Origin of the sequence: Pseudomonas sp. WS 5532 (assembly GCF_012985445.1) — a bacterium.
GTDB lineage: Bacteria > Pseudomonadota > Gammaproteobacteria > Pseudomonadales > Pseudomonadaceae > Aquipseudomonas > Aquipseudomonas edaphica.
Genome location: NZ_JAAQWK010000001.1, coordinates 228,226 through 340,455 on the forward strand (window position 1 = coordinate 228,226; position 112,230 = coordinate 340,455).

Annotated in this window: 109 protein-coding genes, 1 other RNA gene and 1 riboswitch (2 of these 111 cut by a window edge); of the genes, 66 read left to right on the forward strand and 44 right to left on the reverse strand. The window is 60.5% G+C overall.

From position 1 onward, the window contains the following. The 7 genes from mreC to tldD form a co-directional block, all read left to right on the forward strand. Nucleotides 1-130, forward strand: partial view of a rod shape-determining protein MreC gene (gene mreC / locus HBO23_RS01090; RefSeq protein WP_080593785.1) — the 3' end only. The gene continues 983 nt to the left of window position 1, outside the view; the window shows 130 of its 1,113 coding nt (coding positions 984-1,113); its start codon lies beyond the left edge, outside the window; its stop codon occupies nt 128-130. Then, nucleotides 130-618: a rod shape-determining protein MreD gene (mreD, locus tag HBO23_RS01095; RefSeq protein ID WP_017138250.1), complete on the forward strand. Its 489-nt coding sequence runs from the start codon at nt 130-132 to the stop codon at nt 616-618. Before mreC ends, mreD begins: the two co-directional genes overlap by 1 nt. A 51-nt stretch (nt 619-669) precedes the next feature. Continuing rightward, nucleotides 670-1,266, forward strand: a complete 597-nt coding sequence (locus tag HBO23_RS01100) for a Maf family protein (protein WP_017138249.1) — start codon at nt 670-672, stop codon at nt 1,264-1,266. 71 nt (nt 1,267-1,337) lie between these two features. Continuing rightward, complete coding sequence (gene rng, locus HBO23_RS01105) at nt 1,338-2,795, forward strand: ribonuclease G (protein WP_010213134.1); 1,458 nt, start codon at nt 1,338-1,340, stop codon at nt 2,793-2,795. 76 nt (nt 2,796-2,871) lie between these two features. Then, nucleotides 2,872-6,687 carry a YhdP family protein gene (locus tag HBO23_RS01110; protein WP_170036269.1) on the forward strand — a complete coding sequence of 1,272 codons (3,816 nt, stop codon included), beginning with the start codon at nt 2,872-2,874 and terminating at the stop codon, nt 6,685-6,687. Nucleotides 6,688-6,735: 48 nt separating this feature from the next. Continuing rightward, nucleotides 6,736-7,584: a carbon-nitrogen hydrolase family protein gene (locus tag HBO23_RS01115; protein WP_017138248.1), complete on the forward strand. Its 849-nt coding sequence runs from the start codon at nt 6,736-6,738 to the stop codon at nt 7,582-7,584. A gap of 16 nt (nt 7,585-7,600) precedes the next feature. Next, nucleotides 7,601-9,043 (forward strand): metalloprotease TldD, encoded by a 1,443-nt coding sequence (gene tldD, locus HBO23_RS01120; RefSeq protein WP_017138247.1) that lies wholly within the window; start codon nt 7,601-7,603, stop codon nt 9,041-9,043. A gap of 45 nt (nt 9,044-9,088) precedes the next feature. Here the strand turns inward: tldD and yjgA are convergent, their stop codons facing one another. Continuing rightward, the gene (gene yjgA, locus HBO23_RS01125; RefSeq protein WP_017138246.1) at nt 9,089-9,610 is read right to left on the reverse strand and encodes a ribosome biogenesis factor YjgA; all 522 of its coding nucleotides are present in this window, start codon (nt 9,608-9,610) and stop codon (nt 9,089-9,091) included. A 108-nt stretch (nt 9,611-9,718) separates the two neighbouring features. Between yjgA and pmbA the strand changes: the two genes are divergently transcribed. From pmbA to HBO23_RS01155, 6 genes are all read left to right on the forward strand, one after another. Further along, nucleotides 9,719-11,065, forward strand: coding sequence for a metalloprotease PmbA (gene pmbA, locus HBO23_RS01130; RefSeq protein ID WP_138449094.1), 1,347 nt, complete (start codon nt 9,719-9,721; stop codon nt 11,063-11,065). Between the two features lie 134 nt (nt 11,066-11,199). Further along, the gene (locus HBO23_RS01135; protein WP_138449097.1) at nt 11,200-11,595 is read left to right on the forward strand and encodes a FagA protein; all 396 of its coding nucleotides are present in this window, start codon (nt 11,200-11,202) and stop codon (nt 11,593-11,595) included. After that, nucleotides 11,588-12,964, forward strand: a complete 1,377-nt coding sequence (locus HBO23_RS01140; protein ID WP_170036271.1) for a class II fumarate hydratase — start codon at nt 11,588-11,590, stop codon at nt 12,962-12,964. Before HBO23_RS01135 ends, HBO23_RS01140 begins: the two co-directional genes overlap by 8 nt. Before the next feature lie 27 nt (nt 12,965-12,991). Then, nucleotides 12,992-13,420, forward strand: a complete 429-nt coding sequence (locus HBO23_RS01145) for a hypothetical protein (protein WP_017138243.1) — start codon at nt 12,992-12,994, stop codon at nt 13,418-13,420. Between the two features lies 1 nt (nt 13,421). Next, nucleotides 13,422-14,033, forward strand: coding sequence for a superoxide dismutase (locus tag HBO23_RS01150; RefSeq protein ID WP_017138242.1), 612 nt, complete (start codon nt 13,422-13,424; stop codon nt 14,031-14,033). 32 nt (nt 14,034-14,065) lie between these two features. Beyond that, nucleotides 14,066-14,959, forward strand: a complete 894-nt coding sequence (locus tag HBO23_RS01155) for a ZIP family metal transporter (protein WP_170036273.1) — start codon at nt 14,066-14,068, stop codon at nt 14,957-14,959. A 37-nt stretch (nt 14,960-14,996) separates the two neighbouring features. Here HBO23_RS01155 and HBO23_RS01160 read toward each other — a convergent pair whose 3' ends face one another. From HBO23_RS01160 to HBO23_RS01205, 10 genes are all read right to left on the reverse strand, one after another. Further along, nucleotides 14,997-15,269 carry an HPr family phosphocarrier protein gene (locus HBO23_RS01160; RefSeq protein WP_017138240.1) on the reverse strand — a complete coding sequence of 91 codons (273 nt, stop codon included), beginning with the start codon at nt 15,267-15,269 and terminating at the stop codon, nt 14,997-14,999. A 16-nt stretch (nt 15,270-15,285) separates the two neighbouring features. Then, nucleotides 15,286-16,143 carry an RNase adapter RapZ gene (gene rapZ, locus HBO23_RS01165; protein WP_017138239.1) on the reverse strand — a complete coding sequence of 286 codons (858 nt, stop codon included), beginning with the start codon at nt 16,141-16,143 and terminating at the stop codon, nt 15,286-15,288. Between the two features lie 2 nt (nt 16,144-16,145). Next, nucleotides 16,146-16,610 (reverse strand): PTS IIA-like nitrogen regulatory protein PtsN, encoded by a 465-nt coding sequence (gene ptsN / locus HBO23_RS01170; RefSeq protein ID WP_017138238.1) that lies wholly within the window; start codon nt 16,608-16,610, stop codon nt 16,146-16,148. A gap of 12 nt (nt 16,611-16,622) precedes the next feature. Further along, complete coding sequence (gene raiA / locus HBO23_RS01175) at nt 16,623-16,928, reverse strand: ribosome-associated translation inhibitor RaiA (protein WP_017138237.1); 306 nt, start codon at nt 16,926-16,928, stop codon at nt 16,623-16,625. Between the two features lie 75 nt (nt 16,929-17,003). Further along, nucleotides 17,004-18,497 carry an RNA polymerase factor sigma-54 gene (locus HBO23_RS01180; protein ID WP_017138236.1) on the reverse strand — a complete coding sequence of 498 codons (1,494 nt, stop codon included), beginning with the start codon at nt 18,495-18,497 and terminating at the stop codon, nt 17,004-17,006. 184 nt (nt 18,498-18,681) lie between these two features. Further along, nucleotides 18,682-19,407, reverse strand: a complete 726-nt coding sequence (gene lptB, locus HBO23_RS01185) for an LPS export ABC transporter ATP-binding protein (RefSeq protein WP_016974288.1) — start codon at nt 19,405-19,407, stop codon at nt 18,682-18,684. Next, nucleotides 19,407-19,979: a lipopolysaccharide transport periplasmic protein LptA gene (gene lptA / locus HBO23_RS01190; protein ID WP_017138235.1), complete on the reverse strand. Its 573-nt coding sequence runs from the start codon at nt 19,977-19,979 to the stop codon at nt 19,407-19,409. The genes lptB and lptA overlap by 1 nt, the downstream gene beginning before the upstream one ends. Next, entirely contained in the window at nt 19,966-20,538 is a 573-nt protein-coding gene (gene lptC, locus HBO23_RS01195) for an LPS export ABC transporter periplasmic protein LptC (protein ID WP_017138234.1), read from the reverse strand. Before lptC ends, lptA begins: the two co-directional genes overlap by 14 nt. Before the next feature lie 8 nt (nt 20,539-20,546). Further along, nucleotides 20,547-21,071, reverse strand: coding sequence for an HAD family hydrolase (locus tag HBO23_RS01200; RefSeq protein WP_017138233.1), 525 nt, complete (start codon nt 21,069-21,071; stop codon nt 20,547-20,549). After that, a complete protein-coding gene (locus HBO23_RS01205) occupies nt 21,072-22,046 on the reverse strand; it encodes a KpsF/GutQ family sugar-phosphate isomerase (protein WP_017138232.1) in 975 nt (324 codons plus the stop codon). A 287-nt stretch (nt 22,047-22,333) separates the two neighbouring features. Between HBO23_RS01205 and HBO23_RS01210 the strand changes: the two genes are divergently transcribed. The 10 genes from HBO23_RS01210 to hisC all read left to right on the forward strand — a co-directional run bounded on the left by HBO23_RS01210 (nt 22,334) and on the right by hisC (nt 30,393). Next, nucleotides 22,334-23,143 carry an ATP-binding cassette domain-containing protein gene (locus tag HBO23_RS01210; protein WP_005784851.1) on the forward strand — a complete coding sequence of 270 codons (810 nt, stop codon included), beginning with the start codon at nt 22,334-22,336 and terminating at the stop codon, nt 23,141-23,143. Beyond that, the gene (gene mlaE / locus HBO23_RS01215) at nt 23,143-23,940 is read left to right on the forward strand and encodes a lipid asymmetry maintenance ABC transporter permease subunit MlaE (RefSeq protein WP_017138231.1); all 798 of its coding nucleotides are present in this window, start codon (nt 23,143-23,145) and stop codon (nt 23,938-23,940) included. The genes HBO23_RS01210 and mlaE overlap by 1 nt, the downstream gene beginning before the upstream one ends. Then, the gene (mlaD, locus tag HBO23_RS01220) at nt 23,940-24,407 is read left to right on the forward strand and encodes an outer membrane lipid asymmetry maintenance protein MlaD (protein WP_010170575.1); all 468 of its coding nucleotides are present in this window, start codon (nt 23,940-23,942) and stop codon (nt 24,405-24,407) included. Before mlaE ends, mlaD begins: the two co-directional genes overlap by 1 nt. Nucleotides 24,408-24,418: 11 nt before the next feature. Then, complete coding sequence (locus tag HBO23_RS01225; protein WP_017138230.1) at nt 24,419-25,072, forward strand: ABC transporter substrate-binding protein; 654 nt, start codon at nt 24,419-24,421, stop codon at nt 25,070-25,072. Continuing rightward, nucleotides 25,069-25,374, forward strand: a complete 306-nt coding sequence (locus tag HBO23_RS01230) for an STAS domain-containing protein (protein WP_138453435.1) — start codon at nt 25,069-25,071, stop codon at nt 25,372-25,374. The genes HBO23_RS01225 and HBO23_RS01230 overlap by 4 nt, the downstream gene beginning before the upstream one ends. 115 nt (nt 25,375-25,489) lie before the next feature. Beyond that, a complete protein-coding gene (locus HBO23_RS01235; protein WP_017138228.1) occupies nt 25,490-25,729 on the forward strand; it encodes a BolA family protein in 240 nt (79 codons plus the stop codon). Nucleotides 25,730-25,752: 23 nt separating this feature from the next. Next, the gene (murA, locus tag HBO23_RS01240; protein WP_017138227.1) at nt 25,753-27,018 is read left to right on the forward strand and encodes a UDP-N-acetylglucosamine 1-carboxyvinyltransferase; all 1,266 of its coding nucleotides are present in this window, start codon (nt 25,753-25,755) and stop codon (nt 27,016-27,018) included. A gap of 236 nt (nt 27,019-27,254) precedes the next feature. Beyond that, entirely contained in the window at nt 27,255-27,890 is a 636-nt protein-coding gene (gene hisG, locus HBO23_RS01245) for an ATP phosphoribosyltransferase (protein ID WP_003188599.1), read from the forward strand. A gap of 127 nt (nt 27,891-28,017) precedes the next feature. Continuing rightward, nucleotides 28,018-29,337: a histidinol dehydrogenase gene (gene hisD / locus HBO23_RS01250; protein WP_017138226.1), complete on the forward strand. Its 1,320-nt coding sequence runs from the start codon at nt 28,018-28,020 to the stop codon at nt 29,335-29,337. A 3-nt stretch (nt 29,338-29,340) separates the two neighbouring features. Next, the gene (gene hisC, locus HBO23_RS01255; RefSeq protein WP_170036275.1) at nt 29,341-30,393 is read left to right on the forward strand and encodes a histidinol-phosphate transaminase; all 1,053 of its coding nucleotides are present in this window, start codon (nt 29,341-29,343) and stop codon (nt 30,391-30,393) included. A gap of 67 nt (nt 30,394-30,460) precedes the next feature. Here hisC and HBO23_RS01260 read toward each other — a convergent pair whose 3' ends face one another. Then, complete coding sequence (locus HBO23_RS01260; protein WP_017138224.1) at nt 30,461-31,735, reverse strand: uracil-xanthine permease family protein; 1,275 nt, start codon at nt 31,733-31,735, stop codon at nt 30,461-30,463. 2 nt (nt 31,736-31,737) lie between these two features. After that, a complete protein-coding gene (gene upp, locus HBO23_RS01265; protein ID WP_017138223.1) occupies nt 31,738-32,376 on the reverse strand; it encodes a uracil phosphoribosyltransferase in 639 nt (212 codons plus the stop codon). A gap of 164 nt (nt 32,377-32,540) precedes the next feature. Between upp and HBO23_RS01270 the strand changes: the two genes are divergently transcribed. From HBO23_RS01270 to HBO23_RS01285, 4 genes are all read left to right on the forward strand, one after another. Further along, on the forward strand, nt 32,541-33,098 hold the full coding sequence (locus HBO23_RS01270; protein ID WP_003216150.1) for a hypoxanthine-guanine phosphoribosyltransferase: 558 nt from the start codon (nt 32,541-32,543) through the stop codon (nt 33,096-33,098). A 3-nt stretch (nt 33,099-33,101) separates the two neighbouring features. Then, the gene (locus tag HBO23_RS01275; protein ID WP_170036277.1) at nt 33,102-33,569 is read left to right on the forward strand and encodes a WbuC family cupin fold metalloprotein; all 468 of its coding nucleotides are present in this window, start codon (nt 33,102-33,104) and stop codon (nt 33,567-33,569) included. A gap of 35 nt (nt 33,570-33,604) precedes the next feature. Continuing rightward, a complete protein-coding gene (locus tag HBO23_RS01280; RefSeq protein ID WP_017138221.1) occupies nt 33,605-34,090 on the forward strand; it encodes a hypothetical protein in 486 nt (161 codons plus the stop codon). A 190-nt stretch (nt 34,091-34,280) separates the two neighbouring features. Beyond that, a complete protein-coding gene (locus HBO23_RS01285; protein WP_017138220.1) occupies nt 34,281-34,568 on the forward strand; it encodes a PA4642 family protein in 288 nt (95 codons plus the stop codon). A gap of 92 nt (nt 34,569-34,660) precedes the next feature. On the opposite strand, the gene mqo is transcribed toward HBO23_RS01285, so the two are convergent. Continuing rightward, the gene (mqo, locus tag HBO23_RS01290; RefSeq protein WP_138451634.1) at nt 34,661-36,169 is read right to left on the reverse strand and encodes a malate dehydrogenase (quinone); all 1,509 of its coding nucleotides are present in this window, start codon (nt 36,167-36,169) and stop codon (nt 34,661-34,663) included. Nucleotides 36,170-36,892: 723 nt separating this feature from the next. Next, nucleotides 36,893-37,126 (reverse strand): hypothetical protein, encoded by a 234-nt coding sequence (locus HBO23_RS01295; protein ID WP_017138218.1) that lies wholly within the window; start codon nt 37,124-37,126, stop codon nt 36,893-36,895. A 182-nt stretch (nt 37,127-37,308) separates the two neighbouring features. Here HBO23_RS01295 and HBO23_RS01300 point away from each other — a divergent pair, with 182 nt between their 5' ends. After that, the gene (locus tag HBO23_RS01300) at nt 37,309-37,893 is read left to right on the forward strand and encodes a YajG family lipoprotein (protein ID WP_017138217.1); all 585 of its coding nucleotides are present in this window, start codon (nt 37,309-37,311) and stop codon (nt 37,891-37,893) included. A 72-nt stretch (nt 37,894-37,965) separates the two neighbouring features. Here HBO23_RS01300 and HBO23_RS01305 read toward each other — a convergent pair whose 3' ends face one another. After that, nucleotides 37,966-38,175: a hypothetical protein gene (locus HBO23_RS01305; protein WP_056859008.1), complete on the reverse strand. Its 210-nt coding sequence runs from the start codon at nt 38,173-38,175 to the stop codon at nt 37,966-37,968. Nucleotides 38,176-38,358: 183 nt separating this feature from the next. On the opposite strand from HBO23_RS01305, the gene HBO23_RS01310 reads away from it, so the two are divergent. Continuing rightward, nucleotides 38,359-38,616 (forward strand): hypothetical protein, encoded by a 258-nt coding sequence (locus tag HBO23_RS01310; protein ID WP_017138215.1) that lies wholly within the window; start codon nt 38,359-38,361, stop codon nt 38,614-38,616. A 120-nt stretch (nt 38,617-38,736) separates the two neighbouring features. On the opposite strand, the gene HBO23_RS01315 is transcribed toward HBO23_RS01310, so the two are convergent. Beyond that, on the reverse strand, nt 38,737-39,900 hold the full coding sequence (locus tag HBO23_RS01315; protein ID WP_026013785.1) for a 1-acyl-sn-glycerol-3-phosphate acyltransferase: 1,164 nt from the start codon (nt 39,898-39,900) through the stop codon (nt 38,737-38,739). A 131-nt stretch (nt 39,901-40,031) separates the two neighbouring features. Between HBO23_RS01315 and HBO23_RS01320 the strand changes: the two genes are divergently transcribed. Genes HBO23_RS01320 through HBO23_RS01330 form a run of 3 tightly spaced genes read left to right on the forward strand, consistent with a single transcriptional unit; the run spans nt 40,032 to nt 41,142 of the window. Next, entirely contained in the window at nt 40,032-40,211 is a 180-nt protein-coding gene (locus tag HBO23_RS01320; RefSeq protein WP_017138213.1) for a CPXCG motif-containing cysteine-rich protein, read from the forward strand. Nucleotides 40,212-40,223: 12 nt separating this feature from the next. Beyond that, the gene (locus tag HBO23_RS01325) at nt 40,224-40,484 is read left to right on the forward strand and encodes a DUF2007 domain-containing protein (RefSeq protein WP_017138212.1); all 261 of its coding nucleotides are present in this window, start codon (nt 40,224-40,226) and stop codon (nt 40,482-40,484) included. A gap of 37 nt (nt 40,485-40,521) precedes the next feature. Continuing rightward, nucleotides 40,522-41,142 carry an SOS response-associated peptidase gene (locus HBO23_RS01330; RefSeq protein WP_056859005.1) on the forward strand — a complete coding sequence of 207 codons (621 nt, stop codon included), beginning with the start codon at nt 40,522-40,524 and terminating at the stop codon, nt 41,140-41,142. Nucleotides 41,143-41,259: 117 nt separating this feature from the next. On the opposite strand, the gene HBO23_RS01335 is transcribed toward HBO23_RS01330, so the two are convergent. Continuing rightward, the gene (locus HBO23_RS01335) at nt 41,260-43,398 is read right to left on the reverse strand and encodes a methyl-accepting chemotaxis protein (RefSeq protein ID WP_170036279.1); all 2,139 of its coding nucleotides are present in this window, start codon (nt 43,396-43,398) and stop codon (nt 41,260-41,262) included. A 226-nt stretch (nt 43,399-43,624) separates the two neighbouring features. Between HBO23_RS01335 and HBO23_RS01340 the strand changes: the two genes are divergently transcribed. Continuing rightward, nucleotides 43,625-44,443, forward strand: a complete 819-nt coding sequence (locus HBO23_RS01340; protein WP_017138210.1) for a M48 family metallopeptidase — start codon at nt 43,625-43,627, stop codon at nt 44,441-44,443. Between the two features lie 117 nt (nt 44,444-44,560). Here the strand turns inward: HBO23_RS01340 and HBO23_RS01345 are convergent, their stop codons facing one another. The 3 genes from HBO23_RS01345 to HBO23_RS01355 all read right to left on the reverse strand — a co-directional run bounded on the left by HBO23_RS01345 (nt 44,561) and on the right by HBO23_RS01355 (nt 47,397). Beyond that, on the reverse strand, nt 44,561-45,145 hold the full coding sequence (locus HBO23_RS01345) for a TMEM165/GDT1 family protein (RefSeq protein WP_016974259.1): 585 nt from the start codon (nt 45,143-45,145) through the stop codon (nt 44,561-44,563). 89 nt (nt 45,146-45,234) lie between these two features. Continuing rightward, nucleotides 45,235-45,354, reverse strand: a riboswitch (yybP-ykoY riboswitch). Nucleotides 45,355-45,405: 51 nt separating this feature from the next. Continuing rightward, on the reverse strand, nt 45,406-46,404 hold the full coding sequence (locus HBO23_RS01350) for a class I SAM-dependent methyltransferase (protein WP_017138209.1): 999 nt from the start codon (nt 46,402-46,404) through the stop codon (nt 45,406-45,408). A 30-nt stretch (nt 46,405-46,434) separates the two neighbouring features. Further along, the gene (locus tag HBO23_RS01355; protein WP_138449571.1) at nt 46,435-47,397 is read right to left on the reverse strand and encodes a 2-hydroxyacid dehydrogenase; all 963 of its coding nucleotides are present in this window, start codon (nt 47,395-47,397) and stop codon (nt 46,435-46,437) included. Between the two features lie 87 nt (nt 47,398-47,484). On the opposite strand from HBO23_RS01355, the gene HBO23_RS01360 reads away from it, so the two are divergent. The 5 genes from HBO23_RS01360 to HBO23_RS01380 all read left to right on the forward strand — a co-directional run bounded on the left by HBO23_RS01360 (nt 47,485) and on the right by HBO23_RS01380 (nt 56,576). After that, the gene (locus HBO23_RS01360) at nt 47,485-48,117 is read left to right on the forward strand and encodes a LysE family transporter (protein WP_017138207.1); all 633 of its coding nucleotides are present in this window, start codon (nt 47,485-47,487) and stop codon (nt 48,115-48,117) included. A 258-nt stretch (nt 48,118-48,375) separates the two neighbouring features. Next, entirely contained in the window at nt 48,376-50,058 is a 1,683-nt protein-coding gene (locus HBO23_RS01365) for a fatty acid--CoA ligase (protein WP_017138206.1), read from the forward strand. A gap of 333 nt (nt 50,059-50,391) precedes the next feature. Beyond that, on the forward strand, nt 50,392-52,251 hold the full coding sequence (locus HBO23_RS01370) for a DUF1302 domain-containing protein (RefSeq protein WP_017138205.1): 1,860 nt from the start codon (nt 50,392-50,394) through the stop codon (nt 52,249-52,251). A 43-nt stretch (nt 52,252-52,294) separates the two neighbouring features. Beyond that, entirely contained in the window at nt 52,295-53,659 is a 1,365-nt protein-coding gene (locus tag HBO23_RS01375) for a DUF1329 domain-containing protein (protein ID WP_017138204.1), read from the forward strand. Between the two features lie 187 nt (nt 53,660-53,846). Continuing rightward, the gene (locus HBO23_RS01380) at nt 53,847-56,576 is read left to right on the forward strand and encodes a LuxR C-terminal-related transcriptional regulator (RefSeq protein ID WP_170036281.1); all 2,730 of its coding nucleotides are present in this window, start codon (nt 53,847-53,849) and stop codon (nt 56,574-56,576) included. Between the two features lie 153 nt (nt 56,577-56,729). On the opposite strand, the gene HBO23_RS01385 is transcribed toward HBO23_RS01380, so the two are convergent. From HBO23_RS01385 to HBO23_RS01400, 4 genes are read right to left on the reverse strand one after another with little or no spacing between them, the layout of a single operon-like run. Further along, a complete protein-coding gene (locus tag HBO23_RS01385) occupies nt 56,730-57,290 on the reverse strand; it encodes a PqiC family protein (protein ID WP_170036283.1) in 561 nt (186 codons plus the stop codon). 14 nt (nt 57,291-57,304) lie between these two features. Next, nucleotides 57,305-58,954: an MlaD family protein gene (locus HBO23_RS01390; RefSeq protein WP_017138201.1), complete on the reverse strand. Its 1,650-nt coding sequence runs from the start codon at nt 58,952-58,954 to the stop codon at nt 57,305-57,307. Beyond that, nucleotides 58,935-59,579, reverse strand: coding sequence for a paraquat-inducible protein A (locus HBO23_RS01395; RefSeq protein ID WP_170036285.1), 645 nt, complete (start codon nt 59,577-59,579; stop codon nt 58,935-58,937). The genes HBO23_RS01390 and HBO23_RS01395 overlap by 20 nt, the downstream gene beginning before the upstream one ends. Beyond that, nucleotides 59,576-60,166: a paraquat-inducible protein A gene (locus tag HBO23_RS01400; RefSeq protein WP_017138199.1), complete on the reverse strand. Its 591-nt coding sequence runs from the start codon at nt 60,164-60,166 to the stop codon at nt 59,576-59,578. The genes HBO23_RS01395 and HBO23_RS01400 overlap by 4 nt, the downstream gene beginning before the upstream one ends. A 136-nt stretch (nt 60,167-60,302) precedes the next feature. On the opposite strand from HBO23_RS01400, the gene HBO23_RS01405 reads away from it, so the two are divergent. Next, a complete protein-coding gene (locus tag HBO23_RS01405; RefSeq protein ID WP_017138198.1) occupies nt 60,303-60,947 on the forward strand; it encodes an MBL fold metallo-hydrolase in 645 nt (214 codons plus the stop codon). A 243-nt stretch (nt 60,948-61,190) separates the two neighbouring features. After that, the gene (locus HBO23_RS01410) at nt 61,191-61,970 is read left to right on the forward strand and encodes an OmpA family protein (protein ID WP_017138197.1); all 780 of its coding nucleotides are present in this window, start codon (nt 61,191-61,193) and stop codon (nt 61,968-61,970) included. A 68-nt stretch (nt 61,971-62,038) separates the two neighbouring features. Here the strand turns inward: HBO23_RS01410 and HBO23_RS01415 are convergent, their stop codons facing one another. From HBO23_RS01415 to HBO23_RS01430, 4 genes are all read right to left on the reverse strand, one after another. Continuing rightward, nucleotides 62,039-62,620 (reverse strand): BON domain-containing protein, encoded by a 582-nt coding sequence (locus HBO23_RS01415; RefSeq protein ID WP_017138196.1) that lies wholly within the window; start codon nt 62,618-62,620, stop codon nt 62,039-62,041. Further along, the gene (locus HBO23_RS01420; protein ID WP_007904374.1) at nt 62,617-63,210 is read right to left on the reverse strand and encodes a phosphoheptose isomerase; all 594 of its coding nucleotides are present in this window, start codon (nt 63,208-63,210) and stop codon (nt 62,617-62,619) included. The genes HBO23_RS01415 and HBO23_RS01420 overlap by 4 nt, the downstream gene beginning before the upstream one ends. Before the next feature lie 92 nt (nt 63,211-63,302). Then, nucleotides 63,303-63,674, reverse strand: a complete 372-nt coding sequence (locus tag HBO23_RS01425; RefSeq protein ID WP_017138195.1) for a YraN family protein — start codon at nt 63,672-63,674, stop codon at nt 63,303-63,305. Then, nucleotides 63,674-65,485, reverse strand: coding sequence for a penicillin-binding protein activator (locus HBO23_RS01430; RefSeq protein WP_169986920.1), 1,812 nt, complete (start codon nt 65,483-65,485; stop codon nt 63,674-63,676). Before HBO23_RS01430 ends, HBO23_RS01425 begins: the two co-directional genes overlap by 1 nt. Before the next feature lie 165 nt (nt 65,486-65,650). Between HBO23_RS01430 and rsmI the strand changes: the two genes are divergently transcribed. From rsmI to lpxC, 18 genes are all read left to right on the forward strand, one after another. Next, the gene (gene rsmI, locus HBO23_RS01435) at nt 65,651-66,556 is read left to right on the forward strand and encodes a 16S rRNA (cytidine(1402)-2'-O)-methyltransferase (RefSeq protein ID WP_017138193.1); all 906 of its coding nucleotides are present in this window, start codon (nt 65,651-65,653) and stop codon (nt 66,554-66,556) included. Between the two features lie 96 nt (nt 66,557-66,652). Further along, nucleotides 66,653-67,006: RNase P RNA component class A (gene rnpB, locus HBO23_RS01440), an RNA gene on the forward strand. Between the two features lie 355 nt (nt 67,007-67,361). Further along, complete coding sequence (gene mraZ / locus HBO23_RS01445) at nt 67,362-67,817, forward strand: division/cell wall cluster transcriptional repressor MraZ (protein WP_003171868.1); 456 nt, start codon at nt 67,362-67,364, stop codon at nt 67,815-67,817. A 2-nt stretch (nt 67,818-67,819) separates the two neighbouring features. Continuing rightward, the gene (rsmH, locus tag HBO23_RS01450; RefSeq protein WP_085985981.1) at nt 67,820-68,761 is read left to right on the forward strand and encodes a 16S rRNA (cytosine(1402)-N(4))-methyltransferase RsmH; all 942 of its coding nucleotides are present in this window, start codon (nt 67,820-67,822) and stop codon (nt 68,759-68,761) included. Then, nucleotides 68,758-69,051, forward strand: a complete 294-nt coding sequence (gene ftsL, locus HBO23_RS01455; protein ID WP_003216203.1) for a cell division protein FtsL — start codon at nt 68,758-68,760, stop codon at nt 69,049-69,051. Before rsmH ends, ftsL begins: the two co-directional genes overlap by 4 nt. After that, nucleotides 69,051-70,793 carry a penicillin-binding protein 2 gene (locus tag HBO23_RS01460; protein ID WP_169986985.1) on the forward strand — a complete coding sequence of 581 codons (1,743 nt, stop codon included), beginning with the start codon at nt 69,051-69,053 and terminating at the stop codon, nt 70,791-70,793. Before ftsL ends, HBO23_RS01460 begins: the two co-directional genes overlap by 1 nt. Then, nucleotides 70,793-72,256 (forward strand): UDP-N-acetylmuramoyl-L-alanyl-D-glutamate--2,6-diaminopimelate ligase, encoded by a 1,464-nt coding sequence (locus HBO23_RS01465; RefSeq protein ID WP_017138190.1) that lies wholly within the window; start codon nt 70,793-70,795, stop codon nt 72,254-72,256. The genes HBO23_RS01460 and HBO23_RS01465 overlap by 1 nt, the downstream gene beginning before the upstream one ends. Continuing rightward, complete coding sequence (gene murF / locus HBO23_RS01470; protein WP_170036287.1) at nt 72,249-73,619, forward strand: UDP-N-acetylmuramoyl-tripeptide--D-alanyl-D-alanine ligase; 1,371 nt, start codon at nt 72,249-72,251, stop codon at nt 73,617-73,619. Before HBO23_RS01465 ends, murF begins: the two co-directional genes overlap by 8 nt. Then, the gene (gene mraY, locus HBO23_RS01475) at nt 73,619-74,701 is read left to right on the forward strand and encodes a phospho-N-acetylmuramoyl-pentapeptide-transferase (RefSeq protein WP_017138188.1); all 1,083 of its coding nucleotides are present in this window, start codon (nt 73,619-73,621) and stop codon (nt 74,699-74,701) included. The genes murF and mraY overlap by 1 nt, the downstream gene beginning before the upstream one ends. A gap of 6 nt (nt 74,702-74,707) precedes the next feature. Beyond that, nucleotides 74,708-76,054: a UDP-N-acetylmuramoyl-L-alanine--D-glutamate ligase gene (murD, locus tag HBO23_RS01480; RefSeq protein WP_170036289.1), complete on the forward strand. Its 1,347-nt coding sequence runs from the start codon at nt 74,708-74,710 to the stop codon at nt 76,052-76,054. Beyond that, nucleotides 76,051-77,268, forward strand: coding sequence for a putative lipid II flippase FtsW (gene ftsW, locus HBO23_RS01485; RefSeq protein ID WP_020372698.1), 1,218 nt, complete (start codon nt 76,051-76,053; stop codon nt 77,266-77,268). The genes murD and ftsW overlap by 4 nt, the downstream gene beginning before the upstream one ends. Next, entirely contained in the window at nt 77,258-78,328 is a 1,071-nt protein-coding gene (murG, locus tag HBO23_RS01490; protein ID WP_017138185.1) for an undecaprenyldiphospho-muramoylpentapeptide beta-N-acetylglucosaminyltransferase, read from the forward strand. Before ftsW ends, murG begins: the two co-directional genes overlap by 11 nt. Next, on the forward strand, nt 78,321-79,766 hold the full coding sequence (murC, locus tag HBO23_RS01495; RefSeq protein WP_017138184.1) for a UDP-N-acetylmuramate--L-alanine ligase: 1,446 nt from the start codon (nt 78,321-78,323) through the stop codon (nt 79,764-79,766). The genes murG and murC overlap by 8 nt, the downstream gene beginning before the upstream one ends. After that, nucleotides 79,763-80,719, forward strand: coding sequence for a D-alanine--D-alanine ligase (locus HBO23_RS01500; protein WP_017138183.1), 957 nt, complete (start codon nt 79,763-79,765; stop codon nt 80,717-80,719). The genes murC and HBO23_RS01500 overlap by 4 nt, the downstream gene beginning before the upstream one ends. Nucleotides 80,720-80,723: 4 nt before the next feature. Beyond that, on the forward strand, nt 80,724-81,593 hold the full coding sequence (locus HBO23_RS01505) for a cell division protein FtsQ/DivIB (protein WP_017138182.1): 870 nt from the start codon (nt 80,724-80,726) through the stop codon (nt 81,591-81,593). A gap of 15 nt (nt 81,594-81,608) precedes the next feature. Next, nucleotides 81,609-82,874: a cell division protein FtsA gene (gene ftsA, locus HBO23_RS01510; protein ID WP_017138181.1), complete on the forward strand. Its 1,266-nt coding sequence runs from the start codon at nt 81,609-81,611 to the stop codon at nt 82,872-82,874. A gap of 66 nt (nt 82,875-82,940) precedes the next feature. Beyond that, on the forward strand, nt 82,941-84,146 hold the full coding sequence (ftsZ, locus tag HBO23_RS01515; RefSeq protein WP_017138180.1) for a cell division protein FtsZ: 1,206 nt from the start codon (nt 82,941-82,943) through the stop codon (nt 84,144-84,146). Between the two features lie 112 nt (nt 84,147-84,258). Further along, the gene (gene lpxC / locus HBO23_RS01520; RefSeq protein WP_003171886.1) at nt 84,259-85,170 is read left to right on the forward strand and encodes a UDP-3-O-acyl-N-acetylglucosamine deacetylase; all 912 of its coding nucleotides are present in this window, start codon (nt 84,259-84,261) and stop codon (nt 85,168-85,170) included. A 93-nt stretch (nt 85,171-85,263) separates the two neighbouring features. Here the strand turns inward: lpxC and HBO23_RS01525 are convergent, their stop codons facing one another. The 6 genes from HBO23_RS01525 to HBO23_RS01550 all read right to left on the reverse strand — a co-directional run bounded on the left by HBO23_RS01525 (nt 85,264) and on the right by HBO23_RS01550 (nt 94,913). After that, nucleotides 85,264-86,754 carry a diguanylate cyclase gene (locus HBO23_RS01525; protein ID WP_026013783.1) on the reverse strand — a complete coding sequence of 497 codons (1,491 nt, stop codon included), beginning with the start codon at nt 86,752-86,754 and terminating at the stop codon, nt 85,264-85,266. 186 nt (nt 86,755-86,940) lie between these two features. Then, nucleotides 86,941-88,263, reverse strand: coding sequence for an OprD family porin (locus HBO23_RS01530; protein ID WP_017138178.1), 1,323 nt, complete (start codon nt 88,261-88,263; stop codon nt 86,941-86,943). Nucleotides 88,264-88,612: 349 nt separating this feature from the next. Then, entirely contained in the window at nt 88,613-89,977 is a 1,365-nt protein-coding gene (locus tag HBO23_RS01535; RefSeq protein WP_099548413.1) for a heavy metal sensor histidine kinase, read from the reverse strand. Further along, nucleotides 89,967-90,644: a heavy metal response regulator transcription factor gene (locus HBO23_RS01540; protein ID WP_017138176.1), complete on the reverse strand. Its 678-nt coding sequence runs from the start codon at nt 90,642-90,644 to the stop codon at nt 89,967-89,969. Before HBO23_RS01540 ends, HBO23_RS01535 begins: the two co-directional genes overlap by 11 nt. A 10-nt stretch (nt 90,645-90,654) precedes the next feature. Beyond that, nucleotides 90,655-93,750: a multidrug efflux RND transporter permease subunit gene (locus tag HBO23_RS01545; RefSeq protein ID WP_017138175.1), complete on the reverse strand. Its 3,096-nt coding sequence runs from the start codon at nt 93,748-93,750 to the stop codon at nt 90,655-90,657. Next, a complete protein-coding gene (locus tag HBO23_RS01550; protein WP_170036291.1) occupies nt 93,747-94,913 on the reverse strand; it encodes an efflux RND transporter periplasmic adaptor subunit in 1,167 nt (388 codons plus the stop codon). Before HBO23_RS01550 ends, HBO23_RS01545 begins: the two co-directional genes overlap by 4 nt. Before the next feature lie 215 nt (nt 94,914-95,128). On the opposite strand from HBO23_RS01550, the gene HBO23_RS01555 reads away from it, so the two are divergent. Then, nucleotides 95,129-95,362 (forward strand): hypothetical protein, encoded by a 234-nt coding sequence (locus tag HBO23_RS01555; RefSeq protein ID WP_017138173.1) that lies wholly within the window; start codon nt 95,129-95,131, stop codon nt 95,360-95,362. A 167-nt stretch (nt 95,363-95,529) separates the two neighbouring features. Next, complete coding sequence (locus tag HBO23_RS01560; RefSeq protein ID WP_026013782.1) at nt 95,530-96,312, forward strand: transporter substrate-binding domain-containing protein; 783 nt, start codon at nt 95,530-95,532, stop codon at nt 96,310-96,312. A gap of 185 nt (nt 96,313-96,497) precedes the next feature. Here HBO23_RS01560 and HBO23_RS01565 read toward each other — a convergent pair whose 3' ends face one another. From HBO23_RS01565 to HBO23_RS01585, 5 genes are all read right to left on the reverse strand, one after another. Continuing rightward, nucleotides 96,498-97,241, reverse strand: a complete 744-nt coding sequence (locus HBO23_RS01565; RefSeq protein WP_017138171.1) for a YkgJ family cysteine cluster protein — start codon at nt 97,239-97,241, stop codon at nt 96,498-96,500. A 108-nt stretch (nt 97,242-97,349) separates the two neighbouring features. Further along, a complete protein-coding gene (locus tag HBO23_RS01570; protein ID WP_017138170.1) occupies nt 97,350-97,832 on the reverse strand; it encodes a GNAT family N-acetyltransferase in 483 nt (160 codons plus the stop codon). A gap of 3 nt (nt 97,833-97,835) precedes the next feature. Further along, nucleotides 97,836-98,738 carry a chemotaxis protein gene (locus HBO23_RS01575; protein ID WP_017138169.1) on the reverse strand — a complete coding sequence of 301 codons (903 nt, stop codon included), beginning with the start codon at nt 98,736-98,738 and terminating at the stop codon, nt 97,836-97,838. Nucleotides 98,739-98,946: 208 nt separating this feature from the next. Beyond that, nucleotides 98,947-99,921, reverse strand: coding sequence for a D-glycerate dehydrogenase (locus tag HBO23_RS01580; RefSeq protein ID WP_017138168.1), 975 nt, complete (start codon nt 99,919-99,921; stop codon nt 98,947-98,949). A 142-nt stretch (nt 99,922-100,063) separates the two neighbouring features. Next, on the reverse strand, nt 100,064-101,032 hold the full coding sequence (locus HBO23_RS01585) for a LysR family transcriptional regulator (RefSeq protein ID WP_017138167.1): 969 nt from the start codon (nt 101,030-101,032) through the stop codon (nt 100,064-100,066). Nucleotides 101,033-101,214: 182 nt separating this feature from the next. Between HBO23_RS01585 and HBO23_RS01590 the strand changes: the two genes are divergently transcribed. The 4 genes from HBO23_RS01590 to HBO23_RS01605 are packed head-to-tail and all read left to right on the forward strand — an operon-like array spanning nt 101,215 to nt 105,975. Next, nucleotides 101,215-102,726, forward strand: coding sequence for an efflux transporter outer membrane subunit (locus HBO23_RS01590; protein WP_169986928.1), 1,512 nt, complete (start codon nt 101,215-101,217; stop codon nt 102,724-102,726). A 10-nt stretch (nt 102,727-102,736) separates the two neighbouring features. Next, nucleotides 102,737-104,914 carry an FUSC family protein gene (locus tag HBO23_RS01595; protein ID WP_169986930.1) on the forward strand — a complete coding sequence of 726 codons (2,178 nt, stop codon included), beginning with the start codon at nt 102,737-102,739 and terminating at the stop codon, nt 104,912-104,914. Then, complete coding sequence (locus HBO23_RS01600; protein WP_017138164.1) at nt 104,904-105,104, forward strand: DUF1656 domain-containing protein; 201 nt, start codon at nt 104,904-104,906, stop codon at nt 105,102-105,104. The genes HBO23_RS01595 and HBO23_RS01600 overlap by 11 nt, the downstream gene beginning before the upstream one ends. 10 nt (nt 105,105-105,114) lie before the next feature. Further along, nucleotides 105,115-105,975 (forward strand): HlyD family secretion protein, encoded by an 861-nt coding sequence (locus HBO23_RS01605; protein ID WP_170036293.1) that lies wholly within the window; start codon nt 105,115-105,117, stop codon nt 105,973-105,975. 103 nt (nt 105,976-106,078) lie between these two features. Here HBO23_RS01605 and HBO23_RS01610 read toward each other — a convergent pair whose 3' ends face one another. Together HBO23_RS01610 and HBO23_RS01615 are read right to left on the reverse strand one after the other, a co-directional pair. Beyond that, the gene (locus tag HBO23_RS01610) at nt 106,079-106,480 is read right to left on the reverse strand and encodes a nuclear transport factor 2 family protein (protein ID WP_017138162.1); all 402 of its coding nucleotides are present in this window, start codon (nt 106,478-106,480) and stop codon (nt 106,079-106,081) included. Further along, entirely contained in the window at nt 106,473-107,666 is a 1,194-nt protein-coding gene (locus HBO23_RS01615; protein WP_017138161.1) for an MFS transporter, read from the reverse strand. The genes HBO23_RS01610 and HBO23_RS01615 overlap by 8 nt, the downstream gene beginning before the upstream one ends. Before the next feature lie 111 nt (nt 107,667-107,777). Here HBO23_RS01615 and HBO23_RS01620 point away from each other — a divergent pair, with 111 nt between their 5' ends. Then, on the forward strand, nt 107,778-108,635 hold the full coding sequence (locus tag HBO23_RS01620) for a LysR family transcriptional regulator (protein ID WP_099548417.1): 858 nt from the start codon (nt 107,778-107,780) through the stop codon (nt 108,633-108,635). Here HBO23_RS01620 and HBO23_RS01625 read toward each other — a convergent pair. Together HBO23_RS01625 and HBO23_RS01630 are read right to left on the reverse strand one after the other, a co-directional pair. Beyond that, nucleotides 108,632-109,444 (reverse strand): SDR family oxidoreductase, encoded by an 813-nt coding sequence (locus HBO23_RS01625; RefSeq protein WP_099548418.1) that lies wholly within the window; start codon nt 109,442-109,444, stop codon nt 108,632-108,634. The two genes, HBO23_RS01620 and HBO23_RS01625, sit on opposite strands and share 4 nt — an antisense overlap. A 14-nt stretch (nt 109,445-109,458) precedes the next feature. Beyond that, nucleotides 109,459-109,923: a multidrug transporter gene (locus HBO23_RS01630; RefSeq protein ID WP_069786112.1), complete on the reverse strand. Its 465-nt coding sequence runs from the start codon at nt 109,921-109,923 to the stop codon at nt 109,459-109,461. A gap of 219 nt (nt 109,924-110,142) precedes the next feature. Between HBO23_RS01630 and HBO23_RS01635 the strand changes: the two genes are divergently transcribed. Continuing rightward, nucleotides 110,143-112,230, forward strand: partial view of a hypothetical protein gene (locus HBO23_RS01635; protein WP_225933029.1) — the 5' portion only. 1,428 nt of this gene lie beyond the right edge of the window; only the first 2,088 of its 3,516 coding nucleotides appear in the window; its start codon is at nt 110,143-110,145; its stop codon lies off the right edge, out of view.

A 112,230-nucleotide genomic window follows, 5' to 3' on the forward strand; every position in this document is an offset into this window, starting at 1 on the left:
ACCTGCCACCCACAACGCCCGCCCGGCGAAACCCGCCGCAACCAAACCGCCTGCGTCGACGCCTGCCGCCACACCAGCCGCTCGACCAGCGGCCGCTGCCCCGGCAACCACGCGGCAGAGGGAGGAATAATGGCCGGTACTCATTCACGCAATGGTTGGATCGTCTGGCTGACCTTCGCCATCGGCTTATTGCTCAGCGTCTCGCCGCTGCCGCAATTCATGGAGATCCTGCGACCGCTCTGGCTCGCGTTGTTGCTCGCGTTCTGGTCGCTGACCCTGCCGCATAAAGTCGGGATGGTCACGGCGATGTGCCTGGGCTTGGCGGAAGACGTGCTCTATGGCACTTTGCTGGGTCAGAACGCATTGATCCTCACGCTGATTACTTTCCTGGTGCTGTCGTTGCAGCAGCGTTTGCGCATGTTCCCGATGTGGCAACAGTGCCTGGTGATCCTGGTGATCTTCGGCCTGGCGCAGTTGGTGCAACTGTGGCTCAGTGCCTTGACCGGCAACCGCCAACCGACCTTGGCGCTGGTGTTGCCAGCGTTGGTCAGTGCGCTGCTGTGGCCTTGGGTCAGTTTCGGCCTGCGTGGGTTACGTCGTCGCTATAAAATCAATTGAATGGATTGCGAGGCTCTGCCTGGTTATCAAACTCTACAGGGAGAGTCTGCAATGAATTCGCTTTACCTGGCCTCGGGCTCACCGAGGCGGCGTGAACTGTTGACCCAGATCGGTGTGCCTTTCACCGTGGTCAGCGCCGCCATTGATGAAACCCCTCTTACTAATGAACCCGCCGTTGCCTACGTCGAGCGCCTTGCGCGCGGCAAGGCCGAGGCGGGTTTTGCTGCGCTTGAACAAAGTGTGCAGGCCTGTGTGCTGGGTGCGGACACGGCGGTGATCGTGGATGGCCAGATCCTTGGCAAGCCCGTGGACCAAGCCGATGCCTTGGCGATGCTGATGGCGCTTTCAGGTCGTGAACATGAAGTGCTCACTGCCATTGCCCTCACCGACGGCCATCGTTGCGAAACGCGTTGTGTAAGCAGTCGTGTACGTTTTCGCGCTATTTCTGTCCAGGAAGCTACATCCTACTGGCACAGTGGCGAACCTGCGGACAAGGCCGGCGGCTATGCTATCCAGGGGCTGGGTTCGGTGTTTGTCGCCGGGCTCAATGGCAGCTATTCCGCTGTGGTCGGCCTGCCGGTGTGCGAAACCGCGCAACTGCTCGGCCAATTCGGCATACCCTGTTGGCAAAACCTTACCGCGCGCTGAACGCCTTTATTTGCGCGCCAAGCCTTAAGCGATCGGTCACTATTGTGAAAACGCCTGAACGAGACCCAGCCATGAGTGAAGAGATTCTGATCAATATCACGCCGATGGAATCGCGCGTGGCGGTGGTAGAAAACGGTGTTCTGCAGGAAGTGCACGTCGAGCGCACCCAGAAGCGCGGTATTGTCGGCAATATCTATAAAGGCAAGGTGGTGCGCGTATTACCGGGCATGCAGGCGGCTTTCGTCGACATCGGCCTGGACCGTGCCGCGTTTATCCACGCCTCGGAAATTTCCCTGCGTGAAGGCCCGGCGGTAGAAAGCATCAGCGCCCTGGTGCACGAAGGGCAGAGCCTGGTGGTGCAAGTCACCAAGGATCCGATCGGTTCAAAAGGCGCGCGGCTGACGACGCAACTGTCGATCCCCTCGCGCTATCTGGTGTACATGCCGCGTACCGCGCATGTGGGTATTTCCCTCAAGATTGAAGACGAAGCCGAGCGCGAGCGCCTGAAAAAGGTGGTCAGCGACTGCGTAGCGGCCGAAGGCATCAAGGAAGCCGGCGGGTTTATCCTGCGCACCGCCGCTGAAGGCGCCGGTGCTGACGAAATCCTCATGGACATCCGCTACCTGCGCAGGCTGTGGGATCAGATCGGCGCACAGATCAAAACCATTGGTGCGCCGAGCGTCATCTATGAAGACCTCGGTCTAGCGTTGCGTACCTTGCGTGACCTGGTCAGCCCAAAGATCGAGAAAATTCGCATCGACTCGCGGGAAACCTTCCAGCGCACTACGCAATTCGTGGCCGAGCTGATGCCGGAAATTGCCGACCGCCTGGAGCATTATCCTGGCGAGCGGCCGATCTTCGACCTGTATGGCGTCGAAGATGAAATCCAGAAAGCCCTGGAGCGCAAAGTGCCGCTCAAGTCCGGCGGCTATCTGGTGGTCGATCCGGCGGAAGCCATGACCACCATCGACGTCAACACCGGCGCGTTCGTGGGCCATCGCAACCTCGAAGAAACCATCTTCAAGACCAACCTCGAAGCGGCCACCGCGATTGCCCGTCAGCTGCGCCTGCGCAACCTGGGCGGCATCATCATTATCGACTTCATCGACATGGAAGACGAAGAGCACCAGCGCCAAGTGCTGCGCACCCTGGAGAAGCAGCTGGAGCGTGACCACGCCAAGACCAACATTATCGGGATCACCGAGCTTGGTCTTGTGCAGATGACCCGCAAGCGCACCCGCGAAAGCCTTGAGCAAGTGCTGTGCGAGCCGTGCAGCAGTTGCCAGGGGCGTGGAAAGTTGAAGACCCCGGAAACGGTTTGCTACGAGATTTTCCGCGAAATCTTACGGGAGGCACGTGCCTACCAGGCGGAAGGCTATAGAGTGCTTGCCAACCAGAAAGTGGTCGACCGATTGCTGGATGAAGAGTCCGGTAACGTTGCTGAGCTTGAGGGTTTTATCGGGCGCACCATTCGTTTCCAGGTCGAAACCATGTATTCCCAGGAACAATACGACGTGGTGCTGCTCTGATCCCCAATCGCTTTCTTTATTCGAGACCGGCAGGCGTTGATCTGCCGTCCGCTAACTGCCTTGAGGGTCGCCTGACATGGAGCGTCTGACACGCTTTTTTGCCGCCTTGACCCGTTGGGGCCTGGGCCTGTGCGCCTTGCTGCTGGTACTGGCGGCGGTGTACGTGAGCCTGGGTCGTGAGTTGGTCCCACTGGTGGCGGAGTACCGCGCCGAAGTTGAAGCCAAGGCGCAGGCTGCGGTGGAGATGCCCCTGCACATCGGCAGCCTCGAAGGGCGCTGGAGTGGTTTCGCGCCGATATTGCTGGCCCACGACGTGATGGTCGGCGAAGGCAACAGCGCCTTGCGCCTGGATCAGGTTGAAGTGGTGCCGGATATCTGGGCCAGCCTGATGGCGCGCGAAGTGCGTATCGCCCACCTGGAAGTCAGCGGCCTGCAGTTGAGTGTCAAGGAAGACCAGGACGGCCACTGGGCGCTGCAAGGTTTGCCGGTGCAGGATGACCAGCCGTTGGACCCGCAGCAGTTGCTCACGCGCATGCAGATGGTCAAGCGCGTGTCGTTGCTCGACAGCCAGGTGACATTGCAGCCGTTCGAGCAAGCGCCGTTGACCCTGACCTATGTGGGCCTGAGCCTGCATACCGGCAACACCCGCCAACGCCTGGATGCACGCGTCACCCTGCCGGACGGCCAGCCTTTGGCGCTGAGCCTTCGTAGCCGTATTCGCGCAAGCGCATGGAAAGAGGGCGAAGTCGAAGCCTACCTGAGCCTGCCTCAAAGTGACTGGGCCAAATGGATTCCCGCCAGGCTGACCCAGCAATGGAAGCTCACTCAGTTCAAAGCCGGTGGCGAGTTCTGGCTCAATTGGGGCAAAGGCACCGTCCAAAGTGCCGTGGTGCGCCTCAACTCACCGCAAGTAAAGGGCAGTTACGCCGACCGCAAACCTGTGCATATCGAAAACCTCGCCCTGACCGCCTACCTGCAACGCAGTGACAGTGGCCTTAAGGTGTTGTTCGATTCACTGGCGATGAACATCGGCGATACCCGCTGGGAATCACACCTGCAACTGCAACAAAGCGTGGCGACCGACAAAGACCAGGAAACCTGGAAGCTTCAGGCTGACCGCCTTGACCTGACCCCTGTTACCCCGCTGTTGAATGCCTTGGCGCCATTGCCGGAAGGTTTTGCCAAAACCATCGAGCACCTCAAGGCCACGGGCGTGTTGCGCAATGTGTTGGTGGATTTCCGTCCGCAGGACGCCACCGATAAAAAACTCAGCTTCGCCGCCAACCTTGAACGCATCGGTTTTGACGCGTACTTCGGTGCGCCAGCCGCACGGAACGTATCCGGGAGTATCAGTGGCGATTTGGGCCAAGGTGAGTTGCGTATGGACAGCAAGGATTTTTCCCTGCACCTGTACCCGATCTTCGCCAAGCCCTGGCAGTACATCCAGGCCAACGCGCGCCTGACATGGAAGCTGGATAAAGAAGGCTTCACCCTGATTGCCCCTTACATCAAGGTGCTGGGCGAGGAGGGCAAAGTGGCTGCCGACTTCCTGATTCGCCTGCACTTCGACCATGCCCAGGAAGACTACATGGACCTGCGGGTCGGTATGGTCGATGGCGATGGTCGTTTCACGCCCAAGTATTTGCCGGCCGTGTTGAGCCCGTCCCTGGATGAATGGCTGCGCACCGCAATTCTTAAAGGCGCCGTGGACCAAGGGTTCTTCCAGTACCAAGGTTCGCTCAACCATGACGCGCTGCCCGCTGCGCGCAACATCAGCTTGTTCTTCAAGGTGCATGACGCCGAACTGGCCTTCCAGCCGGGTTGGCCGCATGTGAGCAAGGTCAATGGCGAAGTGTTTGTCGAGGAGAGCGGCGTGCGCATCCTGGCCAGCAAGGGCCAATTGCTCGACACCAAGGTCAAGGACGTGTACGTCAATATTCCCCACGCACCGGCCGGTAAAGACAGCCACCTGCTGATCACCGGTGGGTTTGCGGGCGGCCTGGGTGATGGTTTGAAGATCCTTCAGGACGCGCCGATAGGCACGGGTTCAACCTTTGCCGGCTGGAAGGGCGACGGCGACCTGCAAGGCAATCTGGACCTGGACATTCCGCTGGTCAAAGGCACCGAGCCGAAGATCGTGGTGGACTTCAAGACCGACAAAGCCCGTCTTCAATTGGCGGAGCCGACCTTGGACCTGACACAGCTCAAGGGCGATTTCCGCTTCGACAGCAGCAAGGGCTTGAGTGGCCAGAACATCTCGGCCCAGGCATTCGATCGACCGATCACCGCGCAAATTGTTGCCGATGGCAAGCCAGGCAACATCAGTACCCGCGTCACCGCCAAGGGCCAGGTCACGGTCAAGCGCCTGACCGATTGGTTAAAAATCAGCCAGCCGTTGCCAGTGTCCGGTGATATTCCGTACCAGCTGCAACTCACACTGGACGGCGCCGACAGCCAACTGATGGTCAGTTCCAATATGAAGGGTGTGGCGGTAGACCTGCCGGCGCCCTTCGGCATGCCTGCCAGCCAAGGCCGTGACAGTGTGTTCCGCATGACGTTGCAAGGTGCCGAGCGTCGTTACTGGTTCGACTACGGCGAATTGGCGAGCTTTACCTTTGCCTCGCCGCCGGACAAATTCAATGATGGGCGCGGGGAGTTGTTCCTTGGCGCCGGCAATGCTGTGTTGCCCGCAGCCAAAGGCTTGCGTATTCGCGGTGTGCTGTCGGAACTGGATATTGACCCATGGAAAAAACTCGCCAACCGCTACGCCGGTAACGACCCAGGCGGCAGCGCCAAACAGTTGCTCAGTGGTGCCGACTTCAAAGTGGGCAAACTGATCGGTTTTGGCACCCAGCTTGATCAGGCCAACCTTCAGCTGGACCGCAAGCCTGCCGCCTGGGGTTTGCAGCTCGACAGCCAGCAGGCCAAGGGCACGGTCAACCTGCCGGACGCCAAGGGCGCGCCGATTGCGATCAACCTGCAATACGTGAAGCTGCCGGCGGTGGACCCGACCGCGCAGGCCGACGAAAACGCACCGGACCCGTTGGCGGATATCGACCCCAAGGACATCCCCGCGCTGGATATCGCCATCAACCAGCTGTTCCAGGGCCCCGACCTGGTGGGCGCCTGGTCGCTGAAGATCCGCCCGACTGCCAAAGGCCTGGCCTTCAACAACCTCAACCTCGGCCTCAAGGGCATGCAGCTTAATGGTGCCGGCGGTTGGGAAGGCGCGCCCGGCGCCAGCAGCAGCTGGTACAAGGGCCGCCTGGACGGCAAGAACATTGCCGACGTGCTCAAGGGCTGGGGTTTTGCGCCGACCGTGACCAGCGAAGACTTCCACCTGGATGTGGATGGCCGTTGGCCGGGTTCGCCGGCCTGGGTTGGCCCCAAGCGTTTCTCCGGTAGCCTGGATGCGTCATTCCGTAAAGGCCAGTTTGTCGAAGTGGAAGGTGGCGCCCAGGCCTTGCGGGTGTTTGGTTTGCTCAACTTCAATTCGATCGGTCGCCGTTTGCGCCTGGACTTCTCGGACCTGCTCGGCAAGGGCTTGAGTTATGACCGGGTCAAAGGCTTGCTGGCCGCCAGTGATGGAGTGTTCGTCACCCGTGAACCCATCACCATGACCGGCCCGTCCACCAACCTCGAGCTCAATGGCACCCTGGACCTGGTGGCTGACCGTGTCGACGCCAAGCTGCTGGTCACGTTGCCGGTGACCAACAACCTGCCGATTGCCGCGCTGATTGTCGGCGCGCCCGCCATTGGCGGCGCGTTGTTCCTGATCGACAAGCTGATCGGTGACCGTGTTTCGCGCTTCGCCAGCGTGCAATACAAGGTTCAAGGCCCGTGGAAGGATCCAAAAATCACCTTCGACAAGCCATTTGAAAAGCCAAACTGAGAGCCTGTGGAGTAGCATGGCCGCATGCCTATTATGGAGTGTCGGCCCATGCCCTTTGCGGTAATTCAAATGGTCAGCCAGAGCGATGTGCTGGCCAACCTGGCCCAGGCCCGGCGCTTGCTGGAGCAGGCGGCAGCAGGCGGTGCGAAGCTTGCGGTACTGCCGGAGAACTTCGCTGCCATGGGTCGCCGCGACGTGGCCGATATCGGTCGCGCCGAAGCCTTGGGCGAAGGCCCGATCCTGCCCTGGTTGAAACAGACCGCCCGCGACCTCACCTTATGGATAGTGGCCGGCACTTTGCCGTTGCCGCCCAAGGACCAACCGCACGCCAAGTCCAACGCTTGCTCGCTATTGATCGATGATCAGGGCGAAATCGTCGCCCGGTACGACAAATTGCACCTGTTTGATGTCGATGTTGCAGATGCCAGGGGGCGTTATCGCGAATCTGACGACTATGCTTTCGGGAGCAATGTGGTGGTGGCGGACACGCCGGTGGGGCGCTTGGGCCTGACGGTGTGCTACGACTTGCGGTTTCCCGAGCTGTACAGCGAGCTGCGTGCGGCGGGGGCGGAGTTGATTACTGCGCCTTCGGCCTTTACGGCGGTGACCGGCGCGGCACATTGGGATGTACTGATTCGGGCGCGAGCCATCGAAACCCAGTGCTATTTATTGGCCGCCGCTCAAGGCGGTGCGCACCCGGGGCCACGGGAAACCTTTGGCCACGCAGCCATTGTCGACCCTTGGGGGCGTGTGCTGACACAACAGGATCAAGGCGAAGCGGTGTTGTTGGCCGAACGCGATAGCAGTGAACAAGCGTCGATACGGGCGCGCATGCCGGTGGTCAATCATCGGCGCTTTTTCTCGCAGGGCGCGCAGCGGCCTGCTTCAGAACGATGAATTTAAGGCCAAACCTATGAGCGAGTTGTTGTCCTCAGTCAGTGAACACCTCCTGGCACCCGGTGGCGTGACCATCGACAGTTTGCAAACCGTGCTCGGTGATCTGGCCGGGCCGGGCATCGACGCGGCCGACCTGTATTTCCAGGGCCAGATTTCCGAGTCGTGGGCCCTCGAAGACGGCATCGTCAAGGAAGGCAGTTTCAACCTTGACCAAGGCGTAGGCGTGCGCGCGCAATCCGGTGAAAAGACTGGTTTTGCCTACAGCAACGCCATCACCCTTGAAGCCCTCGGCCTGGCGGCGCGCGCGGCACGCTCGATTTCCCGCGCCGGCCAGAACGGCACTGTGCAGGCTTTCAGCACTCAGGACGTGGCCCAGCTGTACGCGCCGGATAACCCGCTGGAGGTGATCAGCCGCGCGGAAAAGGTCGATTTGCTCAAGCGTATCGATGCGGCCACTCGTGCGCTCGACCCGCGTATTCAGCAAGTAACGGTGAGCATGGCTGGCGTGTGGGAGCGCATTCTGGTGGCGTCCACGGACGGCGGGCTGGCGGCGGACGTGCGGCCGCTGGTGCGTTTCAACGTGAGTGTCATTGTTGAGCAGAACGGCCGCCGCGAGCGCGGTGGTCACGGCGGTGGCGGGCGTACCGACTACCGTTATTTCCTCGCTGAAGACCGCGCCATGGGTTACGCCCGTGAAGCGCTGCGTCAGGCGCTGGTCAACCTGGAAGCCATTCCGGCGCCGGCCGGTACCTTGCCGGTGGTGTTGGGCTCGGGCTGGTCTGGCGTGCTGCTGCACGAAGCCGTGGGCCACGGCCTGGAAGGCGACTTCAACCGCAAAGGCAGTTCGGCCTACAGCGGGCGCATGGGCGAGATGGTTGCATCCAAACTCTGCACCATTGTCGATGACGGCACCCTGGCCGGCCGGCGTGGCTCGTTGAGTGTCGACGACGAAGGCACGCCGACCGAATGCACCACGCTGATTGAAAACGGCGTGCTCAAGGGCTATATGCAGGACAAGCTCAACGCCCGCCTCATGGGTGTGGCGCGTACCGGTAACGGCCGTCGCGAGTCTTACGCGCACCTGCCGATGCCGCGCATGACCAACACCTACATGCTCGGTGGCGAAAGCGACCCCGCGGAAATCATCGCCTCGGTAAAACGCGGGATCTACTGCGCCAACCTCGGCGGCGGCCAGGTCGATATCACCAGCGGCAAGTTTGTGTTCTCCACCAGCGAAGCGTACCTGATCGAAGACGGCAAGATTACCGCGCCGGTCAAAGGGGCGACGTTGATTGGCAATGGGCCGGAAGCCATGAGCAAGGTGTCGATGGTCGGTAATGACCTGTCGCTGGACAGCGGCGTGGGCACCTGCGGTAAGGATGGGCAGTCGGTGCCAGTCGGCGTCGGTCAGCCAACCTTGAAAATCGATGCGATCACCGTGGGTGGCACGGGGTCGTAATGGCCGGAGCTTCGGGTGGCGAAGACCGCCACCCGGGGAAGAGGGTCAACGCAGGCCGCGTTGAGTCTCGTCCAGCTCACGGATGTATTTGAAGATTTTACGGCTGGTGGCCGGCGCCTTGTTATGCGCCTGCTCGTGCTGGGCCTGACGGATCAGGGAGCGCAGTTGCTGGCGGTCCGCGTCCGGGTAGTCCAGCACGAATTTCTCCAGCACCGCGTCATCGCCCGAGATCAGGCGGTCACGCCAGCGCTCCAGGTTATGGAAGCGTTCGTTGTACTGGCGAGTGGAGGCATCGGTTTGATCGAGCAAGGCCAGAATGGCATCAGTGTCCTGATCGCGCATCAGCTTGCCGATAAACATGATGTGCCGTTTACGCGCGATATTCGCGGTGTGCTTGGGAGCATCCGCAAGCGCCCGGCGCATTTCGTCGGTCAGTGGCAATTTGGCAATCAAGTCTTTCTTGAGCGTTGTAAGGCGCTCGCCGAGGTCAACCAGCGCATGCAGCTCGCGTTTGACCTGGGTTTTGCTTTTCTCCCCGTCGAGGGAGTCGTCGTAAGAATCAACCATGGTGGCAGTCCGCAAAGAAACGCCGCCATGATAACCAGTCGGGGGCCGCTTGTCCGGCCCGGTCGCTCGATGGCCTTAACCGAAAGCAGAATTTGAGTGGAGAAAACCATGAGTGCAGCCCAAAGCGTCGGTCCGCAAGCGTTACCGGCACTGCAGGAACAAGTCGAGCAGATCCTTGCCGAGGCCAAGCGCCAGGGGGCCAGCGCCTGTGAAGTAGCCGTGTCGCTGGAGCAGGGGCTGTCGACGTCGGTGCGCCAGCGTGAAGTGGAAACTGTTGAATTCAATCGCGACCAGGGTTTTGGTATCACGTTGTATGCCGGGCAGCGCAAAGGCTCGGCCAGTACTTCCGCCAGTGGGCCGGAAGCAATTCGTGAAACCGTGGCGGCGGCGCTGGCGATTGCCAAGCACACCTCCGAGGATGAAAGCTCGGGCCTGGCCGACAAAGCGCTGATGGCCAAGGACTTGAAGGATTTCGATCTGTTTCACGCCTGGGACATCACGCCCGAGCAAGCGATCGAAAAGGCACTGATCTGCGAAGCAGCGGCGTTTGATGCCGATGCCCGCATCAAGAACGCTGATGGCACCACGTTGAGCACTCATCAAGGCTGCCGTGTCTACGGTAACAGCCATGGTTTTATCGGTGGTTATGCCTCCACTCGCCATAGCTTGAGCTGCGTGATGATCGCCGAAGCCAATGGCCAGATGCAGCGCGATTACTGGTACGACGTGAGCCGCCAGGGCGAATTGCTCGCCGATCCAGTCAGCATCGGTCAGCGCGCGGCGCAACGTGCAGCGAGCCGCCTGGGCGCACGCCCGGTACCAACGTGTGAGGTGCCGGTGCTGTTCTCGGCTGAGCTGGCCGGTGGTTTGTTCGGCAGTTTCCTTGGCGCGATTTCCGGTGGCAACCTGTACCGAAAATCTTCGTTCCTTGAAGGCGCGATTGGCCAGAAACTGTTTCCTGAATGGCTGACGATTGATGAGCGCCCGCACCTGATGCGTGCCATGGGCAGTTCCTCATTCGATGGTGATGGCCTGGCCACCTATGCCAAACCGTTTGTCGAAAAGGGCGAGTTGGTGTCCTACGTGCTGGGCACTTACGCCGGTCGCAAGCTGGGCCTGCCAAGCACGGCGAACGCCGGTGGCGTGCACAACCTGTTCGTCACCCATGGCGATGAAGACCAGGCAGCGCTGTTGCGTCGTATGGGCCGAGGCCTGCTGGTCACCGAGCTGATGGGCAGTGGCCTGAACATGGTGACCGGTGATTATTCACGCGGTGCGGCGGGTTTCTGGGTAGAAAATGGCGAGATTCAATTCGCCGTCCAGGAAGTGACTATTGCCGGCAACATGCGCGATATGTTCAAGCAGATCGTCGCAGTGGGTAATGACCTGGAGCTGCGCAGCAACATTCGCACCGGTTCGGTGCTGATTGAGCGGATGACCGTCGCCGGCAGTTAACGGCGCGACGCTTCATCAAAAAGGCACGCCATCCTCAAGATGGCGTGCCTTTTTTAATGGCTGCAATTTGCTGCTCTTGTTTTGATTCTCAATATCATTTAATAATAAATATCATTACCGAATGAGCATGGATCATGAGTTCTGTCCTGCATGAGGATCCGTACCTGGAAAGTTGGCGTTGGATGAGTCGTCAGATTCGCTGCGGCCTTGATCCTAATGAACCGCGACTGATCGAACATTACCTCAACGAAGGGCGATACCTGGCGTGCTGCACCGCGACCCATCCGTGGACGATCGCCGAAACGTCATTCCGCCTTTTGATCGACACCGCGGGCGACATCGCCTTGCCCTGGCACTGGCGATCCATGTGCCTGGACCAGGCCTGGCGCCCACTTCGCGACCTGGAAAAACTTTCCCACTGTGCCTGCCGCCTCAAGCGCTGGCAGACCTTTGCCTGGCAATTGGCGACCTGCGAATTGCTGCCGTCTATTTCTCACTCCGACCTGGTGCAAGGATCAAACGATGAGTAACACCCGTATCGAACGCGACAGCATGGGCGAGCTGCAAGTGCCTGCCGAGGCTTTGTATGGCGCGCAGACCCAGCGCGCGGTGAACAATTTTCCGATCAGTCATCAACGCATGCCGACGCAATTCATTCGCGCCCTGATCCTGGCCAAGGCCGCCGCCGCGAAGGTCAATGTCGACCTCAAGCAAATCAGCGAAGGGCAGGGCAAGGCCATCGTTGACGCGGCCCAGGGCTTGCTCGAAGGCAACTTCATGCCGCACTTCCCGGTGGATATTTTCCAGACAGGCTCCGGCACCAGCTCGAACATGAATGCCAACGAAGTGATTGCGACCTTGGCCAGCCGTTTGCTGGGTGAAGCGGTTAACCCCAATGATCATGTGAACTGTGGCCAAAGCAGCAACGACATTATCCCAACCACCATCCACGTCAGCGCAGCCTTGGTGCTGCATGAGCAAACGCTGCCGGCCTTGCTGCACTTGGTGCAAGTCATCGAGCAAAAGGGCGAAGAGGTCCACCCGTTCATCAAGACCGGCCGAACGCACCTGATGGACGCCATGCCGGTGCGCATGAGCCAGGTGCTTAATGGTTGGGCGCAACAGCTCAAGGCCAATATCGGCCATTTGCAGGATTTGCTGCCGAGCTTGCAGGCGCTGGCACAGGGTGGCACGGCGGTTGGTACCGGGATCAATGCGCACCCCGAATTTGCTGCGCGTTTCAGTCAGCAACTGAGCATCCTTAGCGGGGTGAAATTCACCCCCGGCAAGAACCTGTTCGCGCTGATCGGCTCCCAGGACACCGCCGTTGCCGTTTCCGGCCAGTTGAAAGCCACTGCGGTATCGCTGATGAAAATCGCCAACGACCTGCGCTGGATGAACTCCGGCCCGCTCGCAGGCTTGGGTGAAATCGAATTGGAAGGCTTGCAGCCAGGCTCCTCGATCATGCCGGGCAAGGTCAATCCAGTGATTCCGGAGGCCACCGCCATGGTTGCCGCCCAGGTCATCGGCAATGACACGGTGATCACTGTGGCGGGTCAGTCCGGCAACTTCGAGCTGAACGTGATGCTGCCGATCATCGCCCAGAACCTGCTTAGCAGCCTCGAATTGCTGGCCAATGCCAGCCTCCTGCTGGCCGACAAAGCCATCGCCAGCTTCAAGGTCAACGAAGCCAAGCTTAAGGAAGCGCTGTCGCGCAACCCGATCCTGGTCACCGCACTCAACCCGATCATTGGTTACCAAAAGGCCGCTGAAATCGCCAAGAAGGCCTATCAGCAAGGCCGCCCGGTGATCGATGTCGCTCTTGAGCACACCGACTTGTCACGTAGCCAACTGGAGATCCTGCTGGACCCGGAAAAGCTCACGGCCGGCGGCGTGTAATCACCGACCCTGCTTTGGAGGCGCACCATGGAGCACTGGAAACGCACGATCGAACGGGCCAATCGCTGTTTTATGGCGGGCGAGCTGGTCGACGCTCGTGAGGCCTATTTGCAAGCCCTGGCCCTGGCGCAAGTGTTGTTCGAGCGTTGGGCGGATGCCGACGAAGCAGTGGCGGCTTGCGTCATTTCCCACCACAACCTGGCGGACCTGCACCTGCGCCTGAACCAGCCGGAGGAAAGCGCGGAATACCTGTGCGCCATTCACCAACGGCTGTTGCAGACCATGCAGGACCCGCGTCTGAACCCGCAATTGCGCGAGGCGGCGCTGCGCCAGAGCAGCAAGACCTACGTCGAACTGTTGAATTTCATCAGCGATCACGGCGAGTACCCGCGTACCCATCGCCTGCTGGGCGGTACTGCGGCGCAACCGATCACTCCACACTACGGAGCACATTGATATGACCTACACCTTGCCTGCCCTGCCTTACGCCTACGACGCCCTGGAGCCGCATATTGATGCGCAAACCATGGAGATTCACTACACCAAGCATCACCAAACCTACATCAACAACCTCAATGCAGCGGTCGAAGGCACGGAGTTTGCGGGTTGGCCGGTAGAGAAGTTGGTGTCCAGCGTGCAGCAACTGCCGGAAAAACTGCGTGCTGCCGTGATCAACCAAGGGGGTGGTCACGCCAACCACTCGTTGTTCTGGGCGGTGATGTCGCCGAAGGGCGGCGGTAAACCCGACGGCGCGCTGGGCAAAGCCATCGACGAGCATTTGGGCGGCTTCGACAGTTTCAAAGAGGCCTTCACCAAGGCCGCCTTGACCCGCTTCGGCAGCGGCTGGGCATGGCTGAGTGTCACCCCGCAGAAGACACTGGTGGTGGAAAGCAGTGGCAATCAGGACAGCCCGTTGATGAGCGGCAACACGCCAATACTGGGCCTGGACGTGTGGGAGCACGCCTATTACCTGCTGTATCAGAACCGTCGCCCGGAATACATCAACGCCTTTTATAGCGTGATCAACTGGCCGGAAGTCGCCGCACGCTACCAGGCCGCCCTGGCCTGATATTCAACCTATAACAAGATCTAAGGCCGACTATGGGCACTGAAACACTGGCGATCAGCAGCGGGCGAATGTTTCGTTATGCGTTTGGCTCGCTGTTGCTGTTGGCAGGGACTGCATTGCTGGTGGCCCATGGGCTGGCCTGGCTAAACCTTGAACCGCGTATCCTGCGCGCCTTGCAGGGCGGCGCTATCTGCGCGCTCGGCACGGCACTGGGCGCGGTGCCCGTGCTGGTCATACGCCGCATGCCGGTAGCGCTGAGCGATACCTTGCTGGGCTTTGGTGCCGGGGTAATGTTGGCGGCGACGGCTTTCTCGCTGATCGTGCCCGGTATTGCGGCCGCTGAAGGCCTGGGGCTCTCGCCTTGGGGTGCCAGTGGTTTGATCAGCTTCGGCATCATGCTGGGGGCGTGCGGGCTGTATCTGGTAGACCGCAAGGTTTCCGGCGCGAGCCCGGAGATGCTGGTGGTTACGGCGGGTAAACCCGTGATTGCGCCGCGTATCTGGTTGTTTGTGTTCGCCATCATTGCTCACAACATTCCGGAAGGTATGGCAGTGGGCGTTTCTGCCGGTGGTGGCATGCCGGACGCCGACAGCCTGGCCATGGGCATTGCCTTGCAGGATGTGCCGGAAGGTTTGGTGATTGCACTGGTGTTGGCAGGCGCGGGCATGTCGCGGGTCAAGGCGTTCTTGATCGGCGCCGCGTCAGGCTTGGTCGAGCCGGTGTTTGCCGTGCTGTGTGCGTGGTTGGTGAGCCTGGCTGAGGTTCTGTTGCCATTGGGGCTTGCGCTGGCGGCGGGGGCTATGTTGCTGGTGGTGACTCACGAAGTGATCCCGGAATCGCGCCGCAACGGTCACGAAAAGCTTGCCAGCCTGGGGTTGTGCGTCGGGTTTTGTTTGATGATGGTGATGGATACCGCATTAGGGTGAGGCCATTGCAGCCTCACACCTGTCTCAAAGGGTGGGTTTACTCACCCTCGTCAAAGTAGTTATTGATCAACTTAACCAGGGCGTCCATCGCTTCCTGCTCTTGTTCGCCTTCCGTCTTCAAGTGAATCTTGGTGCCCTTGCCCGCAGCCAGCATCATCATGGCCATGATGCTTTTGCCGTCGACCATCGATTCCGGCGTGCGCCCGGCGCGGATCTGGCAAGGGAACTGCCCGGCAACGCCGACAAATTTGGCCGAGGCGCGGGCGTGCAGGCCCAACTTGTTGATGATTTCAATTTCCAGAGCGGGCATCGCGGGGGTGTTCCTTTCAGCTAAGGTCGCGGTGGCGAACCTGGACGTTCTTGAGGGTTTGTTGCAGCACCTGGCCCAGGCGTTCGGTCAGGTAGACGGAACGGTGGTGGCCGCCGGTGCAGCCGATGGCAATGGTGACATAAGCCCGATTACTTGCAGCAAAGCGCGGTAACCATTTGAGCAGGTAGCTGGAGATATCCTGGAACATCTCCTCGACATCCGGTTGCGCAGCCAGGTACTCGGCTACTGGCTGGTCCAAACCAGACTGGTCACGCAGCTCCGGCTTCCAGTAGGGGTTGGGCAGGCAGCGCACGTCGAACACCAGGTCGGCATCCACCGGCATCCCGCGCTTGAACCCGAACGACTCAACCAGAAAGGCCGTGCCTGGCTCCGGCTGGTTCAGCAGGCGCAGCTTGATGGCATCGCGCAACTGATACAGGTTGAGGTCCGTGGTGTTGATCTTGAGATCCGCGAGGTCAATGATCGGCCCCAGCAGCGTGGTCTCATCCTCTATGGCTTCGGCCAGGGAGCGATGCGGGCTGCTGAGAGGGTGACGTCGACGGGTTTCGGAGAAACGCTTGAGCAGCGTCTCCTCGTCGGCATCCAGGTACAGCACATCGCAATGAATATGCTTGGCGCGTACTTCCTCGAGCAGTTGCGGGAAGCGCTCGAGGTGGCTGGGCAGGTTGCGGGCGTCAATCGAGACGGCCACCAGTGGCTGCGGCAGTTCAGTGTGGATCAGGGCGCGTTCGGCCAATTCCGGCAGCAGGCCCGCCGGCAGGTTGTCGATGCAGTAGAAACCGTTGTCCTCAAGAACATTGAGGGCGGTGCTTTTACCCGAGCCGGAGCGGCCGCTGACGATGATCAAACGCATGGTTACTGCCCGCTTTGCTCATCGAGTACAACCTGATAAAGCGCCTCGTTGCTGCTGGCACTGCGCAGTCTGTCGCGTACTTCTTTGCGGTCGAGCATGCTGGCTATCTGCCGAAGCAGTTCCAGGTGCGCATCGGTGGCGGCTTGCGGGACCAGCAGAACGAACAGCAGGTCAACCGGGGCGCCGTCGATGGCGTCGAAATCGATGGGGGCTTCGAGGTGGAGCAAGGCGCTGACGGGTGTCTCGCAGCCTTTGAGGCGGCAATGAGGAATGGCGATGCCGTTGCCAAAACCGGTTGAACCGAGTTTTTCACGGGCGATCAGCGCGTCGAATACATCCTGCATCTCCAGATCCGGCACTTCGCGCGCGATCAGGTTGGCAATTTGTTCGAGGGCTTTCTTTTTGCTGCCGCCCGGCACGTTCACAAGGGAACGGCCGGGGGTCAGGATAGTTTCAAGTCGGATCATGGGTGGGGAGTGTTAGCGGCCTGTGCCTTGAAGAAGGCTCTGCTGCTTTTCCTTATGCTTTTTAAGTTGGCGGTCAAGCTTGTCAGTCAAGGCATCAATTGATGCATACATGTCTTCATGCTCGGCATTGGCGACTACTTCGCCACCGGGTATCTGGAGAGTCGCCTCAATTTTCTGCTGAAGCTTGTCGACCTTCATGATGACTTGCACATTGGTGATTTTGTCGAAATGACCCTCAAGCCGTTTCAGCTTCTGCTCGACGTATTCGCGCAATGGAGGGGTGACTTCTACATGGTGTCCACTGATGTTGACTTGCATACAGCTTCTCCTTCGTTGCCAGTGCATAAAGCGGTGGGTAGGAATACCCACCACTGGAACGCTATGGCCCGCCCGTCACATCAAACGCTTACGCTCGCTGGAAGGCGCGATCCCGAGGGACTCGCGGTACTTGGCGACGGTTCGACGGGCGACCTGAATGCCTTGTGCCTCCAGTAAACCAGCGATCTTACTGTCACTCAATGGCTTTTTCTGATTTTCCGCCGCAACCAGTTTTTTGATGATCGCGCGGATCGCCGTGGACGAGCATTCACCGCCTTCGGAGGTGCTGACGTGGCTGGAGAAAAAGTATTTCAGCTCATAAATACCCCGTGGGGTATGCATGAATTTCTGCGTGGTTACCCGTGAAATCGTCGATTCATGCATACCTACCGCTTCGGCAATGTCGTGCAGAACCAGTGGCTTCATCGCCTCGTCGCCATATTCCAGGAAGCCGCGCTGGTGCTCGACGATCTGGGTGGCCACTTTCATCAGGGTTTCGTTACGGCTTTGCAGGCTCTTGATGAACCAGCGCGCTTCCTGCAACTGGTTGCGCATGAAGGTGTTGTCGGCACTGGTGTCGGCGCGGCGCACAAAGCCTGCGTATTGTGGGTTGACCCGCAGGCGAGGCACCGATTCCTGGTTCAACTCCACCAGCCAGCGTTCGTTGTCTTTGCGCACGATCACGTCGGGCACGACATATTCGGCTTCGCTGGACTCGATCTGCGAGCCGGGGCGCGGGTTGAGGCTCTGTACCAGCTCGATGACTTGGCGCAGGTCGTCTTCCTTGAGCTTCATGCGGCGCATCAACTGGCTGTAGTCGCGGCTGCCCAGCAGGTCGATGTAGTCGGTGACCAGGCGCTGGGCTTCGGCGAGCCACGGGGTCTTGGCCGGCAGTTGGCGCAGTTGCAGCAACAGGCATTCGCTTAAGGTGCGAGCGCCAATGCCGGCAGGCTCGAACTGTTGGATGCGATGCAGGACGGCTTCGATTTCGTCCAGTTCGATGTCCAGTTCCGGGTCGAAGGCTTCAAGAATCTCGTCGAGCGTTTCGTCCAGGTAGCCCTGATTGTTGATGCAGTCGATCAGGGTTACGGCGATCAGGCGATCGGTATCGGACATCGGCGCCAGGTTCAGTTGCCACAGCAAGTGGCTCTGCAGGCTCTCACCGGCGGACGTGCGAGTGGTGAAGTCCCACTCGTCGTCGTCATTGCTGGGCAGGCTGCTGGCGCTGGTCTGGTAGACGTCTTCCCAGGCGGTGTCCACGGGAAGCTCGTTGGGAATGCGTTCGTTCCATTCACCTTCCTCAAGGTTGTCCACCGTAGGGGCGGTTTCCTGATAGGACGGTTCCTGCACGTCGGGGTTGGGTTTTTGCTCGATGTTGTCGGCCAGCGGGTCTGCATTGTCGAAGTCGTCGCCTTCTTCCTGGCGTTCGAGCATCGGATTGGACTCCAGGGCCTCCTGGATTTCCTGTTGCAGGTCCAGGGTCGACAATTGGAGCAGGCGGATGGCCTGTTGCAGCTGCGGTGTCATCGTCAGCTGCTGGCCCATTCTCAGGACTAGCGATGGTTTCATGGCAGGGGCTTAACACCTTATTCGCCGGCGCAATGCGCCATCCACGACAGGGCGCGTGAGCGCCAAACATAAGCAAATTATATGCCTGATATCAGGGGCTTTGCCTAGAGCGCGGTAACAATAAAAAAACTGAGGTTTTTATTGACTTGCACGCGCCCCGGGCAATGGCCTGATACCACCGTGTTTACAGGCGGAACTCGTGACCCAGGTACACTTCCTTCACCAGTTCATTGGCCAGGATAGTGGCGGAGTCACCTTCTGCAATCAGTTGCCCATCGTTAACGATATAGGCGGTTTCGCAGATATCGAGGGTCTCACGCACGTTGTGGTCGGTGATCAGTACACCGATACCCTTGGCCTTGAGGTGATGGATGATCTGCTTGATATCGCCAACCGAGATCGGGTCGACACCGGCGAAAGGTTCGTCCAGCAGGATGAACTTCGGTGCGGTGGCCAGGGCACGTGCGATTTCCACACGGCGACGCTCGCCACCGGACAAGCTCATGCCGAGGTTGTCGCGGATGTGGTTGATATGGAACTCCTGCAACAGGCTTTCCAGCTCTTTGCGACGGCCGTCACGGTCGAGTTCCTTGCGGGTCTCGAGGATCGCCATGATGTTGTCGGACACTGACAGTTTGCGGAAGATCGACGCTTCCTGGGGAAGATAGCCGATGCCGGCGCGTGCACGACCGTGCATGGGCTGGTGGCTTACGTCCAGGTCGTCAATCAATACACGGCCCTGATCCGCCTGGACCAGGCCAACAATCATATAGAAGCAGGTGGTCTTGCCGGCGCCGTTGGGGCCGAGCAAGCCGACGATCTGGCCGCTGTCGATCGACAGGCTGACGTCGCGTACGACCTGACGGCTTTTATAAGCTTTGGCCAGATGCTGGGCTTTCAGGGTTGCCATCAGTTCGTCTTCTTCGCAGCGGGTTTTGGCGCAGGGGCGGCAGCGTCTTTCTGCTTCGGCTGGATAACCATGTCGATGCGCGGCTTCGGTGTGCCGATTTTTGTGCCATTGGCGCGACCGGCGGTAGCGATCTGCTTGACGGTGTCGTAGGTGATTTTTTCACCTTCGGTAGTATTGCCGTCAGTACTGACAACCCGTGCCTGGTCAATCAGGATAATGCGGTTCTGCTGGGCGTGATACTGGATGGTCCTGCCGTAGCCTTTCATCGGTGCCGGGTCGGCAGCCGCCTGCTTCTGTTCGAAGTAAGCCAGGTTGCCCACCGAAGTCACCACGTCGATGTCGCCAGCCGGGGTGCGAGTCAGCGTTACCGTGTTGCCGGTAATCTTCATCGAGCCCTGGGTGATGATCACGCCACCGGTGTAGGTCGCGACGCCTTGTTTATCATCCAGCTGCGCATCGTCAGCCGAGATATGGATCGGTTGCTGGCTATCGTTCGGCAGAGCCCAGGCGCTCACGCTTCCCAGTGCTGCGCCCAGACCGAGCAAAATAGGGAGGGTTTTAACGAGCCTCATACTGTCCTCTTACGTTCGATAGCAGGTGTATCCTGCTTTCTTTCAAATACGCTTTCATTCCCTTGCCAGTCGATACACCGCCAGCGCCGTCAATTCTAACGTCTTGCTCGGTCTGCGCATATTGCTGTTGTGGGAAAACGGTCATGCGACTGCTGGTGATGATGGTGTCACGCTTGTGTTCATCGGTGCGCGCAACGCGTACCGAGTCGATCAACTCAACCTGGGTGCCGTCCGCATTGACCTCGCCACGTTTGCTGGTGACGTGCCACGGAAAGTCGGTGCCGCGGAACAGGTTCAGGTCCGGGTTGGTCAGCAAGCTGACGTCGGAGGCTTTGACGTGCTCCACCTTATCGGAGGTCATCTCGTATTGGACCTTGCCGTCAGGCATGAACTGCACCGTATAGGCATTGGTGGCGAAATTGTCGATCAGCCCCTCGTCAACCTGTGCTACAGGCTTGTCGAGAAAGCGCTCCGGGCTGATATTCCAGTAGCCCACCGCCAGGAACAGCGCGGCGATGACCCCGAATAACAGGAAGTTGCGAATCTTTTTGCTCAGCATAAAACGCTCTATAAGTAGGCGGCGTGGGCCGCTTCAAGACTGCCTTGGGCACGCAGGATCAATTCGCAGAACTCGCGGGCAGCGCCTTCACCGCCACGTGCGACAGTAATGCCATGGGCGTGTTCACGAACAAACGCCGCTGCATTGGCGACGGCCATGCCCAGGCCCACTCGGCGAATGACCGGCAGGTCAGGCAGATCATCACCCAGGTACGCAACCTGCTCATAGCTTAGGTTGAGTTGGCCAAGAAGCTCGTCCAGAACCACCAGTTTATCCTCACGGCCTTGATACAGGTGAGGAATCCCCAGGTTTTGTGCGCGGCGTTCCACAACCGGTGTCTTTCGACCACTGATAATTGCCGTTTGCACACCGGCGGCCATCAACATTTTGATGCCCTGGCCGTCGAGGGTGTTAAAGGTCTTGAATTCGCTGCCATCTTCGAGAAAGTACAGGCGGCCGTCGGTCAGCACGCCGTCCACGTCGAAAATCGCCAGTTTGATGTGTTTGCCGCGTTGCATCAGGTCGCTGGTCATTTACATCACTCCCGCACGCAGCAAGTCGTGCATGTTCAGGGCGCCGATCGGGCGGTCGTCACTATTGACCACCACCAGCGCGCCAATCTTATGGTCTTCCATGATCTTCAGCGCTTCGGCTGCAAGCATCTCGGGGCGGGCGGTCTTGCCGTGGGGCGTCATCACCGCATCAATGGTCGCGGTGTGGATATCGATGGTGCGGTCCAGGGTGCGGCGCAGGTCGCCGTCGGTGAAGACTCCGGCCAGACGCCCGTCGGCTTCCAGGATTACGGTCATGCCCAGGCCCTTGCGGGTCATTTCCATCAGCGCGTCTTTGAGCAAGGTGCCACGTTGCACGTGGGGCAGCTCATCCCCCGAGTGCATGACGTTTTCCACTTTGAGCAGCAGGCGACGACCCAGCGCGCCGCCCGGGTGCGAAAACGCGAAGTCTTCAGCGGTAAAGCCACGAGCTTCCAGCAACGCCACGGCCAGGGCGTCGCCCATGACCAGGGCGGCGGTGGTGGAGGAGGTCGGTGCCAGGTTAAGCGGGCAGGCTTCGTGGGCCACGTGCACGTTCAAATTGACTTCGGCAGCCTTGGCCAGCGTGGACTCCGGGTTGCCGGTGAGGCTGATCATCTTGATGCCCAGGCGCTTGATCAAGGGCAGCAAGGTCACGATTTCGTTGGTGGTGCCCGAGTTCGACAGCGCCAGGATAATGTCATCCTTGGTGATCATGCCCATGTCACCGTGGCTGGCTTCGGCCGGGTGCACGAAAAACGCCGTGGTCCCGGTGCTGGCCAGGGTGGCGGCGATCTTGTTGCCGACGTGGCCGGATTTGCCCATGCCGACCACCACAACGCGGCCCGTGCTGGCCAGAATCATCTCGCAGGCGCGTACGAAATCTGCGTCGATATGGGCCAGTAAACCTTCTACGGCTTCAAGCTCGAGGCGGATGGTGCGTTGTGCGGATTGAATAAGGTCGCTGGATTGGCTCATGTCTGAAATCGTATAGCCTGACGAAAAGTCGGCGATTATAGCGGTAATGATCAAATCCCTCACGCTAGTTATTCTGCAGGTGCCTGGGATTTATGCTCAGCCACGTGTTTTCCCTGTCCCGAATCTGAACAAGCGCTGTTCCGGCCTTGGGGGCTCTGTACCAGCAGTGATATAGTTCGCCGCCAGTTCGGTCGGCCCACCCCATGCCGCTAACTTTTGTGCATCTGTTGCAAACGAAAGTCGCAAGCATGGTGTCTGAGTGAAAGGCTGCATCCCAAGGAGATTAGATGAGTGCCGATAACGCCTACGCGGTCGAGCTGAAGGGTCTTACCTTCAAGCGCGGTTCGCGCAGCATCTTCAATAACGTCGATATTCGCATTCCCCGCGGCAAAGTCACGGGCATCATGGGGCCTTCCGGTTGCGGCAAGACCACTTTGTTGCGCCTGATGGGCATGCAATTGCGGCCCAGCGCCGGCGAAGTGTGGGTCAACGGCCAGAACCTGCCGACCCTGTCGCGCAGCGATCTGTTCGATGCGCGCAAGCATATGGGCGTGCTGTTCCAGAGCGGTGCCCTGTTTACCGACCTCGACGTTTTCGAAAACGTAGCGTTTCCGCTGCGGGTGCATACCCAGCTGTCCGATGAAATGATTCGTGACATTGTGCTGCTCAAATTGCAAGCCGTGGGCTTGCGCGGTGCCATCGACCTGATGCCCGACGAGTTGTCCGGTGGCATGAAGCGTCGTGTTGCGCTGGCGCGGGCTATTGCCCTCGATCCGCAGATCCTCATGTATGACGAGCCGTTCGTAGGCCAGGACCCGATCGCCATGGGCGTGCTGGTGCGCCTGATCCGCCTGCTCAACGATGCGTTGGGGATCACCAGCATCGTGGTTTCCCACGACCTGGCCGAAACCGCGAGCATTGCTGACTACCTTTATGTGGTCGGCGATGGCCAGGTGCTGGGGCAGGGTACGCCTGAAGAACTGATGAACGCTGATAACCCGCGCATTCGCCAATTCATGACCGGCGATCCCGATGGCCCGGTGCCTTTTCATTTTCCGGCAGCGGACTACCGCTCAGATCTTCTGGGGAAGCGCTGATGCGCAAGACATCTTTACTCGAGAAGGTTCGCCTTTTCGGCCGTTCCGGCATCGACTTGGTCGAGGTCCTGGGGCGTTCGACAATTTTTCTGTTTCACGCGCTGCTCGGGCGTGGCGGCATTGGCGGCGGTTTTGGCCTGTTGTTGAGACAGCTGCATTCGGTGGGCGTGATGTCCCTGGTCATCATCGTGGTGTCCGGGATATTCATCGGTATGGTGCTGGCGTTGCAGGGGTTCAATATCCTCTCCAGCTACGGTTCGGAGCAGGCAGTCGGGCAGATGGTTGCCCTGACGCTGCTGCGTGAGCTGGGGCCGGTGGTCACCGCTTTGCTGTTCGCTGGCCGTGCGGGTTCTGCATTGACCGCCGAAATCGGCAACATGAAGTCCACCGAGCAGTTGTCCAGCCTGGAAATGATCGGCGTGGACCCGCTCAAATATATTGTTGCCCCGCGCCTGTGGGCCGGCTTCATATCCCTGCCGCTGCTGGCGATGATTTTCAGCGTGGTGGGCATCTGGGGTGGTTCGTGGGTGGCGGTTGACTGGTTGGGCGTCTATGACGGCTCCTACTGGGGCAACATGCAAAACAGCGTGACCTTCAGCGGCGACGTGCTCAATGGCATCATCAAAAGCATCGTTTTCGCCTTTGTAGTGACCTGGATCGCCGTATTCCAAGGCTATGACTGTGAGCCCACTTCAGAAGGGATCAGTCGCGCCACCACCAAGACCGTTGTGTACGCCTCGCTGGCGGTACTGGGCCTTGACTTCATTTTGACCGCCTTGATGTTTGGAGATTTCTGATGCAAAACCGCACTGTGGAAATCGGTGTCGGCCTTTTCTTGCTGGCTGGCATCCTGGCTTTACTGTTGCTCGCCCTGCGAGTCAGCGGCCTTTCGGCCAGCCCCACCGCCGATACTTATAAGCTTTACGCGTACTTCGACAATATTGCTGGTTTGACGGTCAGAGCTAAAGTGACCATGGCCGGTGTAACCATCGGCAAGGTCACGGCAATCGATCTGGATCGCGACAGCTTCACTGGCCGGGTGACCATGCAAGTCGACAAGAAGGTAGATAATCTGCCGACTGACTCCACTGCATCTATCCTCACTGCTGGGCTGCTGGGCGAGAAGTACATCGGCATCAGCGTGGGTGGGGAAACAGCCCTGCTCAAGGATGGTTCGACAATCCACGACACACAGTCGTCGCTGGTGCTTGAAGACTTGATCGGTAAATTCCTGCTCAATACGGTCAATAAAGACGCCAAATGAGGAACCTGTTCATGATCTCTACCTTGCGACGTGGTCTGCTGGTGCTGCTGGCAGCGCTGCCGCTGATGGCTAATGCCGCTGCCGGCGGTTCTGCGCACGATCTGGTGCAGGACACCACCAACAAGATGTTGGCTGACCTGACTGCCAACAAAGAGCAGTACAAGCAAGACCCGACCAGGTTTTACGAAGCACTGAATACCATTGTGGGCCCGGTGGTCGATGCCGAAGGCATTTCCCGTAGCATCATGACGGTCAAGTATTCGCGCAAGGCTACCCCTGCGCAAATGCAAACATTCCAGGAAAACTTCAAGAAGGGCCTGTTCCAGTTCTACGGCAACGCCCTGCTGGAGTACAACAACCAAGGTATTACCGTCGCCCCAGCCGGGGATGAGTCGGGTGATCGCACCAGCGTTAACATGAGCGTCAAAGGCAATAACGGCGCCATCTACCCTGTGCAGTACACGCTGGAGAAGGTCAACGGCGAGTGGAAACTGCGCAACGTGATCATCAACGGCATCAACATCGGCAAGCTGTTCCGCGATCAGTTCGCTGATGCGATGCAGCGTAATGGCAATAACCTGGACAAAACCATCAATGGTTGGGCCGGTGAAGTCGCCAAAGCCAAGGAAGAAACCGACAAACAAGCCGGGAAGCCTGCGCAATGACCGAGTCGGCTGTTCGTCTGGGTGACGCCGGCGAGTTGTTCCTCAGTGGCGTGCTGGATTACCGCACCGGGCCTGACCTGCGCAAGCAGGGTCAGGCGCTGATCAACAGCAGTAACGCACCTGCGTTGGTGCTTGATTGCTCGGCGGTGACCAAGTCCAGCAGCGTCGGCTTGTCGTTGTTGCTGTGCTTCATGCGTGATGCGCAAGCCGCCAGGAAGCCGGTCAGCATCCGCTCAATGCCCGAAGACATGCGTGAAATCGCTCAGGTTTCCGGTATTACCGAACTGTTGGCGCATCCTTAATACACATTATTAAAGAAGCCCCCCCGTCAGAGTCCTGCTATGCGGGGTTCGCAGGCGCGGGGCTTTTTTGTATGATGTGCGACCCGTGCGCACTGGGCGCCGATAGAGGTTGAGCATGCAGGCCCTAGAAGTTAAAAGCTTCCTTGAAGGAAAGCTGCCGGAAACGATCGTAGAAGTTGAAGGCGAAGGCTGCAATTTCCAGCTGAACGTGATTAGCGATGAACTGGCGAAATTGAGCCCGGTCAAGCGTCAACAGCAGATCTATGCCCATTTGAACCCGTGGATCACCGATGGCAGCATCCACGCGGTTACTATGAAATTTTTCAGCCGCGCGGCCTGGGCCGAGCGTACCTGAGCCCCCAAGGCGTCGAGATTCTTATGGATAAATTGATTATTACCGGTGGTGCCCGCCTCGATGGCGAGATCCGCATTTCCGGTGCAAAAAACTCCGCCTTGCCGATCCTGGCAGCGACCCTGCTGTGCGATGGCCCGGTAACTGTGGCCAACCTGCCGCACCTGCACGACATTACCACCATGATCGAGCTGTTCGGTCGCATGGGTATTGAGCCGGTGATCGACGAGAAGCTGTCTGTCGAAATCGACCCGCGCACCATCAAGACCCTGATCGCGCCGTACGAACTGGTGAAAACCATGCGTGCCTCGATCCTGGTGCTGGGCCCGATGGTTGCCCGTTTTGGCGAAGCTGAAGTAGCACTGCCTGGCGGTTGCGCGATTGGTTCGCGTCCTGTCGACCTGCACATCCGTGGCCTTGAAGCCATGGGCGCGGTCATCGACGTCGAAGGCGGCTACATCAAGGCCAAGGCGCCGGAAGGCGGTTTGCGCGGTGCCAACTTCTTCTTTGATACCGTCAGCGTTACCGGTACCGAGAACATCATGATGGCTGCCGCCCTGGCGAACGGTCGCAGTGTGCTGCAAAACGCAGCGCGCGAGCCTGAAGTAGTCGACCTGGCCAACTTCCTGATCGCCATGGGTGCCAACATCACCGGCGCCGGCACCGACACCATCACTATCGACGGTGTGAAGCGTCTGCACTCGGCCACCTACAAAGTGATGCCGGACCGTATCGAGACCGGCACCTACCTGGTTGCCGCTGCCGTTACCGGTGGCCGCGTCAAGGTCAAGGACACCGATCCGACCATCCTGGAAGCCGTGCTGGAAAAACTCAAGGAAGCCGGTGCTGAAATCACTACCGGTGAGGACTGGATCGAGCTGAACATGCACGGCAAGCGGCCAAAAGCCGTAAACGTGCGTACGGCTCCTTACCCGGCGTTCCCGACCGACATGCAGGCGCAGTTCATTTCCTTGAACGCGATTGCCGAAGGCACAGGCGCCGTGATCGAGACCATCTTCGAAAACCGCTTCATGCACGTGTATGAACTGCACCGCATGGGCGCCAAGATCCAGGTCGAAGGCAACACCGCCATCGTTACCGGCATCGACAAGCTCAAGGGCGCGCCAGTGATGGCGACCGACCTGCGTGCCTCGGCCAGCCTGGTGATTTCGGCGTTGTGCGCCGACGGCGACACCTTGATCGACCGCATCTACCACATCGACCGTGGTTACGAGTGCATCGAAGAAAAGCTGCAGATGCTCGGCGCTAAAATCCGCCGCGTACCGGGCTAGCTCCTGGAACTGTAAACACCGTCACCTGTGGCGAGGGAGCTTGCTCCCGCTGGACTGCGCAGCAGTCCCGTTCTTGGGGGCCGCTTCGCGACCCAACGGGAGCAAGCTCCCTCGCCACAGGTCTGTGTTTGCTGTTAGCTGAATTTGTTTCAAATCGAGGCTGTAATGGCCTCGATCTGTGTCTGGCGCCGTTTGCGACCGGGCAGCAATAGCCTGATGAAGGACTGACGTTTCCCATGTTGACCATCGCACTGTCCAAGGGCCGCATCCTTGACGACACTTTGCCGCTTCTGGCTGAAGCGGGCATCGTGCCAACCGAGAATCCGGACAAGAGCCGCAAGCTGATCATCCCCACGACCCAGGACGATGTGCGCCTGCTGATCGTGCGGGCTACCGACGTGCCGACCTACGTTGAGCATGGCGCCGCCGACCTCGGTGTTGCGGGTAAAGATGTGCTGATGGAATACGGTGGCCAGGGCCTTTACGAGCCGTTGGACCTGCGTATTGCGCTGTGCAAGCTGATGACCGCCGGCCGTGTCGGTGACGTTGAGCCTAAAGGCCGCCTGCGCGTGGCCACCAAGTTCGTCAACGTCGCCAAGCGCTACTACGCCGAGCAAGGCCGTCAGGTCGACATTATCAAGCTCTACGGCTCGATGGAGCTGGCGCCGCTGATCGGCCTGGCTGACAAGATCATCGACGTGGTCGACACCGGCAACACCCTGCGCGCCAACGGCCTCGAACCCCAGGACTTCATTGCCGACATCAGCTCCCGCCTGATCGTCAACAAAGCTTCGATGAAGATGCAACATGCCCGTATCCAGGCGTTGATCGACACCCTGCGCAAGGCAGTGGAGTCTCGACACCGCGGTTGACTCACCCGCGCGGCCTTAGGCCGCGCCCGTCTATCCGCCTCATAGCCAGAATTCTCAGGTGCCCAAGCGGAAATGACTGCTAGTTTAGGGCGCCTGAGTTTTTGCCAATTCTATTGAGGCCCTCGCTATGACCACGTCCACTGCAATTGCCCGACTCAACGCTGCCGACCCGGATTTCGCCCATCATCTGGATCATCTGCTGAGCTGGGAAAGCGTGTCTGACGACTCGGTCAACCAGCGAGTGCTCGACATCATCAAGGCCGTGCGCGAGCGCGGTGATGCGGCGCTGGTGGATTTCACCCGTCAGTTCGATGGCCTGGACGTGAAGTCCATGGCCGACCTGATCCTGCCCCGTGAACGCTTGGAGCTGGCGCTGACACGCATCACTGCACCCCAGCGCGAAGCCCTGGAAGTGGCGGCGGCGCGGGTGCGCAGCTACCACGAAAAACAGAAACAGGATTCCTGGAGCTACACCGAAGCCGACGGCACCGTGCTGGGCCAAAAAGTCACGCCGCTGGACCGCGCCGGTCTGTACGTGCCCGGCGGCAAGGCCTCGTATCCGTCATCGGTACTGATGAACGCGATTCCGGCCAAAGTGGCGGGCGTGACCGAAGTGGTCATGGTGGTGCCGACCCCGCGTGGTGAAATCAACGAGCTGGTGCTGGCCGCTGCCTGCATCGCCGGTGTCGACCGCGTGTTCACCATTGGTGGTGCGCAAGCTGTTGCAGCCCTGGCCTACGGCACCGAAAGCGTGCCGAAGGTCGACAAGGTGGTTGGCCCCGGCAACATCTATGTCGCCACCGCCAAGCGCCACGTGTTTGGCCAGGTCGGTATCGACATGATCGCCGGCCCTTCGGAAATTCTCGTGGTGTGTGATGGCCAGACCGACCCGGACTGGATCGCCATGGACCTGTTTTCCCAGGCCGAGCACGACGAAGACGCCCAGGCGATTCTGGTCAGCCCGGACGCCGAGTTCCTCGACAAAGTCGCCGCCAGCATCAACAAACTGCTGCCGACCATGGAGCGCGCCGAGATCATCGAGAAGTCGATCAATGGCCGTGGTGCGCTGATTCTGGTGCGTGACATGGAACAGGCCATCGAAGTGGCCAACCGCATTGCGCCAGAGCACTTGGAGTTGTCCGTAGCCGACCCACAGGCCTGGCTGCCGTTGATCCGCCACGCCGGTGCGATCTTCATGGGCCGTCACACCAGCGAAGCCCTGGGCGACTACTGCGCCGGCCCCAACCACGTGCTGCCGACGTCCGGCACCGCGCGGTTCTCGTCGCCGCTGGGGGTGTATGACTTCCAGAAGCGCTCGTCGATTATCTTCTGCTCGCCACAAGGCGCCTCCGAACTGGGCAAGACTGCCTCGGTGCTGGCCCGTGGTGAATCGCTGAGCGCTCACGCGCGTAGCGCCGAATATCGCATCCTTGAAGAGGGGAAATGAGGCATGAGCAAATTCTGGAGCCCCTTCGTCAAGGACCTCGTGCCTTACGTACCCGGCGAACAACCGAAGCTGACCAAACTGGTCAAGCTCAACACCAATGAAAACCCCTACGGCCCTTCGCCCAAGGCGCTGGCCGCGATGCAGGCCGAGTTGAACGACAATTTGCGCCTGTACCCGGACCCCAACAGCGACCTGCTCAAGCAGGCCGTGGCCAAGTATTACGCGGTCGACGCCAGCAAGGTGTTCCTCGGCAACGGTTCCGACGAAGTGCTGGCGCACATCTTCCACGGCCTGTTCCAGCACGACTTGCCGCTGCTGTTCCCGGACATCAGCTACAGCTTCTACCCGGTGTACTGCGGCCTGTATGGCATCAAGTCCGCCCCGGTGCCGCTGGACGAGCAATTCCAGATCCGCGTGGCCGACTACGCCAAGCCCAACGGCGGGATCATCTTCCCCAACCCGAACGCGCCGACTGGCTGCGTGCTGGCGCTGGATGCAGTGGAGCAGATCCTCAAGGCCAGCCCGGATTCGGTGGTGGTGGTCGATGAAGCCTATATCGACTTCGGCGGTGAAACCGCCATCAGCCTGGTGGATCGCTACCCGAACCTGCTGGTGACCCAGACCCTGTCCAAATCGCGCTCACTGGCCGGTTTGCGTGTAGGCCTGGCCGTGGGCCACCCGGACCTGATCGAGGCGCTGGAGCGGGTCAAAAACAGCTTCAACTCCTACCCGCTGGATCGCCTGGCGATTGTCGGCGCGGCGGCGGCGTTTGAAGACCGTGAGTACTTCGAGAAAACGTGCAAGCGGGTGATCGACAGCCGCAACACGGTGGTCGCGCAGTTGCAAGGCAAGGGTTTTGAAGTGTTGCCTTCAGCGGCCAACTTCATCTTTGCCCGTCACCCACGGCACGATGCCGCGGGTTTGGCCGCAAAGCTGCGTGAGCAAGGCGTGATCGTGCGGCACTTCAAGCAGGAGCGGATTGCCCAGTTCCTGCGGATCAGCATCGGTACGCCGGAGCAGAACCAGGCGCTGATCGATGGCCTCGGCGAGCTCTAAGCCACACTGAAGATAAAAAAAGTGGGAGCTGGCAAGCCAGCTCCCACTTTTTTTTGCGTTGAGCCAGTTAGATCAACGGCTCATCCGGCTTCTTGTTCTTCCAGCCATCATTGCCCGGCAGCAGCAGGTTCAAACCAATCGCTACCACCGCACACAGGGCGATGCCCTTGAGGCCGAAATCATCCGGGCCAGTGCCGGTGCCGACCAGCACACCGCCAATCCCGAACACCAAAGTCACCGACACAATCACCAGATTGCGCGCCTCACCCAGGTCGATCTTGTGGCGGATCAACGTGTTCATGCCAACCGCCGCAATCGAGCCGAACAGCAGGCACAGAATCCCGCCCATCACCGGTACCGGGATGCTTTGCAGCAACGCGCCGAACTTGCCGATAAACGCCAGGCTGATGGCAAACACTGCCGCCCAGGTCATGATTTTCGGGTTGTAGTTCTTGGTCAGCATCACTGCGCCCGTCACTTCGGCGTAAGTGGTGTTTGGCGGGCCGCCGAACAGGCCGGCAGCGGTGGTGGCAATCCCGTCACCCAGCAGGGTGCGGTGCAGGCCGGGCTTCTTCAGGTAATCGCGACCGGTCACGCTGCCCACCGCAATCACACCGCCGATATGTTCGATCGCCGGGGCCAGGGCCACCGGGACGATAAACAGGATGGCCTGCCAGTTGAACTCCGGCGCGGTGAAATGGGGCAGGGCGAACCACGGCGCGGCGGCGATTTTCGCGGTGTCGACCACACCAAAGTAGAACGACATGGCAAAGCCGACCAGCACGCCGGAGATAATCGGCACCAGGCGGAAAATGCCTTTGCCGAATACCGCGACGATCAAGGTGGTCAGCAGCGCCGGCATCGAAATCAGCATCGCCGTCTGGTAATGGATCAGCTCGCTGCCATCGCCGGCTTTGCCCATTGCCATATTGGCGGCAATCGGCGCCATGGCCAGACCGATGGAAATGATCACCGGGCCAATCACCACCGGCGGCAGCAGGCGGTCGATGAAGCCCGTGCCTTTGACCTTAACAGCCAGGCCCAGGAAGGTATAAACGAAACCGGCCGCCATCACCCCGCCCATGGTCGCCGCGAGGCCGAACTGGCCTTTGGCGAGAATGATCGGGGTGATAAACGCAAAGCTCGATGCCAGGAATACCGGCACCTGCCGCCCTGTCACCACCTGGAACAGCAGCGTGCCCAGGCCTGCGGTGAACAGTGCGACGTTTGGATCAAGACCTGTGATCAGTGGCATCAACACCAGCGCGCCAAATGCTACAAACAGCATTTGTGCGCCAGACAGGATCTGGCGCCAAAGCGGGTCGTTGAATTCATCCTGCATGCTCACGCGTCCTTCTGCTTGGTGCCGAAGATCTTGTCACCGGCATCGCCCAGGCCTGGGATGATGTAGCCGTGTTCGTTCAAGCGCTCGTCGATGGAGGCGGTGTAGATCTGCACGTCCGGGTGAGCCTTTTCGACGGCAGCGATGCCTTCAGGGGCAGCTACCAGCACCATGGCGCGGATGTCCTTGCAGCCAGCTTTTTTCAGCAGGTCGATGGTGGCAACCATGGAGCTGCCGGTGGCGAGCATCGGGTCGATGATCATTGCCAGGCGTTCGTTGATTTCCGGGACGAGTTTTTCCAGGTAGGTGTGCGCCTGCAAGGTTTCTTCATTACGAGCCACGCCCACGGCGCTGACTTTGGCGCCCGGGATCAGGCTGAGCACGCCTTCGAGCATGCCGATACCGGCGCGCAGGATAGGCACTACGGTGATTTTCTTACCGGCGATTTTCTCCACTTGTACGGGACCGGCCCAACCGGGGATCTCGTAGGTTTCCAGCGGCAAATCCTTGGTCGCTTCATAAGTCAGCAGCGCTCCGACTTCCTGAGCAAGCTCACGGAAATTCTTCGTGCTAATGTCGGCACGGCGCATAAGGCCGAGTTTGTGTCGGATCAGCGGGTGGCGGATCTCGCGAGTGGGCATGGGAAAGGCTCCGGCGGCGGGCAAAAAAACCGGCCTAGATTAATCTATCCGAGGGTGTTGTCCTATAGACATCTAGTACGTTAGTCCATTAAGGCTTGATCGTTGCGCCTCACATGCGTACCTTTGCCCGCTTTTCTTGCCACAGCACCCCCTTGGAGAGCGCCATGTCCGCTGATCTCGAGCATATCCGTCAAATCATGCGCGAGGCTGACTGCCTGTACACCGAAGCGCAAGTCGAAGAAGCGATCGCCAAGGTCGGCGCACACATCAGCCGCGAAATGGCCGACACCAACCCGGTGGTCTTCTGCGTGATGAACGGCGGCCTGATTTTCGCCGGCAAATTGCTGACTCATCTGCAATTCCCGCTGGAAGCCTCCTACCTGCACGCCACCCGTTATCGCAACGAGACCAGCGGCGGCGACCTGTTCTGGAAAGCCAAGCCGGAAGTGTCGTTCATCGACCGCGACGTGCTGATCATCGACGACATCCTCGATGAAGGTCACACCCTGGGCGCGATCATCGACTTCTGCAAACATGCCGGCGCGCGCAAAGTGCACACCGCCGTACTGATCGACAAAGACCACGACCGCAAAGCCCGTCCGGACCTCAAAGCCGATTACGTCGGCCTGCCGTGCATTGACCGCTACATCTTCGGCTACGGCATGGACTACAAAGGCTACTGGCGTAACGCCAATGGCATCTACGCGGTTAAAGGGATGTAAACCATGGTGCGCTTTCTTGATCAGACGCTGTTTGCTGAATTGGCCGAGAAAGCGGCCGCCAGCCCCCGTGGCCGGCACCATCACAACTTCCATCAGATGGAAGAACCTTGCCATCGCCTGGCCGTTGGCCTGCAACCCGACACCTATGTGCCGCCGCATCGGCACCTGCGTGCCGACAAGGCGGAAACCCTGTTGGTGCTCAAGGGCAGCCTCGGCTTACTGGTGTTCAGCGATACCGGCGAGGTGATTGCCAAGCGCATTCTGCAGGCGGGCGGTGAGTGTGCAGGCGTCGATCTGCCGCCAGGTGTGTTTCATGGCCTGGTGGTGCTGGAGCCTGACAGTGTGATGTTTGAATGCAAGGCCGGGCCGTATCGCCCGATAGGCGAGGGCGAGTCACCCGACTGGGCGCCCCGCGAAGGCGATGCCGGTGTGGCCGAGTATCAACGCTGGATGCTCGCCCAGTTCGATTGAGCTACAGTGCTCGGCCTTCTTCTACGGAGCGGCCCATGAGCCTGTTGACACGCACCTGCGCCGCCCTGGCGTTGACTCTCAGTTTGCCACTGGCTGCCGCGCCCGCGCCGATGCACAGCCAGTTCCTGCCGCCCGATGACCTGACCCTGCGTGCGCAAACGCCCGATCAGCAGCAACTGCTGCAAGTTACCGAATATGCGGTGGTGGTGGGTAACCAGCGGCAGTCGACGCAACAGCCAATTCCGGTGACCTCGCCGTTGATGATCCGCCTCAAGGGGAAATCCCTGAACAAGGGCGCGACGATCAGTCAGGTGGTGCTCAATTTTGATGCCGAAAGCAAAAGCCTGAAAAAGCCGATGTTCGATGACGCCAGCAAAACCCTGACCCTGTCTTACCCAATGGCGCAATATCGAGTGATTGTCGACCTGCTGCGCAATGACACGGTGTATGTGCAGTTCCTCAGTTATACCAATGGGCATATCTGGGCGGATCTGCACACAGGGGCCGTACGCGCAAAGTAATTAAGCCGAATGCAGTCAATGTGGGAGCTGGCTTGCCTGCGATGGCGGCGGGTCAGTTGGCCCAACTGTCACTGATGCACCGCTATCGCAGGCAAGCCGGCTCCCACATGAGTGTTTGGTTGTTTTCGAAGGTGGTGTCTGGCAGGTAGACTCCCAATCCCGTGTAAATGTCTGCAGGCTGGAGTCGGTAATGCGTAAAGATAAGAAACAGGTGATTGGTGACGAGATCGGCGACGACCAGATCAAGTTGTTCCTGGATTTTGAGCCAGTCGACGCGACTTCACCGTCCCTGCACAAGCTGATCAAGGCCTACCGTGGCCTGCGTATCGACGACTTCGAGCGCTTCCTGGGCTTTTTCAAGGAAGCTGGCCTGGACCTGGATGGTAAGGACGAGCACGGCAAGACCTTCGTCGAGCTGATCAAGGACCAGCGCAACGCGCCTGAGTACATCGAGCTGATCGAAAACGCTCGCGGCTGATTATCCCGGCCACAAAAAAACGCCCCGAAGGGCGTTTGATCGTTCCCACGCTCCGCGTGGGAATGCCTCCACTGACGCTCCGCGTCAAGACCTCAAGCGAAGCTTTCAGCCTCGTTGCTTTGCGCAACCAGCTCCAGGCTGATGTTGTTCTGCGCATTGATCTTGCGATACAGCTCAGCGTCCGTCTCCAGCACTTTTTCCCTCGCCGGGAAGATCTCGTGCAGCTTGGCCGCCCACTCACCAGCAGCCTTGGCCGGGAAGCAGCGCTCGATCAGTTCCAGCATGATCGAAACCGTCACCGAAGCGCCTGGGGACGCGCCCAGCAGGGCCGCCAGCGAGCCGTCTTTGGCCGCGACCAGCTCGGTGCCAAATTGCAGCACGCCGCCTTTTTTCGGGTCTTTCTTGATGATCTGCACCCGTTGTCCGGCCACTTCCAGGCGCCAGTCTTCGGCTTTGGCTTGCGGGTAGAAGCGACGCAGTGATTCCAGGCGCTGCTCCATGGACTGCATCACTTCGCTGACCAGGTATTTGGTCAGGTCCATGTTGTCGCGAGCGACCGCCAGCATCGGGCCGATATTGCCGGCGCGAACCGACAGCGGCAGGTCGAGGAACGAGCCGTGCTTGAGGAACTTGGTGGTGAAGCCGGCGTATGGCCCGAACAGCAGGGATTTCTGGCCATCGACCACGCGGGTGTCCAGGTGCGGCACGGACATCGGCGGCGAGCCCACGGCGGCCTGGCTGTAGACCTTGGCCTGGTGGTGCTTGACCACTTCCGGGTTGTCGCAACGCAGCCACTGGCCACTGACCGGGAAGCCGCCGAAGCCTTTGCTTTCTTCGATGCCCGAAGCTTGCAGCAGCGGCAGGGCCGCGCCACCGGCGCCGAGGAACACGAACTTGGCGTCGACTTCGCGGGTGTTGCCGCTGTTGACGTCCTTGATGCTCACGGTCCAGCCCGCGCCATTGCGCTTGAGGCCGGTAACGCGCTTGCTGTACTTGACCTGGGCATCCGGTGCGCTGGTCAGGTGCGACAGCAGTTGGTTGGTCAGGGCGCCGAAATTGACGTCGGTGCCGTTCATCACGCGGGTGGCCGCGATTTTTTCGTCGAGCGGGCGGCCCGGCATCATCAGCGGCATCCACTCGGCCATCTCATTGCGGTCTTCGGTGTAATGCATGTCCGAGAACGCATGGTGCTGGCTGAGGGTTTCAAAGCGTTTCTTGAGGAAAGACACGCCTTTGTCGCCTTGCACGAAGCTCAGGTGCGGCACCGGGCTGATAAAGGACTTGGACGAGCCAAAGGTGCCCTTTTTGGTCAGGTACGCCCAGAACTGCTTCGACACCTCGAACTGGGTGTTGATGTGCACGGCTTTCTTGATGTCGATGGAGCCGTCGCCAGCCTGCGGCGTGTAGTTCAGCTCACACAGCCCGGCGTGGCCGGTGCCGGCGTTGTTCCACGGGTTGGAACTCTCCGCGGCACCCGAATCCATCAGCTCAACGACTTCCAGCTTGAGGCCGGGGTCGAGCTCTTTGAGCAATACGGCCAGGGTGGCACTCATGATGCCGGCCCCTACCAGTACTACGTCGACTGCTTCGTTATGCGCCATTTAACGCGTCTCCAAAATCTGCAGCACCAAATTGACGGCATGGCTGCCAGGAGTGACGGGGCGGTTCACGTGTTGCCCCAGGTTACCCATGGCCAGGATCGCCATGTCCGTTTCGCAATTCTTTGCAACTTCAGCACACGCTTCCTGCCAGGCTAATCTGCCTATGAACGCATTCATGGGCGCCTGTGGCAATTCGACTTATGGTCAAAGCGTGCGATTTGTGCAATCAAACCGTAGCGGACAGGCTCAAGCTCCGGTGTTTGAGGAGTACTCGGTCCTGTGTGGTTGGGCTGTTCCAGACGCTGATGGTGCTTGTACAAACGCCAAACTATTCATTTGCTCGCCACACTCTTGTGAAGTTGTGAAAACCCGTTTTTTTCACGCTCTTTTGAAGACGTGAACCTCAAAAAAGGGCTGCCCCAGCCTGGCACCTGGCCCGTAAACCCCTGCCGACACGCGGCAAGACGGGCAAACAACTCAAGTGGCCGAGCGCAATGGCAGCTCTGGCAGATTCGGTAAAGAGGGGTGGTTTGCAAAGAAAACAGCAAGCGCGCCAGCTTCACTCGATCTGTGTGGGCGGCTCTCTGTGGGCGATTGGGGGGTTAATACCGAGGCATTAACGATGCTGCGAGGCCCGATCAGGAGACGTCCTTATAATCGGGGGGAGATTGTAGCGAAGAACGCCAGGGAAATGGGCGTGTTTTGTGACTTTTATTAGGGCGTTCAGGAAGCCAGTGCGTGCCGCGAGTGCGTGTGGGCAACCCGTGGGCTGATTCGGGCGTTCATTGGCAGTGGGCGGTGCATCCAGCCCAGATGTGTCTCCGTGACTTCCACCCAGCCCTCGCCCACGGGTGGCAGGCTGCACTGCTTGAACGCCACGCAATGGCCATTGGCATCGAGCCGTGCGTAGTGGCGATGGCGGGGGTGGGACATGAACAATGATTTAAGAAGGCGCATGGCTTTGTACCTGTTACGTTACATGCTTGAAGGTTGCCAGTGTGCCATGACAGTGGAGTGACGAAATTATGCGAAATTGTAATTTCAGCCCGCCTTCAGCTGCCGTTCAGGATGGCTGGTGAGTGGCCCACATGCGCCGTTATACTGGCGGCCTGTTTGCACCTAGTCCTGGAGAAATGAGTATGTTGCAACGCCTGTTGTTCGGTTTGATCACTGTGACCAGTTTGACCCTGGTTGGCTGCGCCAACAGCCCGCAACAACTCAGCCCGCAACCTAAAGTCACGGCGCAACTGGCGCCTGTCGGCCACGGCCAGCCGGTATCGGTGCGCGTGGTAGATGGTCGTCCTTCGCCAACCCTGGGTTCCCGTGGTGGTCTGTACCCTGAGACCGCGCTGATTTCTGTACAAGGCCAGGACGTGCTGCCCAAGCTGCAAGCCCAGGCTGAAGCCGCCGTGCGCCTGCTGGGCTTCACCCCGGCCAACTCGCCGGGCGCGCCGCAGTTGACCATCACCCTGGCTGAGCTGAAGTACCAGTCGCCCAAAGAAGGCCTGTATGTGACGGAAGCCTCCATCGGCGCGACCTTCAAGTCCGACGTCAGTGCCGGCACACGCCGCTACAGTGGCCGCTACGGCGCGTCCCTGAACCAGCGCTTCGGTATGTCGCCGAACCAGGAAACCAACACCAAGCTGGTCAGCGACGTGTTGAGTGATGCCCTGACGCGCTTGTTCAAAGACCCGAGCATCGGTTCGCTTCTCAACGCGCAGTAACCGTCAGGCGGGCGCGCAACGCCCCCATCGCCGGGCTCAGCAATGAGCCCGGTTTTTTTATGCCTGTAGCCTTCATGCAGCCGTTTCGACATAAAAGTCCAGCACACTCACGCCAGTGAGCAGGTCCAGCTCCGGCAGGTCGGCATGCTGGTGCCCGCCGAGCGCGCAATACACCAGCCAGTGGCGGTCCTGGACGTTGAATGCGAGGCCGCCGACCAGCGCTTCCTGTTCATCGTTCTGGGCCATCAGGTACAGCCGATCCTGGTTTTGTGCGTGCAGCATGACAAGCTCCCAAGCGTTCGAAGGGCAACAGAGTGGCTTGTTAAGGTGACGTTCAGGTGACGCTGTAAATTACTGGATACATTAACCGTACATGGGGGACGGAACGTTTCAGCGGCAGGAGGCCAATATCATTCAGGTTTGTATCTGAATTGATACCAAGACACTCGTCTACCGAGGTTTGCGATGGCGCTGCCCGCACTGCTGATCAATGCTGTGGCTTTATTGGTGGCCTGCCCGGGTGCAGCGCTGCTGTTCATTACCCGCCTGCGCGAGCAGCGAGCGCTGGCCGACCTGACCGCCCAAAGCGAAGACCGCGCGATCGACCAACCGATGTTGTTTCTGGATGTGCGTACCGAACGGTCGCATCGCCTGGCTTACCGCGTCGGGTTTGCCTGCCTCGGCCTGGCGCTGGCCGTGTCCTGGCTCAGCACCCACCTCTAAAACCACCGAAAGACCAATGTGGGAGCTGGCTTGCCCGCGATAGCAGTGTGCCAGTCGATAGATTCGGTTCTGACACGCCGCCATCGCGGGCAAGCCCGCTCCCACATTTTGGTTTGGTATTTACAGAGGAATCCCGGCCTTGACCCGGTATTGATTCCTCACCGGCGTCGCATACTGCGTCACCAAGTACGGCCGGTGTTCCACCGGGCATTCATTCAAGCGCCGTTCCCACTCCGCTTTGGCCTTGGCCAGCTCATCGGCCGGGAACACCTCGGCTGCCGCCGGCACCTGCAATTGCGGGTCGGCGTCGCTCCACTGCGCATACGCCAGGTAATGCACCGGGAACAGGCGATAACCGCCGAGAATCTGGCGGTCCATTTCTACGGCCAACAGTTTGGTGTCTTCAAAGCGTTCGGTGATCGGCGGTGCGAAGTTCACGTGCACGCGGCCCTTGTAGCCGGTAATGCCCAGCGCAATGCTCACATCGTCTTCACCTGGCGCCTTGCTGTAGGTGCCGGTGGTGGCGCGGATGTAAAGCTCGCGGGCCTTGGCGCTGTCGCATGGGTCGTATTCATAGCTGATCGACACCGGCGTCAGGTTCAGCGACTGGATCACCTCTGCAAACGGCTCGTCCTTGCGGCTGACGTGGAACATCTTGAGGATCGCCGACTCGGTGCGATCATCCCCGTCCTTGGCCCGCCCTTCGGCCTGGGCGATCCAGATCGACTGGCAGTCGTTGCGGATCGAATGGTTGATATAGGCCGACAGCAGGTTATACGCCGCCATCTTCTCCTTTCGCCCGGTGATCGAGCGGTGCACGATAAAGCTCTTGTTCAGGCGCATCAGGTCGCTGACAAACGGCTTTTGCAGCAGGTTGTCGCCGATGGCGATGCGTGGCGTCGGCAGGCCGGCGTGGTACACGGCATAGTTGACGAAGGCCGGGTCCATCACGATATCGCGGTGGTTGGCCAGAAACAGATAGGCGGTGCCGGACTTGAGCTGCTCGACGCCGGTATAAGTCACGCCGTCGGTCGCCCGATCTATGGTGTGATCGACGTAGTACTCGACTTTGTCCTGCAGCGTGGCCACGGTGGTGACGCCGGCAAATTCACGGCGCAGTTTGCGGGCGATCATCGGCTTGAGCAGCCAGCCCAGGGCGCCGGCAAAGCGCGGGAAGCGAAAGTGAGTCAGGATGTCCAGAAAGGCCTTGTCACTGAACAGGCGCGCCAGCACGGCCGGGACTTCGCTGTCGTTGTAAGGTCGGATGGTATCGAATTCGCCCATCATGCTCTCTTGTTAGAAACGGCTAGGGTAAGTAAAGGAAATATCAGGGTGCGGCCGCAATATTGGCTCTGCCGTGAATAGCCCTGTAAATAGACCGGCGATTATACGCACAAGTCACCTGGGAGACCGCGATGGAAGAGGAGTCGTACGAATGTCCTTATTGTGGAGAGGTGGTCACGGCGTTGCTGGACCTGTCGGGAGGCGATCAGCAATATATAGAGGATTGCCCGGTGTGCTGCCGGCCCATTACTTTCGAGCTACAGGTGCATGATGACGAATGGATGCTGAACGTGCGCAGCGAAAACGAGTAACAGGTACACCCCATGCAGCGAATCTACGAACCGGAAAACCTGATGGAGGGCGAGCTGCTGCAACAGATGCTTGCCAGTGAAGGCATCGAGGCGCACCTGGTGGGGCGCCATTTGCTCGGTGGGACCGGCGAGTTGCCGATCTTCGGCCTGTTGGGCCTGGAAGTCGACAACGACCAGGCCGCCTACGCCCGCGAATTGATTACGGCCTATAACGGCGCGCAACCCATGCCCGGCGATGAACCCGACAGCTTCCCCGACGTGTTGGTCTGTTAGGCTGTCGGTCGGTTTACCCCAAGAGTCGTGTTGCCCCATGTGTGGACGTTATGCCCTGTTTCGCTGGAACCCTTCCTTTGCTGCCTTGCCGGGCTTCCCGGCCGACCAGCAGGCTCAGTGGAACATCTCCCCGAATGATTCGGTGCTGATCCAGCGCCTGAGCGAAGGTCAGCGCACCCTGGCCCGTGCGCGCTGGGGCCTCACGCCACCGTGGCTCACCGACCTTTCGCGCACGCCAGCCCACGCGCGCGCCGAAACCCTGGCCGAACAACCGATGTTTCGCGAAGCCTTGCGCCAGCGCCGCTGTTTGCTGCCGGCCAACGGTTTCTACGAATGGCGCGGCACCCAGCGCAAACGCCCGTATTGGCTGACGCCGGGTGAAGGCTCGACACTGTTTTTTGCGGCGATCTGGGAAGCGTATCCGGTGCAGGAGCAGGTGTGGCTGAGTACGGCGGTGGTGACCCAGGCCGCACAGAGTCAGCGGCGGCCGTTGATTCTGGATGCGGCAGGGCAAGAGGCGTGGTTGAATCCTGAGACGCCGCTGCACGTGTTGCAGGGCTTGTTGGCCAGCGAGCCTGCCGCGTTGCGCGAGCGGGTGTTGGCCAATATGGTCAATGATCCGAAGTTGAATGGGCCGGAGTGTCTGACCCCAGGTTGAGGTTGGCTTTGCTGGCCTCATCGCAGGCAAGCCAGCTCCCACATTTGAATTTGTGAATACATTCAACATGTGGGAGCTGGCTTGCCTGCGATAGCAGCCTTAAAACCTACGAAAACCTTAAACCTTGAACTGATTGATCAATCGCCGCTGCTGCTCCGCCAACTTGGTCAGGTCCGCACTCGCTGCGCTGGACTCATCCGCACCGCCCGCCACCTCATTGGCCACCTGGCCGATATTGATCACATTGCGATTGATGTCCTCGGCCACGGCGCTCTGCTCTTCGGCCGCGCTGGCGATCTGTGTGTTCATGTCGTTGATCACCGACACCGCCTGGGTAATGGTCTCCAGCGCTTCGGCCGCCTTCGCCGCGTGCTGCACGCTTTCGTCGGTACGGTGCTGGCTGTCTTCCATCACCCGAACCACATCCCGCGTGCCTTGTTGCAGCTGCTGGATCATGGTCTGGATTTCTTCGGTGGCTTTTTGGGTTTTCTGCGCCAGGTTGCGCACCTCATCGGCCACCACCGCAAAGCCACGCCCTTGCTCACCGGCGCGGGCCGCTTCGATGGCGGCGTTGAGCGCCAGCAGGTTGGTCTGCTCGGCAATCCCGCGAATCGCCGTGAGGATCGCGTTGATATTTTCGCTGTCCTTGGCCAGGGTTTGCACCACGCCGACCGCCTTGCCGATTTCTTCAGCCAGCGCGCCGATGGAAGTGGACGTGTCGCGCACAATACGCATGCCTTGGCTTGCGGCCTGGTCGGCATGGCTGGCGGCTTGCGCGGCCTGGGTGGCGTTGCGTGCCACGTCTTGCGCAGTGGCGGTCATTTCGTGCACAGCGGTGGCCACCTGGTCGATCTCGACCATCTGTTTATGCACGCCCTGGTTGGTGCGAATCGCGATGTCGGCGGTGTGTTCCGACGAGTCGCTGACCTTCTGCACCGAACTCACGACCTGAGTGATCATGCCCTGCAACTTGATCAGGAAGGTATTAAAGCCGTTGGCAATCGCGCCCAGCTCATCGGAACGATCACTGGTGAGGCGGCGGGTAAGGTCGCCTTCGCCCTGGGCGATATCGTTGAGCATGGCCACCATTTGCTTGAGCGGGCGGGCGATGCCATGGCCCACCAGCCAGATCACCAGCAAACCGATACCGGCGATCAACAGGCCGACCATGGCCATACCGAAGGTGTCGGTCTTGCGCTGGGCTTGCAGGTCGCTTTGCAGCTTCTGCGAGTCGGCCATTACCGCACTCAGCGGCAGTTGCAGCATCAAGGTCCAGCGCGCTTCGGCCTGGCCGATGTTGAAGGGCAGGAACAGCTCGATATGCCCGTGCTCCTTGTCGATGTCGTAGCGCACTTCGCCGACTTTCAACTGGCCGAGGTTGGCCAGTTCGTTGCTGTCGAGCAGGTCGCTGGCTTTTTCGCCAAGCTTGCTGGCGTCCTTGGTATAGGCCACCAGGCGACCGTTGCTGGAGATCAGCGCCAGTTCGCCGGCGCCGTTGTACAGGTTCTGGTCGGCGCGGGTGAGCATGTCCTGGATGAAGTTCACCGACAGGTCGGCGCCGACGATGCCCTGGAACGTGCCGTCGACCATGATCGGTTCGATAAACGAGGCGAGCATCACCATCGCATTCCCGACTTTATAAGGCGCCGGGTCAATGGCGCAGGGCTTCTTGCTCTCTTTGGAGCACAGGTAGTACTCACTGGCGCGCACGCCGGTGGACAGGATCTTCTGATCGTTGACGTCAGCGAGCTTATCCAGGCCCAGGCTGCCATCGGCGTTGCGGTACCACCACGGCAGGAAACGGCCGTCGGTGCCCATGCCGACAATCGCGGTGTTCACGTAGGCAGCGTCGTTATGGTCGATGGCATTGGGCTCCCAGCCGATGTAGGCGCCGAGGATTTTCGGGTTGCGCACCACGGTTTCATGCAGCAGGTTGATCAATTGCTCGCGGCCGACCTGCAGCGCGGGTTCGCCCTTGGCGTCTTTCATCGCCAGCAGGGCATTGGCGGTGGCCAGGCCTTTGGCGGTCACCAGTGGTGCCTCCAGTTCGCGCTGAATCAGCGTGGCCTGGGTTTGCGCCAAAGCGGTGAGGCGCTGCTCGATGATCTGATCAAATTGCGCCTGGGTGCGCTCCTGCACCAGCTCCTGGGTGCGGGCACCGGCAAACACTGCATAGAGCACCAGCACTGCGACCACACTCAGCACGATGGCCCCGGTCAGTGCGGCGACAGAAAACTGAATCGACTTGAATTTCATGGAGGCTCCAGGCGCAGGGCAGGTGGGCTGCCTTTTTGTATCGGCCATGGGCACTGGAGGCTTAAGGCTTGGCGGGCGAAATAGTGCGAGATGTCGCAAACGGGCAGTTCGCCGCCGCTGTGGGTGTGTGGGATGTATCTGAAAGTTAGTGGTTACACGTCGTGTGTATCTGGCGCAGATACACATGACCGCCTAGGATACGCGCCAGGATTTCAGGGAGAGCGTCATGAAAAAGTCATTGGTGGTAAGTGTACTCAGTGCAGCGATGCTGCTGGCCGGTTGCCAGGTGGTCAACACCACCAGTGGCGGTGCCGTTGGCGTTGAGCGCAAGCAATATATGTACAGCCTGTTGTCGAGTCAGGAAGTCGACCAGATGTATGCCCAGTCCTATCAAAAGACCTTGGGCGAGGCGAGCAGCAAAGGTGTCGTCGACAAGACGAGTGCCAACGCCAAGCGCGTGCAGGCGATTGCCAAGCGTTTGATCGTGCAAGTACCGGCGTTCCGCCCGGACGCGGCGCAGTGGCAATGGGAAGTGAACCTGATCAAAAGCGACGAGATCAACGCTAACTGCGGGCCAGGCGGCAAGATATTCGTATACAGCGCGCTGATCGACGACCTCAAATTGACCGATGACGAGTTGGCGGCGGTGATGGGGCATGAAATCGCCCACGCCTTGCGCGAGCACAGTCGTGAGGCCATGTCCAAAGCGTACGGTATCGAAATGGCCAAGCAGGGCGCCTCAGCCTTGTTGGGGTTGGGCCAAGACAGTATGGCGATTGGTGATGCTGCCGTTAAATACGGCCTGACGTTGCCCAACAGTCGCGGCAACGAGAATGAAGCCGACTTGATCGGCCTGGAGCTTTCGGCCCGCGCCGGCTACAACCCGAATGCCGCGATCACCTTGTGGAACAAGATGGCCAAGGCTTCCCAGGGCGGGACACCGGAGTTCATGAGCACTCACCCGGCCTCCGACAGCCGAATCGCCTCGTTGCAGGCGGCGATTCCGAAGGTGATGCCGCTGTACCAGCAGGCCAAAAAGTCCTGAGTTAACGCGGTCCAGTGTGGGAGCCGGGCTTGCCCGCGATGCAGGCGACTCGGTTTGTAAGGTGTACCGAGGTGATGCCATCGCAGGCAAGCCAGCTCCCACAGGTTTACATCGAGTTTAGATCCAGCCGCTGCTTTGCATGGCCTTGTACACCGCCACCACCGCCAGGACGAAAAACGCCGTAGCCGCCAGTCGACGAATCAAGGTCAGCGGCAGTTTTTCCGCCGCAAAATTCCCCGCCAATACCACCGGCACGTTGGCAATCAGCATGCCCAGCGTGGTGCCGATAATCACCAGCCACAACTCCGGGTACTGCGCCGCCAGCATCACCGTGGCGATCTGGGTCTTGTCACCGATTTCGGCGAGGAAGAACGCAATCAGCGTGGTCAGGAACGGCCCGAACTTGCGCGTGGTACTGGCTTCGTCATCGTCGAGTTTGTCCGGCACCAAAGTCCACAGCGCGGTGGCACAGAAGCTCGCTGCGAGGATCCAGTGCAACACCGCATCCGAGAAGAAACTGCCGAACCAGGCCCCCACGGCACCGGCGGCCGCATGGTTGGCCAGGGTCGCGGCGACAATGCCGGCGATGATCGGCCAGGGTTTGCGAAAGCGTGCGGCAAGGATGAGCGCGAGCAGTTGCGTCTTGTCGCCGATTTCGGCCAAGGCAACGATTGCGGTAGGAACGAGTAATGAATCCAGCATCAGGTAGGTTTCCAGGGGCGGGCCGACACGGCTATGACACGTACAGCCTTCCCGCCCCGGGTAAGGTGTGCGTGTCATAGGTCTTGTCAAACCCCGGTCCGTCTGTGCGGACTCCTGGGTCGCATACGCCATGGTCTGTTGACCAAGTATGTTGACGTATGCCGGACGAGCATGGCGCTCGTGGGAGACTACTCCCCTAGGACGGAGCGGATTCTGCCTAGGCAAAACCCATTCGGCAAGCGTTCTTTTTCAAATCGCCCTCAGCCGCGTTTGGCACGGTAAATGCGAAAACCATTGCCCTCGGCCTTGATCGCACACACGCCCAAGTGCTCTTCGATCAGCGGTTGATACTTGAGGAAACTGTTGGCGACCAAGCGAAGTTCGCCACCTTTTGCCAGGTGTTTCGCCGCTTTTCGCAGCAGGTTTTCCGTAGCGAAATAATCCGTATGTACACCGACATGGAACGGCGGGTTGCTTAAAATCGCGTTCAAACCCATCGGCGCGGCGTCGATACCGTCACCGGTCAACACCTCGGCTTCCAGACCGTTGGCCGCCAGAGTCAGGCGGCTGCTGGCGGCGGCGAAGGCGTCCACATCGAGCATCGTCACGCTGTTATGCGGGTAACGGCGCTTGACCGCAGCCCCGAGCACGCCGGCGCCGCAACCAAAGTCGAGCAGATGCCCGCTCGGTAGCTTATCCAGGTGCTCCAGCAGCAGCTCGGTGCCGCGATCCAGGCGGCCATGGCTGAACACGCCGGGCAGGCTCACCACCTTCAGCGGCCCTTCGGCCAGCGGCACCTCGAAGACTTGCGCCAGGCTTTCCAGCTCGACCGCTTGCGGGGCGTTGGCCACGGTGACTTGCCACAGCTGGCAATGCCGCGCGTTGTCGAGCTTGCGCGGCTTGCCGTACGGAATCATCTGCTTGGCGGCACTTTCGATGCCGCCCTTTTTCTCCCCGACCAAAAACAGCTCGGCGCCGGGCAAGCGTGCGGCCACGGCGTTGAGCAGGTAGTCGGTGAGGTCTTTGGATTTTGGAAGGAAAATCACTGCCGCATCAAACCCGCGTTCGGGCACGTTCACGCCGAACTGGCTGCGCTCGGGAAAGCGCGCATCCAGTGCGGCCTGATCGCCGGCATGCCAGCTCCAGCCGTGGGCATTGGGCAGTCGGCCGAGCAAGTCGTCAGCGGGCAAGCCTACCAGCAGCAGGTTGCCTTGAAAAAGTTCGGCCTGACGAAGCAGTACTTCACTGCGCGGATCCATAGTCTGCTCCTTGAAAAGGGGCGCAGTTTATCAACTGACGACGCGCAGCGGGGCACCGCTGAAAAAGCCTCGGGCGTTTTCGGCCAGTTGGCCGACGATACGCTGGCGCGCTTCGCGACTGCCCCAGGCGTTGTGCGGGGTGACGATCAAGCGGGGAATGTCGCCGGCCAGCAACGGGTTGCCATTCACGGGTGGTTCCACGCTCAGCACGTCGGTGGCCGCGCCGCCCAAATGGCCGCTGCGCAAGGCATCTGCCAGCGCCTGTTCGTTGATCAAACCACCACGCGCGGTGTTGACGATAAACGCGCCCGGCTTGAGCAGTGCCAGTTCACGGGTGCCGATAAAGTCGCGAGTGTGTTCATTGAGCGGGCAGTGCAAGGTCAGCGCGTCGACCTGTGCGAGCAGCTCATCCAGCGGCACGCGGTCGGCGCGGGCAGGGCGCCCGGGAATGGCGCCGAGCACCACGCGCATGCCAAAAGCTTCGGCCAGGCGTGCCACCGCGCCGCCCAGTTCACCATGGCCGAGCAGGCCGAGGGTTTTGCCTTCCAGCTCGACAATCGGGTAGTCCAGCAGGCAGAACTGCTTGGCCTGTTGCCATTTGCCTGCCGTTACATCCTGTTGATAGTCCTTCAGACGCGTCGCCAGGTTGAGCAGCAGCATGATCGTGTGTTGCGCCACCGATGGCGTGCCGTAGCCGTGGCAATTACTCACGGTAATGCCGTGTGCGCGGGCGGCGTCGAGGTCGATGTTGTTGGTGCCGGTGGCCGACACCAGGATCAGCTTGAGCTCAGGGCAGGCCGCCAGGGTTTGCGCGTTGAGGGGGATCTTGTTACTGATCACCACCTGGGCGCCTTGCACGCGTTCAAGCACATTCTGTGGCGTGGTGTCGGTGAACAGCTGCAAATCACTGAAGCTGTTGCGCAGCTCGCTGAGGTCGAGGTCGCCCAGGTCCAGGGACGGGTGATCAAGGAAGACGGCGCGGCGATTGTTCATTCTCAACTGTACCTTTTGCGACGAGGTTCGAAGGCGTAATCTGCCGAGCCTATCAGATGAAATAATCAGTTACTTAATGGAGTGAGCATGTACGTCGCCGAGTTTTTGACCGTAGCCCTGATTCACTTGTTGGCAGTGGCCAGCCCCGGCCCGGATTTCGCCGTGGTGGTGCGTGAAAGTGTTACCCATGGCCGTCGCGCCGGCACCTGGACCGCATTGGGCGTGGGTTCGGCGATTTTCCTGCACGTGGGGTACTCGCTGCTCGGCATCGGCTTGATCGTGTCGCAGTCCATTGTGCTGTTCAACGCGCTGAAGTGGGCCGCCGCTGCGTACCTGCTGTACATCGGCTTCAAGGCTTTGCGCGCGCAGCCGGCCAAGCCGCCCGCCGAGGGCGAGTTGCACCGTGAAGTCGGCGCGCGCACCCCACGCGGGGCGTTTACCGCAGGGTTTGTCACCAATGGTTTGAACCCGAAGGCCACGCTGTTCTTCCTGTCGCTGTTCACGGTGGTGATCAACCCGCACACGCCACTGGCGATCCAGGCCGGTTATGGCGTGTACCTGGCAGTGGCGACGGCGTTGTGGTTCTGCCTGGTGGCCATGCTGTTCAGCCAGCAGCGCGTGCGCGCCGGGTTTGCGCGGATGGGGCATTGGTTTGATCGGACCATGGGCGCGGTGCTGATTGCCATTGGTGTGAAGTTGGCGTTTACCAGCATGAAATAAAGCCACACGGGTAACACACGGCCACTGTGGGAGCCGGGCTTGCCCGCGATGCAGGCGCCTCGGTGTATCAGTTGCACCGAGGCGACGCTATCGCAGGCAAGCCAGCTCCCACAGGGAATCGCTATAAGGCTCCAGTAGTGGCGCAAAGCTAGCATTCATTGGCCGCTGCAAATCATTCCTTTGGCTGATTTGGCTGAAACATTAGCGCTCTACAGTGCAGGTCTTAGCCAAGACCGTGCAGTCAGATAAGGGATTCGTATGTTGCAGACCCGTGTTATCCCGCCCGCCGAAGGCGCTTACCAATACCCGTTGTTGATCAAACGCCTGTTGATGTCCGGGGCGCGTTACGAGAAGACCCGGGAAATCATCTACCGCGACAAGCTGCGTTACACCTACCCAACCCTGATCGAGCGGGTCGCGCGCCTGGCCAATGTGCTGACCCAAGCCGGGGTCAAGGCCGGTGACACCGTGGCAGTGATGGACTGGGACAGCCACCGTTACCTGGAGTGCATGTTCGCCATCCCGATGATCGGCGCGGTGATCCACACCATCAACGTGCGCCTGTCGCCGGAACAGATTCTCTACACCATGAATCACGCCGAGGACCGCTTTGTGCTGGTCAACAGCGAGTTCGTGGGGCTCTACCAGGCGATTGCCGGGCACCTGACCACCGTCGACAAGACCTTGCTGCTCACCGACGCTGACGCCAAGACTGCCGAGTTGCCGAACCTGGTCGGCGAGTACGAAACCCTGCTGGCGGCCGCCAGCCCCAAGTACGACTTCCAGGACTTCGACGAAAACTCCGTCGCCACCACCTTCTACACCACCGGCACCACCGGCAACCCCAAGGGTGTGTACTTCACCCATCGCCAGTTGGTGCTGCACACCATGGGCGTGGCCACCATCATGGGCAGTGTCGACAGCGTGCGCCTGCTGGGCACCAACGACGTGTACATGCCGATCACACCGATGTTCCACGTCCACGCCTGGGGCTTGCCGTATGTGGCAACCATGCTCGGTTTGAAGCAGGTCTACCCCGGCCGTTACGACCCGGAATACCTGGTGGAGCTGTGGCGCAAAGAAAAGGTCACCTTCTCCCACTGTGTGCCGACCATCCTGCAAATGGTGCTCAACGCCAAGGCCGCCCAAAACGTGGATTTTGGCGGCTGGAAAATCGTCATCGGCGGCAGCGCGCTCAACCGCACGTTGTATGAAGCGTCCAAGGCGCGGGGCATTCAGCTGACGGCCGCGTATGGCATGTCCGAAACCGGGCCGCTGGTGTCCTGCGCCCATCTCAACGAAGAGTTGATGGCCGGCACCGAAGACGAGCGCACCACCTACCGCATCAAGGCCGGCGTGCCCGGGCCGTTGGTGGAAGCGGCAATTATCGACGGCGACGGCAACTTTTTGCCCGCCGACGGCGAGTCCCAGGGTGAACTGGTGCTGCGTGCGCCGTGGCTCAGTGAAGGTTATTTCAATGAGCCGCAAAAGGGCGCCGAACTGTGGGAAGGCGGATGGATGCACACCGGTGACGTGGCCACCCTGGACGCGTTTGGCGTGATCGATATTCGCGACCGCATCAAGGACGTGATCAAGACCGGCGGCGAGTGGATTTCGTCATTGGCCCTCGAAGATCTGGTCAGCCGTCACCCGGCGGTACGCGAAGTAGCGGTGGTGGGCATCGCCGACCCGCAATGGGGCGAGCGCCCGTTTGCGTTGCTGGTGGTGCGTGATGGCCATGTGATAGGTGCCCGAGAGCTTAAGGAGCACCTCAAGCCGTTCGTGGAGTTGGGGCACTTGAGCAAGTGGGCGATTCCAAGCCAGATCGCCGTTGTTACTGAAATTCCCAAGACCAGTGTCGGCAAACTCGACAAAAAACGTATCCGCGTTGACATCATCGAGTGGCAGGCCAACAACAGTACGTTCCTGTCCACGCTCTGACCCCCTTCGCCGCGCCCGTTCGGGCGCGGCAATGCTCTAACTCGCGGCTTCACTTGTGATTTCAGAATTTTCAGCCATCCTTCCCGCGCCGGCCTTCGTCGGCGTGGCGAAAGGGTTGTGGCAGACAGGTTGGTGATGCAAATCACACTTTAGAGGGATCAAGCGCTACCCCCTGCTGGCTATAGTCCCACTCAGAGTTTTTCACGGATGTTGCGCTGCGGGCCATGGGGGCCCGGTTGCCGTTCGGCATTGGGATCGTTGTATTCCGGCCGTTACATGCATCCAGAAGAAAGAACTCACTGCCATAACAATAATGCACATGGAGTAGCGTCGATGACCTCAGTAAACCAGTTCTGGCGCCGGGCAAGACTGCCCCTGGCCGTCAGTCTCGCTTCTACGCTCGCCGGGCCCGCATTCGGCGTCAGTTTCAACATCGGTGAAATCGAAGGCAGCTTCGACTCATCCCTGTCGGTGGGGGCGAGCTGGTCGACTGCCGGTCGCAATAAAGACCTGATCGGTGCCAACAACGGTGGCAGGGGGTTGTCGCAGACCTCCGATGACGGCCACTTGAACTTCGACAAGGGCGATTCCTTCTCGAAGATCTTCAAGGGTATCCATGACCTTGAGTTGAAATATGGCGACACCGGCATCTTTGTGCGTGGCAAGTACTGGTATGACTTCGCGCTGCAAAACGAAGACCTGGACTTCAAGAACGTCAGCAACAACAACCGCAAAGAGGGCGCCAAGTCTTCCGGTGGGCAGATCCTCGATGCCTTCATCTACCACAACTACACCATCGCCGATCAGCCGGGTAACGTGCGGTTTGGCAAGCAGGTGGTGAGCTGGGGTGAAAGCACCTTCATTGGTGGCGGTATCAACTCCATTAACCCGATCGACGTGTCCGCGTTCCGTCGTCCGGGCGCCGAGATCAAGGAAGGCTTGATTCCGGTCAACATGTTCTACGTCTCGCAGACGCTGACCGATAACCTCTCGGCCGAAGCGTTTTATCAGCTGGAGTGGGACCAGACCGTCACCGACAACTGCGGCACATTCTTCTCCCAGCCGGACGTCATCTCGGATGGTTGCAGCAATAACCTGCGGGTGCTGAACAAGCGCTCCACCATCCCTGGCGCGGCCTTGCCCACCCTTAACGCCCTGGGCGTGGACGTGAACAACGAAGGTGTGCTGGTACGTCGCGGCGGTGACCGTGATGCACGCGACAGCGGCCAGTTCGGCGTGGCCATGCACTACAACTTCGAGCCGCTGGACACGGAGTTCGGTGCGTACTTCATGAACTATCACAGCCGTGCGCCGATCTTCAGCGCCACCGGCGCGCCAAACTCGGCCTACACCCGTCCGCTGGGGCCGCTGGCGGCTTTGCGTCCGTTGATCGTGGCAGGCAGCTCCCAGTACTTTGTTGAGTACCCGGAAGATATCCGCCTCTACGGCTTGAGCTTCTCCACCACGCTGCCTACCGGCACCGCCTGGAGTGGTGAATTGAGCTACCGGCCAAACGCGCCGGTGCAACTGAGCACCACCGATATCCTGTACGCGGGCGTCACGCCGATTCCGGGCTTTGGCAATGCATCGGTGCTCAAGGGCACACCGGGCCAGGACCTGCACGGCTACAACCGTAAGGAAGTGACCCAGTTCCAGACCACCTTCACGCACTTCTTCGACCAGGTCATGGGCGCTTCTCGCCTGACAACCGTGGGCGAAATCGGCGTGACCCATGTGGGCGGCCTGGAGAGCAAAAACCAGGCACGTTATGGCCGTGATCCGGTCTTCGGCCCTGGCACGCTACCCGGCGGCTTCTGCAATGCGCTTAACAATTCGACAGCCAACGGCGCAGGCCTGCCCAATGCGTCCGGCCTGAACACCAATTGCAACAACGACGGCTACACCACCGCCACGTCCTGGGGTTATCGCGCCCGGGCCATTTGGGAATACCCGGATGTGTTTGCCGGTGTGAACCTCAAGCCCAACGTCGCCTGGTCCCATGACGTCAAAGGTTATTCGCCTGGCCCTGGCGGCAACTTTGAAGAAGGTCGCAAGGCCGTCAGCCTGGGTGTGGATGCCGAGTACCAGAACACCTACACCGTCAGCCTCAACTACACCAACTTCTTTGGTGGCAAGTTCACCACCGTGGATGACCGTGACTTCATCGCGCTGAGCGCCGGCGTGAACTTCTAAGCACAACCTCTTTAAGCAGTCTGTTTTCAGGAAGAACCAGAACATGAAAATAACTAAAAGTCTGTTGCACGTGGGTGTGCTTGGGCTGTCGATCCTGGCGAGCAACGTCATGGCGGCAGTCTCGGCGGATGAAGCCGCCAAGTTGGGCACGACCCTGACGCCGATGGGCGCTGAAATGGCCGGTAACGCGGCCGGCACCATTCCTAAATGGTCGCCGCTGCCTACCAACGCCGGCGCCGTGGATGCCCGTGGCTTCCTGGCCAACCCGTATGCCAGCGAACAGCCGCAGTTCACCATCACCGCGCAGAACGTCGAGCAGTACAAAGACAAGTTGGCGCCGGGGCAGTACGCGATGTTCAAGCGCTACCCGGACACTTTCAAGATGCCGGTCTACCCGACCCATCGCGGCGCTACCGTGCCGGCCGATGTGTTTGCCTCGATCAAGAAGAACGCCACCAGCACCAACCTGGTGTCCGGCGGCAACGGCCTGGAAAACTTCGAAACCGCGATTCCGTTCCCGATTCCCAAAAGCGGCGTGGAAGTCATCTGGAACCACATCACCCGCTATCGCGGTGGCAGCGTGACCCGCCTGGTAACCCAGGCCACGCCGCAAACCAATGGCTCGTTCAGCCTGGTGTACTTCCGCGATCAGTTCGTGTTCCGCGACAAAATGAAGGACTACGACCCGAAAAACCCGGGCAACGTGCTGTTCTACTTCAAGCAGCAAGTGACTGCACCGGCGCGTCTGGCCGGTGGCGTGCTGCTGGTGCACGAAACCCTGGACCAGGTGAAAGAGCCGCGTTCGGCGTGGGTCTACAACGCCGGCCAGCGCCGTGTGCGCCGGGCGCCGCAAGTCTCCTATGACGGGCCAGGTACCGCCGCCGATGGCCTGCGTACCTCCGACAACCTCGACATGTACAACGGTGCCCCGGATCGCTACGACTGGAAGCTCGAAGGCAAGAAAGAAATCTACATTGCCTCCAACAGCTACAAGATCGACGATCCGAAGCTCAAGTACGCCGACATCATCAAGGCCGGCCACATCAACCAGGACCTGGCTCGCTACGAGCTGCGCCGCGTCTGGCATGTGGTTGCGACCCTGAAGGAAGGCCAGCGCCACATCTATGCCAAGCGTGATTTCTTCATCGACGAAGACACCTGGCAAGCGGCGGTCATCGACCACTATGACGGTCGTGGCCAACTGTGGCGCGTCGCCGAAGCCCATGCCGAGAACTACTACGACAAGCAAGTGCCGTGGTACGCCATCGAAACCCTCTACGACCTGCAGTCCGGCCGCTACCTGGCCCTGGGCATGAAGAACGAAGAGAAGCAGGCCTATGACTTCGGTTTCACCGCTTCCACCGCAGACTTCTCCCCGGCGGCCTTGCGCCAGGATGGGGTTCGCTAAGTTGTTTTAACTGAGGCCGCACCCTCAGCGTGAAGCCCCGACTGGTTCGGGGCTTTTTTATGCGGGGATATTTTTTGTCGCAGTTCTTTTTCAGGCAAATGTCGCAAAGATCTACAAACCCGCCGCTTTTACCGCTAGTCTGCGGACATCTGCAATGCCGACAACAGCCTTCTACAAGAGCCCGGCGATGACTGATCTGTCCCGAATCCAAGGCCCTGCAAGCGCGGTGATTCCGACCCTGGAAGCGCGTTTCTACAGGCCGCCTTTACCTGATGGCTATGTGCTGCGCCCGCGCCTGTGCGAACGCTTGAGCGCGGGTCTTGCAGGGCGACTGTTGCTGGTGAGTGCCCCAGCCGGGTTCGGCAAGAGTTCGTTGGCGGTGGAGTTTTGTCAGAGCCTGCCGGCGCATTGGCAAAGCCTGTGGCTGGGCCTGAGCCCGCGAGATAACGACCCCGGCCGCTTCCTTGAGCGCTTGCTCGACGGCTTGCAGCAATATTTCCCGCAACTCGGCGCCCAATCCCTGGGTTTGCTGAAAATGCGTCAGCGTCACCAACCCTTTGCCTTTGAAGAATGGCTCGACGGCTTGCTCGACGAGCTGACGCTGCACCTGTCCACGCGCGCGCCCTTGCTGCTGGTGCTGGATGACTACCATCTGGCCCAGGGCCCGGTGCTGGACCGCTGCCTGCAATTTTTCCTCAATCATTTACCCGATGGGCTGCTGGTTTTGGTCACCAGCCGCCAGCGCCCGGACTGGCACCTGGCGCGGCTGCGACTCTCGCGCCACCTGCTGGAGCTGCACGAACAAGACCTGCGCCTGACCCACGACGAATCGCTGGCCGTACTCGACAGGCACAGCAGCTCGTTGCGCGGCGAAGCCCTGGACAACCTGATCCGTCGCAGCGAGGGCTGGGTGGCTGGCCTGCGCTTCTGGTTGCTGGCCCTTTCCGAAGCCGGCAATGAGGCCGCGTTGCCACAACATTTGCACGGTGGCGAAGGGCTGATCCGCGACTACTTGCTCGAAGAAGTCATTGATTGCCTGCCAGCAGAAGTTCAAGCCTTCCTCTACGACACTGCGCCTCAGGATCGTTTTTGCAGTGAGCTGTGCGACGCCGTGCGCGAAGCCCACGACAGCGCGCATATCCTCGGTTATTTACAGGCCCACCAAGTGTTTCTGGTGCCGCTCGATGAGCAGGGCCACTGGTATCGCTACCACCATCTGTTTTCCGACCTGCTGCGTACCCGTCGTGCGAGCAGTGCCACCGTGCCGATTGCCAGCCTGCACCTGCGTGCCTGCCGCTGGTTCAACACCCAGGGCTTGATCGATGAAGCGGTGGAACAGGCGTTGCGCGCCGGCCACCTGGATGTGGCGGCGAACCTGGTGCAGAACCTGTCGGAGGAGCAACTGCTGGCCGAACAGAACGTCGGCATGCTGCTGCGCTGGAAGATGGACTTGCCCGACAGCCTGCTGATCAGCACGCCGCGTTTGATCGTGCTCTACAGTTGGGCATTGGGGCTGGCCTGCCAACTGGATGCGGCCGAAGAACTGTCTGGCTACCTCAGCCGCTTCCTGCCGGCACCGTCGGCCACTGCGCAAAAGTCGATGCTGGCACAGTGGCTGGCGCTGAGCGGGATTATCGCTCGAGGCCGAGGCGATCGTGAGTTGACCCTGCGCTACTGCAGCGAGGCGTTGGAAAGCTTGCCGCAAAAACGTTACGGCCAGCGCCTGATGTGCCTGTCGACCCTCTCAAACCTGGCAATCGTCGATGCCGACCTGTGGCGTGCCCGTGGCCTGAATCGCGAATCCCTGGAGCTGGCGCAGCGCGTCGGTAACCCGCTGTTCGAGGCGTTGGCCCATTACGATCGCGCGCGGGTGTTGCAGGCGCGGGGCGAAATCCTGCGTTCCCTGGACGAAGTGCGCCAGGGGCTGCAACGTCTGCATGGCTTGGCGCCGCAGCGGCTGTACGCGGTGCGCGCGCGGTTGTCGCTGTACGAGGGCTATCTGCTGCTGGTGCGCTATCAGCCCGAGGCCGGCCTTGTCCGTTTACGCGCGGGTCTGAACGAAGCCCGCGCCTGCCGGGATATCAGCGTGCTGATCGGGCATTGTGTAATTGCCAGCTTTGAAGGGCGCCGTGGGGACTTTCCCACAGCGTTTGCCGAGCTTGCCGAAGCTGAGCGCTTGATGCACATCTGGGATGTGCCGCCGATCTACTACCTGGCGATGATCACCCTGATCAAATGCGAGCTGTGGCTGGCTCAAGGCCGCACTGACTTGGCAGATGCCTGGTTGACCCGGCTGGGGCAAACCTACAACGGTGAACACGCAGCAGCAGCGCCGGAATTTCACCCGCACTTACCACAACATATCGAGCTGCAACAGGCTGCGCTGGACGCCACCCGTCATCAGCCGGCCGCCGCGTTGCAACGCCTCGAGGAGCTGGCTCAGCAAGCGCATAACAGTGGGCGGCAAATGATTGCCCTAATGGCCTTGACCCAGCAGGTGCAGTTGCTGCTGGAGTGTGGGCAGCAAGACCAGGCCCGGCAAGTATTGGCCCGCGCCCTTGAGGCGGGCGCCGGTGGGGCGTTGCAACCCTTTCAGCGGCTGCTGGAGAGTTATCCGGACTGGATGCGTGAGCAGCTTGGCCGGGAGGCTCATGGCTTGCTGAACCAGAGTTTGTTGGTGCTGTTACCGGTTGTAGCTGACGCCCAAGTACCGTCCGGCCAGGAAACCCTCAGCGTCCGCGAACTGGCGGTGCTGCAACTGATCGCCCAGGGGTGTTCGAACCAGGAAATCAGCAATCAGTTGTTTATCTCCCTGCACACGGTGAAAACCCACGCCAGCCATATCAACAGTAAGCTGGGTGTAGAGCGCCGGACTCAAGCGGTGGCCCGTGCCAAGTCGATGGGGCTGCTGGCCTGATAATGGGCCAGCTTTCCTGTAGGAGCTGGTGTGTGTGGGAACTGGCTTATGTGGGAGCTGGCTTGCCTGCGATGCAGGCACCTCGGTCTATCAGTCAAACTTAGGTGATGCTATCGCAGGCAAGCCAGCTCCCACACTGGTCTGACTGTCTCGCTACGGCGCAGTCGGGCACGCTTTCAGCGACGTGTCGGCGGTTTTGCTGACCAACGCGGCAAAACGCTTGAGGTTGTTCTGATGCGCCACCACCAAGTCATCAATGCTCGGGCCTGCGGGTGTCTGCAAGGTGGTGCGGCACGTCAGCGGTGCGGCATCTCCCCCGCTTGTGGACCGCAGGCGCCAGCGCACATCGAGCAGCGCGTATTGGCCCGGCGCCGAGTCAAATCGCTGCACTTCAAGGCGCAACGACAGGGGCTGCCGGGCGTGACTGTTGGCCAGTTGATCCACCAGCGCGCTTTTCAGCTCATCGGCCAGGGTTGCGGCCCACCATTGGGTTTCAAGGATCGCCACGCCACTGTCGCCCTGGCGAATCACGATTTGTGCGCGGTCGACCTGGGGCGGCACGCTGATGCTTTCAATGCGGATATCGCTGGCCTGTGCCTGAGTGCTGTTATTCCAGTGCACCGGGGTGAGAGTGTGGAACGCAATCGGCTCACTGCGACAGGCCGCGAGCAGCACCAGCGCGGCGACCAGGGTAAGTTTCAAGGGAAAGGTCATGGCGGCTCCAATGGTCATTTGCGCGGCGGCCCTTGCAGGTCTGTTGGCGCGGCGTTGTCAGGGCGACCGCGGATCAGCGATTCCGGATGCCGGCCCAGGTAGTCCGACAGTTCGCGCAAGGAGCGCGACATGCGTGCCAGTTCATCCAGGGTCTGGGTCAGTTGTTCACGCTGCGGCGAGTCTTCGGCCAGGGTTGAGTTGGCCGACTGCAAGGTCTTGCTCACGTCACCCAGGGTGCTCTGCACGCCAGGCAGGGTCTTGGCGTTGAACTGGGCAAGGCTTTTGCGCAGCTCAACCAGGCTGCCGTCGAGGTTGCCGGCGATGCGCTCCATCGGCAGTTGGTTGACCTTGTTGACGATGCCTTCGAGTTTCTCCTGCAACTGTTCCAGATTGCCGGGGATGGTCGGAATGTTGACCGGGCGCAGGTTCGGGTCAAACGTGACTTTGTCGGCTTTCGGGAAAAAATCCAGGGCGATGTACAGCTGGCCGGTCAGCAGGTTGCCGCTGCGGGCCTGAGCGCGCAGGCCGTTTTCGATAAAGGTGCCGATCAGGCGCACGCCGCCTGCTTCATCGTTAGGGTCATGGTTGGTGGCCTTGAGCAGCTTGGTGTTGGCTTCGCCGAGCAATTGCGGGTAAATCACGATGCCGACGTTGATCGGGAAACTGCGTTTTTTGGCATCGAAGTCCAGGTTGATCGACACCACTTTGCCGAACTCGACCCCAAGAAATTCCACCGGCGCGCCGACCTTGAGCCCACGCAATGCCTGATCAAAACGCAGCGCCATGTATTGCCCTTGACCGTTGGGCGGGGCGAGGGCGCTTTGCTGGTCGTCGAACAGTTCATAGGTGTGATCTTCGCTGGCCGGTTTGTCGTTGGGGCTGTAGGGCGGTGCCTGGAATGCGATGCCGCCGGCCAACATCGATGACAAGGACTCGGTTTTCAGCGCAAAACCATTGGCGCCGACGCTCAGGTCAATGCCGCTGGCATTCCAGAATCGCGTGTTTTCGGTGACGTACACATCATTGGGCGCATGCACGAAAACCTCGATCTTCACGCCCTTGCCATCGTCATCCAGCTCGTAGGCCACCACCTGGCCCACCGGGATCTTGCGGTAGTACACCGGCGAGCCGATATCCAGGGAGCCCAGGCCCTGGGTATGCAACGTGAAGCGTTTGCCCGGCTCGCCATAGGTGATGGGCGGCGGGTTTTCCAGGCCCTTGAACTGTTTGGCGCGGGTATCGGATTGGCCGATATCGGCACCGATATAGTCACCGGACAGCAGGGTATCGATGCCCGACACGCCACCGGCACCGATGCGTGGGCGGACTACCCAGAACTTGGAGTCTTCACGGGTGAAGCTTTCCGCCTGCTTGGCCAACTTGATGGTGGCGTTGACGCTTTTCTGGTCATCGCTCAAGGCCACATCCGAGACTTGGCCGATCACCACGTTGCGGTATTTGACTTCGGTTTTATTGGCGACCAGGCCGTTGCCGGTCTTGAAGTTGAGGACGATGATAGGCCCCTGTTGCAGCACGCTGTGTACCACCAGCGAGATGCCCACCAGCACCGCCACGATCGGCACGATCCACACCAGCGAAACGCTGAAGCGCCGCGTCTTGATCGCCGGTGAGCCGGCGGGGGTGTCAGTGTTGCGTGAACTCATCCGAGATCTCCTCGTTGTGTGGGTTTTCCCAGATCAGGCGTGGGTCGAAACTCATGGCCGCGAGCATGGTGAACACCACCACCAGACCAAAAAACAAAATGCCCAGGCGCGGCTCGATGGTGCCCAGCGCCTGGAACTTCACCAGCGCGGCCACCAGCGCGACCACAATCACATCGAGCATGGACCAGTAGCCGATCAGCTCGACAAACCGAAACAGCTTCGAGCGCTCCTTGCGCGCCCACTGGCTGTTGCGCTGCACGGTGACCAGCAACAGGGTCAGCGAGAGAAACTTGATGCCCGGCACCGCAATGCTGGCAATGAAGATGATCAGGGCAATGTCCCAGGCACCATGCTGCCAGAACTCCAGCACGCCGCTCATGATGGTGCTGTCCGCGCCGGAACCAAGCAGGGTGGTGTTCATCACTGGCAATAAATTCGCCGGGATATAAAACGCCAGTGCCGTGAGCATGTAGGCCCAGGTGCGGGTCAGCGAGTGGAGTTTGCGCCGATGCAGCGGCGCGCCGCAGCGTTCACACTCGCTGGGTTCGTCGCGCATGTCGCACGGCTGGCCGCAGGTATGGCACAGGCACAGGTTGAGTTCACGGGCGGTCGGTGGTGAGTTCATACGGCGTCCCACAAGTCGCGTACGTCACGCCCGGCGATGCGGATCAGCAGCAAGGCGAGGGCGGCGAGGGCAAACAGGCCGGTGCCGGGGATCACGTCGAGCATGCCGGCCAGCTTGAACACCGCAACCATGGCGCCCAGCAGGCAGACTTCGAGCATGCTCCACGGCCTCAGCGCTTCCAGCCAGCGCATGCACAGTTTGAACGCTGGCGAGCGCTTGCCGGCCAGGGCGAAACTCAGCACCCACATCAGCAAGAGCAACTGAAACACCGGCGCGATGATGATCGAGATCGCCGCGACCAGCGCAATAAAAGTGATCGGCCCCAGGCTCAGCGCGACCACCGAGTCCCACAGGGTCGCGCTGTTTTTCAAGCCTTTGAGGCTGATGCTCATCACCGGATAGAAATTGGCAAAGGTCCACAACACGGCTGCGGTAACGGTGAGCGCGAGGCGCTGTTGCACCGACAAACCGTTGTAGCGCTGCAACACGCCCGCGCAACGGGTGCACAGGGCTTTTTGATGTTTGGCGAGCGTGACCTTTTCGTACACGCAATCGCAGTGTTCGCAGATGATCCGAGGATTGGCCATACGTCTTGCTCCAAATGCGACGCTGCGGTGCGGGTTCCATGGCGCTGGAGTAGCTTAGCAGCTGATGCCCTTCGAATCCGCAGCAAGCTCCACCATACTGCGCCTGGAATGTGCCATAGAGCTTGCAGGAACGCCCATGAATATCGAAAAACCCGTGCTGATCCGCGAAACCTTCCCCGTCGGCCCTTTGCAGTGCAACTGCACCATCATTGGCGATCCGATCAGCAAAAAAGCCATTGTGGTCGACCCGGGCGGCAATCACGAGCTGATCCTTGCGCGCCTTGATGCGCTGGGCCTCAAGGTGGTGAGCATTATCCACACCCACGCCCACTTGGATCACTTCCTGGCGTCCGGCCAGTTGAAAGAGAAGACCGGCGCCACGCTGCATTTGCACAAAGAAGACCAATTTCTTTGGGATAACCTGGAAATGCAATGCCAGATGTTTCGTGTGCCCTACACGCCGGTGCCGTCGCCGGACCGCTGGCTGGAGGACGATGAGGAGTTGGCGTGTGGTTGTGGGGTGGCGCTGCATACGCCGGGGCACACACCGGGTTCGATGAGCTTCTGGTTTGCCGATGCCAAGCTGCTGATCGCCGGCGATACCTTGTTCAAGCGCGGCGTGGGGCGTACCGACCTGTGGGGTGGCGACCAGGCGACTATCGTGCGCTCGATCAAGCAGCGGTTGTACACCCTGGATGAGGGCGCGACCGTGGTGACAGGGCATGGGCCGGACACCTGTTTGGGTGATGAGATGCGCGAGAACCCGTTTGTGCGGGCTTGAGGGTACGCCTGGAAATAATTCCTGGGCGGGCGCTGTTCTCTCTCAAGCACCGCAGTAGCAAAAAACGCAGGTCGCGTTCAGCCTGCGTCTGCTACGGTTTCCCTGGCGGTTATAGGGGCCAGTATTTTGTTCTGGCTCGGGACGTGGCCACGGAATTTTTACCGTTTGTCGCGTTCCAAACTCCGCACAGGTCGATTGCCAATGTCCTCTGCACCACAGAATGCAAAAGTAGGAGCTCCCTTCATGTTCACTCCGCGTCGTCTGCTTGTTGTCGCTACCGCCGTAGCCCTGTTGTCCGGCTGCGCTTCACCTAATCCTTATGGCGGCAGCCAGGGACAGGCCAGCAACGGTTCCGAAGGGGGTATCAGCAAAACCGCCAAATACGGCGGCCTGGGTGCTCTGGCCGGTGCGCTGGCGGGTGCTGCCATCGACCATAACAACCGTGGCAAGGGCGCACTGATCGGTGGTGCTATTGCAGGCCTGGGCGCCGCCGGTTATGGCTACTACGCCGACCAGCAGGAAAAGAAACTGCGCGAAAGCATGGCCAACACCGGTGTTGAAGTGCAGCGCCAGGGTGACCAGATCAAGTTGATCATGCCGGGTAACATTACCTTCGCGACCAACTCCGACGCCATCGCCAGCAGTTTTTACCAGCCGCTCAACAACCTGGCCAACTCCCTCAAGCAGTTCAACCAGAACACCATCCAGATTGTCGGCTACACCGACAGCACGGGCAGCCGCCAGTTGAACATGGACCTGTCCCAGCGTCGTGCCCAGAGCGTGGCCAACTACCTGACCTCTCAAGGCGTCAGCCCGACCAACCTGAGCGCCCGCGGTGCCGGCCCGGATAACCCGATTGCCAGCAACGCCGATGTGAATGGCCGTGCCCAGAACCGTCGTGTAGAAGTTAACCTCGGCCCGATCCCCGGCCAGCAATACGGCCAGCCTGGTCAACAGCAGCAACAACAGGCGCCGCAGCAGAACAACCAGTTCCAGGGCAACCCGTACCAGCAATACCAGTAAACCCTGGGCAATAAAAAGGGCGCCGTGCAGTCAATGCACGGCGCCCTTTTTTGTGGCTGGCGATTACATCAGTCGATGTATTCGAACACTTTCACGATCTTCTGCACGCCGGACACGCCCTGTACCAGGTTGGCGGCACGGGTGGCTTCTGCCTGGGTCAGCAGGCCCATCATGTAGACGATGCCATTATCGGTGACGATCTTGATGCGCGAGCCAGGTACACCGCTGTCGGTGAGCATCTGCGCCTTGATCTTGGTGGTCAGCAGCGCATCGTTGCTGATGGCCAGCAGGGTGATCGGGTCCATGACCTGCAGTTCGTTGTGGACCTTCTTGACCCGCTGGACCGTCGAGGCGGCTTGTTCGGCCTGGGCCTTGAGGTCGGCACGCGGCGTCTGCCCGGCCAGCAGTACCACGCCGTTGAAGCTGGTGACCACAATGCGCGAGGCGCCGTTGCCCAGGTCGGTAGCGGCCTTGGCGACGTTGACCTTGACCTTGGTTTCGATCAGCGAATCGTCGATGGTGCTGCCAAAAGTGCGTGTGCCCCGGTCATCCTGAATGGGTGTGTCGCGTGTCGCAGTGATTGCCGTGCTGCACCCGCTGATGGCGAGGCACAGCGTAATGGCCAAAAGGCTGAGGCGGTTAACGGTCATTCTTCACTCCCGAACAGTTGGCTGTCGATCAGATCGCACAGGCAGTGGATCGCCAGCAGGTGGACTTCTTGAATGCGTGCAGTGACGTTGGCCGGGACACGGATCTCCACGTCCTCAGGCAATAACAGTGAGGCCATGCCGCCGCCGTCGCGCCCGGTCAAGGCTACGACAATCATTTCGCGGTCATGTGCGGCCTGGATCGCTTGAATAATGTTCGCCGAGTTGCCGCTGGTAGAAATAGCCAGCAACACATCGCCGGGTTGGCCCAGGGCGCGTATCTGTTTGGAGAAGATTTCGTTGTAGCTGTAGTCGTTGGCGATCGAAGTGATCGTCGATGAGTCGGTGGTCAGCGCGATGGCCGGCAGGCTCGGGCGCTCGCGCTCGAAGCGGTTGAGCAGCTCGGAGGAAAAGTGCTGGGCATCACCGGCCGAACCGCCGTTGCCGCACGAAAGCATTTTGCCCTCGTTGAGCAAGGCATTGACCATGACCTGACTGGCTTGCTCGATGTGCGGTGCAAGTACGTCCATCGCCTGTTGCTTGGTGTCGATGCTGGCCTGGAAAAGCTGGCGAATTCGGGATTGCATGTCCATCTGTGTGACCTTAAGTAGCGCGGCTGTTTGGCACAGAAATGTGCAGCCCGCAAAGCAAAGAGCAAAAGTGTGTGGTGAAGATATCCGGGCAATCAGCTGTCGAAGGCATTCTTGAGCCAGTTCAAATCAGCTGGGCCTGCCGGTGTGCTTTCCATGGCAACCACATCGAAACGGCAGGGGCTGTCAGCCCAGCGATGCTCTTTTTGCAGGAAAAACTGCGCGGCGAGTATCAGCTTCTGACGCTTGCGCCCATCGATACTGGCGAGCGCGCCACCCCATTGTGCGTGTTTTCTGTAGCGGACTTCGACGAATACTACTGTATCGCCGTCAAGCATGACCAGATCAAGCTCACCGCGTTTACATAACCAGTTCTGCGCCAGAAGGCGCAGACCCTGTTGTTGCAGATAGTTCAGAGCTTGCAGTTCGGCGTCCTTGCCGCTTTGAGCGCTGGACCGCTCGAGCATCAGCGCGGGGTGTCCGGCAGGCGTTGAATCTCGCCGCCGACGAACTTCGCCCATGGCATCTGGCGGTCAACACGCTGGTAGGCGCCGATACCCAGGTTGCCCGACAGGCCGTCAACGCGAGTGTCCGGCAGTGCCTTGAGTTGGCCCAGGCGCGGTGCCAGGCGGTAGGCGTCCACGCCCATCGCATACAGGCGGCCAAGGCTGCCATTGGCCTGTGGCCATTGCGCGGCAACCTGGTTGCGCAGCGGGTCGGTGGTGTTGAGCAGCCACGGGGTTTCGCAGAACATCACGTTGGTCATGTCCAGGTACTGGTTTTTGTCGCCGCTGGCGCTGAACACGTGGGACGTCGCATACACAGGCACATCACCGGCGTACTGGAAGTTAAGTGTCGGTTTGATCTGCTGGGCCAGTTGCGGCGTCACAGCCAGGAAAATGAACTCGATGTCCTGGCGACGCGAAGGTTGCGCGGCGACGTCGGTGCCGACGGTGCTTTGCAGGCTCTTGGCGCGGCCTTCGCTTTTACGCAGCTGGAACAGGTCAGCAATCTGCTGGGCGAGGGCCACCGGCTGATCGACGTACTCAACGCCAACCACGGTGCCGCCGTTGGCTTCCCAGTCCTGACGGAAGGCTTTATAGACGCGCTCACCCCATTCGCCACGCGGCACCATGGCGGCGGCGCGGTGCAGGCCGTCGGCACGGGCGCGACGCGAGACTTCGCGGGCTTCGTCTTCAGCGGCCAGGCCGAACTGGAACAGTTGCGGCGGGTTTTCGTTAAGTTCGCTGTAGTTCAGGCCCAGGGTGGTGATCGGTAATTGCCCGCGGGAGGCGAGCTGCTTGACCAGTGGTTTCTCCAGCGGGCCGACTACCAGTTGCACGCCGGCAGCCTGGGCCTTGGCGTAGAAGTCGTCGAGGGAGGTCAGGCGCGAGCTGTCATAGAACTCGATCACCGGCGGCTTCTGCCCGGCTTGTTCAGCCTGGAAGTGCGCCGCCATGAAGCCTTCGCGCAGCGCCTTGCCGACCGCCGCCAAAGGGCCTTCCTGCGGCAGCAGCAACGCGATTTTGGTCAGCGGCTGGCTGGCCAGCTCCTTGAGCTTGGCCAGCGGGGTCGGCAGGTTGACTGCCGCCGGGTGGCCTGGGTTCTGCGCGCGCCAGGTATCAATGGCGGCTTGCTGTTGTTCCAGGGTGCCGGCGCCTTTGATTGCCTGGGCCAGGGTGATCCAGCCGTCGAGGGTCGGGTTGCCGCTGGCTTGCAGTTGCTCTGCAGGCAGCGCGGCGACCAGCGCCCAGATGGCTTCGTGGTTGCTCTTGGCGGCATCACCCGTCAGCAACGGGGCCATGGCCACCCGCTCACGCGCGGCAGCCAAAGTCTGGCCATCGGCTTCATAGGCGCGAGCATGCACGGTGCCGGTACGGATCTGCTGGTCAGTCGGCAGCTCCTTCAGGCTTTGCAGGCTGGGGTGGTTCAGGGCGGCCAGAGCCGCTTTGGGTTGGTTGCGCGCCATGGCCAGTTCCGCGGCCAGGGTGCTGGCAAAGACTTGTGCGGCCGGCTTCAGGACATCCAGGGGCACCTGCGCAAGAATCTGCGACGAGCGGCCAGGGTTGTTCTGGTGGTAGGCCAGGTCTGCCGCACTCAGGCGCAGCATCGCGGCCTTTTCTGGCGTACTGGCCTTGGTGGCCTGTTCGAGCAGTTGCTCGATACTGGCATCCGGGGTCCGGGGGAGGTCGCCAAGGCTGGACGAGGGCGAGCTGGCGCACGCGGCCAGTAAGGCAGCGAGGCAGAGGGCGGAGAGCAGCCGCAGGCAAGCGATCATGTAAGTGTTCCTGATACCGATCAAATTAGCGTGGAATTGTACCCAAGCACTGGCCCAGGCGCGATGTTACTGGCGTGAAACCATCGATTTAGGTCGTGTAAATGTTGCGAGCCGGCATCGATGGCCGACCTCGAGGGCATATTATCGAGGCGCCTACGCGCTACAATGCGACTTTTCCTTACCATCGAGGTGTGCGTTTTGACTGCTCCAGGTCCTTTGAATTCCACTGCAGGCTCGCTTTTTGTCGTGGCGACGCCCATTGGCAACCTGGACGACATCAGTGCTCGGGCGCTGAAAGTGTTGCGTGACGTAAAATTGATCGCGGCGGAAGACACGCGGCACTCCCAGCGTTTGATGCAGCATTTTGGTATCAGCACGCCATTAGCCGCGTGCCATGAGCATAACGAGCGAGAAGAAGGCAGCCGTTTTATCACGCGCTTGCTGGCGGGTGACGATGTGGCGTTGATCTCGGATGCCGGCACTCCGTTGATTTCCGACCCTGGCTATCACCTGGTTCGCCAGGCGCGTGCCGCTGGTATCAATGTAGTGCCAGTTCCGGGAGCGTGCGCGCTGATTGCGGCATTATCGGCCGCCGGGTTGCCGTCGGACCGTTTTATCTTCGAAGGTTTCCTGCCCGCCAAGGCGGTTGGGCGCCGTGCGCGACTGCAAGCGTTAAAGGAAGAGCCGCGTACGTTGATCTTTTACGAGGCGCCGCACCGCATTCTCGAGTGCTTGCAGGACATGGAGCTGGTGTTCGGTGGCGAACGCCTGGCGCTGTTGGCTCGGGAGCTGACCAAGACCTTCGAGACCCTCAAAGGCTTGCCGTTGGAAGAGCTGCGTGCGTTCGTTGAGGGCGACAGCAACCAGCAGCGCGGTGAGTGCGTGGTGCTGGTGGCCGGCTGGACCGCACCGGAAAATGAAGACGCGGTGGGCAGCGAGGCTATGCGCATCCTGGATCTGCTGCTTAAGGAAATGCCCCTGAAGCGTGCGGCAGCCCTGGCGGCTGAAATTACCGGCTTGCGTAAGAACGTGCTGTATCAAGTCGCGCTGGATAAGCAGAAAGCCGAATAGTTCCGGGGTTACGCCGGTATCCCGTCCGAACGTGATGGCATTGCTGCACTTTTAATACTTGTCCTCAAGCCGTCGTGCCGTTAACCTGCGCGGCGGAGAGTCGATTGGACAGTCGCTGCCCTCTATGAAAATTAGGGGGGGGAGGAAAGTCCGGGCTCCATAGGGCGAAGTGCCAGGTAATGCCTGGGAGGCGTGAGCCTACGGAAAGTGCCACAGAAAATAACCGCCTAAGCACTTCGGTGCCGGTAAGGGTGAAAAGGTGCGGTAAGAGCGCACCGCACGACTGGCAACAGTTCGTGGCTAGGTAAACCCCACTTGGAGCAAGACCAAATAGGGTCCCAAGGCGTGGCCCGCGCTGGGACCGGGTAGGTTGCTAAAGATGTCCAGTGATGGCCATCGTAGACGAATGACTGTTCAAGACAGAACCCGGCTTACAGATCGACTCTCCACCTTTTTTCCTTCTGCCCGAATCTCGGGCAGAAAACCGGTAGTAACGCAAGAATCCCTCCCTGCCAAATCATTGGCAGATGCATCTTCGTAATACCAAAAAAATCTTACTCTTAATAAATTACTTTAACTTTAAGCCGTAGCTCCATGAGCTATTTGCGGTTGCTGAGTCAAAAACATCGCCAAACTCGCGTTTCTCCTCCTTTTACGTTCCTAAATCTCCGTTCTGTAAGGCTTTTCCTTGAATCCGCGCCTTGACGGTGTGGTGGGCGCATTCCTATAGTGTGCGCAAGTGGCGGAAAGTGGCACAAAGTGGGTTTTTTGAACGTAAAACGCTAAAATTTGGAGAAACGCATCTGTGTTTCGCGGAGCTAACGCTATCAGTCTCGATGCAAAAGGCCGTCTCGCCATGCCGAGCCGGTATCGTGACGAGCTCATTTCGCGAAGTTCAGGCCAGTTAATCATCACGATTGACGCCGTTGACCCTTGTTTGTGTGTTTACCCCCTCGATGAGTGGGAGTTGATCGAAACCAAGTTGCGCGCTCTGCCTTCATTGCGTGAAGAAAACCGCCGCCTGCAGCGTCTGCTGATCGGTAATGCCGTCGACCTTGAACTCGATGGCAGTGGTCGTTTCCTGGTGCCGCCGCGCTTGCGCGAGTACGCCAAGCTGGATAAGCGCGCAATGCTGGTGGGCCAGCTGAACAAGTTCCAATTGTGGGACGAAGATGCCTGGGATGCTGTTTCTGCAGCAGACCTGGCTGCTATTCAACAACCGGGCGCTATGCCTGATGAACTGCGTGATTTGATCCTGTGACTATTGATAGCGGCTTTAACCACATCACCGTACTGCTTGACGAAGCCGTTGAGGCTCTCGCCGTACGCGCGGATGGCTGCTATGTGGATGGCACCTTCGGCAGGGGCGGGCACAGCCGGTTGATACTCAGCCAGCTCGGCTCCGACGGTAAACTCCTCGGGTTCGACAAAGACCCTCAAGCGATTGCCACCGGGCAAGCGCTAGCGGCCGAAGACGGCCGCTTTGTCGTTGTGCAGCGCAGCTTTGCCGAGCTGGGTGCCGAAGTCGCCGAGCGCGGCATGGCAGGTAAGGTAGCCGGGGTTTTGCTCGATTTGGGCGTATCTTCGCCACAGCTTGACGACCCCGAGCGCGGCTTCAGTTTCATGAACGACGGCCCGCTCGACATGCGCATGGACCCGACTCGTGGTATCAGCGCTGCGCAGTTCATCGCCACTGCGCCCCATGAAGAAATTACCCGCGTGTTCAAGGAATACGGTGAAGAACGCTTCGCCGGCCGCATGGCCCGTGCCGTGGTTGAGCGCCGTGAAATCCAGCCGTTCGAGCGCACCGCCGACCTGGCTGAAGTGCTCAAGGTCGCAAACCCTGCGTGGGAAAAGGGCAAGAACCCGGCAACCCGTGCGTTCCAGGGTCTGCGCATTCACGTCAATAACGAACTGGGCGATCTGGAAGCCGGGCTCGAAGCCGCACTGGACGCCTTGGAAGTGGGTGGTCGCCTGGTGGTGATCAGCTTCCACTCCCTGGAAGACCGCATCGTCAAACTGTTCATGCGTCGTCTGGTCAAGGGCGAGTCCGATAACCTGCCGCGCAACCTGCCGGTGCGTTTCGAAGCCTTTGTGCCGAAAATCAAAATCCATGGCAAAGCGCAGTTCGCCTCCGAAGCCGAACTCAAGGCCAACCCACGTTCCCGTAGCGCCGTTATGCGCGTCGCGGAGAAGCTGCGGTGAGCAAGCTTTTCGCCAAGCCCCTCCCGGGCGGCAGCTTCTTTATGTTGCTGTTGTTTGTCGGCGTGCTGGTGTCCGCAATTGCGGTGTCTTACAGCGCCCACTACAACCGTCAATTGCTTAACACCCTGTACGGGGAATTGAGCGTGCGTGACAAAGCGCAGGCGGAATGGGGCCGGTTGATCCTTGAACAAAGCACCTGGACGGCCCATAGCCGTATTGAAGTGCTGGCCACCGAACAGCTGAAAATGCACATTCCTGGTGCGGCCGAAGTGCGGATGGTGGCGCCATGATGAAACTTGAAGGTGCACTTTACCCGTGGCGCTTTCGCCTGATGCTCGGCATCTTGGCTTTGATGGCCGGCGCGATTGCATGGCGGATTATCGACCTGCAAGTGATCGACCGCGACTTCCTGATCGGCGAGGGTAATGCCCGTAGCCTGCGGCATATCCCGATTCCTGCGCACCGCGGCCTGATCACCGACCGTAATGGCGAGCCTCTGGCCGTGAGTACGCCGGTGACCACCCTGTGGGCCAATGCCAAGGAACTGCAAACCGCCAAGGACAAATGGCCTGAGCTGGCTGCCGCGCTGGGCCAGGACCCTAAAGCCTTGAGCGAGCGTCTGGAAGCCCAGGCCAACAAGGAATTCATCTATCTGGTGCGTGGGCTGACGCCTGAGCAGGGCCAGCAAGTGCTCGACCTTAAAGTCCCCGGTGTCTATGGCATCGAGGAGTTTCGTCGTTTCTACCCGGCGGGTGAAACCACCGCGCATATGGTTGGCTTTACCGACATTGATGACCACGGCCGTGAAGGTGTGGAGCTGGCCTACGACGAATGGCTGGCCGGCGTGCCCGGCAAACGGCAGGTCATCAAGGATCGACGCGGCAGACTGATTAAAGATGTCCAGGTGACCAAAAACGCCAAGGCCGGTAAGCCCTTGGCGTTGTCGATTGACCTGCGTCTGCAGTACCTGGCCAACCGCGAGCTGCGTAACGCGATCATCGAGAACGGCGCCAAGGCCGGTAGCCTGGTGATCATGGACGTCAAGACCGGCGAGATCCTCGCCATGGTCAACCAGCCGACCTACAACCCGAACAACCGTCGAAACCTGCAACCGGCGATGATGCGTAACCGCGCCATGATCGACGTGTTCGAGCCGGGTTCGACCATGAAAGCCATTTCCATGAGTGCCGCCCTGGAAACCGGGCGCTGGAAGCCGAGCGACAAGGTCGAGGTTTACCCAGGCACCTTGCAGTTGGGCAAATACACCATTCGTGACGTGTCCCGCAGCGAAGGGCCAGTGTTGGATTTGACAGGTATCCTGATCAACTCCAGTAACGTCGGCATGAGTAAGGTCGCCTTCGATATCGGCGGCGAAACCATCTATCACCTGGCGCAAAAAATCGGCTTGGGCCAACCCACCGGCCTGGATTTCCCAGGCGAGCGCGTGGGCAACCTGCCGAACTACCGCGACTGGAAAAAAGCCGAGACTGCCACGCTCTCCTACGGCTACGGCCTGTCGGTAACCGCGATCCAGCTGGCCCATGCGTTCTCTGTATTGGCCAATAATGGCCGTATGGTTCCACTGAGCTTGATTCACGTCGACGAAGCGCCGAAAGCCACCCAGGTAATCCCGGAAAAAGTCGCCAAGACCATACAAGGCATGCTGCAACAAGTGATCGAAGCCCCGCGCGGTGTGTTCCGGGCACAGGTGCCGGCTTATCACGTGGCCGGCAAGTCTGGTACTGCACGTAAAACCTCGGTCGGCACCAAGGGCTACGCCGAAAACTCTTACCGCTCGCTGTTCGCCGGCTTCGGTCCGATGAGCGATCCGCGCTACGCCATCGTCGTAGTGATTGATGAACCGAGCAAGGCCGGCTACTTCGGTGGCCTGGTGTCGGCTCCGGTATTCAGCAAAGTGATGTCCGGCACCCTGCGCCTGATGAATATCACGCCGGATAACCTGCCGCCGACTCAACAAGCGAACGCAGGACCACCGGCCGCAGCTGTCAAAGCCAATGGAGGGCGCGGCTGATGTCTCTTAGCCTGAACAAGATTTTTGCCCACGCCGGACGCGATCTGCTGATTCGTGAATTGAGCCTGGACAGCCGTAATGTACGCGCCGGTGATCTGTTCCTGGCGGTGCCCGGCGGCAAGCTCGATGGCCGTGCACATATCGCCGATGCCCTGCAACGAGGCGCGGCCGCCGTGGCTTATGAAGTGGAAGGCGCCACCGTGCTGCCGATCACCGACGTGCCCTTGATTCCGGTCAAGGGCCTGGCCGCGCAACTGTCGGACATCGCCGGGCGTTTTTATGGTGACCCGAGCCGTCAGTTGAACCTGATCGGTGTGACTGGCACCAACGGCAAGACCAGCGTGACCCAATTGGTTGCGCAGGCACTCGACCTGCTGGGCCAGCATTGCGGCATTGTCGGCACCCTGGGCACGGGTTTTTACGGTGCGCTGCAAAGCGGCCTGCACACCACGCCGAACCCGATCGCCGTGCAAGCGACCCTGGCCGACCTGAAAAAGGCCGGTGCCAAGGCGGTTGCCATGGAAGTGTCATCCCACGGTCTGGACCAGGGCCGTGTGACTGCCTTGGCGTTTGACGTGGCGGTAATGACCAACCTGTCTCGCGACCACCTCGACTACCACGGCACCATGGAGGCGTACGCCGCCGCCAAGGCCAAGCTGTTCGCCTGGAATGACCTGAAGTGCCGGGTGGTAAACCTGGATGACGCATTCGGCCGCCAACTGGCTGCCGAAGACAGCGAAGCACGCCTGATCACCTACAGCCTGGAAGATTCCAGCGCGTATCTGTATTGCCGTGAAGCCCAATTTAATGACGAAGGCGTGCTCGCCACGCTGGTCACGCCCCAGGGCGAACACCACTTGCGCAGCACCTTGCTCGGGCGTTTCAACCTGAGCAACGTGCTCGCGGCTGTTGGCGCATTGCTTGGCCTGGATTACGCCCTGGACGAAATCCTGCGCGTGCTGCCCAAACTCGAAGGCCCGGCCGGCCGTATGCAGCGTTTGGGTGGCGGCTCGCAGCCACTGGTGGTGGTCGATTACGCCCACACGCCGGACGCGCTGGAAAAAGTCCTCGAAGCCCTGCGCCCACACGCCAAGGGCAAATTGCTCTGCCTGTTCGGCTGCGGCGGTGACCGTGATCGCGGCAAGCGCCCGCTGATGGCTGAAATCGTCGAGCGCCTGGCCGATGGCGTACTCGTTACCGACGACAACCCACGCAGCGAAGACCCGAACCAGATTTTCGACGACATCCGTGTCGGCTTTAAAGACGCCACCAAGGCCACCTTCGTTGCCGGTCGCGGCGCCGCCATTGCCCAACTGATCGCCAGCGCCAGTGCTGAGGACGTGGTGGTACTGGCTGGTAAAGGTCACGAGGACTACCAGGAAATCAACGGCGAACGCCATGCCTTCTCCGATCTGGTCGAGGCTGATCACGCCCTGACTGCCTGGGAGGTCGCCCATGCTTAAAGCGATGAAGTTCAGCGAACTGACCCAGGCCTTGTCGGCCCGCGTAGTGTCGAGCGATTGCAGCTTCGACGGCGTCAGTATCGACAGTCGCAACATCAAGCCGGGGCAACTGTTTATTGCACTGGCCGGCCCGCGTTTCGATGGGCACGACTACCTGAACGAAGTAGCCGCCAAAGGTGCCGTGGGTGCCTTGGTGCAGCGTGAAGTCACGGACTCGACGCTGCCGCAATTGCTGGTCGCCGATACCCGCCTGGCCCTCGGGCTGTTGGGCGCGCTGAACCGCGCCGCATTTGATAAGCCCGTTGCCGCCATCACTGGCTCCAGCGGCAAAACCACGGTCAAGGAACTGCTTGCCGGCGTGCTGCGCACACGCGGGCCGGTGCTCGCCACCCGTGGCAACCTGAACAATGATTTCGGCGCTCCATTGACCCTGCTCGAACTGGCCCCGGAACACACGGCGGCGGTAATCGAGCTGGGCGCTTCGCGCGTCGGCGAAATTGCTTACACCGTGGCGCTGACCAAGCCTCACGTGGCAATTATCAACAATGCCGGCACCGCCCACGTGGGCGAGTTCGGTGGCCCGGAAAAAATCGTCGAAGCCAAGGGCGAAATCCTCGAAGGCCTCGATGCCTCGGGCACCGCAGTATTGAACCTCGACGACAAAGCCTTCGAGACCTGGCGTGTGCGCGCCGCCGGTCGCAAGGTGCTGACGTTTGCCGTGCTCAACGCGGCGGCTGATTTCCACGCAGCCGACATCACCGTCGACGCCCGTGGTTGCCCGTCCTTCACCTTGCACACACCGCAAGGCAGCGAGCACGTGCAACTGAACCTGCTGGGCAACCATAACGTCGCCAATGCCTTGGCCGCCGCCGCTGCCGCCTCCGCCCTGGGCGTATCGCTGTTCGGTATCGCCACCGGCCTGGGCGCGGTGCAGCCGGTCAAAGGCCGCACCGTGGCACAACTGGCGACCAATGGCATGCGTGTGATTGATGACACCTACAACGCCAACCAGTCCTCCGTCTGCGCTGCTATTGACCTGCTTAAAAGCTTCGCCGGGCGCAAGGTGCTGGTGCTGGGCGATATCGCCGAATTGGGCGACTGGGCCGAGCAGTCCCACCGTGAAGTCGGCGCCTACGCGAGCGGTAAAGTCGACGCGCTTTACGCCGTTGGCACGAACATGGCCCACGCCGTTGACGCCTTCGGCCTCGGTGCGCGGCATTTCGCTACCCAGGCCGAGCTGATCCAGGCACTGGTGGCGGCTGAACACGACAAACACACAACCATTTTGATCAAGGGATCGCGCAGCGCGGTGATGGAAAACGTCGTCGCGGCCTTGTGTGGCTCAAGTACGGAGAAACATTAATGCTGCTGCTGCTGGCTGAGTATCTGCAACAGTTCCACAAAGGCTTCGCGGTCTTTCAGTACCTGACCCTGCGCGGGATCCTGGGTGTGCTGACTGCGCTGTCTTTGTCGCTGTTCCTGGGGCCGTGGATGATCCGCACCCTGCAGAACCTGCAAATTGGTCAATCGGTTCGTAATGACGGCCCGCAGTCGCACCTGTCCAAATCCGGCACCCCGACCATGGGCGGTGCGCTGATCCTGTCTTCCATCGGTATCAGCACCTTGCTGTGGGCCGACCTGCATAACCGCTACGTGTGGACGGTGCTGCTGGTGACCCTGTTGTTCGGCGCGATCGGCTGGGTCGATGACTACCGCAAAGTGATCGAGAAAAACTCCAAGGGTTTGCCCAGCCGCTGGAAGTACTTCTGGCAGTCGGTGTTTGGCCTTGGCGCTGCGATCTTCCTGTACATGACCGCGCCAAGCGCCGTCGAAACCACCTTGATCATTCCGATGCTCAAGGACGCCAGCATTCCCTTGGGCGTTGGCTTTGTGGTGCTGACTTACTTCGTGATCGTCGGCTCCAGCAACGCGGTGAACCTGACCGACGGCCTCGACGGTCTGGCGATCATGCCGACCGTGATGGTCGGCGGTGCGCTCGGTATCTTCTGCTACCTGTCGGGTAACGTGAAGTTTGCTGAATACCTGCTGATCCCGTATGTGCCGGGCGCAGGTGAGTTGATCGTGTTCTGCGGCGCGCTGATCGGTGCCGGCCTGGGCTTCCTGTGGTTCAACACCTATCCCGCACAAGTCTTCATGGGCGACGTCGGCGCGCTGGCGCTGGGCGCAGCCTTGGGCACCATCGCGGTGATCGTCCGCCAGGAAATCGTGTTGTTCATCATGGGCGGTGTGTTCGTGATGGAAACCCTGTCGGTGGTCATCCAGGTGGCCTCCTTCAAATTGACCGGGCGCCGCGTGTTCCGCATGGCGCCGATTCACCACCACTTTGAACTCAAGGGCTGGCCCGAGCCGCGTGTGATTGTCCGTTTCTGGATCATCACCGTGATTCTGGTACTGGTCGGCCTTGCCACCCTGAAACTGAGGTAGAAACGAGTGTCCCTGATCGCTTCAGACCACTTCCGCATCGTTGTCGGCCTCGGCAAGAGCGGCATGTCCCTGGTTCGCTTCCTGGCGAACCGGGGCACGTCGTTTGCCGTGGCCGACACGCGGGAAAATCCACCGGAGCTGGTCACGCTGCGCCGTGACTACCCGCACGTGGAAGTGCGTTGTGGCGAGCTGGATGTCGAGTTTCTGTGCCGTGCCGACGAGCTCTACGTGAGCCCCGGCCTGGCCTTGGCGACACCGGCCCTGCAAGCGGCAGCGGCACGTGGCGTGAAGCTGTCCGGCGACATCGACCTGTTTGCGCGCTATGCGAAGGCACCGATCGTGGCCATCAGCGGCTCCAACGCGAAAAGCACCGTGACCACCCTGGTCGGCGAGATGGCGGCTGCGGCCGGCAAGCGCGTGGCCGTGGGCGGTAACCTCGGCACGCCAGCGCTGGACCTGCTCAGTGACGACATCGAGTTGTACGTGATGGAACTGTCGAGCTTCCAGCTCGAAACCACCCACGATCTGGGGGCTGAAGTCGCCACCGTGTTGAACGTGAGTGAAGACCACATGGACCGCTACAGCGGCCTGCCGGCGTACCACCTGGCCAAGCACCGGATTTTCCGTGGTGCCAGGCAATTTGTGGTCAACCGCCAGGATGCCCTGAGCCGTCCGCTGATGGGCGAAGGCATGCCCTGCTGGACCTTTGGCCTGGGCAAACCGGATTTCAAAGCCTTCGGCATTCGCGAAGAGAACGGCGAGAAATACCTGGCCTTCGAATTCCAGAACCTGATGCCGGTACGTGAATTGAAAATCCGTGGCGCGCACAACCAATCCAATGCATTGGCGGCCCTGGCGTTGGGTCACGCCGTCGGCCTGCCATTTGATGCGATGCTGTCGAGCCTGCGCACCTTCGGCGGCCTCGAGCATCGCTGCCAGTGGGTACGCGACCTCAATGGCGTGAGCTACTACAACGATTCCAAGGCCACCAACGTGGGTGCCGCACTGGCTGCCATCGAAGGGCTCGGCGCTGATATCGACGGCAAGCTTGTGCTGATCGCCGGTGGCGACGGCAAGGGTGCCGACTTCAAAGACCTTAAAGGCCCGGTGGCTGCACATTGCCGCGCCGTGGTGCTGATCGGCCGTGACTCGGACTTGATCGCCGCCGCGTTGGGCGACGCAGTACCGCAGGTACGCGCCACCTCGCTGGACGATGCGATTGCCCAATGCAAAGCCCTGGCCCAGCCGGGGGATGCGGTGTTGCTGTCGCCGGCGTGCGCCAGTTTCGACATGTTCAAGAACTACGAAGAGCGCGGCCAGCTGTTCGCTCGCGCCGTGGAGGCCTTGGCATGAATTTCAGAAATATTATCAAGCCGTACCCGTCGCCGATCATCACAGGTCGCGGTATCGACCTCGACTTCCCAATGCTCGCCGGCTGCCTGGCGCTGCTGGGTCTGGGGTTGGTCATGATCACTTCGGCGTCCTCGGAAGTGGCCGCAGTGCAGTCGGGCAACACCCTGTACATGATGATCCGTCACCTGGTGTACCTGGTGATCGGTCTCGGCGCCTGCATCGTCACCATGATGATCCCCATCGCTACCTGGCAACGCCTGGGTTGGCTGATGCTGATCGGCGCGTTTGGTTTGTTGATCATGGTGATCCTGCCCGGCATCGGCCGTGAGGTGAACGGTTCGATGCGCTGGATCGGCTTCGGCGCGTTTAACGTGCAGCCGTCGGAAATCGCCAAGGTGTTCGTGGTGATCTACCTCGCCGGTTACCTGGTCCGTCGCCAGAAAGAAGTACGCGAAAGCTGGATGGGCTTCTTCAAGCCGTTCATCGTGCTGCTGCCCATGGCTGGCCTGTTGCTGATGGAGCCCGACTTCGGTGCCACCGTCGTAATGATGGGCGCGGCGGCGGCGATGCTGTTTCTCGGCGGTGTGGGCTTGTTCCGGTTCGCCATGATGGTGGTGCTGGCGGTGGTCGCGGTTTACCTGCTAGTGGAAGCACAACCGTACCGTATGGCGCGCCTGATTACCTTTACCGACCCCTGGTCCGATCAGTTCGGCTCCGGCTACCAGTTGACCCAGGCGCTGATCGCCTTTGGTCGCGGCGGATGGCTGGGTGTTGGGCTGGGCAATAGCGTGCAGAAGCAGTTCTACCTGCCGGAAGCGCATACCGACTTCGTGTTCTCCGTGCTGGCCGAAGAACTCGGTGCCGTGGGTTCCCTGTGCACCGTTGCACTGTTCATGTTCGTCTGCGTACGGGCGCTTTACATCGGTCTTTGGGCCGAGAAAGCCAAGCAGTTTTTCGCAGCTTATGTCGCCTACGGCTTGGCGTTTTTGTGGATTGGTCAGGTGCTGATCAACATCGGGGTAAACATCGGTCGCTTGCCGACCAAGGGTTTGACCCTGCCGTTTCTCAGCTACGGCGGCAGCTCGTTGGTCATCTGCTGCGTGTGCCTGGGCTTGCTGCTGCGCATCGAGTGGGAGAGTCGCACCCACCTGGGCAGCGAAGAGATGGAATTCAGCGAGAGCGATTTTGCCGAGGAGCCGGACCATGGGCGCTAACGTGCTGATCATGGCAGGCGGCACCGGGGGCCATGTGTTCCCGGCCCTGGCTTGCGCGCGCGAATTCCAGAACCGTGGCTACACCGTGCATTGGCTCGGTACGCCACGTGGCATCGAAAACGAATTGGTCCCGAATGCCGGCTTGCCGCTGCACTTGATCAACGTCACCGGCTTGCGTGGCAAGGGCAAGTTGTCCCTGCTCAAGGCACCGTTCGTGTTGCTCAAGGCGGTGTGGCAGGCGCGCAAAGTGATTCGTGAGTTGAAGCCGGTGTGCGTGCTGGGCTTTGGTGGTTATGTGACTGGCCCTGGTGGTGTGGCCGCCAAGCTCGCTGGCGTACCGGTGATCGTGCACGAACAGAACGCCGTTGCCGGCACTGCCAACCGCCTGTTGGTGCCGTTGGCCAGCCGAGTGTGCGAGGCGTTCCCGAAGACCTTTGGCGCCTCGGACAAGTTGCGTACCACCGGCAACCCGGTGCGCACCGAACTGTTCATGGCCATTGCTCGTCAGGCGCTGGAGGGCCGTAAGCCACACTTGCTGATCCTGGGCGGAAGCCTGGGCGCGGAGCCGTTGAACAAACTGCTGCCCGAAGCCTTGGCGCTGCTGCCCGTGGACCTGCGTCCCGAAGTGTTCCACCAGGCCGGTAAAAACCACGATGAAATCACCGCTGCCCGCTATCGCGAGGCCGGTGTCGAGGCGAATGTACAGCCTTTCATCAAAGACATGGCCCATGCCTATGGCTGGGCCGACCTGGTGGTCTGTCGCGCTGGTGCGCTGACCGTCAGTGAATTGGCCGCCGCCGGTCTGCCGTCCTTGCTGGTGCCTTTGCCCCACGCCATCGACGATCACCAGACCCGCAACGCCGAATATTTGGCCGGGGAGGGCGCTGCCTTCCTGCTGCCGCAAAGAACGACTGGCGCCGCCGATTTGGCCGCACGCCTGACCGAGGTTTTGATGCAACCGGAACGACTCAACAGCATGGCGAGCACCGCAAGCCGCCTGGCTAAACCTGACGCAACCCGCACCGTGGTCGATATCTGCCTGGAGGTGGCCCATGGTTGAGAATCAGAAAGCCATGCCGCAGCCCGAAATGCGCCGCATCCGTCGTATCCACTTCGTCGGCATCGGCGGCGTGGGCATGTGCGGGATTGCCGAAGTACTGCTGAACCTGGGCTATCAAGTGTCCGGCTCAGACTTGAAAGAGTCGCCGGTGACCGATCGCCTGAAAACCTTCGGCGCACAGATCTTTATCGGCCACCGCGCCGAGAACGCCGCCGAGGCTGACGTGCTGGTGGTGTCCAGCGCCGTGAACACCTCCAACCCGGAAGTGGCCACCGCCCTTGAGCGCCGTATTCCAGTGGTGCCACGCGCCGAGATGCTGGCCGAGCTGATGCGCTATCGCCACGGTATCGCCGTGGCCGGTACGCACGGCAAAACCACCACCACCAGCCTGATCGCCTCGGTGTTCGCCGCCGGTGGCCTGGACCCGACCTTCGTGATTGGTGGCCGCCTGAATGCAGCCGGCACCAATGCCCAGCTCGGCACCAGCCGTTACCTGATCGCCGAAGCCGATGAAAGTGATGCGAGCTTCCTGCACCTGCAGCCGCTGGTCGCTGTGGTGACCAACATCGACGAAGACCACATGGCCACCTACGACGGTGACTTCAACAAGTTGAAGAAAACCTTCGTCGAGTTCCTGCACAACCTGCCGTTCTACGGTTTGGCCGTGGTGTGCCTGGACGATCCGGTGGTGCGTGAGATCCTGCCATCGGTCAAACGCCCAACCGTGACCTACGGCTTCAGCGAAGACGCCGACGTGCGCGCGATCAATGTGCGCCAGGAAGGCATGCAAACCTTCTTCACCGTGCTGCGCCCTGACCGCGAGCCGTTGGACGTATCGGTGAACATGCCGGGCAACCACAACGTATTGAATTCGCTGGCGACCATTTGCATTGCTTCCGATGAAGGCGTCAGCGATGAAGCCATCGTCGAAGGCCTGTCGCGCTTTGCCGGTGTCGGCCGGCGCTTCCAGGTCTACGGTCAACTGCCGGTAGAAGGCGGCGACGTGATGCTGGTGGACGACTACGGTCACCACCCAACTGAAGTTGCAGCCGTTATTAAAGCCGTGCGCGGTGGCTGGCCGGAGCGCCGTCTGGTGATGGTTTACCAGCCGCATCGCTACAGCCGCACCCGCGACCTGTACGACGACTTTGTGAATGTATTGGCCGATGCCAACGTGCTGCTGCTGATGGAAGTCTACCCGGCCGGTGAAGAGCCGATTCCGGGCGCCGACAGCCGCAAGCTGTGCAACAGCATCCGTCAGCGTGGCCAGTTGGACCCAATCTACATCGAGCGCGGTGTGGACCTGGCGCCGATCGTCAAGCCGCTGCTGCGTGCCGGTGACATCCTGCTGTGCCAGGGCGCCGGTGATATCGGTGGCCTTGCGCCCAAGCTGCTCGCCAGCCCGCTGTTTGCGGCTGCAAAGGGGAAGTCGAAATGATCACGCATTACGACACCCTGTTCTCGACCATCACGCCTGCCGACTTCGGCCGCGTAGCGGTATTGTTCGGCGGCAAGAGCGCTGAGCGCGAAGTCTCGCTCAAGTCCGGCAATGCCGTACTGGAAGCGCTGCAAAGCGCCGGCGTAAACGCATTCGGTATCGATGTGGGCGATGATTTCCTTGCCCGCTTGCAGGCCGAGAAGATCGACCGTGCCTTCATCATCCTGCACGGCCGTGGCGGTGAAGACGGCAGCATGCAAGGCTTGCTCGAGTGCGCTGGCATCCCTTACACCGGCAGCGGAATCCTCGCTTCGGCACTGGCCATGGACAAGTTGCGCACCAAGCAGGTGTGGCACAGCTTGGGTATTCCAACCCCACGTCACAGCGTGCTGTGCAGCGAAGACGATTGTATTTCTGCAGCCAAGGAACTGGGCCTGCCTTTGATCGTCAAACCTGCCCATGAAGGCTCCAGTATCGGCATGGCCAAAGTGAACTCGGCCGCCGAATTGATCGACGCATGGAAAGCGGCAAGTACCTACGATTCGCAAGTGTTGGTGGAACAGTGGATCCAAGGTCCCGAGTACACCATCGCCACCCTGCGTGGCCAGGTATTGCCGCCTATCGCATTGGGCACGCCCCACACCTTTTACGACTACGACGCCAAGTACGTGGCTTCCGATACTCAGTACCGGATCCCGTGTGGCCTCGACGCAACCAAGGAACAGGAATTGATGGACCTCACGGCGAAAGCCTGTGAGGCACTGGGTATCGCCGGTTGGGCGCGGGCAGACGTGATGCAGGATGACCAAGGGAATTTCTGGTTCCTTGAAGTCAACACCGCTCCCGGCATGACCGATCACAGCCTGGTACCTATGGCAGCCCGTGCTGCCGGTCTGGACTTCCAGCAGTTAGTGCTGGCGATTCTGGCCGCAAGCATTGAGCCAAGAGGCTAACCCCATGAACGGCGCATCGCTTCGTCATCAGCAACCTCCAGTGCCCAGCCGCAAGCCGGTGCCTCGAGGTGCCAGCCGAATGGTGGCTAAAGAGCCGATGTCGGCGCGCCTGCCGAAAGCCAACTTTGGTTTTCTCAAAGCGCTGTTCTGGCCGGTGTTGCTGGTGGCGTTGGGCTTCGGTACTTACGAGGGCGCACAACGCCTGTTGCCGTATGCCGACCGGCCGATCACCAAGATCAGCGTGCAGGGCGACTTGAGCTACATCAGCCAGCAAGCGGTACAGCAGCGCATCGGCCCGTACCTGGCGGCGAGCTTCTTTACCATCGACCTGGCGGGTATGCGCGCAGAACTGGAACAGATGCCGTGGATCGCTCACGCCGAAGTCCGCCGTGTATGGCCGGACCAGGTGACGATTCGTCTGGAAGAACAACTGCCCGTGGCCCGTTGGGGCGATGGCGCACTGTTGAACAACCAGGGCCAGGCGTTCGCGCCGCGTGAGGTGGCCAACTATGAGCACCTGCCGCAGTTGTTCGGGCCACAGCGGGCGCAGCAGCAAGTGATGCAGCAGTACCAGGCGCTGAGCCAGATGCTGCGGCCACTGGGTTTCTCCATCGCACGCCTGGAATTGCGTGAGCGGGGCAGCTGGTTTTTGACCACCGGGGCAGGCAGTTCCGGCCCGGGCATCGAGTTGTTGCTGGGACGCGACCGCTTGGTGGAAAAGATGCGCCGCTTTATTGCCATCTATGACAAGACCTTGAAAGAACAGATTACGAACATTGCGAGCGTCGACCTGCGTTACGCCAACGGCCTGGCCGTCGGCTGGCGTGAACCAGCTGCGCCGACGACAGCCAAACCCGCTGTCGCGAAGAATTAAGAAGAGGCAGGACCCATGGCAAACGTGCAAAGCGGAAAAATGATCGTCGGTCTCGATATCGGCACCTCCAAGGTGGTGGCGCTGGTCGGCGAGGTCGGGGAAGACGGTGTGATCGAAATCGTCGGTATCGGCACGCATCCGTCCCGGGGCCTGAAGAAGGGCGTGGTGGTGAACATCGAGTCCACCGTGCAGTCGATCCAGCGCGCCATTGAAGAAGCGCAGCTGATGGCCGGTTGCCGGATTCACTCGGCGTTCGTCGGCGTGGCCGGCAACCATATCCGTAGCCTGAACTCCCACGGCATCGTGGCGATCCGTGATCGTGAAGTCAGCTCGGCCGACCTTGAACGCGTACTCGACGCCGCCCAGGCCGTGGCGATCCCGGCTGACCAGCGCGTGCTGCACACCTTGCCGCAGGACTACGTGATCGATAACCAGGAAGGCGTGCGTGAGCCGCTGGGCATGTCGGGCGTGCGCCTGGAAGCCAAGGTTCACGTGGTGACCTGTGCCGTCAACGCCGCACAGAACATTGAAAAATGCGTGCGCCGCTGCGGCCTGGAAATCGACGACATCATTCTTGAGCAGTTGGCCTCGGCCTACTCAGTACTCACCGACGACGAAAAAGAGCTGGGCGTGTGCCTGGTCGACATCGGCGGTGGCACCACCGACATCGCGATCTTCACCGAAGGTGCGATCCGTCACACCGCCGTGATCCCGATTGCGGGCGACCAGGTCACCAACGACATCGCCATGGCGCTGCGTACACCGACCCAGTACGCCGAAGAAATCAAGATCCGCTACGCCTGCGCCCTGGCCAAACTGGCCGGTGCCGGTGAAACCATCAAGGTGCCGAGCGTGGGCGACCGTCCACCGCGCGAACTGTCGCGCCAGGCCCTGGCCGAAGTGGTCGAACCACGCTACGACGAGCTGTTCACCCTGATCCAGGCTGAGCTGCGCCGCAGCGGCTACGAAGATTTGATCCCGGCCGGCATCGTGCTGACCGGTGGCACCTCGAAGATGGAAGGCGCGGTCGAACTGGCCGAGGAAATCTTCCATATGCCAGTGCGCCTGGGCGTGCCCCATGGCGTCAAAGGCCTGGGCGACGTAGTGCGCAACCCGATTTATTCCACCGGCGTGGGCTTGCTGTTGTACGGGCTGCAAAAGCAGACCGACGGCATTTCCCTGTCGGGCCCGAGCATCCGTGACAGCTACCGTGGTGGCGACGATGAAGCCAAAGCGCCGTTGTTCGAGCGGTTGCAGGCTTGGGTAAAAGGCAATTTCTAAAGATTTACCGCAACACCGCAGTAAGTAGTAGGCGAAAAAACTAGAGAAAACGAAAGGAGAGGGAACATGTTCGAACTCGTAGACAACATCCCCGCAAGCCCGGTTATCAAAGTAATCGGTGTTGGCGGTGGCGGCGGCAACGCTGTCAATCACATGGTCAAGAGCAACATTGAAGGCGTTGAATTCATCTGCGCCAACACTGATGCCCAAGCGCTGAAAAGCATCGGCGCGCGGACCATCCTGCAATTGGGCACAGCCGTGACCAAGGGCCTCGGCGCTGGCGCCAACCCGGAAGTCGGCCGTCAAGCCGCGCTGGAAGACCGCGAGCGTATTGCGGAAGTGCTGCAAGGCACCAACATGGTGTTCATCACCACCGGCATGGGCGGCGGTACCGGTACCGGTGCTGCTCCGATCATTGCCGAAGTGGCCAAGGAAATGGGGATTCTGACCGTTGCTGTCGTGACGCGTCCGTTCCCGTTCGAAGGTCGCAAGCGCATGCAGATCGCCGACGAAGGTATCCGTCTGCTGTCTGAAAGCGTCGACTCGTTGATCACCATTCCCAACGAGAAACTGCTGACCATCCTGGGCAAGGACGCAAGCCTGCTGTCCGCATTCGCCAAGGCTGACGATGTACTGGCCGGTGCCGTTCGCGGTATCTCCGACATCATCAAGCGCCCAGGCATGATCAACGTCGACTTTGCCGACGTGCGTACCGTGATGAGCGAAATGGGCATGGCGATGATGGGCACTGGCTGCGCCAGCGGTCCGAACCGTGCACGTGAAGCCACTGAAGCGGCGATCCGCAACCCGTTGCTCGAAGACGTGAACCTGCAAGGTGCACGCGGCATCCTGGTGAACATCACCGCCGGCCCTGACCTGTCCCTGGGTGAGTACTCCGACGTGGGTAGCATCATCGAAGCCTTCGCTTCCGAGCACGCGATGGTCAAAGTCGGTACCGTTATCGACCCGGACATGCGCGACGAACTGCACGTGACCGTGGTTGCCACCGGCCTGGGCGCAAAAATCGAGAAGCCTGTAAAGGTCATCGACAATACCGTTCACACCGGCCACAACAGCCACGCCAGCCAGCAAGCTGCCGCTCCAGCGCCTGCGCGCCAGGAACTGCCGTCTGTGAACTATCGTGACCTGGACCGTCCGACCGTGATGCGCAACCAGGCTCAGGCCGGTGCTGCGGCGTCCCGTAGCCCGAATCCGCAAGATGACCTGGACTACCTGGACATCCCGGCATTCTTGCGTCGTCAGGCCGATTAATGGAATGTATCAGGGCTATGAAGGTGATTGGTGTTCAGCAAAGGTCTGGTCTGTTATTATCGCCAGCCTTTGTTGATACCAGTTCGCAATTTGCGCTGAAGCGGTCCAAGCCATGATTAAACAACGCACCCTGAAGAATATTATCCGTGCCACAGGTGTAGGTCTGCACTCCGGGGAGAAGGTATACCTGACCCTCAAGCCCGCACCTGTCGACACCGGCATCGTGTTTGTTCGTGCCGACCTGGACCCTGTGGTGCAGATTCCTGCTCGCGCGGAAAATGTTGGCGAAACCACGATGTCGACCACGTTGGTCAACGGTGACGTCAAAGTGGACACGGTGGAGCACTTGCTCTCGGCCATGGCTGGCCTGGGCATCGATAACGCCTACGTCGAGCTCTCCGCGTCCGAAGTCCCCATCATGGATGGCAGCGCTGGACCCTTCGTATTCTTGATTCAATCTGCCGGCCTGGAAGAACAGGACGCAGCCAAGAAGTTCATTCGCATTCTGCGGGAAGTGACAGTAGAAGACGGCGACAAGCGCGCCACCTTCGTCCCGTTCGAAGGCTTTAAAGTGAGCTTTGAGATCGATTTCGATCACCCGGTATTCCGTGACCGCACCCAAAGTGCAAGCGTGGATTTTTCCAGCACTTCGTTCGTAAAAGAAGTCAGCCGCGCCCGTACCTTTGGTTTCATGAGTGACATCGAGTACCTGCGCAAGCACAACCTCGCACTCGGCGGCAGCGTTGAAAACGCCATTGTGGTCGACGCGGATGGTGTACTGAACGAAGACGGCCTTCGCTATGAAGACGAATTCGTGAAGCACAAGATCCTCGATGCAATCGGTGACCTCTACCTGCTGGGCAATAGCCTGATAGGCGAGTTCAAAGGCTTCAAGTCGGGCCACGCCCTTAACAACCAGCTGCTGCGCAAGTTGATTGAGCAGACAGACGCTTGGGAAGTAGTGACCTTCGAAGATGCCAGCACCGCACCGATCTCTTACATGCGTCCCGTTGCGGCGGTGTAAGTAACAACTCTCTTTCTTTAGTTTTGAAAGGCCACCTTCGGGTGGCCTTTTTTTTATGCCGATCGTTCCCACGCTCCGCGTGGGAACGATCACCTAGCGGGCCGCAGCCTCCACAATGCGGTTGCGCCCGGTGTGCTTGGCCTCATACAGCGCCTGATCAGCATTGAGCAGCAAGTCCTCAAGTGCCATGCGGCTGCGCTTTTGCCAGGTGCTCATGCCGATACTCACTGTAATAGGCCCGTCGGCACCGGCCACCCGTGGCAAATGCTCGACGCTGCTGCGGATATGTTCGGCAATCAACCAGGCACCCTTGGCGTCGGTATGGGGCAGCACCACTGCAAACTCTTCGCCACCGTAGCGCGCTGCCAGGTCAGCCGGGCGGCGGATGTTGTCTTCGATCACTTGGGCAACCGCGCGCAAAGCCTCATCGCCGCCGTGATGGCCATGCAGGTCGTTGAAGGCCTTGAAGTGATCCACGTCGATCATCAGCAGGCTCAGCGGCTCGGTTGAGCGTTGTGCGCGGTCCCATTCCAGGCGCAGGCGCTGGTCCAGGGTACGGCGGTTGGCAAGGCCGGTGAGGGCGTCGGTGGCTGCCAGTTCTGACAGCACTTGTTCGGCACGATGACGGCGACGCAGCTCCTTGCTCAGCATCCAGGTCAGCCACAGCAGGCCGATGCACAACACGCCCGTTGCTATGCTGACCAGCCACGCGGCACGCCGCCATGGGGCAAAGATTTCATCGCTGGACAACGCCACCGCGACAATTAAGGGCAAGCTGCCCACATTCGAGAAACTATAGAGCCGTGGCTGGTTGTCGACGCTGGAGACGCCCCGAAAGCTGCCGTCGCGTTCACGCAGCATACGCGCGACATTGGGCCGCTGGCTCAAGTCCTTGTCGATCATGTCCACTTCCAGCAGCGGTTGTTGCGCCAGCAGGATGCCTTGGTGGTTGATCAGGTTGATGGTGCCGTTGCTTCCGATGTTCAGGCCGCTGAACAACTGTTGGAAGTACGACAGGCGCATCGAGGCCACCGCCACGCCCAGGAAGCGCCCGTCCGGCGATGACACGCGGCGGCTGAATGCGATGCGCCACTGGTCATCACACACGCAACGGGCCAGGAATGGGCGGCTGATATACAGCCCCAGGTCGGGGTTTTTGCGGTGTGCCTGAAAATAATCGCGATCAGCGAAGTTGCCGGTCTTGGGTGTGAGCAGCGAGGAGTCGGCTATCACTTCACCACTGGGGTCCAGCAACAGAATGTCGCCCTTGAAGGGTGCAGCGGCAGAGCGATCGAACAGCACCAGATGGCGGATACTGGCGGACACACCCTGCAGGTCACTGCGTTCGGTGGCGGCGATCAGGCCCTTGAGGGCCATGTCATAGAGTTCGACGTTACGCAGCACATCGGCGTCGATCAGTTGGGTGATGTTATTGGCGGTGCGCTTGGCGGTCTGCAAGGTGTTGGCATGTTCGCGAATCAGCAGCGCGGTGACGATCGCCACGATCACAAAGACCGTGAGGCAACTGCCCAGGATCAGCAAGCGTTCCGGGCGAGGGGTGGGTCGGTAGAGACTTGGGCTCATCGGGCGTACTTCTGCTTCGAGGATGCCAATAGCGTAGTAGGCAATCGCAGGTTTGGTGGGAGCTGGCTTGCCTGCGATGCAGACACCTGGTACATCTATAACACCGCAGCGATGCTATCGCAGGCAAGCCAGCTCCCACACAAGCCAGCTCCCACATCAGCTATTCATCGTCTGGCAGATTTATGCCTAAAACACGTTGATCGGGTAATCCACAATCACGCGGTATTCATCCACATCCCGGTCCACCGCCGAGTAGCCATTGCCACCGCGGTTGGTTGCCCATTGCAGGCGCACGGCCAGGTCCTTGGCTTTGCCGCCTTGCACCACGTACTTCACGTCGATGTCGCGTTCCCAGTGCTTGGCGTCTTTGCCGTTGGCGCTGTACCAGGCGCTGTAGCCGCGGCTGTTGGGGTCGACCTTGGTCAGGTCGGTCTTGCCGCTGATATACGACACGGCGGACGTCAGCCCAGGCATGCCGAGGCCTGCAAAGTCGTAGGCGTACTTGAGCTTCCACGAGCGCTCGTTGGGGCCGTTGAAGTCCGAGTATTGCTGGGAATTGTCCAGGTACACGCTGTCGCCCTGGGTGATGTAGTCGAACGGCGTGTTGCCGTTGACCCGCTGGTACGCGGCGGTGACGCTGTGGTGACCAACACCTACGGTGAAATGCAGGCTGTAAGTGTTGTTGTCGATGCTGCCCAGCAACGACTGGCCGGTGTCCTGGGTGTGGTAGTAGTGCAGGCCTGGGTTGAGGCTGACAAGATCGTTCAGCGCGTAGGTGTAGTCCAGGTCGTAGTAGTACTGGTGCCATACATCCTTGAGTTCGGAGGCGTACAGGTTGCTGGTCAGGCCCGGGACGCCGCTGAAGGACACACCGGCCCAGTTCAGGTGCTGGCTGTCGGCGTTGGCGGGCAGGGTGCCGTAGCTGGTGCCGATGCGTCGGTGGCCGCTCTGGTTGTAGAGTTTGGTAAAGCTGGCCTGGCCACCTTCGAACATCCAGCCATCGAAGCTGTGGTTGGCCAGGCTCACACCCCGGAACGTCTGCGGCAACATGCGGGTCATGCCGCCAGCGATCACCGGGTTGTTGAGGAACAGGTCGCCGGCTTTGAGTTCGGTGTCGAAGGCGCGCATTTTCAAAGTGCCACCGGCGGTGGAGAACGAGCCAGGCGCTTTGCCGTTGCCGCTGCCGTAAGGCAGGATGCTGGAACCGTCAGTGCCACCGCCGCCGTCGAGCTTGAGGCCGAGCATGGCATTGAGGTCCAGGCCAAAGCCGACGGTGCCTTGGGTGTAGCCGGATTCGAATGTGCCGATGAAACCCTGGCCCCATTCTTTGCTGTCATCGGTGTGAGTGTCGCGGCGGTCGCGGTTCATGTAGTAGTTGCGGGTGTTGATCTTCAGGCTTGAGCCTTCGACGAAACCGTCAGCGGGGGTCGAGTCTGCTGCGTGGGCAAGGGGGACGATCGTTGCTGCAATCGCGAGGAATAACGGGGTGAACGTCAGCGAGTTCTTCACCGGTTTAGCTCCTTTGGTCAATCGAAAACGGCCAATGTCGTGGGGGTGTGCCTGGCCTTTTTTTACGGCAAAAAAAAGCCGCTGAAGTCAGCGGCTTTAAACAGATTCCCAGTGTAGAGCCCTGGAAATAAGTCGAGGGAAATTCGGGTGAGCGGGAAGCTGCCTTGCCGTCGCGCTCATCGGTGCGTCAAAGTAACGCAGGTGAGCGGTGCGATATAGAGTGTAACAAGATAATGACTGTTGCCCAAACCGCAACAGTCAGACCCTTGAGATCCAGTGGGGAAGCTGGCTATGTGGGATCTGGCTTGTGTGGGAGCTGGCCCACACTGGATCGATGTGTTCTGGTGAGTCAGACCGGCAAGGTAATGCCAAAAGTATTGCCACCGCCCTCACTGCGCACAAACACATCACCGCCGTGCATCAATGCAATCGCCTTGACGATCGCCAGCCCCAGCCCATGATTTGCGCCGCTGTTACTGCGCGACGCGTCCACCCGGTAGAAGCGTTCAAACAAGCGCGGCAAATGCTCACGGGCGATCTCATCGCCGGGGTTGGTCACCCCGATCGCCACCCACTGCTCCTGCACCTCAATGCTCACTTCGATGATCTGCCCCGGCGCAGTGTGCTGCACCGCATTGCTCAGCAGGTTGATCAGCGCGCGGCGCAGGTGGGCTTTCTCGATGTGCACCAAGGCATCTCCGTGTACGCGCACTTTGACTTGGGCGTCCTCGAGGATGAAGTCCAGGTAGTCGAGGGTGGTGGCGACTTCATCGGCCAGGGAGCTTTCGATCAGTTTGGTGGCCTTGCTGCCCTGGTCGGCGCTGGCCAGGAACAGCATGTCATTAATGATCGAACGCAGGCGTTCCAGCTCTTCGAGGTTCGATTGCAGCACCTCGAAGTAATGCTCGGCCGAACGACCACGGGTGAGCGCCACTTGGGTCTGGCCGATCAGGTTGGTCAGCGGCGAGCGCAGTTCGTGGGCCACATCGGCATTGAACGACTCCAGGCGCGAATACGCCTGTTCGACCCGATCCAGCGTGGAGTTGAACGAGTTGACGAACTGGCTCAGCTCCGGCGGCAAGGGCGACAACTGCAGGCGCCCTGAGAGTTTGGGCGGTGCGAGTTTTTGCGCTTCATCCGAAAGTTTGCCCAGCGGCTTGAGGCCGATACGCGAGACCCAAAAGCCCAACAGTGCCGCCAGCGCCACACCGACACAGGCCAGGCCGATCAAGGCCATCAACAGATGGTGCTGAGTGGCGCGGAAGTTCTCGGTGTCGATGGCGATCATAAAGCGCAGCGGCGGGCGTTGATCCTTGGCCGCGAACTGGCTGAGCAACACCTTGAACGGGTATTCATGCCCAGGCAGGCGCAAGTCGCGTTTGCCGGTCGGCCCTTGGGCGAATGCGCGGATCTGCGCGTCGGGGTTGCCGTATTCGTAGCTCGGGTCGCTGCTCACCACCCAGAAGCGGATGCGCGGGTCTTCTTCGCCGAGCAACTTCAACTTGGCGGTGATTTTTGCCCAGTGGTCCGGTGTGCCGAAGCGGTTCACCGAGGATTCCAGCACGCTGTAGCGCGCATCCAGTTCGGCGCCCGGCAACAAGCCCAGGCCGCGATCCACTTGCTGGTACAGCGCGCCGCCGATCAACACGAAAATCAGCAGCGCCACCAAGGTGAACATGCCGCTCAGGCGCAGGGCGATGGAGTTAGCCGACACTTCTGCTCTCCAGCACATAACCCATGCCACGAATGGTGTGCAGCAACTTGTGTTCGAACGGCCCGTCGAGCTTGGCGCGCAGGCGCTTGATCGCCACTTCCACCACATTGGCGTCGCTGTCGAAATTGATGTCCCAGACCATTTCCGCAATCGCGGTCTTGGACAGGATTTCACCCTGGCGCCGTGCCAATACGCTGAGCAGCGAGAACTCTTTGGCGGTCAGGTCCAGGCGCAGGCCGTTGCGGCTGGCCTTGCGGCTGATCAGGTCGATCCACAGGTCGGCCACGGTGACTTGCACCGGCTCATGCCCGCCACTGCGGCGGGTCAGCGCTTGCAGGCGCGCCACCAGTTCGAGGAACGAAAACGGTTTGCCCAAATAATCATCGGCGCCTTCACGCAAGCCACGGATGCGGTCTTCCACACGCTCGCGAGCAGTGAGCATGATCACCGGCGTCTGCTTGCGTGCCCGCAGTGCGCGCAACACACCAAAGCCGTCGAGGCCGGGCAGCATCACGTCGAGTACGATCACCGCGTAATCGTTCTCCAGCGCCAGGTGCAAGCCCTCGACGCCTTCGCGCGCCACATCGACGGTGTAGCCTTGCTCCGTCAGGCCGCGGTGCAGGTAGTCCGCGGTTTTCTCTTCATCTTCAATAATCAGGACGCGCATGACCCCGCCTTTAGTGTGTGGTCGCCAGCGCCAGCGCTGGTTTGGGCCTGTGGAAAAACTTCTCAAGGTACAAGTATATGACCGGTGTGGTGAACAGCGTCAGCGCCTGGCTCACCAACAGGCCGCCGACCACCGCGATCCCCAGCGGCTGGCGCAGTTCGGCGCCTGGCCCGGAGCCCAGCATCAACGGCACGGCGCCGAGCAGGGCGGCGAGGGTGGTCATGATGATCGGCCGGAACCGGGTGACGCAGGCTTCATAAATCGCCTCCTCAGGTGGCAGCCCGCGCACGCGCTGGGCCTCCAGGGCAAAGTCGATCATCAGGATGCCGTTTTTCTTGACGATACCGATCAGCAGCACCAGCCCGATCAAGGCCATGATCGAAAAGTCCTGGCCCAGCAACCACAGCATGATCAACGCGCCCAAGCCCGCCGAGGGCAAGGTGGAGATGATCGTCAGCGGGTGCACGAAGCTCTCATACAGCACGCCCAAAATAATATAGACCGCCACCAGCGCCGCCAGGATCAGCCACGGTTGGCTGGCCAAAGAGCTTTGGAACGCCTGGGCCGCACCCTGGAAGGTGCCGATCAGGGTGGTCGGCATGCCGATTTCGTTTTTGGCCTGGTTGAGCATGATCACCGCATCACCCAATGCCACGCCGGGTGCCAGGTTAAACGACAGGTTGGCGGCCGGGAACATGCCGTCATGGCTGATGGACAACGGCCCCACGCTGGGTGGGTCGACCTTGGCCAGTGCCGACAGCGGCACCATCTCGTTGGTCAACGGTGAGCGCAGGTAAAAGTAGTTCAGGCTTTCGGCCTTGCCGCGCTGTTGAGTGTCGAGTTCCAGCACCACCTGGTACTGGTTGATCTCGGTCTGGAACTCGTTGATCTGGCGCTGGCCGAACGCGTCATACAGCGCCTGGTCGACATCGGTAGCGGTGAGGCCAAAGCGCGCCGCCGCCTGGCGGTCGATGCTGATGTGAGTGATGCTGCCGCCCAGTTGCAAGTCGTTGGACAGGTCGCGAAAGGCCGGGTTGGCGCGCAGTTTTTCGGTCAGGCGTTGGGTCCAGGTATTGAGCGTCGCGCCGTCGTTGCTCTTGAGCACATATTGATACTGGGCGCGGCTTGGGCCGGAACTCAAGTTGATGTCCTGGCCGGCGCGCAGGTACAAGACGATGCCAGGCACCTTGGCCAGTTTGGGGCGGATGCGGTCAATGAACTGGCTGGCGGATACATCGCGATCACCGCGGTCCTTCAAGGCGATCCAGAAACGGCCGTTGGCGATGGTCTGGTTGCTGCCGGTCACGCCCACCGAGTGGGAAAACGCGGCCACTGCCGGGTCGTCCTTGACGATCTCGGCCAGCGCCTTGTGCTTGGCGACCATGTCCGGGTACGACACATCGGCCGCCGCTTCGCTGGTGCCGAGTACAAAGCCGGTGTCCTGCACCGGGAAGAAACCCTTGGGGATAAACACGTAGCCGACCACGGCCAACGCCAGGGTCAGCATAAAGATCGCTGCCATGCTGCGTTGATGCGCCAGCGCACGGCGCAGGTTGCGCGCGTAGCCAGCGAGCAGGCGCTCGCTGAAGCCCGGTTTGTCATGGGCATGATGAGTCGGCGCGCGCATGAACAGCGCGGCCAGGGTCGGCGCCAAAGTCAGCGAAACCACCACCGAAATCAGGATGGTCGAGGTGGCCGTCAGCGCAAACTCCTTGAACAGCCGCCCGACCACACCGCCCATGAACAGCAGCGGAATAAACGCCGCCACCAGCGAGAAGCTGATGGACACCACGGTAAAGCCGATCTCGCCCGAGCCCTTGATTGCCGCCTCGCGTTTATCCAGGCCCGCCTCCAGGTGACGGTGAATGTTCTCCACCACCACGATGGCATCGTCGACCACAAAGCCCACGGCGATCACGATCGCCACCAGCGTCAGGTTATTCAAGCTGAAGCCCAGCACATACATCAGCGCGAAACTGGCGATCAGCGACACGCCGAGTACGCTGGACACAATCAGCGTCGCCGACAATTGGCGCAGGAACAGCGCCATCACCGCCACCACCAGCAGGATGGCGATCAGCAGGGTCACTTCCACTTCATGCAAGGACGCGCGGATGGTCTTGGTGCGGTCGGTCAACACGCTGACCTGCACCGAGGCGGGCAGCATGCCTTCCAGGCGCGGCAGTTCGGCTTGAATGCGGTCCACGGTCTCGACAATGTTGGCGCCGGGCTGGCGCGAAATCACCAGGTTGACCCCGGGCGTGTCACCGGACCAGGCCTGCACGTAGGCGTTTTCCGAACCGTTGATGACTTTGGCGACATCACGCAGCTGCACCGGCGCGCCGTTCTTGTAGGAAACGATCAGTTGGCCGTATTCCTCGGGGTGAAACAGCTGGTCGTTGGTCGATATCGTCGACACGCTGTTCTTGCCGTAAATCGCACCTTTGGCCAGGTTCAGGCTGGACTGCTGGATGGCCAGGCGCACATCGGCGAGGGTCAGGCCGATGGCCGCGAGTTTGTCCGGTGAAGCCTGTACGCGAATCGCCGGGCGTTGCTGCCCGGTGATATTGATCTGGCCAACGCCGTCAATCTGGCTGATCTGCCGCGCCAGCAAGGTTTCTACATAGTCGCTCAGCTCGGTGCTGGGCATGCTGTCGGAGCTGACGCTGAGGATCAGCACCGGGCTGTCGGCCGGGTTGACCTTCTTCCAGGTCGGCAGGCTCGGCATGTCGCTGGGCAGCTTGCCGGAGGCGGTGTTGATCGCCGCCTGCACTTCCTGCGCGGCGGTGTCGATGCTTTTGTTCAGGGTGAATTGCAGGGTCAGCAGGCTTGAACCCAAGGCGCTGCTGGAGGTCATCTGGGTCATGCCAGGGATGGCGCTGAATTGCACCTCCAAGGGCGTGGCCACGGATGAGGCCATGGTGTCCGGGCTGGCGCCGGGCAAGGTGGCGGTGACCTGGATGGTCGGGAACTCCGCTTCCGGCAGCGGCGCCACAGCCAGGCGCGGGAAGGCAATCAGCCCCAGCAACACCAGCGCAAAGGTCAGCAACAGGGTGGCAACCGGATGGTCGACGCACCAGGCGGACGGGGAACGGCTGCCGCTCATGGTTGCACCTTGGTCTGGGCGGTCTGGATCACTTGTGGTGGCTCTTTGAGCACCTCGATTTGCGCACCGGCCTTGAGCCGCGACTGGCCGTCGCTGACCAGCACATCACCGGCTTGCAGGCCCTTGATGATGGTCACGTCGCTGTCCTGATACGCCACCTGCACCGGCACAACCTCAACCTTGTCACCGTTGACGCGGTACACAAAATGCGCGTCGAGCCCACGTTGCACCACGGTCGGTGGTACCACCAGCGCGTTCTTGTCCAGGGCGGTCTGGATCTTGATAGTCACCAGTTGCCCCGGCCACAGACGCTGCGAAGCGTTGTTGAATTCAGCCTTGGCGCGCAGGGTGCCGGTGGTGGAGCTGATCTGGTTGTCGATCAGGCTCAGGTGCCCTTCGCCGAGCAGGTCGCCGGTCTGGCCGTCGGTGTCGGCGCCCATGTAGGCATCGACGCTGGCTTGGGTGGGCGCGGCGATCAAGCCTTGCAGGGTCGGCAACATTTGTTGCGGCAACGAGAACTCCACGGCGATCGGGTCAATTTGCGTCACCGAGAACAAGCCTTGAGTATCACTCATGCGCAGGAAGTTGCCTTCATCCACGGTGCGAATGCCGACACGGCCAGTCACCGGCGAGCGAATCTGGGTGTAGGACAGCTGTACCAGGGCCGAATCAATGGCGGCCTGATTACCTTGCGCCGTGGCCTTGAGCTGGTTGACCAGGGCTTGCTGCTGGTCATAGGTCTGCTTGGATACGCCGTCGTCGACGCTCAGCTCTTTGTAGCGCTTGAGGTTCACCAACGCCACTTGCAACTGCGCCTGGCTTTCGCCCAACTGCGCCTTGGCCTGATCAAGGCTGGCGCGGATCGAGCGGTCATCGATGGTCGCCAGCAGGTCACCGGCCTTGACCAATTGGCCCTCCTTGACCAGCAGCTTGGTGAGGATGCCGTCGATTTGCGGGCGGATCACCACGCTGTGCAGCGACAGCACCGAGCCGATACCGCTGACAAATCGAGGAATGTCCTGCTGTGTGACGCTCACCACTCGCACCGGGATAGCGGTGGACACCGCCAGTTTGGTTTTCGCCGGTCGGTTGAAGGCCCAGGCTGCAACTGCCACGACCACCAGGGCAGCCACGATCAGGGCGGTTTTTCGTTGAATGTGCATGGGGTGGGGCGCCGGGGCAAAGGGTTGGGAGGGTGATCGTTCTTTATAGCCCGCCAACCCGGTCAGCACGGTGACTGCTAACTGACAGCGCTGTCAGTAAAGTCCGACCATTCGTACCGGCGGTGGTTAAAGATCCAAGGCGCGCAGGTATACTGCGCGCCAGCGTGGCCCGCAAGCCGGCCACCGCCTCATTTTCTGCACGCCCCGGAGCTTCCATGACTTCCCCGACACAACCCCCTGTTGACGCGGCCGACCTCGTCGATCCGGCCGACGCTCAAAGCGTTGAAAAAGCCGAGATCCCGGCGTTCAAGTTTCCGTTCAAGCCGGGTGAACTGGCTGGGGCCAAAAACGCCGCCCAGCCTTGGTACAAGAATGGCGCCAAGAACGGCCACACCAAGTCGCCAGGCATGGCGCCGCCGGGCACTCGCCGCTCGATGGGTAAACGCTGAGAATAGAACGACCAGCGTTTTATCAGGTGCGGACTACAACACCTGCTGATATTTCCGATTGAAGACCCGCGACCGTTTCTAGAAAGCTTGCACAGCCTTGATTCCATCCCGACCGTTCAGATCGGGCGGGTGGCCAAGGCTGGTCTTTCTGGAAAAGGATGTTTCCCGTGGCTCTGATACCCCTGTGTGCAGCACTTGCCCTTTTGCTGTCGATCGACGCCGTGGCCGACGATGATCAACCCCGGCGCGAAATCCGCTTCGCTGTTGCCGCGCAGTTTCCGCCCTTTCAGAGTCGTAGCCCGCAAGGTCAATTGGTGGGCTTGAACATCGACTTGGGCAACGCCTTGTGTACACAGTTGAATGTGCGCTGCACCTGGGTCGACCAGGTGTTTGTCGAAGACTTCCCGGCCCTCGAAGCCCGGCAGTTCGATGCGATCATGGGCATTGCCGCCACCTCGGGGCGACGGCGGTGGGTGGGGTTCACCGATAATCTCTACCCTTTTACCACGCGTTTGGTGGCCCGTAAGGCGTCCGGCCTGTTACCCGACACACGCTCGCTCAAGGGTAAGCGTGTCGGTGTGCTGCTGGGCAGCAATCGCGAAGCCTTTGCGCGGTCGCAGTGGGCACCGGCGGGCGTCATCATCAAAAGTTTCTGGCTCAATGACGAACTGGCCCGCAGTCTGGTAGCCGGCAAGATTGATGCGACGCTGCAAGGCACTGTGGAAATTCGCAGTGCACTGCTCGACACCCCGGTTGGCCAGGATTTCGACTTCATGGGGCCGCCCTTGTCCGGTGAACTCTTAGGCAATGGCATTGCCATTGCTGTGCGCAAGTTTGACTCCACTTTGCGCAACGACCTCAATCACGCGCTTGAGCAACTGATGCACAACGGTGAATACCAGCGGATTCTGGCGCCTTATCACTTGGATGAGCCGCCCTCCACTCAATGATGGCCAATTAATTGCGGCACGTGAGCAGGCCCCGTGTTTTGCAAGCCATGGCCAACAGGCGGGCCTACCCGTTCAACTGTGGGAGCTGGCTTGCCTGCGATGGCATCACTTCGGTGTACCTGGTGTGCCGAGTTGCCCGCATCGCAGGCAAGCCAGCTCCCACATCCACACTGGCCGCATCGAGCCTAAGCCGCCCTCAACGAGATAAACGCATAGTTGGCCGGCACCTCAGTGGCAATCTGCGCCCCCGCATCCAGCACCTGTTCGGCGATGTCCATGCCGGAGACGTGAAACACCCACTCATTAGCCACCGATGGTTGCTCAATCGCCAACTCAATCGCCTGCGCAAAGGCAGCCATATCCGGCAAATACGCGGTAAACCCATCGCCCTTGAGCGCCGTGGTACGAATACCCAGCAAGGCGCACACGGCCTCCTTGGTCTGCACATCGTCACGGTCGGCCTGGCGTGAGCGGCGGATCAGCTCAGCCAGTTCTGCATCCATCAACTCACCGCCGACGATCAGCGCCGGCCCCTGTTCCCAGGATTCTGGCGGGCAATCCTTGGCGGCGGGGTTCAATGGGATATGCGGGTTGATTTCCATCGGGTAGATGCGACACACCAGTGGGCGACGCTCATAGATGCCACAACGGTTGTCTTCGTCAAGATTGCGGCAACGCCCGGCGTTGTAGGCGGCAAAGGTGATTGCCACAAACGCCTCGGTATTGCCGCTCGGCACTACCACTGAACGGCGTTCGGCATGCTCGCGTTGTTGCACCGGCAAGCCCAGGCCGGTGCCAAGAAAGCCCTCCACCAGCACGATGACGTTACCGCCGTCAGCCGCCCAACTGCGGGCTTCTTCGAGGGTCAGGGGAACGTGATGGTCGCTGCAGCATTTGCCGCAACCCACGCAGGAAAAGTGAGTATTCATGGAGGATCTGTCACCAGGCAAGGTCAGAGGGCACTCTTGAACGGTGACGGGTTTTTGCCTCTATTCACTGTTCAGGCTCAGTGGAAGCAAGTTATGCGCCAGTGCCGGTCAGTCCTCGGGTACCTGGTCGCGCAGCACAAACACCATGCCGGCACTTTCATACAACTGTCGGGCGCGTTGGTTGGTTTCCAGCACCTTCAGGTCCACACAGGGCTCGCCGCGTTGCTTGAACACGTGGAAGGTATGCAGCAACAAGGCACGCCCCAGCCCCTGGCCTTGGGCGCACGGATGGACCGAGAGGTTCTTGATAAACGCGCTGGTCCAGCACTGGGCCACGCCAAGAATGCCGTCTGCGTTACTGGCCACCAGGCATAGCGTGGGGTCGAACTCGGCGTCGGTGACGAACTGCCGGCGCCATTCTGCCAGGCTGGGGACACGGCCGCCGCCCTGTTCCTGGGTCATGCGCAATACGGCATGGATGGCCGGGGCCAGCTCATCGCGGTAATGATCCAGCCGGGTATTGGCCGGCCACTGCGGTGCTGGCAGGCTGGTAGTAAGGTCGCGGCGCAGCAGTTGGAAATACTCCGCCACCGCTTACAGGCCTTTTTGCGCCACAGTTTGCGCGGCAACCACCAGGCATTTGGTCAGCTCGGGCGACGAGAACTTGGTGAGCACCGCGTCGGCACCGGCCAGGCGGGCCTTCTCGCTGTTCATCGCGCTGTCCAGGGAGGTGTGCAGCAGCACGTAAAGCTCCTGGAAGTCCGGGGTTTCGCGCAGGGTGCGGGTGAGGGCGTAACCGTCCATTTCGGACATCTCGATGTCCGACACCACCACGTTGATCTGCTCGACCGTGCCTTGCAGCTCCAGCAGCACATCAATGGCTTCCTTGGCACTGCGCGCGGTGTGGCACGTCAGGCCGAGGTTGCGCAGGGTGTGTACCGATTGCTGCAGAGCCACCTGGCTGTCGTCCACCACCAGGATTCGCGCATTGCCGAGCACTTCGGCTTCTTCCATGGTCAAGTCGGTCGGCGCCGCTTCAACGGGGGCCGGGGCAATGCCGTGGATGACCTTTTCGATATCCAGCACCTGCACCAGGCCGCCTTCGACCTGAGTCACGCCGGTGATAAACGAGCGATTGCCGCCGGAGCCATAGGGCGGCGGGCGGATGTCGGTGGTCAGGCAATGCACAATCTTGCTCACCGCCTGCACATGCAGGCCCTGCTTGGAACGGCTGACATCGGTGACGATCAGGCAGCCGCCGTTCGGGTCTTGCAGCGGCATCTCACCGAGGGCGCGGCTCAGGTCGATCACCGACAGCGAGGCACCGCGCAGGGTGGCGATGCCTTTGACGTGCGGGTGCGACTCCGGCAGCTTGGTCAGCGGTGGGCAGGGGATGATTTCACTGACTTTGAGCAGGTTGATGGCCATCAGCTTGCCGCTGCGCAAGGTAAAGAGCAGAAGCGAGAGTGAATCTGCGCGGGCTTTGGTGGTGGACATAAAAACCTTCTGTGGATCAGGGATGACGATCTATGGAAGGTTATCGACTCGGGGGAGCCAGGCTTTAACCGGATTTTGTGTCGGGCTGGGCTTGTGTGGGAGCTGGCTTGCCTGCGATGCAGGCACCTCGGTCTACCAGTTGCACTGAGGTGATGCCATCGCAGGCAAGCCAGCTCCCACACAAAACCCATCCCATATGAGATCGGCGTCAGCCCTTCCAGACCTGCGGGTTCACCAGATCCTGCGGACGTTGCCCCAGCAAGGCGCTGCGCAGGTTGTCCAGGGCGCGATTGGCCATGGCTTCACGAGTTTCATGCGTAGCCGAGCCGATATGCGGCAGGGTCACCGCATTGCTCAGTTGGAACAGCGGCGATTCGGCCAGCGGCTCTTGCTCATACACATCCAGCCCGGCGCCACGGATTTTCTGGGTTTGCAGCGCCTCAATCAGCGCCGGTTCATCCACCACCGGCCCACGGGAAATATTGATCAGGATCGCACTGGACTTCATCAGCCCCAATTCGCGGGTGCTGATCAAGTGGCGGGTCTTGTCGCTCAACGGCACCACCAGGCAGACAAAATCCGCCTCGGCCAGCAACTGGTCCAGGCTGCGCAACTGCGCGCCCAGCTCCTGCTCCAGCTGGGTCTTGCGGCTGTTGCCGCTGTACAGAATCGGCATATTGAAGCCCAGGCGCCCACGCCGGGCCACGGCTGCGCCGATATTGCCCATGCCCACTATGCCGAGGGTCTTGCCGTGTACATCGCAGCCAAACAGCGGCGCGCCAACGCTGGCTTTCCACTGGCCGGCCTTGGTCCAGGCATCCAGTTCGGCCACGCGGCGCGCGCTGCTCATCAGCAGGGCGAAGGCCAGGTCGGCGGTGCTTTCGGTGAGTACGTCCGGGGTGTTGGTGAGCATGATCCCGCGCTCGTTGAAGTACGGCACGTCGTAGTTGTCGTAACCCACCGACACGCTGGACACCACTTCCAGCTTGCTCGCGCCTTCCAGCTGCGCACGCCCCAGCTTGCGGCCTACGCCAATCAGGCCATGGGCGTGGGGCAGGGCTTCATTGAATTGAGCATTGATGTCACCCAGCTTGGGGTTCGGCGCGATCACCTCGAAGTCCTGCTGCAGGCGTTCGATCATTTGCGGGGTGACACGGCTGAAGGCGAGGACAGTCTTTTTCATTGCAGAACTCCGCTCAAAATGTGGGAGCTGGCTTGCCTGCGATGCTGGCGCCTCGGTGTATCAGCAGTACCGAGGCGATGCTATCGCAGGCAAGCCAGCTCCCACAGTAAATGGATGGTGTTTGTGGGGCCGTATTCCAAAATCAGTTCGCCAGGCGTGTGCCGCCCAGGCTGCCACTCAACTCATACGCCACCAACTCCGCCTGATGCGCCGCCAGAATCTCCGGCAACGACCCTCTCAGGTATTCCACCCAGGTCTTGATCTTCGCATCCAGGTACTGGCGCGAGGGGTAGATGGCATACAGGTTCAGCTCCTGCGAGCGGTAGTTGGGCATCACCCGCACCAGCGTGCCGTTACGCAAACCTTCAATAGCCGCATACACCGGCAGCAGGCCGACGCCCATGCCGCTGGTGATCGCGGTTTTCATCGCATCAGCCGAGTTGACCAGGAACGGCGAAGTGTTGATCGCCACGCTTTCCTGGCCTTCGGGGCCGTTGAAGGTCCATTTGTCCAGCTGGATCACCGGGCTGACCAGGCGCAGGCAGGCGTGGTTGAGCAAATCCTGGGGCCGCTGTGCGCAACCTTTGGCCTTGACGTAATCCGGCGAGGCACACGCGATGCTGTAGGTGATGCCCAGGCGCTGGGACACAAAACCCGAATCCGGCAGCTCGCTGGCCAGCACGATGGACACATCGTAACCCTCGTCGAGCAGGTCCGGCACGCGGTTGGCCAGGGTCAGGTCGAAGGTCACGTCGGGGTGGGTGCGACGGTAACGGGCAATTGCGTCAATCACGAAATGCTGGCCGATGCCGGTCATGGTATGCACTTTCAGCTGCCCGGCGGGGCGTGCGTGGGCGTCGCTGGCTTCGGCCTCGGCTTCCTCGACATAAGCCAGGATCTGCTCACAACGCAGCAAATAGCGCTTGCCGGCCTCGGTCAGCGCGATGCGGCGAGTGGTGCGGTTGAGCAAGCGGGTTTGCAGATGGGCCTCAAGGTTGGAGACCGCGCGCGAGACGTTGGCGGTGGTGGTGTCCAGTTGCACGGCGGCGGCGGTGAAGCTGCCGGCCTCGGCCACGCAACTGAAGGCGCGCATATTTTGCAAAGTGTCCATGGAGTGTTCTCAAGGGAGATAGCAAATTGTGACAGAAAGTTACGCCGTCCAGTGATCCCTACCAACGGATTATCGCCTGAACGGTAACAAAGATTCACAGGAATGCCAGCTTATCGTTCCCCATGGCGCCCCCTAGAATTGCGCCACCTTCCCCGCCTCACCACCTCAGGAATTCGTTCGCCGTGCCGCGTCGCATCAGCAGAGAGCTGAAGGCTCTCAGTGTTTTGGCCTTATCGTTAGCAATCAGCGGCTGCATCGGAACCGGAGGAATCGCCCCCCAAGGCCAAGCCTTCAACGCCAATACCCTGGCCACCGACGCCGCCATCCAGAGCGCCGCGCAGGACGCCCACTGGCCCACCACACAATGGTGGCAAGCCTATGGCGACATGCAACTCAACCGCTGGGTCGACCTCGCCACGCAAAACAGCCCGAACATGGCCATGGCCGCCGCGCGGGTGCGGGAAGCGCGGGCCCTGGCCGGGATCGCCGAGTCGGCTGAGTCGTTGCAGATCAACAGTGACACCACGCTCAAACGCCACAACTGGCCGAAAGATCAGTTCTACGGGCCGGGCGAATTGAGCGGTGCCAATACCTGGGACAACACCGCGTCCCTGGGCTTGAGCTACGCCCTCGACCTGTGGGGCCGCGAAAGCAATGCCAGCGAACGCGCCGTCGACCTGGCGCATATGAGCGCTGCCGAAGCGCGTCAGGCCCAGCTCGAATTGCAGAACAATGTGGTGCGCGCCTATATCCAGCTGTCGTTGCACTTCGCCAACCGCGATATCGTCGCCGCCACCCTGGCCCAGCAACAGCAGATCCTCGACCTGGCCAATAAGCGCCTGAATGCCGGCATCGGCACGCATTTCGATGTGAGCCAGGCCGAAACGCCCTTGCCCGAAACCCATCGCCAGCTCGACGCACTCGACGAAGAAATCGCCCTGAGCCGCAACCAGCTCGCGGCATTGGCCGGTAAAGGCCCAGGCGCAGGCGCGCAACTGCAACGCCCGAGTTTGTCCTTGGCCGCGCCGCTGAAGCTGCCCTCAAGCCTGCCCGCGCAATTGCTCGGCCAACGCCCGGACGTGGTCGCCAGCCGCTGGCAGGTCGCCGCCCAGGCGCGCGGCATCGATGTGGCGCACGCCGGTTTCTACCCCAACGTCGATCTGGTCGGCAGCCTCGGCTATATGGCCACCGGCGGCACGATGCTGGGGTTTCTCAGCGGGCAGAAATTCAACTACACCGTCGGCCCGGCGATCAGCCTGCCGATCTTCGACGGCGGTCGTTTGCGTGGGCAGTTGGGCGAAGCCAGCGCCGGTTATGACATCGCCGTGGCCAAGTACAACCAGACGCTGGTCAATGCGCTCAAGGGCATCAGCGACCAGTTGATCCGCCGCGAATCCATGGACAAGCAAGCCACCTTTGCCGCGCAGTCGGTGGCCTCGGCGCAGAAAACCTACGACATCGCCATGATCGCCTACCAGCGCGGCCTCACCGATTACCTCAATGTGCTCAACGCTCAGACCTTGTTGTTTCGCCAGCAACAGATCGAACAACAGGTGCAGGCCGCGCGCCTGAGTGCCCATGCCGAACTGGTCACGGCCCTGGGTGGCGGGCTCGGCGCCGGTAACGACGTACCACCGGACGCCAAGACACTGCCGAGCAAAACCCCGGCGGCGCTCGCCGTGTTTGATCACTGAGTAGACTGTAATGACTCCCTTGCCTGCACCGCTGCGCTGGTTGCACTCCCTTGAGTGGCGCCGTGGTTTTTTCGACTGGGCCCGCAGCGACGGCGTGACCTGGGTGTATATCTTCAAGGTGCTGATCGCTGCGTTCCTGACGTTGTGGCTGGCCATGCGCCTGGAGTTGCCGCAACCGCGCACGGCGATGATCACCGTATTTATCGTGATGCAACCGCAGAGCGGCCAGGTGTTTGCCAAGAGTTTCTATCGCTTCCTCGGCACCTTGGCGGGCTCGGCGGTGATGGTCTTGTTGATTGCCTTGTTTGCGCAGAACACCGAATTGTTCCTGGGCGCGTTGGCGATCTGGGTGGGCATCTGCACCGCTGGCGCCACGCGTAATCGCAACTTTCGCGCCTACGGCTTTGTACTGGCCGGCTATACGGCGGCGATGGTTGGTTTGCCGGCGCTGGCAAACCCGGACGGCGCGTTTATGGCGGCGGTATGGCGCGTGCTGGAAATTTCCCTGGGGATTTTATGCTCCACCGTGGTCAGCGCCGCGATCCTGCCGCAAACCTCCAGCGCGGCGATGCGCAACGCCTTGTACCAGCGCTTTGGCGTGTTCGCGCTGTTCGTCACCGACGGCCTGCGTGGGCGCAGCCAGCGCGAAGGTTTCGAGGCCAGCAACGTGCGTTTTATCGCCGAAGCCGTGGGCCTGGAAGGGCTGCGCAGCGTCACCGTGTTTGAAGACCCGCACATGCGTCGGCGCAATGGTCGGCTCAGCCGCCTCAACAGCGAATTCATGAGCATCACCACGCGCTTCAACGCCCTGCACCAGTTGCTCGAACGGTTACGTGCGCACGCGGCTGATCATGTGGTGGCTGCGATCAAGCCCGGCCTGCAAGGCCTTGCCGAAGTGCTCGACGGCTTCTCCGGTCGGGCGCTCACCAGCCCCGACGCCGCACGGCTGGTCAACCAACTCAGCGCCTACAAAGACGAGCTTCCCGCCACGGTGCGTGCCCTGCGTGCAAGCTTTCAGGAAGCCAACCCAAGCGAAGCTGAACAGCTGGATTTTCATACCGCCTACGAGCTGCTTTATCGCTTTGTCGATGACTTGCACAACTACGCGCTGACCCACGCTTCCCTGGCCGACCACAGCCATGAGCGCGAGCAGTGGAACGAGACCTTTATCCCCAAGACCAACTGGCTGGCCTGCGCGGCTTCGGGTATTCGTGCGTCGTTCATCCTCATTGTGCTCGGCAGCTACTGGGTGGCCACCGCCTGGCCCAGCGGCGCAACCATGACGCTGATTGCCGCCGCCACCGTCGGCCTGTCCGCCGCCACGCCCAACCCCAAGCGCATGGCCTTTCAAATGGCCTGCGGCACCTTGATCGGCGCACTGGTTGGCTTTGTTGAAATGTTCTTCGTGTTCCCCTGGATCGACGGCTTCCCGCTGCTGTGCGTGATGCTCGCGCCGGTGATCATCTTCGGCTCGTTCCTGGCCTCACGCCCGCAATACGCCGGGGTAGGCGTGGGCCTGTTGATCTTTTTCAGCACCGGCTCGGTGCCGGACAACCTCACGGTCTACAACCCCTACACCTTTATCAACGACTACATCGCCATGATCATCGGCATGCTGGTGTGCGCGGCGGCGGGGGCGATCATTCTGCCGCCCAACAGCCGTTGGTTGTGGCGCCGTTTGGAGCAGGACCTGCGCGAGCAGGTTGTGTATGCGATCAGCGGCAAGCTCAAGGGCCTGGCGTCGAGTTTTGAAAGCCGCACCCGCGACCTGCTGCACCAGGCCTACGGCCTCGCCGTTGGCCAGCCGCAGGTGCAGCGTGATTTGCTGCGCTGGATGTTCGTGGTGCTGGAAGTCGGCCATGCGATCATCGAACTGCGCAAGGAACAGGCGATTTTGCCGGTGCACCCGGCGTATGCCCAATCCCAGCCGTGGCGCCAGGCGATCCGCGTGATGGGGCGCTCGCTGGTGCGGCTGTTTTTGCAACCGAGCGCGAACAATCTGGAGCGTGGACTGGTGGCTGTCGACCATGCGATCAGCCGTGTGCAGGCCACCGACGAACCCTTCGCCCCGCATTTTGATACCTCGGCGCTGCGCCGGGTGAAAAGCTACCTGCACTTTATCCGCACCTCGCTGCTAGACCCGCAATCGCCATTGGCTGCTCTCAAAGGAGCCCCGCATGCCCCGTGAAATCGCATTCCATGGCCTGTACATGCCGACCATGACCCTGTTGTTTTTTATCGCCGCAGGGTTGGCCTGGGCGTTGGACCGCTTCCTGGCCGGGTTCGACCTCTACCGTTTTTTCTGGCACCCGGCGCTGCTGCGCCTGAGCCTGTTCGTTTGCTTGTTCGGCGCGCTCGCGCTGACCGTCTACCGTTGAGAATGCCCCGATGAAAAAGTTTTTCAGCCTGCTCGCGACCTTGCTGGTATTGGCATTGGCGATCTGGATTGGCCGCACGTTGTGGGTGCACTACATGCAAACGCCGTGGACCCGCGATGGCCGCGTGCGCGCCGACATCATCAATGTGGCGGCCGACGTTACGGGCGAAGTGGTGGATGTACCGGTGCGTGACAACCAGTTGGTGAAGAAGGGCGACCTGCTGATGCAGATCGACCCCGAGCACTACCGCATTGCCGTCAAACAGGCGCAGTCGCTGGTGGCTTCGCGCAAAGCCACCTGGGAGATGCGCAAGCTCAACGCCCACCGCCGTGCCGACCTCGACGCGCTGGTGATCTCCAGGGAAAACCGCGACGACGCCAGCAACATCGCCGACTCGGCGTTGGCCGATTACCAGCATGCGTTGGCGCAACTGGAAGCCGCTGAACTTAACTTGAAACGTACGCAGGTGGTGGCGGCAGTGGACGGTTATGTCACCAACCTCAATGTGCACCGTGGCGACTATGCGCGTATTGGCGAGGCCAAGATGGCCGTGGTCGATATGAACTCGTTCTGGGTCTACGGCTTCTTCGAAGAGACCAAGCTGCCCCATGTGAAGGTGGGCGACAAAGCCGATATGCAACTGATGAGCGGCGAGACGCTCAAGGGCCACGTGGAAAGCATCTCGCGGGGTATCTACGACCGCGACAACCCCGAGAGCCGTGAGCTGATCGCCGATGTGAACCCGACCTTCAACTGGGTGCGCCTGGCCCAGCGGGTGCCGGTGCGGATTCATATCGATGAAGTGCCCGAAGGCGTGCTGCTGGCGGCGGGGATCACCTGCACCGTCATCGTCAACCCAACGCAACATTAAACTGTGGAAGCTGGCTTGCCTGCGATAGCGGGCTGTCAGTTGACCTGTTTTCAGCTGACCCACCGCCATCGCAGGCAAGCCAGCTCCCACAGTTTTGGCTGTGTTATGCCTTGATGAAGGTTTCATGCAGATGGCGCCACAACAGCGCGCCACTTGCCTGCTTCTCAAACACCACGGTGGCGCGGCGGTCAGTCTGGGTGCCGCTGTCATCAATCTGGTGTTCGCGGTAAGTCACCGTGGCGCCGCGCGCGTGCCGGTCGATCCCGGCCATTTCGCTCAAGGTGATCTTCAACCCCGGGCGCATACCGCCCAGGCGCGTGAACAACGCTTTAACCCCGGCTGTATTCACTCTCGTGCCGGTGGCGGGTGCGACCATGCTGAAATCGGGTGAAAAGCGCGCAAGCAAGGTTTCCAGGGTGCCTTCAGGCGCAACCCCGGCAAACCATTGCTCGATCTCGACGTGGGTCTGGATCACTTCTTCAAAAAAATCGTTGTAATCAATCATGGCTAGGCTCGCTGGCAGGGTGAAGCAGCGTGCGGACTCTGGATGTATCCAGGCGCAACACGGCAAAAAGGGGCAGCAGTGTCAGGGCTGCGGCTATCGTGAAGGTTATGACGAAGGAATCCAAGGCCGACAACAACGCACTGAGGGCGGCAGCGCCGAGGCAGAAGCTGACTTGTCGATTGATGTTCCACAGCGCACTGGCGTGGCCCATGCGCTCGGCGGGTATGTCGAGAAACGCCAAGGTCTGCGCCGTGCTGCTGCACAGGCTGCCGCCCAGGCCCATCAACGCGTAGGCCAGAATAATTACGGCCGGTTCGGGTTTTGTCAGCAGCAGGATGCCGATGCATTGCAGGGCCATGCCCGCCAGCAGCAAGGGTTTTGGGCCGTAGCGGTTGAAGCGTTTTTTGCTCAGGAAAATCGCCAGTGCCGACGCCAGCGCCCACGGCAACATCAGCGCGCCGGTGTGTGTCGCGTCGTAGCCCAGGCCGCGCAGGTAGAGAATAGCGATCAGGCTGGTGCCGATAAATATGCCGGGGATGAACAGATAGACCAACATCGCCACGCGCAGCATCGGGCTGCGGATCTGTTTGAAAATACTGCCCACATCCAGGGCCGGGCGCACCGTTACAGGTGCATCAGGTTTTATCCACAGCAGTGCCAGCAGCAACGTGAGCAACGCCAGCGGCAGGTTGGCGTAGAAGATCCAGCGCCATGACACACTGTCGACGATCAGCCCGCCCAAAGCCGGCGACAATGCCGGTACCAGCAGCGCCACCGACATCACGCTGGCTGTCAATTGGCTGCGTTCTGCCGCTGGATAGTGCCGGTAAGCCATGGCCTGGCCCACGGGGATCAGCAAACCACCGCCCAAACCTTGCAGCGCCCGCCAGCCAATCAGCGTTTCGATGGAACCCGCCTGGCCAACCATCACCGAGGCGCCCGCGAACAACAGCAGGCTCGCCGCGATCAGCGTTCGTTCGCCCATGATCGCCGCCAGCCACACACTCAACGGAATGATCACGGTCAGCCCGAGTACGTAGGCGTTGCTGATCCACGCCAATTGCGTGACCGAGGCGTGCAGTTCGCGGGCGATGTCCGGGTAGGCAACGGTGGCGACAAACATGTTCACCAGGTCCAGGGCAAAGCCGAGTAAAAAGATCCAGGCGACTTTCGAGCGGTAGGTCATAAACGCGATCCTGCGAGTGAAGCGGGCAGGGTAGGTCGCAAGCAGCGTTTGGGATACGGTGATTTGACTGTTAGTTTGTCAAAAATATTTTGACAAAGGAGGGCGCGGCCAATGGTCAGCCTGGACCGATTCGACACCTTCAAGGCCGTGGTCGAGGCCGGCTCGCTCACCGCCGCCGCCGATCGGCTGGGCCAGACCCGCGCCGTGGTCAGCTTCAACCTCAAGCGCCTTGAGGCAGAACTGGGCGTGACCCTGTTAACTCGCAGCACCCGCCAGTTGGCGCTGACAGATGCCGGTGAGCGCTTTTACCTGCGTTGCACGCGCATGCTGGAAGAAGCCCGGCTGGCGGTGGAAGAAGCCCGTTCTGAACATGCCCAGCTCAAAGGCACCTTACGCATCACCACCACGGTGGAATACGCGTTGGCAGTCGTTGCTCCTGCGGTGGAGGCTTTTCGGCGCCTGCACCCGGACTTGAACATTCACTTATCCACATCCTCCACCCATGCCGATTTGATCTCCGAACGCTTTGACGTGGCGATTCGGTTGGGGCGACTGCTCGACTCCAATCACCGGGCGGTGCAGCTGTCGACCTTTGAGGTGTTTGCTGTCGCCGCGCCTGAGTTTGCCCTGGTGCAAACCCTGGATGCGTTGGAGCGCGTGCCCAAGTTAGGCCATGGCCGTTTGACGGAACTGAGCCTGACCGACCCGGCCGGCGGCGAGCATCAATACCGTTCCGGCCCTGCGGCACTGGTGGCCGACAGTGCGTCTGTGCTCCAGGCTTTTGCCGTGCGTGGGCATGGTGTGGCGGTGCTGCCGCAATGGCTGGTGCAGGGTGATCTGGACGCGGGGCGGTTGGTGCGCTTGCTGGCGGACCATCGCTTCGCGCCGCAAGGGATTTACGCCATGTACCCGGATACACGGCATTTGCCGCTGAAGGTGCGGGCGTTTATTGATTTTATGAAGGGCTAGAGTGAGCCAGAGAGTCCGAACCGCTTCTTCAGGACTTTCTCCAGCAACCCTTTTGGCAACAGCGCCGCCATCAACGGCAACGCTCGGCTGCCATTGCCCGCACGTAACATCCGTGGCGGTGTTGGGTGTTGCACAGCCTTAAGCACTTGAGCTGCAAACTGCTCGGCCGAAGTCGGGTTGCCCTGTGAGGCCTGGGAGCGCGCACGAATACCTTCACGCAACGGCCACCAGGGCGATTGTTCGTTGATCAGCAGCTCAGCCTGGGCGCCGGCGTTTTTCGCGAAGCTTGTATTGATTGCTCCCGGCTGTACTTCCAGCACGCGCACGCCAAACGGCGCCAGTTCCATACGCAATGCATCGCTCAAGGCATGCACCGCCGCTTTCGAGGCGCAGTACGCACCGGCAAACGGCGTGACCAGCACACCCGAAACGCTGCCGATATTCACCACCAAACCTTTACTGCGCCGCAGCGCGGGAAACAGCGCCTGGGTGACGCCGACGATGGAAAACACATTGGTCTCGAACTGGCGCTGCATGGCTTTGGTGCCGCCGTCGAGCAGCGGCCCCATGGCGCCGTAGCCGGCATTGTTGATCAACACGTCCAGTTCGCCGAGCTGTTCGGCCAGGCGCTGCAAGGCCGCGCTGTCGTTGACGTCCAGTAGCACGGCATTGAAGCCGGCAGCAGCGAGGGCGGCGACGTCCGCTTCGCGGCGGGCGCTGGCCCACACGTCGAAGCCGGCGGATTTGAAGGCGTCAGCCAGGGCGCGGCCAATGCCACTGGAACAACCGGTGATGAGTACGTTGGGCATGGATCAATCCTTTGTCAGTCCGAGAAACTGCCTTGCAGGTGCTCGGCGCGAAATTCCAGGGTTTGCGGGCGGTAGCCGGGGCGCAGCGGCGGCGTGGGTAAACAGTCGTCCCAGGTGGCGCCGGCCTGTAATTCGCCGGGGCCGCGGTAGCGCGGCGCAGCATAAACGTTATCGGCCAGGTTCACCGTGTCCCCCGGTGCATACGCTGCGAGGCGCCAGCGCAATTCAGTGAGCGGCACGTCGTTGCCGTTGATCAGCACCAGTTTCAACGGTCGGTCGGCCGGGCATTCCTGCGGCGCGTAGCTGATGCGCAGTTCCAGGCGTGCCAATTGCGAGGCTTCGCGGCTGTCCAGCCACACCACCCAGATGGCGACAAAACCCAGGCCGACGGCGGCGGCCAGCGATACCGGCAAGGCTTTGGCGGGGTAGCGCAGCAGCAGGATCAGCCAGGTGATGATCAGTAGAACGCCGAAGAACATGATGATGACCTCGCGAAGGGATAGACCATCGTACCTGTGGCTGGGCCGGGTTGACTATCTACGGGCAGAGACAGGGTCTGTGCGCTGCATTGAACACATGATCAAACAAGTTTTTTTAGCGGTTTTTATACGAATCGACACTCAGGAAGTACCGAAGCCTGTCGGAACAGAGCGCCTCGACAGGTCCTACTTCAAGTCCATTTATGTGAGAAAGAGTCGATGATTTACCGCCCCCTCAGTCCAGGCAATCAGCAACCGTTTTTGGCTATAACGCCATCCTCTTCATTGCCGGTTGAACCACCTCCTGCGGCGGTGGGCAATGAACCGTTGCAAGCGCCTTCGGCTCCCCAAACGCCCAGGGTGCCTCGGTTGCGCAGAGCCACACTGGAAAACGCTCCGGCCCGCGACACCTCTAAGCCTTCGGCGCTGACGCTCAGTCAGCGCCAAGAATTGGCAGGGAATATTCATACCAATTATTGCCTGACGGTGGCGTTGGAAGAGATCCAGGCGGCCATCACCGAGGATCCGAGTCTGGATGTTGCAGCGTTGCTCGAAGTGAAGAAATTTTCCGCTCATCACGTTTCTACTTTTGGGCGCGCCTATAAAATCGCGCCGGGCGAGGATGTGCCGCTGGCGTGGTTCCTGCGGGAAAATCAATGGCGGGTCCCCAAGGATCTCGGGCAACTGGCCAACCTCATCGCCGTGTGCAAGGAGCCGTTGCCTGAGCCGGTTGAGCACGGCAATTACTGGGGGCTGTTATCCCAGCCCGCCACATTGGACAGTGGTCAGCGCACCCGGCTAAGCGAAATGGCGGCCGCCGAAATGGCCACGCTGTCGCCTGGCAAAGGCATCTTCACTGCTTTTTTTGAGAAGCATGGGGCTTCGCTCCAAGGCATGAGCGCCGCGCAGCTGCTTGAAAGCATGCTGGGCAGTGCTCAGATCAGAAACTTGGGCCAAACGCTGGAAATGGCCCTCAACAGTGACGCGTCACTGACCAGCAAAGATGCAAGTTGGGCGTTGGCGGCAATGGTGCTGGAGCTGGATCCGCGGGCCGGCAGCAAGCGTGGCGTCGTGGCCGGGTATGACCTTTACCAGCCAGCCAATCGAGATGTCCATCCTTCGGTGGTCGTCTCGCGCCTGGAGAAACATCTGGTGGACCAGGGCAAGGTGCCTGTCGAGCTGGCACCGGCCGCCGCGCGCTTATTGCTTGCAGGCGCTGACCCTGCCTTCATTGCCGAAGATATGCCCAGCAACCTGGTGGTTAAGTCTGCGGCCTTTGCCAAGCTGTCGGCGGTTGTGCAGGCGCAAGAGTTTTGGACGCCGGGCATTGCGACATACACCGATTTTCAAACGTTCATGAGGCTGGCCAATCACAGTCCTGTCTCGGAGGCCGAGGGGGTTGTCGAGGCCAAGGCTCAGTCCAATGCGTTGATTCAGTGGGGCGTTGCCCAGGATGAAATGGCAGGTAAGGACGATGAAGACTATACGTCGCAAGACGTGGTCGGGTTACGCGACGCTTTCAATGAGGAACTCTCCTCATTGAAAAAAGCCCATGAGCAGATAAGCGCCGCCATGCCCACCCGCGAGAACATCGCAGTTGAAAACCTGAAAGAGGCCTATGGGGCCGATCACTCATTTGATGTGCGTAATATCAGCATTGCCAACATCGATGCCAGTGAAAGCCAGTACCACTCGTTACTGGATATCTACATGTCAGGAAAGATGGACCGTATCCCAAGAGGGCAGCGGTACGATTTTCAGTTAGGTAACCGTTTCACCCGGGTCAAGCCGCTTCCTGATGTCAACCAGGCATTCGACAGCCAGTTCGATAGCTACTTCAACAACTTGAAGGAGGGCGTGACAACCACCTCCAGACACCAACTATTGCAGCTGTCTGCGCAAGACAGACACACCATCGCGTCGGGTAAGGTCGAGTTTTTTTCTCTACGCAAAGCCGGTGTTGCGCAGGCTGAGGAGACGGAGAGCCCGGAACAGGCACAAGCGGCCAAGGCGCGTTACGGACTGTTGATGCGGGTGCTGACCAAAGTCGACAAAAACGGCAGTGACCGGGACGTTAAAAACCTGCGCCATGTGTACTACGAAGTGTTCCCCCTGCAAGGCGTCATCCGCCGTCGCGACGACCTGCCCCGGTATCTGCCTAACCCCCCTCCACGAGTGGCCAACGCTCAAACCTACGCCACGACTCAGGCTAAAGGGGTCAGTGTTCCGGTCGATTATGAGGCCTATGAAAACGGCACCCCGCCACAGGCCGGCAAGGTTTCGACGGGGCTGTTGACTCAGCAGCTC

Excerpts from the sequence above, each read along its gene's own strand:
- mreD (WP_017138250.1), top strand. The coding sequence starts at position 130 with ATGGCCGGTACTCATTCACGCAATGGTTGGATCGTCTGGCTGACCTTC.
- HBO23_RS01100 (WP_017138249.1), top strand. The coding sequence starts at position 670 with ATGAATTCGCTTTACCTGGCCTCGGGCTCACCGAGGCGGCGTGAACTG.
- rng (WP_010213134.1), top strand. The coding sequence starts at position 1,338 with ATGAGTGAAGAGATTCTGATCAATATCACGCCGATGGAATCGCGCGTG.
- HBO23_RS01110 (WP_170036269.1), top strand. The coding sequence starts at position 2,872 with ATGGAGCGTCTGACACGCTTTTTTGCCGCCTTGACCCGTTGGGGCCTG.
- HBO23_RS01115 (WP_017138248.1), top strand. The coding sequence starts at position 6,736 with ATGCCCTTTGCGGTAATTCAAATGGTCAGCCAGAGCGATGTGCTGGCC.
- tldD (WP_017138247.1), top strand. The coding sequence starts at position 7,601 with ATGAGCGAGTTGTTGTCCTCAGTCAGTGAACACCTCCTGGCACCCGGT.
- yjgA (WP_017138246.1), bottom strand. The coding sequence starts at position 9,610 with ATGGTTGATTCTTACGACGACTCCCTCGACGGGGAGAAAAGCAAAACC.
- pmbA (WP_138449094.1), top strand. The coding sequence starts at position 9,719 with ATGAGTGCAGCCCAAAGCGTCGGTCCGCAAGCGTTACCGGCACTGCAG.
- HBO23_RS01135 (WP_138449097.1), top strand. The coding sequence starts at position 11,200 with ATGAGTTCTGTCCTGCATGAGGATCCGTACCTGGAAAGTTGGCGTTGG.
- HBO23_RS01140 (WP_170036271.1), top strand. The coding sequence starts at position 11,588 with ATGAGTAACACCCGTATCGAACGCGACAGCATGGGCGAGCTGCAAGTG.
- HBO23_RS01145 (WP_017138243.1), top strand. The coding sequence starts at position 12,992 with ATGGAGCACTGGAAACGCACGATCGAACGGGCCAATCGCTGTTTTATG.
- HBO23_RS01150 (WP_017138242.1), top strand. The coding sequence starts at position 13,422 with ATGACCTACACCTTGCCTGCCCTGCCTTACGCCTACGACGCCCTGGAG.
- HBO23_RS01155 (WP_170036273.1), top strand. The coding sequence starts at position 14,066 with ATGGGCACTGAAACACTGGCGATCAGCAGCGGGCGAATGTTTCGTTAT.
- HBO23_RS01160 (WP_017138240.1), bottom strand. The coding sequence starts at position 15,269 with ATGCCCGCTCTGGAAATTGAAATCATCAACAAGTTGGGCCTGCACGCC.
- rapZ (WP_017138239.1), bottom strand. The coding sequence starts at position 16,143 with ATGCGTTTGATCATCGTCAGCGGCCGCTCCGGCTCGGGTAAAAGCACC.
- ptsN (WP_017138238.1), bottom strand. The coding sequence starts at position 16,610 with ATGATCCGACTTGAAACTATCCTGACCCCCGGCCGTTCCCTTGTGAAC.
- raiA (WP_017138237.1), bottom strand. The coding sequence starts at position 16,928 with ATGCAAGTCAACATCAGTGGACACCATGTAGAAGTCACCCCTCCATTG.
- HBO23_RS01180 (WP_017138236.1), bottom strand. The coding sequence starts at position 18,497 with ATGAAACCATCGCTAGTCCTGAGAATGGGCCAGCAGCTGACGATGACA.
- lptB (WP_016974288.1), bottom strand. The coding sequence starts at position 19,407 with ATGGCAACCCTGAAAGCCCAGCATCTGGCCAAAGCTTATAAAAGCCGT.
- lptA (WP_017138235.1), bottom strand. The coding sequence starts at position 19,979 with ATGAGGCTCGTTAAAACCCTCCCTATTTTGCTCGGTCTGGGCGCAGCA.
- lptC (WP_017138234.1), bottom strand. The coding sequence starts at position 20,538 with ATGCTGAGCAAAAAGATTCGCAACTTCCTGTTATTCGGGGTCATCGCC.
- HBO23_RS01200 (WP_017138233.1), bottom strand. The coding sequence starts at position 21,071 with ATGACCAGCGACCTGATGCAACGCGGCAAACACATCAAACTGGCGATT.
- HBO23_RS01205 (WP_017138232.1), bottom strand. The coding sequence starts at position 22,046 with ATGAGCCAATCCAGCGACCTTATTCAATCCGCACAACGCACCATCCGC.
- HBO23_RS01210 (WP_005784851.1), top strand. The coding sequence starts at position 22,334 with ATGAGTGCCGATAACGCCTACGCGGTCGAGCTGAAGGGTCTTACCTTC.
- mlaE (WP_017138231.1), top strand. The coding sequence starts at position 23,143 with ATGCGCAAGACATCTTTACTCGAGAAGGTTCGCCTTTTCGGCCGTTCC.
- mlaD (WP_010170575.1), top strand. The coding sequence starts at position 23,940 with ATGCAAAACCGCACTGTGGAAATCGGTGTCGGCCTTTTCTTGCTGGCT.
- HBO23_RS01225 (WP_017138230.1), top strand. The coding sequence starts at position 24,419 with ATGATCTCTACCTTGCGACGTGGTCTGCTGGTGCTGCTGGCAGCGCTG.
- HBO23_RS01230 (WP_138453435.1), top strand. The coding sequence starts at position 25,069 with ATGACCGAGTCGGCTGTTCGTCTGGGTGACGCCGGCGAGTTGTTCCTC.
- HBO23_RS01235 (WP_017138228.1), top strand. The coding sequence starts at position 25,490 with ATGCAGGCCCTAGAAGTTAAAAGCTTCCTTGAAGGAAAGCTGCCGGAA.
- murA (WP_017138227.1), top strand. The coding sequence starts at position 25,753 with ATGGATAAATTGATTATTACCGGTGGTGCCCGCCTCGATGGCGAGATC.
- hisG (WP_003188599.1), top strand. The coding sequence starts at position 27,255 with ATGTTGACCATCGCACTGTCCAAGGGCCGCATCCTTGACGACACTTTG.
- hisD (WP_017138226.1), top strand. The coding sequence starts at position 28,018 with ATGACCACGTCCACTGCAATTGCCCGACTCAACGCTGCCGACCCGGAT.
- hisC (WP_170036275.1), top strand. The coding sequence starts at position 29,341 with ATGAGCAAATTCTGGAGCCCCTTCGTCAAGGACCTCGTGCCTTACGTA.
- HBO23_RS01260 (WP_017138224.1), bottom strand. The coding sequence starts at position 31,735 with ATGCAGGATGAATTCAACGACCCGCTTTGGCGCCAGATCCTGTCTGGC.
- upp (WP_017138223.1), bottom strand. The coding sequence starts at position 32,376 with ATGCCCACTCGCGAGATCCGCCACCCGCTGATCCGACACAAACTCGGC.
- HBO23_RS01270 (WP_003216150.1), top strand. The coding sequence starts at position 32,541 with ATGTCCGCTGATCTCGAGCATATCCGTCAAATCATGCGCGAGGCTGAC.
- HBO23_RS01275 (WP_170036277.1), top strand. The coding sequence starts at position 33,102 with ATGGTGCGCTTTCTTGATCAGACGCTGTTTGCTGAATTGGCCGAGAAA.
- HBO23_RS01280 (WP_017138221.1), top strand. The coding sequence starts at position 33,605 with ATGAGCCTGTTGACACGCACCTGCGCCGCCCTGGCGTTGACTCTCAGT.
- HBO23_RS01285 (WP_017138220.1), top strand. The coding sequence starts at position 34,281 with ATGCGTAAAGATAAGAAACAGGTGATTGGTGACGAGATCGGCGACGAC.
- mqo (WP_138451634.1), bottom strand. The coding sequence starts at position 36,169 with ATGGCGCATAACGAAGCAGTCGACGTAGTACTGGTAGGGGCCGGCATC.
- HBO23_RS01295 (WP_017138218.1), bottom strand. The coding sequence starts at position 37,126 with ATGCGCCTTCTTAAATCATTGTTCATGTCCCACCCCCGCCATCGCCAC.
- HBO23_RS01300 (WP_017138217.1), top strand. The coding sequence starts at position 37,309 with ATGTTGCAACGCCTGTTGTTCGGTTTGATCACTGTGACCAGTTTGACC.
- HBO23_RS01305 (WP_056859008.1), bottom strand. The coding sequence starts at position 38,175 with ATGCTGCACGCACAAAACCAGGATCGGCTGTACCTGATGGCCCAGAAC.
- HBO23_RS01310 (WP_017138215.1), top strand. The coding sequence starts at position 38,359 with ATGGCGCTGCCCGCACTGCTGATCAATGCTGTGGCTTTATTGGTGGCC.
- HBO23_RS01315 (WP_026013785.1), bottom strand. The coding sequence starts at position 39,900 with ATGGGCGAATTCGATACCATCCGACCTTACAACGACAGCGAAGTCCCG.
- HBO23_RS01320 (WP_017138213.1), top strand. The coding sequence starts at position 40,032 with ATGGAAGAGGAGTCGTACGAATGTCCTTATTGTGGAGAGGTGGTCACG.
- HBO23_RS01325 (WP_017138212.1), top strand. The coding sequence starts at position 40,224 with ATGCAGCGAATCTACGAACCGGAAAACCTGATGGAGGGCGAGCTGCTG.
- HBO23_RS01330 (WP_056859005.1), top strand. The coding sequence starts at position 40,522 with ATGTGTGGACGTTATGCCCTGTTTCGCTGGAACCCTTCCTTTGCTGCC.
- HBO23_RS01335 (WP_170036279.1), bottom strand. The coding sequence starts at position 43,398 with ATGAAATTCAAGTCGATTCAGTTTTCTGTCGCCGCACTGACCGGGGCC.
- HBO23_RS01340 (WP_017138210.1), top strand. The coding sequence starts at position 43,625 with ATGAAAAAGTCATTGGTGGTAAGTGTACTCAGTGCAGCGATGCTGCTG.
- HBO23_RS01345 (WP_016974259.1), bottom strand. The coding sequence starts at position 45,145 with ATGCTGGATTCATTACTCGTTCCTACCGCAATCGTTGCCTTGGCCGAA.
- HBO23_RS01350 (WP_017138209.1), bottom strand. The coding sequence starts at position 46,404 with ATGGATCCGCGCAGTGAAGTACTGCTTCGTCAGGCCGAACTTTTTCAA.
- HBO23_RS01355 (WP_138449571.1), bottom strand. The coding sequence starts at position 47,397 with ATGAACAATCGCCGCGCCGTCTTCCTTGATCACCCGTCCCTGGACCTG.
- HBO23_RS01360 (WP_017138207.1), top strand. The coding sequence starts at position 47,485 with ATGTACGTCGCCGAGTTTTTGACCGTAGCCCTGATTCACTTGTTGGCA.
- HBO23_RS01365 (WP_017138206.1), top strand. The coding sequence starts at position 48,376 with ATGTTGCAGACCCGTGTTATCCCGCCCGCCGAAGGCGCTTACCAATAC.
- HBO23_RS01370 (WP_017138205.1), top strand. The coding sequence starts at position 50,392 with ATGACCTCAGTAAACCAGTTCTGGCGCCGGGCAAGACTGCCCCTGGCC.
- HBO23_RS01375 (WP_017138204.1), top strand. The coding sequence starts at position 52,295 with ATGAAAATAACTAAAAGTCTGTTGCACGTGGGTGTGCTTGGGCTGTCG.
- HBO23_RS01380 (WP_170036281.1), top strand. The coding sequence starts at position 53,847 with ATGACTGATCTGTCCCGAATCCAAGGCCCTGCAAGCGCGGTGATTCCG.
- HBO23_RS01385 (WP_170036283.1), bottom strand. The coding sequence starts at position 57,290 with ATGACCTTTCCCTTGAAACTTACCCTGGTCGCCGCGCTGGTGCTGCTC.
- HBO23_RS01390 (WP_017138201.1), bottom strand. The coding sequence starts at position 58,954 with ATGAGTTCACGCAACACTGACACCCCCGCCGGCTCACCGGCGATCAAG.
- HBO23_RS01395 (WP_170036285.1), bottom strand. The coding sequence starts at position 59,579 with ATGAACTCACCACCGACCGCCCGTGAACTCAACCTGTGCCTGTGCCAT.
- HBO23_RS01400 (WP_017138199.1), bottom strand. The coding sequence starts at position 60,166 with ATGGCCAATCCTCGGATCATCTGCGAACACTGCGATTGCGTGTACGAA.
- HBO23_RS01405 (WP_017138198.1), top strand. The coding sequence starts at position 60,303 with ATGAATATCGAAAAACCCGTGCTGATCCGCGAAACCTTCCCCGTCGGC.
- HBO23_RS01410 (WP_017138197.1), top strand. The coding sequence starts at position 61,191 with ATGTTCACTCCGCGTCGTCTGCTTGTTGTCGCTACCGCCGTAGCCCTG.
- HBO23_RS01415 (WP_017138196.1), bottom strand. The coding sequence starts at position 62,620 with ATGACCGTTAACCGCCTCAGCCTTTTGGCCATTACGCTGTGCCTCGCC.
- HBO23_RS01420 (WP_007904374.1), bottom strand. The coding sequence starts at position 63,210 with ATGGACATGCAATCCCGAATTCGCCAGCTTTTCCAGGCCAGCATCGAC.
- HBO23_RS01425 (WP_017138195.1), bottom strand. The coding sequence starts at position 63,674 with ATGCTCGAGCGGTCCAGCGCTCAAAGCGGCAAGGACGCCGAACTGCAA.
- HBO23_RS01430 (WP_169986920.1), bottom strand. The coding sequence starts at position 65,485 with ATGATCGCTTGCCTGCGGCTGCTCTCCGCCCTCTGCCTCGCTGCCTTA.
- rsmI (WP_017138193.1), top strand. The coding sequence starts at position 65,651 with ATGCGACTTTTCCTTACCATCGAGGTGTGCGTTTTGACTGCTCCAGGT.
- HBO23_RS01460 (WP_169986985.1), top strand. The coding sequence starts at position 69,051 with ATGAAACTTGAAGGTGCACTTTACCCGTGGCGCTTTCGCCTGATGCTC.
- HBO23_RS01465 (WP_017138190.1), top strand. The coding sequence starts at position 70,793 with ATGTCTCTTAGCCTGAACAAGATTTTTGCCCACGCCGGACGCGATCTG.
- murF (WP_170036287.1), top strand. The coding sequence starts at position 72,249 with ATGCTTAAAGCGATGAAGTTCAGCGAACTGACCCAGGCCTTGTCGGCC.
- mraY (WP_017138188.1), top strand. The coding sequence starts at position 73,619 with ATGCTGCTGCTGCTGGCTGAGTATCTGCAACAGTTCCACAAAGGCTTC.
- ftsW (WP_020372698.1), top strand. The coding sequence starts at position 76,051 with ATGAATTTCAGAAATATTATCAAGCCGTACCCGTCGCCGATCATCACA.
- murG (WP_017138185.1), top strand. The coding sequence starts at position 77,258 with ATGGGCGCTAACGTGCTGATCATGGCAGGCGGCACCGGGGGCCATGTG.
- murC (WP_017138184.1), top strand. The coding sequence starts at position 78,321 with ATGGTTGAGAATCAGAAAGCCATGCCGCAGCCCGAAATGCGCCGCATC.
- HBO23_RS01500 (WP_017138183.1), top strand. The coding sequence starts at position 79,763 with ATGATCACGCATTACGACACCCTGTTCTCGACCATCACGCCTGCCGAC.
- HBO23_RS01505 (WP_017138182.1), top strand. The coding sequence starts at position 80,724 with ATGAACGGCGCATCGCTTCGTCATCAGCAACCTCCAGTGCCCAGCCGC.
- ftsA (WP_017138181.1), top strand. The coding sequence starts at position 81,609 with ATGGCAAACGTGCAAAGCGGAAAAATGATCGTCGGTCTCGATATCGGC.
- ftsZ (WP_017138180.1), top strand. The coding sequence starts at position 82,941 with ATGTTCGAACTCGTAGACAACATCCCCGCAAGCCCGGTTATCAAAGTA.
- lpxC (WP_003171886.1), top strand. The coding sequence starts at position 84,259 with ATGATTAAACAACGCACCCTGAAGAATATTATCCGTGCCACAGGTGTA.
- HBO23_RS01525 (WP_026013783.1), bottom strand. The coding sequence starts at position 86,754 with ATGAGCCCAAGTCTCTACCGACCCACCCCTCGCCCGGAACGCTTGCTG.
- HBO23_RS01540 (WP_017138176.1), bottom strand. The coding sequence starts at position 90,644 with ATGCGCGTCCTGATTATTGAAGATGAAGAGAAAACCGCGGACTACCTG.
- HBO23_RS01545 (WP_017138175.1), bottom strand. The coding sequence starts at position 93,750 with ATGAGCGGCAGCCGTTCCCCGTCCGCCTGGTGCGTCGACCATCCGGTT.
- HBO23_RS01550 (WP_170036291.1), bottom strand. The coding sequence starts at position 94,913 with ATGCACATTCAACGAAAAACCGCCCTGATCGTGGCTGCCCTGGTGGTC.
- HBO23_RS01555 (WP_017138173.1), top strand. The coding sequence starts at position 95,129 with ATGACTTCCCCGACACAACCCCCTGTTGACGCGGCCGACCTCGTCGAT.
- HBO23_RS01565 (WP_017138171.1), bottom strand. The coding sequence starts at position 97,241 with ATGAATACTCACTTTTCCTGCGTGGGTTGCGGCAAATGCTGCAGCGAC.
- HBO23_RS01575 (WP_017138169.1), bottom strand. The coding sequence starts at position 98,738 with ATGTCCACCACCAAAGCCCGCGCAGATTCACTCTCGCTTCTGCTCTTT.
- HBO23_RS01580 (WP_017138168.1), bottom strand. The coding sequence starts at position 99,921 with ATGAAAAAGACTGTCCTCGCCTTCAGCCGTGTCACCCCGCAAATGATC.
- HBO23_RS01585 (WP_017138167.1), bottom strand. The coding sequence starts at position 101,032 with ATGGACACTTTGCAAAATATGCGCGCCTTCAGTTGCGTGGCCGAGGCC.
- HBO23_RS01595 (WP_169986930.1), top strand. The coding sequence starts at position 102,737 with ATGACTCCCTTGCCTGCACCGCTGCGCTGGTTGCACTCCCTTGAGTGG.
- HBO23_RS01600 (WP_017138164.1), top strand. The coding sequence starts at position 104,904 with ATGCCCCGTGAAATCGCATTCCATGGCCTGTACATGCCGACCATGACC.
- HBO23_RS01605 (WP_170036293.1), top strand. The coding sequence starts at position 105,115 with ATGAAAAAGTTTTTCAGCCTGCTCGCGACCTTGCTGGTATTGGCATTG.
- HBO23_RS01610 (WP_017138162.1), bottom strand. The coding sequence starts at position 106,480 with ATGATTGATTACAACGATTTTTTTGAAGAAGTGATCCAGACCCACGTC.
- HBO23_RS01615 (WP_017138161.1), bottom strand. The coding sequence starts at position 107,666 with ATGACCTACCGCTCGAAAGTCGCCTGGATCTTTTTACTCGGCTTTGCC.
- HBO23_RS01620 (WP_099548417.1), top strand. The coding sequence starts at position 107,778 with ATGGTCAGCCTGGACCGATTCGACACCTTCAAGGCCGTGGTCGAGGCC.
- HBO23_RS01625 (WP_099548418.1), bottom strand. The coding sequence starts at position 109,444 with ATGCCCAACGTACTCATCACCGGTTGTTCCAGTGGCATTGGCCGCGCC.
- HBO23_RS01630 (WP_069786112.1), bottom strand. The coding sequence starts at position 109,923 with ATGTTCTTCGGCGTTCTACTGATCATCACCTGGCTGATCCTGCTGCTG.